Origin of the sequence: Anoxybacillus suryakundensis, assembly GCF_001418025.1 — a bacterium.
Taxonomy (GTDB): Bacteria; Bacillota; Bacilli; order Bacillales; family Anoxybacillaceae; genus Anoxybacillus; species Anoxybacillus tengchongensis.
Window position 1 is genome coordinate 57,672 of record NZ_LIOK01000008.1, and the last position, 90,975, is coordinate 148,646.

Genomic DNA, 90,975 nt, shown 5'->3' on the forward strand with positions numbered 1-90,975 from the left:
AAGAAATAGCTGAACGAATGGAACGGGTGTTTCATTATTTCCCGCGACTAAAAGAGCGTTTACAACAAAAAGGGGGAACGATGAGCGGCGGAGAACAACAAATGCTAGCAATCGGTCGTGCTTTAATGATGAAGCCTCGACTTCTTATGCTAGATGAACCGTCAATGGGTTTAGCCCCAATTATCGTCGAACAAATCTTTCATATTATTCGCGAGTTAAACGATGAAGGAATGACGATTTTGCTCGTTGAACAAAACGCATTCCAAGCGCTTCAAATTGCCCATCGTGGCTACGTCATTCAAACAGGGGAAATTACAATGTCAGGAACAGGAAAAGAGTTGCTCGGAAACGAACAAGTGAGAGAAGCGTATTTAGGATGAACAAAAAGGCGCATGGCGACAAAAGCTAGCGCCTTTTTGTATAATGATTTTGGAGGGATTTTTGTGCAATTTCATACAGTTATTTTACGATACTTAGAAATGGAATTAAAATCACCATTTACGACAAGTTTTGGGACGATGAAAAAACGTCCGGTTTTATTAGTGGAAGTCATTGATCAAGATGGTGTGCGCGGCTGGGGAGAAGGCGTCGCGTTTGCTGCACCTTGGTATACGGAAGAAACGATCGAAACGATGTGGCATATGCTTGAAGCATTTTTAATTCCGCTTCTTTTTCAAGCACCTGTTTATCATCCGGATGAATTGCGTGACCAATTTTCGCTCATTCGCCGCAATTATATGGCAAAAGCGGCGCTTGAAGGAGCCGTATGGGACTTGTTTGCTAAGCGGCATCATATGCCGTTGCACGTTGCGTTAGGCGGTGAAAAAAAAGAAGTAGAAGTTGGCGTAAGCATCGGTATTCAACCGATAACGGATTTATTAAAACGGATGGAGCAGGCGCTTATAGAAGGATATAGACGTGTAAAAATAAAAATTAAGCCGGGGTGGGATGTAGATGTCGTTCGCGCTGTTCGTCATCATTTTCCCCATGTGCCGCTTATGGTTGATGCGAACTGTGCTTATTCGTTACGCGACATCGCCCGTCTGCAAGCGCTTGATGATTATGAATTGCTTATGATTGAGCAGCCGCTTGCTGTGGACGATATTGTTGACCATGCTAAATTACAAGCGAAGCTAAAAACACCGATTTGTTTAGATGAAAGCATTTGTTCATATGAAGATGCAAAAAGGGCGATTGAGTTAAAAAGTTGCCGCGTGATCAATATAAAAATTGGTCGAGTAGGTGGATTAACAGAAGCAAAACGCATTCATGATTTATGCCAGCAACATCATCTTCCTGTATGGTGCGGTGGGATGTTAGAAGGTGGGGTTGGGCGAGCGCACAGCATCGCTTTAGCGACACTTCCATATTTCTCGTTCCCTAGCGATACAGCTGCATCGGCAAATTATTGGGAACGTGATTTCATTACCCCCGAAGTGACTGTCCGTGATGGGCGAATTTTCGTTCGACATGAGTTCGGAATTGGCTATGAAGTTGATGTGACAGAAGTCGAAAAGCGTACAGTTCGTTTAAAAATATGTAAACGTTCGAGAGGATGATCATATGTTTGACCCGACGATTTTTGATAATTTAAAAACGGTGGTAGAAGGAGCGATATATGATTTAGATATAAGCGATGAGCTTATTACAGTCGTGGATCGTTCTGACGTTGTCGACTTAGCGAAATTTACGCGCGCATATGCGCTTTCTTTTCAATTGCGGCATGCGCATGAAGTGACGTGCACCATTTCGCTTGCGATGACGCTTCAACATATTGCGAACGAACTGTTATATGAAGATGCAACGCATGCAGGCTGTACGGTAACCGTTTCGTTTTCTTTTTTAGCGACAAACGTCGATGGAGCTGACGTAGAACAAACGTTAAAACACATTTGGGGAGAGCGCCGCATCATTTTACAAACGTTGACGTATACATATGGACAAAATGAACGATACACGCATGAAGTGACGATTGATTTCGGACGCACGATTAACGAAAGCCATGTCGACGACTTATTACATATGATTCCGTACATCATCCGCTCGCTTGAACAATTACAACAATATGCCGCATAAAAATCATTGAAGGAATCAAACATTCGAAGTATGATAGAAATGAAAATGATTATAGTTATCATACTTGGAGTGTGGCGACATGAAAAAAATGCATTTTTGCAAGAAAAATAAATTTGCAACAAAAACGTTATATGCGTTTTTCAAACAAACGTTCAAACATGTAAAAATAAAACGAAAAGATTGCGTTGGCAAATGTAAAACATGCAAACATTGCCCGTTCGTTTTACTCGATGGCGAAGTTGTCAAAGCGACGACGACGGATGAATTATATGACCGCATTGCTTATGAAATAACAAAACAATGGTGGGCGTTTCGAAAAAAATAGGAAGGAATTTTTTTATTTTTGTTTAATTCCATGTGTGAAAGGGGGGAGAACGGTGTGGTCAGAAGTGAAAAACGTTTTATCTCGCATGATGTCCTCGCTCGCTTTTCACACATGGATCGAAGGAACGACAGCGACGATGGAAGACGATAAAGTCGTTATTCATTGCACGAACCCATTACAAAAAAATTGGCTTCAAACGTTATATACGTCTCACATCGAACAAGCGATTGAAAAAGTTTGCGGCAAACGACTGCCTATCCAGTTTGAGGCGCCCCATGAGCTGTCTGATGAACAATTTATGCGCATGTGGAACTACATGATCGCCCTTGAAAAACAGACGTGGAACCTCGAAGCGCGCGTAACGAAAGTGGAACGACGAATGGAAGAAATAGAAAAAGAAGTAGCCCAACTACGTGAACGTACTGACTTCCTTGAACGATTACTCGCAACCGATGAACAACCCGTGCCGAAAACGTATATTCATTAAAAAAGGTGTTCCAGCCAGCGGAACACCTTTTTTATTAACATTTTTTGTAATGTACCGTCATACATAACTTTCCACAACAAATAGAACCACCGGATCCTCCTAAACAACGAATAGATACATTTCTTAGACTATTAAATGTCTTAGAAAACGATTGTCCCTCTTTTAGTGTAGTAATTAATGTTTGATTCACACGTACTTCGACACCATCACAACTATTTTCCACTAGTACCGTTACTGTTCCAAATGGTTTAATGACATCCCCATCAGCTTCCCAAATTGTACGATCTGTACTGTCACAACTAAACTCCCAATTTTGACAAATTTCATCCGTCACGATTGGACGGTCTGGACAACATCCGCTACAGCTCATTGTATCCGCTCCTTCTCATCTTTTATTAGAAGAATGATCTTCCTCTATATACAATGCAAAAAATGAAAATGTGTATAGGATTTTGTCCTTTGTTTCGCACCTATTTTTTATTACATTTTTTCACCGTACGCCTATGCACGAATGTACATCGACACATAGTATGATATATCGAATGAAAAGGAGGGAGTGGCAGGTGGAGAAGCATTGTGTTCATGTAGAGAAAGTGTTTGATTGGGTTACGCGTTCGGTAAAATTAACGAAAAGAGGGGCGTTGACCGAACCGATTGTCGAGCACAATATTTGTGTTAACGTTTGTGCGCCATGCGGGGAAAAAACGATCGTATGGTCAGCGGAAGAACATGTGCATGCGTTTGGAACGGTGACGGTTGTATATGAACAAGGTTGCGGACAACAAATGGACGTCTTGATTAACGGAGAAATCGCATGTTCATTACAAGAAGGGGAATCCCGTTCATTGACGATGGCGCGTTTACGCGACGTGCATGTTGAATGTAAAGGAAATGGCACGTGCATCGGACGCGTATGTATCCAACTCCATCAACAGCTCGATCGTCTTGGCGATTGTGAACATATTCGTTGCATATTGACCGATGCGTGCGGACAGCCGATTACACCAGAACAAATCGTTTGTCATATACTTGATGAACGACAGACGGTGCAAGTCATGTTGCCAAACGGAAAACGAGTTGAGCTACAGAAAATATATGTTCTTGTCGAAACATTTGTCGTATTACAATGTACGCGGAAAGATGGTACGGTATGGAAGACAAAACCGATTTCATTAGCAACGGTCGAAGACGTGTTATTATGTGCTCCATCGGGGACGAACGTCGTCTGTGAAACGGTTGTAGCTGACTGTAAAGCGGCGCTTCTTTCGACAACGTGCCCGCAAATATTCATTTCTGTTCATCTTTGTCAACATATTCAATCGCTCGGACGTGTGAAAGTTGAAATTGACGGAAAAACGTGTACACCACGTATTGAACAACAAGTAGACGTATGTCCTGCCCATCTTTTCATTCCGAGCTGTCCACTACTGTAAAAAAGAGAGCGACGCGTGAAGCGAAGCTCTCTTATAGTGAAAAGCCAAATATGCCCGAAATAAAACAACTGTTTACGACCCATGTTTCGTTTGTGGTTGTCAGACGCACAGTTCCTTTTCCGACGTCATCGACTGTAACATTTTGCACATTGTTAAATTGCCCGGTAGCTAATGTGTCGACATCTATCGTCTGTCCTTGAATACGTTGCAAAAAGCTTGTAATGGAACGTTCGCAACAATCGCACGTTTCGTCAATGGCGGGAAGATGAATATTTTTTAGCGCATCTCCTCTCACCCCAACGACATTACAAATCGGAAAAGCGGCAGAACGTCTATTTTGTCCGCTTCCAGGAATCGTACCCGTGACGATTAAGTCATTTACGATCGTACCGACTATAAAATTATTATTTCCTTGTCCTAGTCCTGTTTGGTCGAGTGTGGCAATATCGACTTCTTTTCCGTTTAGCTGTGCTAATACATCTTTCATTCCTTCGACACAGCATGGGCATTCATCGCGTTGTGGCGGCATTGGTTTATGACGCGTTGGTGCACAACAACATTTTTTCATTTCGTTTCCTCCTCTCTACTTTATCGTATGAATGAGAGAGAGGAACGGTGTGGACGGGCGGTTACAAAAACGGATTGCGCCATTCCATAAGCAAGGCGTAGTTGCACGATTGGGCATCTTCTAAATAGTTGGCGACGAGTTTCACTGGCGTGCGCCCACAACGAAGTAAAAATGTAATGACAGGGTCTTTCAGTTTTCCTTTGATTACAGCGTCTACATATTGTTCAGCGGTCATTTCACTCGCGTATAGATGATACCCCGGCATCCGACTGCCACCTAATAGTCGTTCAAGCTTTTGCTGGACGACAACTTCGTACATCGATTGCATCAACCATTTTCCTAAGCCGAGTTTTCGATATGATGGGCGGACACCGATGTCAACGACGTATAGCGTATTGCCGTTTCGGTTATGGTTGCGAATATATCCGTTATCCGTTATTTCTTCCCACGTATGATCGGCATCGCTTGGATGAAAGTTCACGATCAAACCGGTCATCGATCCGACGACTTCCCCGTCCACTTCGACACATAACGCCCCCTCTGGAAAAAGTGTGATATGATTCATAAGCTGTTCTTTATTCCACCATAGTTCAGATGGGAAAGGAGGTGGAAAACTTTCTTGCTGAATGCGAATTAACGCGTCGATGTCTTTTTCTTCGTAGTTACGAATGATCGCAGGAATTGGACGATCGCCATGAAAGACGTAAAGTTGCTTTTTATACATCGTTCTCCCCCTTATGTCCAATCTGTATATAAATCCGTGCGCCGATCGCGCCATGTTGTTACCGATCCGCGTTCGCGAACGTCGTAAAGAAGCTGTAAATCAAGATCAGCCGTAATGATCATATCGTTATTGATTTCTCCTTCCGCTAAAATGCCACGCGGTGGAAATGGAATATCGTTCGGTGTAATGATCGCTGCTTGACCGAAGTTTGCCCGCATAAAATCGACGGTTGGCAACGAGCCGACTGTTCCTGTCGTGACGACGTACACTTGGTTTTCAATGGCACGGGCGTGGCATGTATAGCGTACGCGATGAAACCCGTGGCGGTCATCGGTGCATGATGGGCAAAAAATGACGTCTGCTCCTTTTGCGCGCGCCATGCGCACGATTTCAGGAAATTCGATATCATAACATGTTAAAATGGCAATCGTTCCTTTCGTTGTTGGAAAGACGCGCAATGTATCGCCGCCATGCATATTCCATTCGTTCACTTCCGTCGGCGTAATATGCAATTTCGCCTGTTCAGCAATCGTTCCGTCAGGATAAAATAAATGAGCGACATTATATAGCCGATCTCCTTTTTTTACGACATGCGTCCCGCCGATGATATGCATATTCGTCTGTTTCGCCAGCGTGGTAAATAGCGAACGATATGCTTCTGTAAACGTCGGAAGCTCGTCGATCGTTAACGCTTCTTTCGTGTCATCGCCAATGGACATGAGCTGTGTCGTCATAAACTCTGGGAATAAGACAAATTCAGCCCCAAATTCTTGTGCTGTTTTTACATAATGTTCAACTTGTTTTGCGAACTGTTCAAACGATTGAATCGTATGTAAATGATATTGCACCGCACTGACGCGCATTTTCAATGAAAACACCTTCTTTTTTGTATTTTTTCACTATTATAGCGAATATGTTTTATTTTGTCTGAATGGAAGCATTGTTTGTGTAGAAAAAACGATATGTGTGCTACAATAGCGATAAAAAGGAGGAGATACAAATGAGTGTTTACGATTTTCATGTGCGCACGATCCGTGGTGAAGATCAATCGCTAGCACGATATAAAGGAAATGTACTATTGATCGTTAATACGGCAAGTAAATGTGGATTGACGCCGCAATATGAACAATTACAACAGCTATATGATAAATATAAAGATCGTGGTTTTGTTGTGCTCGGTTTCCCGTGCAATCAGTTTGGAAATCAAGAGCCGGGATCGGAAGAAGAAATTTCACAATTTTGCCAATTGAATTATCGTGTAACGTTTCCGATGTTTGCGAAAGTGGACGTAAACGGTCCAAACGCCCATCCGCTGTTCGTTTACTTAACTGAGCAAGCGCCAGGTGTGTTAGGAACGAAAGCGGTGAAATGGAATTTTACAAAGTTTTTAGTTGATCGAAACGGGCAAGTGGTCGCGCGGTTTGCGCCAACAACAAAGCCGTTAGAACTAGAACAACATATTGAACAATGGCTTAGTGAAACCGTCTCTGAATGAAAAGAGGCGGTTTTTTGTTGGGCGTAATGGATATGTCTATACGAAATTTCTTTTAGTGCATATGTTGAGATAGTAGGGATTTATGTCAAATAGGAGGGGTTATATGTTCATTGAGCCATGGATTGTCGATGAAACGATGCACGAATTTTTCGTACCGGACTATATTGAACAAATGGCAGAAGACGTTTTGCGCCATTACGATTTGTCTGTTCAAAGTAGGCAAGTCGTGACGACGAAGCCAGATAAAGGGGGAGCGATTTGGAAATTAGAAACGAACAAAGGTCCGAAAAGTTTAAAATTGCTCCATCGCCGGCCAACGCGCAGCTTATTTAGCCTTGGGGCACAACGATATTTAGTCGATGTGCAAAAAGCCAACGTCCCGCCGATCGTACAAACGAAAGACGGAATGGATTATGTGGAGGCGGGCGGAAAACTATGGTTTGTAGCGGAGTGGATTGAACCGTTATTTCCAGTAGCAAAAGATTTAGAAGGAGCAAAGCAGCTTTGTTATGCGCTTGGCGAATTTCATCGTTTAAGCAAAGGATACGTTCCGCCTAAAGGGGCAGAAATCGCTTCGCGGTTATATAAATGGCCGAAAACGTATGAAAAAACGATTAGTAAAATGGACTGGTTTCGCCAATTAGCTAACGTATATAAAGAAATGCCAGCAAGCGCCATGTTATTGCAAGTTGTCGACCACTTTCAAGCTCAAGCGCGTGACAGTTTTATAAGACTTCAACAATCGCCATACAACCAACTCGTTGAGCGCGGACATAGCGAATGGGGGCTTGTGCATCAAGATTATGGGTGGTCGAACGGTCAAATGGGTGCAAATGGCATGTGGATTATTGATTTAGATGGTGTTGCATTTGATTTACCGATCCGCGACTTACGAAAACTCATCTCTGGTACGATGGCTGATTTATATCGTTGGGACGTTCATTGGGTGCGTGAAATGATTCGAGCATACCACGAAGCGAATCCAATTGACGCTTCATTATATGATGTATTGATGATCGATTTGTCACTTCCGAATGAATTTTACAAAAATATAAAAGAAGTAGTATATGACCCAGAGTTATTTCTAACGGAGCAAACAACGCAACTTATCGACATACTCGTTGCTACAGATGAAACAAAATGGCCAGTGCTTGCAGAAATTGAAAACGACTGGAAGGAGAATAGAAATATATGAACGTTTTAATGATTTGTACAGAAAAACTACCTGTTCCTCCCGTACTTGGTGGTGCGATTCAAACGTATATTGCAGGCATTCTTCCTCATCTTCGTCACGCACACCGCATTACTGTGCTAGGTGTACAACACGAAACATTGCCAAACGAAGAGACGATCGACGGTATCCACTACGTACGTGTTCCAGGGAACGTATTTGATACGTATTGCGATCACGTCGTTCAATATGTGAGAGATCATACGTTTGACCTCATTCATATTTTTAATCGTCCACGCCTTGTTTTACCCATTCGCCAAGTTGTTCCTCATGCAAAAATTACGCTCAGCATGCATAACGACATGTTCCAACTAGCGAAAATCAACCGTGAAGAAGCAGAACAAGTGGTGCGGCAAGTATCAGCGATTGTGACGATCAGCAACTACATCGGTCAAGTCATTCGCGAGCTATATCCAGAAGCAGAAGGAAAACTGCGGACGATTTACTCCGGTGTTGACTCCGAGCGGTTTTTGCCAGGGAGCCATCCGTATATGGCGTCGATTCGCAAACAGCTGCGCCAAGCGCACGGAATAGATCAAAAAACAGTTATTTTATTTGCCGGTCGGTTGTCGCCGAATAAAGGGGTTGACAAACTCATTCAAGCGCTGCCGGAACTTGCGAAACGATTTAACGATTTAGCGCTCGTCATTGTCGGAAGCAAATGGTTTAGCGAAGAAGGGACAACCGATTATATTGCTTACATTCGTTCGCTAGCTAAAAGATTGCCTGTCCCTGTTGTAGCGACAGGATTCGTACCGCCAAATGAAATTCAAAACTGGTTTGCAGCTGCTGATTTGTTCGTTTGTACATCGCAATGGCAAGAGCCGCTTGCTCGTGTCCATTATGAAGCGATGGCGGCAGGGCTTCCGATTGTAACTACTGCTCGTGGCGGCAATCCTGAAGTTATCGTTCCGAATGAAAATGGTGTCGTTGTCGAAAGACCAGAAGATCCGCAAGATTTTGTGGAAAAAATGACACAAATCTTATCAAATCGCATACTAATGAAAAAAATGGGGGACAACGGACGAAAATTAGCTACGTCGCTTTATCGTTGGGAACGCGTGGCTTCCGATTTGCTACATGTGTGGCAACATGTCGAACAAACCGATCTTTCGTTTGCACAAGCTGTGGTTCCTGTTGAAGCACCGATCGAACAAGTCGTTGAAAAACCGATGCTCGAGCCAATTCCACAACGTGAAAAAGCCGCGCCAAATAAGAAAAGGAAAAAAACATTTGTATGGGCGATTACAACATAAAACTCCCACTTACGTTTGTGGGAGTTTTGGCCTTGTTTGCATATATAAATAAAAGTCATCATTTTGTTTTTCTGTTATCACATCGCGTAAAATTTGGGCGAGTACAGTGCTATATACGGTTCCGTTGTCCCCGTAAGCATAGACGAAATAACAATTCGGGAAGGAATCATATACACCAATCATCGGAAGGCCATCATGCGTCCCGCCGTAAAAGGCAGCTAAATAAAATTCAGGAACGACGTGAATATTAGGAAATAGCCGATGAAATTCTTCAATCAGTCGTTCTTTTTTATGCATGAGCTTCGCGTCACGGTCGTCTGCATAAGCGGTATTTTCATCTAGCCCACCGATAATAATGCGATTATCAGCCGTTGTGCGCATATATACATACGGGCGCGCCGTTTCCCAAATGAGCGTTCGCTTATACCAACTTGAAAAATCTTCAATCCGATTTGTAATGACAGCGTACGAACTAACGAGCAACGCCTTCTTTTCTTGCTTTACTTCTAACGTTTCGTAACCTGCGGCGAAAATGACTTTTCGTGCTCGAATGCTATATCCGTTTTTCGTATAACATGTTGCCATATGTTGTTCAAGTTTTTTTCCGTTCATTTCTGTTTCTTCAAACACGCGCACGCCGCGTTTTTTTGCATATTCCAACAGTCCGATCGTTAATTTATACGGATTGAGTTCCCCATCGCCTGTTGTATATAAAGCCGCATGTTTTTTAAACGGATAGTGTTGGCGTATTTGTTGTTCATTTAGCCAAACAACGGGATAGCCTTGCTTTTTTAATGCTTCATATTCTTTTTCAAGTTTTGCTACATCTTCGGCAACGCTCGCATAATACAAACTATCTCTCCGCTTAAATTCTGTATCAATATGTAATTGATTTGCCGTTCGTTCAAGTTCATTGACTGCTTGTTGACAAAGTGTCAAATGTCGGGCGGCATACGTTTCTCCAAAACTGTTGACAAGTTCAAAAAACATTTTATCCCCGAGACATTGAATAAGCGCCGTGTTTGTCATTGTACTCCCGTATCCCGCTTTTCGTTTGTCGATGACGACAACGTCTAAATCGGTTTCACTTAAATAATAAGCACATAACGCCCCTGATCCGCCCGCACCGACAATTAATACGTCACATTGAATATCCTCGTCTAGTGGTGGATACGAAGGAGCGTCGGGAAACGTCGTTGGCCAATATAGCTTTCCTGTTTGCAAATTCATGGCGACAACCACCTTCCTTGTTTGTTTTGGTCTTTTTTAGATTGACCTGCATATGTAAAAGTATGCGACAAGAAAAACAACCTTTATATATTGACATAACAAAACGCTTTCTTATTTTTGGAATATTTGATAAAATGAACGAAATGACAACAGGAGTGCAAGAAGGTAGGGATGGTGTGTGAAAGTATTCCTCGACTTAATGTGGTTTTTTAAGCAAGAAAGAAAAGCGTACATGATTGGAATTATATTGCTTGCGATTGTTTCATTGCTTGAGCTTATTCCTCCAAAAGTGATTGGGCATGTTGTAGATGCTGTCAAAACAGGGGAATTGACGAAAGAAAAGCTTATCATGTGGTTAAGTTTGCTTGCAGGTGTTGCGCTTTGTATGTATGTTTGTCGTTACGTTTGGCGAACGATGATTTTCGGATCAGCGGCAAAGCTCGCGCGCTTGTTGCGCGATCGGCTGTATAGTCACTTCACAACGATGTCTCCATCATTTCATCAAAAACGTCGCATCGGCGATTTAATGGCACATGCGACAAACGATTTGCAAGCGATTCAACAAACTGCTGGCGTTGGCGTTTTGACGCTTGTTGATTCATTATGTATCGGAGGCTTTGTCATTGCGACGATGGCATTTACAATTAGTTGGAAACTAACGCTTATTTGTTTATTGCCGATGCCGCTTATGGCGTATTTAACGAGCTACTACGGCTCGTTGCTTCATCAACGGTTTCATCTGGCGCAAGAGGCGTTTTCTGCATTAAACGATAAAGTACAAGAAAGCATTGCTGGTATTAAAGTGATAAAAACGTTTGGACAAGAAAAAGAAGAAATTGAATCGTTTCGAATGCAATCAGATGATGTCGTCCGAAAAAATATGGCTGTTGCTCGCATTGATTCATTGTTTGATCCAACGATTTCACTCATTGTCGGCGTATCGTTTTTCTTAGCGATTGTTTTTGGGGCTCGTTTTGTCGTTCAAGGAGAGTTAACGATCGGGCAGCTCGTTTCATTTACGATGTATTTAGGACTTCTCATTTGGCCAATGTTGGCGTTCGGTTGGTTATTTAATATTGTAGAACGCGGTCGTGCTTCATATGACCGTGTGTTATCGTTGCTGCGCGAACAACCGGATATACAAGAAAATGACGCATTGCTTGATGAAGTACCGACAGGGAATATCACGTATGATCTTCGTTCCTTTACATATCCAAATGAAACGAAGCCAACGTTGCAAAACATTCAGTTTACATTAAAAAAAGGAGAAACGTTAGGGATTGTTGGAAAGACAGGAGCTGGAAAGACGACGCTTTTGAAAGTGTTACTGCGCGAGTTTGTTGGCATGGATGGTGACGTTTATTTTGGTGGACGTTCGATTACGCAATATCGAATCGAACGGTTGCGCGAAGCGATCGGTTATGTGCCGCAAGATCATTTTCTTTTTTCTACCTCTATTCGCGATAATATCGCCTTTGCACGACCAGAGGCAAGTCAAGAAGAGGTGGAGCATGTCGCTAAACTCGCTCACGTGCATGAGGATATTTTACAGTTTCCTGACCAATACGCAACAGTTGTTGGTGAAAGAGGTGTGTCGTTATCAGGAGGGCAAAAACAACGGCTGTCGATTGCGCGCGCATTGTTGCTTGATCCTGAAGTGCTCATTTTAGACGATTCATTATCGGCTGTCGATGCACAAACAGAAGAGCGCATTTTACAGGCGTTAAAAGAAAATCGCGCCGGGAAGACGACGATGATTGCCACACATCGACTAAGCGCCATCCAACATGCGCACCTTATTTTAGTGCTTGAAGATGGGAAAATTGTTCAACGTGGTACGCATGACGAGCTCGCTGCACAAGACGGATGGTATCGCGATATGTACGCTCGTCAACAGCTCGAACAACTCGTTGAACGTGGAGGGATACAATGAATCAACGGCAGGTGTTTATGCGGCTAATGAGCTATGCTATACCGCACCGAAAATCGTTATTGTTTGCTTTTTTTCTTTTGGCGTTAACGACCGCAGGAGAAGTACTTGGTCCGATTATTGTAAAAATTTTCATTGATGATTATTTAACGCATATGACGTTTCCGTTTCAAGCGATGATCGCACTAGCAACTGCTTACGCTACGATACACATCGGAAAAGTCGTTCTTTCTTATTTTCAATTGCTAAAGTTTCAAGAAATCGCATTAAAAATTATTCAACAACTGCGCATGGATGTATTTGCAAAAGTACAATCGTTGGGGATGCGTTATTTTGATCGCACACCGGCTGGGAGCATCGTCTCACGAGTGACAAATGATACGGAAGCCATTAAAGAAATGTTTGTTGAAGTGCTTGTCACGTTTATTCAAAGTGCTTTTTTCTTAGTTGGTGTGTTTGTCGCGATGTTTTTGCTTGATGTGCGATTAGCGGCTTTTTGTTTAGTCATTTTACCGATTATTTATTTTATTATTCGTACGTATCGAAAGTATAGTTCAGTATTTTATAGCGATTTGCGTGAGCGATTAAGTCAACTGAATGCGAAGTTAAATGAATCGCTTCAAGGGATGGCAATTATTCAAGCGTTCCGTCAACAAAAGCGGATGAGGGAGCAATTTGGTGCGATTAATGAAAAACATTATATGGCGGCGATGAAAAACATTAAATTAGATAGTTTGTTGCTTCGTCCCGCGACAGATGTCGTTTATGTGTTTTCGCTTATTGTCGTTTTAAGTTATTTTGGTTTTTCTTCTTTTCAAAGCCCGGTTGAAATTGGTGTGTTATACGCCTTCGTCAACTATTTAGAGCGATTTTTTGAACCGATTAATCAAATGATGATGCGCTTATCGATGTTTCAACAAGCGCTTGTTGCTTCATCGCGCGTGTTTCAATTGCTAGATGAACGGGAAGAAGAACCGAAACAAGACGAACGGCCGCTCGTTATTGAAAAGGGCACGGTTGAATTTCGTAACGTATCGTTTAGCTACGATGGAAAACGTGATGTGCTAAAAAATATTTCGTTTATTGCTCGACCAGGAGAGACGGTTGCGCTCGTCGGGCATACAGGGAGCGGAAAAAGCTCGATTGTTCAATTGCTTATGCGCTTTTATGAATTTGAACGTGGGGATATTTTCATTGATGGACAGTCTATTAAAGCGTATCCGAAAAAGGAATTACGAAAAAATATTGGCCTTGTGCTTCAAGACCCGTTTTTGTTTTACGGAACGGTGCGCGATAACATCCGGCTTCATAACAAAAATTTGACGAATGAACATATTGAGCAAGCTGCCAAATTTGTTCAAGCCCATTCGTTTATTGAAAAGTTGCCGAAAGGGTATGATCATCCGGTGACAGAGAGGGGCACGACGTTTTCAAGCGGACAACGGCAGCTCATTGCGTTTGCCCGAACGATTGCGATGAATCCGAAAATATTAGTGCTTGATGAAGCCACAGCAAATATTGATACAGAAACAGAAGAAGCCATTCAACAGGCACTTGAAAAAATGCGAAAAGGACGAACGACGATTGCGATTGCCCATCGCTTATCAACGATTCAAGATGCGGATCAAATTCTCGTCTTGCATCAAGGGGAAATTGTCGAGCGCGGCACTCATCAACAGCTGCTTGCAAAACGAGGGTTGTACTATCGTATGTACGTATTGCAAAATGGATTAACGGAAGATGCTTATGTATAAGTGAACATATTTGTTGAAACCGCCACGTTTTATGTGGCGGTTTCGTGTTCGCAATGCACGATTTCACCTAATTTCAGCACGCGCAATTGTTCGTTCGGAAGGTTTCGGCGCTCCCATTCAGCGTAAAGGCGGTCTAACGCCTCTTTCGGTGTATCGTCAGCTAGCGGAAATGTGCCATAATGCATCGGAATAAATGTTTTTGCTTGGCAATCGATAAATGCTTGTACTGCTTCTTCTGGTGTCACATGTTGAGGGCCCATAAACCACTCTGGTTCGTATGCACCAATCGGCAATAAAGCATAATCGATTCGAAAACGTTCTCCAATATCGCGAAATCCACGGAAATATCCGCTATCTCCTGCAAAATAAAACGTCGGTTTGTCTTTTGCTTCAATTACCCATCCACCCCAATGGGATGTATTTGTATCAAATAACGTCCGTTTAGACCAATGTTGTGCCGGAACGAACGTAAATGAAACATTTTGTTCGACAACCGTTTCCCACCAACAGCATTCCACAACACGCTCAAACCCTCTTTTCAGAAAGGATGAACGTAATCCGCTTGGAACGAGGATGAGAGGATTTCCTTTTAGTTGCTTTATACTTGAAAAGTGCAAATGGTCGTAGTGGCTATGGGAAATGAGTACAATATCGACAGGAGGTACGTCGTCAATCGAAAGAGCTGGATCCGTTAGTCTGCGCACCGTTCCTAACCGTTTTGCCCAAACAGGATCTGTAACAATCGTCAACCTGTTTATTTGAATAATAAATGTCGCATGTCCTACCCATGTGAGTAACGTTTGATTTTTATTTGTATGTAACAACGAACGATGAATATGTTCACGAGGCAAAGTATATGACCAATCTTTCTTTTTTTGTCTTCTTTCCGCATACCAACACCGTAAATCAGCAAATGTTTTGGTTGTTGAGACCCCATCTAAGTTTTCATATCGCTTTCTCATTTTTTCTCCTCCTAAAGTCGTGCTTCTTTATATAGAATCTTTTTCTCATAAAACAACATAAAACAAAATTTCATTATTCTTTACCCGTATGAGTACAAAAGTGATTATGTTTGATTTTTGTTGCATCTATTTTCGAATTTTTTGTAAAATAAAGAACAATGAATAAGGGGGTACGATGTCTATTTTATCAAAAACAAATGAATTTATGAAAAATAGAATGGGTCATAACATATGCTGCTTTGTTCTATCTATTTTTTATTGTGAACATATGATCATAGGTGTATAAATCAAAAGAGCCGGGACGCGCCGAACAATAGATGAATACATTATAGTAAAAAAATGATTGGAGAGAAGAGTGGTGGAAGATGTTATCCTTCAACACGCGGAGCAGTTGAAGCGGTGGGAAGAAACACAAAAAAATATTTTTCAAGACTTAGTTGAAAATCAACAAAAAATTCAGCAACAAAACGCTTTATATTATAACGAAAATGAAGAGGCGCGCATTGTTGAACGATATTATGAGCATATAGATGATCAGATGGAAGGAAAGCTGTTATTTCAAGCGTATCACGATTTAGTGAAACGAACGCATATACGTCGCATCCCGTATTTTTTAAGCAAAGATTACTATTTATACACATGGGTTGATTTGCAGCCAGACGGAACAGTAAAAAGTATTTATTCGGGAAAAAAGAAAGATCCGCGTACGGTGATTTTACAAGACTATGAAACCATCCAAAAGCGATATGAACAATTTGTTCAACTTGTGAAAAAAGCAAAAAAAGGTGAACTTGATCTAGAGCAAAAGATAAAAATGGTTGATCAACAATTTAAATTTAATGCAGAACATGTTGTGCCACAATCGTGGTTTGGGGCAAAGGAACCGATGAAAGGGGATTTGCATCACTTATTTGTTTGTGAACCGCGATGCAATTCTATTCGCTCGAATTTTCCGTATGCGGATTTTCCGTTTTATGAGCCAGAGTCTCCTAATGAAATCATTCAAAACGATTGTGGCGTGGCATACGGGGAACATTTTGAACCTGAACACGGAAAAGGGGCGGTGGCGCGAGCGATGCTATACTTTCTCGTTCGTTATCCACGAGCAATCAAACAGCCTTTTATTGATCAAGTCTATATTCCGCTACTTGTTCAATGGCATAAACAATTTCCTGTTACAACATATGAGAGGCATCGAAATGCGGCGATTTTTCGAATTCAAGGAAATCGCAATCCATTCATCGATAAACCAAATCTTGTTGATCAACTTTATTTTTTGATTGGGCGTAAAAGCAGATAGGCGTTCGCACACATCATCCTCTTTTTCATATGCTGTATTACAGTTTATGAAAAGGGGAAGAGAACGATGGGTGTAGAGCTAACAGCGTTACATTGGATTTACGTCTCGTTTATTTGTATCATTATCGCGTTGATGGTTTGGCGCAAAGATACATCTTTAGCTTGTATGGTGGGCATCTTGTTGTTAGCGATTACAGCAACAGGATCGCTACCGCTTTCTATTAGCGTCATTTTTAAAAGTTTTATTTATGCCATAACTGAACTTCTTCCAACTATTCTTGTCATCTCGATGATCGTATCGATGAGTAAGCTTCTTACGATCACAGGAATGAATGAAGTGATGATCGCGCCGTTTGCGAAATTGATTCGGACGCCTTCGTTAGCTTATTGGACGATAGGGATATTAATGATGCTAATTTCTTGGTTTTTTTGGCCGTCGCCCGCGGTGGCATTGCTTGGAGCTGTATTATTACCGGTTGCTGTTCGTGTCGGATTGCCGGCATTAGGGGTGGCAATGGCGATGAATTTATTCGGCCACGGCATTGCGCTATCAGGTGATTTTATTATTCAAGGGGCGCCGAAATTAACAGCAGATGCAGCTGGTATTCCTGTATCTGAAGTCATCTCAGCAAGCATTCCACTCGTTTTCGTTATGGGAATTGTCACTGTTACAACCGCATTTTTCTTGTTGCGTCGCGATATGAAGAAAGGCAATATCCCACAAAGTGAAGCGGTTTCAATCGAGGTTAGTGAAGTACAGTCTCACTTATTAACGAAACGGATGAAAGTGATATTTGCATTTCTTATTCCGATTTTATTTGGGTTAGACGTTGTAGCTATGTATTATTTTCAATTGCAAGGCGGAGATGCAACCGCATTAATTGGAGGAACAGCGATTTTTATTTTATCTCTTCTGTCGTTAGTTGCATACAAAAAGAACGGTTTAGAACAAATTACAGACTTATTCATTCAAGGATTCCAATTCGGTTTTAAAGTGTTCGGTCCGGTCATTCCAATTGCAGCGTTCTTTTATTTAGGAGATTCCGGATTCCAAGCGATTATTGGAGAGTTTTTACCAAAACAGTCGCATGGCATTGTCAATGATTTAGGTGTTGCCTTATCTAGTGTTGTTCCATTAAGTAAAGAAGTAGGAGCAGTTACGTTAGCAGGAGTAGGGGCAATTACTGGATTGGACGGTTCAGGATTTTCAGGCATTTCGCTCGTCGGTTCTATTGCCAAATTGTTTGCAACGGCAATTGGAACAGGAATGGCTACATTAACGGCACTTGGTCAAATTGCTGCGATTTGGGTTGGGGGAGGAACGTTAGTACCTTGGGCGCTCATTCCAGCAGCTGCGATTTGTGGTGTTAGCCCTTTTGAGTTAGCAAGACGAAATGTTGTGCCAGTTGTTACAGGACTAATTGTAACGACCATTGTCGCCATGTTTCTCATTTAATTGTAGGAGTGTCTCTAATGAGGCACTCTTTTTATATGTTATGAAAAGTGACATAAGAATAAAAAATTTTCAAAAAAAATGTTGCATTTCTGTTTCTTTGTGTAATATATTATAACCATAAATGTTATAAAAAATAACATAAAGGAGAGATGAGAATGAATGAGGCGCAGTTGAGTTTTGCTCTTGATTCACTTTGGGTCATGTTAGGGGCGATTTTAGTCATTGGAATGCAAGTCGGATTCGCTTTGTTAGAAGCAGGTTCAACGCGAATGAAAAATGCTGGCCATGTCGCTGGAAAGCAAATATTAAGTTTTGCGATCGCTTCGCTTGCATTTTGGGCTGTAGGTTTTGCTATTACATTTGGAAAAGGAAATGGATTTATTGGAACAGAAGGATGGTTTTTAAAAGAAGGAAAAGAGACGTTTTCTTCGCTTTCGTGGGCAAATGTGCCACTTGAACTGAAATTTTTATTCCAACTTGCTTTTGTCGGTGTCTCTTTAGCTATTGCGTGGGGAGGATTCGCTGAGCGTGCAAAACTATCGGTTTACTTTATTTTCGGAACGATTTTTACGATCGCTATTTACCCAGTCATCGGTCATTGGGTATGGGGAGGTGGATGGCTTGGAGAAATGGGAATGCAAGATTTCGCAGGATCGACGGTCGTTCATTTACAAGGTGCAATTGCAGCGCTCATTGCAACGATGTTATTAGGCCCAAGAATTGGAAAGTTTAATAAAGACGGGACACCCAATTACATCCCTGGACATAATCAAGTATATACAGTCATTGGTGGTTTCGTATTGTGGGTTGGTTGGTTTGGATTTAATGCAGGAAGTACGATGGGGACAGCAGATGGATTTTTTGGTTATGTAGCGTTGACGACAAATATTGCAGCAGCTGCTGGAGCAATTGCTTCCATTTTGACAGCAAAATGGCTCGTTGGGAAAGCGGACATTCCAGCGATGGTTAACGGCGTATTAGCGGCTCTTGTTGCGATTACAGCAGCATGCGCATTTGTCGAACCGTGGGCAGCTGCAGTCATTGGTGCCGTTGCCGGATCATTTACATTTTGGACGTCTGTATATTTTGAACGAAAAGGCATTGATGATCCAATCTACGCATTTTCTGTTCATGGTATAGCGGGCATTGTTGGCACGATTTCAACAGGCTTTTTCGCTTCACCGCGTTTAGTGGAAATTACAGGAATAGGAAAACCAGGGTTGTTTTATGGCGGAGGAGTTGATCAGCTCATCGTTCAAACGGTCGGTGTTTTAGGTGCAGCGGTGTACGTGGCGATTGTTTCGTTTATTGTTTTATATACTTTAAAAAAGACGATTGGTTTACGGGTGACGCCTGAACAAGAAATTTCTGGACTTGATATTAGTGAGCATGGTTCGTACGGATATCCAGAACAATTGGATCCAGCTTATCAACAAACGACAACAGTTGTTCCATCTCGTTCGTCATGAAGATGGTGATGTTATGAATGATTTTGAAACAATCATCGTTCGGGCGGAACAATGTAACGATATGTCAGAACTTAAGCAACTTCACGATGAAGTTGCTTTTCTCCTCTCTTCTTTTTCAATTTCTTTTTCCTGTATATTCGAAGTATACGATGCGCTTTGTATGTGCCACGATACGCTCATGAAACAAGCGTTGTTGTTAGCTGAACGAGAAGTTGATCGAAAGGGGATTGGCAAAAAACCTTCTTCTTTTTGTTGGTTTGTGATGGGGAGTAGCGGAAGGAAGGAGCCGACCGTTTGGACAGATCAAGATAACGGAGTGATTTTTTCATGTTTGCGCAGTGAAAAAGAAGATTGTTATGTATATATGCGTGAGTATGCACGCATAGGTGTTCTTTTTTTAAATGAAATCGGCTATCCATATTGTACAGGGTATGTGATGGCGACAAATAAAAGATGGCTAAAAGAAACGGATGATTGGGGAGAGCAAATCGACAAATATGTACAAAATGAGCATATAGATGATATTCGTTATTTGTCTATGTTGGTTGATATGCGTCCGATTTATGGCGAGTATTCATTAGTTATCCAACTGAAAGAAACGTTATATAAAAAAATAGCAACAACTTTTTCTTTGCGTAACCGAATGATTGATAGCATTCGTATTCCTTTTGTTCCTATCGGTCCTTTTGGTCGCGTGTACGTAGAACGTTGGGGAGAAAACAGTGGAATGATTGATATAAAACAAGGAGGATATGTTCAGCTCAATCATATGTTAAAATGGGTTGCTGTTCAAAAACAATTTATTGATGCGCATTCAACATTTGAGCGATTAACACGTTGGTATGATGAAAATGGTTGTTCACAACGGTTATTTGAACGGATAGAAGAAGCGCTTGAAACGTTTTTGTATTTTCGTTTACGTTGTTCGGTAAAAGGGAACAATTTGGTCGTTCGTCATTTGTCGAAAGAAGAAAAACAACGATTAAAAAGAGCGTTGACAGTAGCCAAAAAAGTGCAACATTATGCAAGGAAGTGGGTGTGATTAATGGAACGGCCGTTTCAATGGATCAGCCGCATATTATCGCTTGGTCTTCGATATGATCAAGCAACAGCGGTCGGCCCAACTTTTCAACAAGAGGCGTGGATTCGAAAAATGATGAAAGAAGCAAAGAAACATACGTATTCGCTCGAAACGCCGCTTTCTGACGTGATGTTTATTTTATTAGATACAGAGACGACAGGTTTTTCTCCGCAAAGAGGAGATGAAATTTTCTCGCTTGCTGCTTTAAAAACAAAAAAGGGCGAATCGCTTGATTTGTATTGTTCCGACTTCCGACCAAAACGTCGTATTCCAGAACACGTTGTTGCGCTTACAGGGATAACAAATGACGATGTCGCATGCGCTCCGTTACTAGAGGAGAAAATTCATCATATCCTTTCTTTTTTGAACCACAGCATTTTACTCGGCTATCATATTCAGCATGATGTAGCGTTTTTAAATGAGTTTTTATCACGCAACTATCGTACAGTTTTACAACAAACAGCAATAGAAATGAAGAATATTATGGAGTGTATATATCACGATTCATTTCCAACGCTTGATGATGCGCTTTCATTTTATCAACTCCCCCCGATTGACCGTCATACAGCCAAAGGGGATGTCATGAGTTTATTTGAAATTTGGAAGCGAGTTTTTACGGAGTTGCAACGGTTGCAAATTGATACGTTACATGACTTATATGCGTTACTGAGTCAACGTTCGTAAACGAATGTTGACTTTTTTTGCGAAAAATTATACAATTCCATTAACTTATATGAACATATATTCATATATTGGAAGAGAGGGGGATCGCATGGAACAGCAATACGAGCAGTTAGATGAAGAAACGCTTTTTATCGTATCGCAAACGTTTAAAGCTTTAAGTGATCCGACGCGTATTCGTATTTTACATTTACTTTCATCTGGTGAGTTTTCCGTAACAGAGATTGCGAATCGTTTATCACTTTTACAATCGACCGTATCGCATCAGCTCCGATTTTTAAAAAATTTACGTCTTGTTAAATATCGGAGAGAAGGAACGACGTTATATTATTCGCACGATGATGAGCATGTGTTGCACATTCTCGAACAAACAATTCGTCATGCGCGCGATCATTAGGGGGGAATAAAGTGAAAGAATATCGAGTCAAAGGATTAACGTGTGCCAATTGTGCACGAGCATTAGAAGAACAAATTCAATCACTTCCGTATGGCGAAGGAGCAACGTTGAACTATAATAGCGGAAAATTACGTGTGCATGAACGCATCGATTTAGAAAAAGTACGGACGATTTTAGCGACAGACGGAGCATATATAGCAGATGATGAGCAGGCGCCAAAAAAACGAAATCCGCTTCTCTATTTTGTAGGTGCATCTATTTTTCTTTTTTTGACGGCGCTCGTGCTTGAGCGTTTGGACATAGATGGTGTGAGCGTTGTTATTTATATGGCTGCGATAGCACTCAGCGGATATAAAACATTTGTTAAAGGATTGAATAATATCATTCGTTTTCGTTTCAATATGGATACGTTAATGACGATTGCTTTGATCGGGGCGTTTGGAATCGGTGAGTGGAAAGAAGCGGCTGTAGTTGCCATTTTATTCGGTATGAACGAATATTTAGAAGGGCTAGGTATGGAACGAGCGCGTCGCTCGCTTGACATGCTACTAAAACAAGCGCCAAAAGAAGCGCTTCTTATATCGAACGGACAAACACATGTTGTTCCCATCGAGTCGTTACAAGTTGGCGATGTGGTGCTTGTTCGCCCTGGTGAAAAAATTCCATCCGATGGTGTTGTTATTGAGGGAAAAAGCTCCGTCAATGAGGCCGCGATCACCGGCGAAGCAATGCCTATTGAAAAAGAAAAAGGAATGAGCGTGTACGGCGGAAGTGTGAATAACGAGGGGATGTTACATGTTCAAATTACAAAACAATATAAAGACAGTTCTTTGTCAAAAATTTTACATCTCGTGCAAGAAGCGCAAGAGACAAAAACACCGCTTGAATTATTCATTCATCGTTTTGCGAAATATTATACTCCTTTCATTATGATCGTTTCGTTATTCGTCATGCTCGTTCCACCGTTATGGTTTGAAGCATCTTGGCATGATGCATTATATCAAGGGTTAGCGGTTCTAATTGTTGGGTGTCCTTGTGCACTTATTTTATCTTCACCGATTGCTTTGTTAGCGGGTATGACGCGGAACGCGAGAAAAGGGGTGTTAGTGAAAGGCGGCGTTCATTTAGAAACACTTGGACGCGTACGTACGATTGCTTTTGATAAAACAGGAACGATTACAAAAGGAAAGCCGCACGTAACAGATGTTATTGCATACATCGATGAAAATAAACTGCTTTACATCGCCGCATCGTTAGAAAGTGTATCTTCCCATCCACTTGCACAAGCCATTGTCCAAAAAGCGAAGCTACACCACATAACATATAAACAACCAGAGCAAATGACAACACGAACAGGGAGTGGCATGGAAGGAAAAGTCGATGGAAAATGGTATCGTATCGGAAATGAAAGAATGTTTGATCATCAACTGTTCACCGAGCAAATTCAAAAAGATGCCGAAAAGTTAAAATGCGAAGGACGTACGATTGTTTTTGTAGCAGATGAACAACGTATACTTGGTTTATTCGGTATCGCTGATGAAATACGAGAAGAGAGCAAAAAGGTCATTCAACAACTACATCGTATTGGTATCCGGCGCACGGTTATGTTAACAGGAGATCACAAAAAAACGGCCGAACAAGTTGCTAAACAAGTTGGAGTGACACATACATTCGCACAACTTCTTCCAGAACAAAAAGTAGAAAAAATAAAAGAATTAATGAAAAATGATACGGTAGCGATGGTAGGAGACGGAATGAATGATGCCCCTGCGCTTGCTCATGCGCATCTTGGCATCGCTATGGGGAAAGGGACAGATAGTGCGATTGAAACAGCTGATATTGTGCTCATGCAAGATCATCTTGGAAAATTGCCAGAGGCTATCGTAGTTGCTCGGCGAGTAAATCGTACCATTCGTTTAAACATCGCAATTGCTCTTTCGTTAAAAGCAACAGCGCTACTATTCACTATTCCAGGTTGGCTAACATTATGGATCGCCATTTTATCGGATATGGGGGCAACGATTTTCGTTAGCATACTTAGCTTATTCATTTTATGGGAAAAGCGCACGATCTAAGGTTGTGCGCTTTCCTAAAAAAGGATACTATTCAGAAATATTCGAAACGTTGTTGATTTTTTCACCGTTTTTAGTGAAAATGAAGATAGAATTTTAACGACAAAGAGGATGAATAGAATGAGGCAAGCAATCGCTGTTATGGCTCCAGACGGAAAAATTTTAGGAGCGGATGAACATTTTTTTCGCCATTTTTATCATCTTCATGTGAACCGAGGACTGTTAAAAAAGTTTATTTATGATGCAGAACATGGTCGCATGATTTCGTATGAAATCTTAAAAGAAGAAAATGAACATGTATATGTACAAGCAACGGCTTTATGTAACAAAGAGGGTGCGCTACAAGCCATTATTGTGACATATCAGCATGAACCTTTTATTGATATGCGTCTGACATCTTCTCTTTCTTCAATGGCGTCTGAATTTACATTTATTTTATCATCAGATGGAGAAATTACATACGTTTCGCCAAGCGCCCAACATGTGCTGAAGTGTGCCAACGAAGTTTGCAATCACGAACTATTTTCTTTTGTTCATCATGAGGACATCCCTATTTTGATGGAAAAGTTACATACGATTTATGCGATAAAAGAAAAGGAAACAACGATTGAATGTCGTTGGCGAACACGTGAAGGGCACTTTATATGGATTTATATGCATGCTCAACCATTACTAAATGAAAAAAATGAAATTGAACACGTAATTGTTGTGGCAAAAGATATTACGAAATGGAAATGTTGCGAGGAAGCACTTGCAAAATTAAAAAATTTCGATTCGTTAACGGATATTCCTAATCGCTTTTATTTTGAAACGTATGTGCAACATATGATTCAACAAAAGAAACCATTTGCCTTATGTTACATTGATTTTGACAAAATTAAGTGGATTAACGATCGTTTTTCATATCAAGCAGGGGACTTCTTTTTGCAAGAATCTGTTCGTCGCATCCAGAAACATTTGCAACAGGAAGACTTTTTTGCTCGCATCGGTGGCGATGAGTTTGTTATCGTGTTACATGATGTGAATAAAGAGACGATTGTCGCGCGCATGGAGTATTTGCTTCAATCGTTTGTAGAGCCGTTTCGATATAAAAAGCATGTCATCCAATCAGGTCTTTCTATTGGATTGACGTTCTTTCCGCAAGACGGTACGGATTTAGACACGTTGTTGAAACAAGCTGACCAAGCGCTTTGCTATGCGAAGGAAAGAGGGAAAGGGTATCATTTTTATCATCCACAGCAAAATCGAAAAACGATGATTGAACAAGAGTTGCCCCTCGCGTTATTGAACAATCAGTTTTATTTATGTTATCAACCGAAAGTGTCACTAGATAACAAAGCAATTATGGGAGTTGAGGCGCTCATGCGTTGGACACATCCGACGCTTGGAGCGATCTCACCATTAGAGTTTATCTCAATCGCAGAGAAAAACGGATTCATTTTTGAAATTACAACATGGGTGTTAAAAGAGGCGTGTCGACAAGTAAAACAATGGCAAGCTCATTTTCCGACATTAAAACTCGCAGTGAACTTATCACCATTTTTACTAAATCGAAAAGAATTTGTGATGCATGTGAAAAATATTTTGCAAGAAACACAGTTTCCACCGAACTATTTAATTTTAGAAATAACGGAAAGTGGGTTAATGGAAAATATTGAAACAGGAAAACATATTTTAACGGAGTTAAAACAGATCGGCATTCAAGTTGCGATTGACGATTTTGGTACTGGCTTTTCATCGCTTGCTTATATTCGCAATTTGCCTGTTTCATTATTGAAAATCGATCGCTCGTTTATTCGCGACATCACAGATAATTCGAAAGATGCAACGATCGTCGATACAATTATCCACTTAGCAAAAAGCTTAGATTTACAAGTACTTGCCGAAGGGGTGGAGCGTGACGAACAAGTATCTTTGTTACAAAAAATGGATTGTGATTTCGCTCAAGGGTTTTACTTTAGTCAGTCTCTAGAAGCAGAAAAGTTGTTGCAATGGCTCGAACAACATAATCAATCGAAAGAGGCGCTTCATTAGCGTCTCTTTTCACGTTTTGTTCACATATATTTTCTTTTTTCTTCACAAATTTACATTAATGTGGATGGTATAAAAGATGAACATGAGGACTGAGCGAACATGCGTAGCTTATTTTTTTTGATTATATCGATCGTTATACTTTTGTTTACAGAAACGGTATATGGTGAAAAGATTGAAGTACATAAACAGTTGCAACAAGCTATTGATGAGGCGCATGCTGGCGACGTGCTAATCGTGAAAAAAGGGATATACAAAGGTCCAATTATCATCCGCAAGCCCCTTCATCTTGTTGCCGAACCTGGAGCGGTAGTTGATGGAGGAGGAAGCGAATATGTTGTTACAATTCGTGCCCCTCGGGTTCATGTCGAAGGTTTAACGGTTCGTAACAGCGCGTATGGAAAAGGGGCTGGTGTGCTCATTCAAGAAAGTTCACATGTCACGTTAAAACACGTACGTATTGAACAGGTGCATTACGGTGTTTATGTAGAAAAAGGAACACATATCAATCTCTTAAACAATACTATTCGCGGACGAGATATTCACTTTGCTCAACGAGGAAACGGTATTCACCTATTGAAGACAAGCCACGCTGTTGTGCGCGAAAATCATATTTCACGTGTGCAAGATGGCATTTATTTAGATTGGGCTAAGCAAACCGTGATGGAAAAAAATAAAGTAACAGATGCCCGCTATGCTCTCCATTTTATGTACTCTGAAGGTGGAGCGGCAAAAGAAAATGTGCTGACAGAAAATATTAATGGAATCATGATGATGATGTCAAAGCAGTTTAATATCGGACATAATACGATTGTTAGACAATTAGACTATCGTGGGTATGGAGCACTTATTTACGATAGCGAATATGTCGTAATGCACAACAATACATTATCTTATAATAGCACAGCTTTATCGTTACAAAACGCACGCCATTGTCATATAAAAGACAATGAGTTTATCGGTAACTATCGTGCATTGCATAGTTTGTATGAAAACCCCCACACAATTGTTTTCGAAAATAAATTTTTGGGAAATATGGAAGACGCACTTATTCAAGGTACACCTATTGCATTCGATGATGGACATAAAGGGAATTATTGGGATACTTATCGGTTTTATGATTTCAATGATGATGGAATTGGTGATACCCCACATCGCATTCGTTCCATGTATAGTCGACTGTTGCGGAAATGGCCAAGCGTGCAATTTTATTTTCAAAGTCCGGCGTTAGCACTTCTTGATACAACAGAGTCATTTTTTACGCATGCGCAGGCGCAAGGGGAAGATCATTTTCCGATGATGAAAATCGATCAAGATAAAAAAGAAACAAAGGAAAGATCGTGGAAGCTACTATTGTTTGGAAGCGTTTTATTTATAAGCAGTTTGTTTATGATTAGATATGGAAGGAGAATGACATATGAAAAAAATTGCTAGCCTTTTCTTTGTATGTTTTCTCACCGCATGTGGCGGAACGAAAACGTATGAGCCAGAAGAGATTAACCCGGATATTGATGTGTGTGTAATTTGTAATATGAGTATAACAGCAGAGCCATATGCTACAGAAATCGTTTTAAAAGATGGAACGGTGCATAAGTTTGATGATATTGGGTGCATGATTGAGTGGATGAATGAACAAAACGGCGAGGACATAGCAAAGAAATACGTTCGTGATGTAACAAACGGGAAGTGGATTGAACTTGAGCAAGCTGTTTACGTATACAATCCAAATTATTGGACGCCGATGAATTATGGGGTCGTTTCATTTGCAAACGAAAAAAATGCCAAAGAGTACATGGAACAAGAAGGAAAAGGGGAATTATGGACGTATGAGCAACTAAAAAAACATCGGTGGGGATTTGAACGATGAATACAGCTATAAAGTACCAATGGATGATGATGATTCGTAGCAAATGGCTCATCACTTTTGCCGTTTTGTTTGCTGTCCTATCATCAACTGTAATCGCCAGTAGCGGACACGAGTCAGCAGGAGTATTCACACGTTCGACAGCAGCTTTATTAAATTTGTCCCTTTTACTTGTTCCGCTTGTTGCTCTATTAGCAGGTAGTTTGTTTATTGCAGGGGAAAAAGAAGACGGTCGGTTATCACTTATATTAACATATCCAGTCTCTACTCGTTCTTTAACAGTTGGTTTATATGTGGGAAGTTGTATATCATTATGGACAGTAGTTGCACTCGGGTATGGAAGTGCAAGCGTCGCTCTTTTTGCAACAGGAGGGACGTGGTCGGCGTTTGTTTTTCTTTCGTTTGTACTAACTATTGTATTAACGAGTATTTTTTTAGCAATTGCTTTATTCGTTGGACTTGTTTCCTCTAATCGTTTACAAGCTCTCGGTGTCAGCTTATTTATTTGGGCGTTTTTCGTTTTATTTTATGAATTTATCGTATTATTTTTGTTATCAATCGTTCCAAAGCAATGGACCATTTTCTTATTTACTGGATCCATTATATTTAATCCGGTTGAACTCATGCGCGTTTGGACTGTAGCCGCTTTGAAAAGTAGCGCACTATTTGGACCGCAGCTATATGAATGGTCAAAATGGGCAGAAAGTGCAAGTGGACAACTTACATTTCTTGCGATCGCGTGCATATGGGTTATTGTGCCATTGTTTTTCGTGAATGTATGGTTGAAACGAGGGAAGCGACATGCTTGAAGTGAAACAATTGACGAAAATATATAACGAGCAAAATAAAGTCGAAAACATTTCTTTTTCTGTTCAGAAGGGACAATGTTTAGCACTATGCGGTGGTAACGGCGCAGGAAAAAGCACGATTATTAAAATGTTAATCGGACAGCTCACCCCGACGAAAGGGGACATACATGTAAACGGACAACCGATTCAAAACAACGACAAACAATGGTTTTCGTTTATGCCTGATCATTTGCAATTCCCTCCCTTGTTTACAGGTTACGAATTGTTATCTCTATTTGGACGATGGCAAGGGGCTAATGAGGAGCGCATTAAACAATGTTTAGCACTCGTTGGATTGGAAAACGATCAACATAAACAAGTAAAGACATATTCAAAAGGAATGCAACAACGGCTTGCGTTTGCGCAAGCGCTTTTAGCGGATGCCCCATTGCTTATTTTGGATGAGCCAACAAACGGTTTAGATCCGTATTGGGTATGGGAATTTAAACGGCTTATTCGTTCTGAAAAAGAAAAAGGGAAAGCTATTCTTTTTTCGACGCATATGTTGTCAATGGTTGAAGAAATTGCAGATACTGTCGCGTTTATTCATCAAGGACAAATGCTCATATACGATTCGGTTTCTACACTTTGTCAAGACGGAAAGTCGTTAGAGTCGATATTTTTTGCACAAATTTCACAACATATGTCATACTGAAAAAGTAAGCGAATATAGCTTGCTTTTTTCATTTCGAGGAGGATTGAGAGATGTTAAAGTTATACGTCATTCGTCATGCAGAAACCGAGTGGAATGCGCAACAACGCATGCAAGGATGGAAGGACTCTCCTTTAACTGAAACAGGAAGAAAACATGCGACACTTTTACATGATCGATTGCGTACAGTCCCGTTTACTGCTGCGTATTGTAGTCCAAGTGATCGGACAAAAGAAACGGCGCAAATTGTGTTAGGGCAACGTCATGTGCCAATATATTTTGATGAACGACTACGTGAAATTTACTTAGGTCATTGGGAAGGAAAAACAATTGCAGAAATTGCCCAAGTAGACGAGCAAAATCATTATCATTTTTATCATAACCCAGATGCATACAAGCCGATCATTGGCGAGACGTTTCTTGATGTGCAACGTCGAGCTGTCGCTGCCATTCAGCATATTGCCGATACTCATTCAGAAGGTCATATTCTTGTCGTTACACACGGTATGGTGATTCGTACGCTTCTTGTATATTGGAAACAGCAAACGCTCGCACAGTTATGGGAAAATAGCCGTGTATACGGTACGAGTGTGACCATCGTTTCGTTTGAAGGAGGAAAGTGGAATATAGAATGTGAGTCAGATATTTCACATCTTGAAAGTGAGATGACACATTTATGAGAAAATGGCTTATTTTATTGCTTATTTTATTTACAATCATCTTTTTGATTAGCGGTTGTGTACAGCAAAATAAAGGAACGACGTTTGTTACGACAGTACAATATGTTGTTGATGGGGATACAATCAAAATAAAAAAAGATGGGGAGATTGTAACCGTTCGTCTATTAAACATTGACACGCCAGAAACGTATCGTGAAAAACAGGCGTATGGTGAAGAAGCAAAGCAATTTGCTAAAGATGTCCTTCTTCACAAAAAAGTGACGGTCGAATTAAGTGCAAAAGAAAAACCGTATGATCGCTACGGTCGATTGCTTGCGTACATATGGTTGGAGGATGGAACTTTGTATCAAGAAAAAATTGTAAAAGAAGGACTTGCTCGTGTTGCTTATATGTTTGATCCTGATACAAAATACGCTAAACAATTGTATAAAGCACAAGAGGAAGCAAAAAAAGCGAAAAAGCGCATTTGGAGTGTGGATGGATACGTAACAGAAAAAGGATTTAATATGAGCGTATGTCTCGACAAAGCTTCATGAATATAAAAGGGCTGAATGAAACAGCCCTTTTAATGTGCTAGCATCGCTTGCATATCTTCTTCCACATTGCCAATGAGCTTGAGGCCAAACATATCTTGCAATACGCGCAACACACCTTCAGAAATAAAGTGTGGTGCTTTTGGTCCAATCCGAATGTCTTGAATGCCTAAACTAAACAATCCGAGTAAAATGGCAACCGCTTTTTGTTCAAACCATGAAAGGACGATGCTAACAGGCAGTTCATTCACTTCACAGCCAAACGCTTCTGCAAGCGCCATCGCAATTTTTACTGTCGAAATCGAGTTATTGCATTGTCCTAAGTCAATATATCTCGGAATGTTTGTGCCAGGAACGACACCATAATCTACATCGTTGAAGCGGAATTTTCCGCAAGATGTCGTTAAAATAACTGTGTTTTTCGGTAAAGACGTCGCTAATGAACGATAATATTCACCGCCTTTTCCAGGCGCGTCACAGCCTGCGATGACGAAAAAGCGTTGAATTTTTCCTTCCTTTACAGCTTGAATAATTTCTGGTGCAATTTGAATGACTGTTTCGTGATGGAAACCAGTAACTAATGTTTCATCTGATTCGATATTTGCTTCTGGAAGTTGTAACGCTTTCTCAATCAACGGTGTGAAATCATCATTCTCGATTTTTTGTACATGTTCTAATCCGGCTACATCGTATGAAAACATGCGGTCAGCATACGAGCCTTTAATCGGCATCACACAGTTTGTTGTCGCTAAAATGGCGCCAGGGAATTTTTCAAATAAACGACGTTGGTCGTACCATGCTTTTCCGACGTTTCCTTTTAAATGTTTATATTTTTTCAATTGCGGATAGCCGTGCGCAGGCAACATTTCGGAATGCGTGTAAATGTTAATTCGTTTGCCTTCTGTTTGTTTCAATAACTGTTCAAGTGCAAATAAGTTATGTCCTGTAACGAGAATACATTTTCCTTCAATTTTATTTTGTGTTACGCGAACAGGTTGAGGAATGCCAAGGCGTTCTGTATGTGCCCGATCGAGCAGTTCCATGACACGAATAGCAGCTTTTCCGACTTTCATCGCCATATCTAAATGTTCTTGAACGTTAAAGTTGGAGTTTGTTAGTGTCATATACAACGCTTCATGCGTTGTTGTGTCAACAAATGGATCTGTATATCCGAGTTGATGAGCATGCGTGCGATATGCAGCAATTCCTTTTAGCGCAAATACAATCGTATCTTGTAAGCTTGCAATCGTTTCATCTTTTCCGCAAACACCGACGACTGTGCATCCCCCTGTTGGCGTTTGTTCGCATTGATGACAAAACATGATAACCCCTCCTTTTCTTATTAACACTTTAACAATAGGGGAAAATCACCGTAGCGTAAGTGATGTATATCACACATCTATATAAAAATGTGAACGAAAATTGACAATGTTTTATATTGAATAACGAGAAAAAATATATTAAAATGGAAGAAAATAAAATCAATCAAGCTACTAGGGGTGCCGGATGGCGATGGCTGAGAGGAAAACGCGCAATCAGTTTTCCAACCCTTTGAACCTGATCTGGTTTGTACCAGCGGAGGGAAGTAGGCTATGTTTTGTAAGTACAAACTAGTCGATTCTGTCCGACTAGTTTTTATTTTTTTAAGGGGGGAATACACGATGAATGTTGGACAATGGTTAACGCGCGTCAGAGAGGAGTCGCCACTTGTACATAATATGACGAATGTTGTTGTGACAAATTTTGTTGCTAACGGTTTGCTTGCATTAGGTGCGTCTCCGGTGATGGCTTATGCAAAAGAAGAAGTAGCCGATATGGTTCGTTTAGCACGTGCTCTTGTATTAAACATTGGTACATTAAACGAAACAGATGTAGAAGCGATGGTTATTGCCGGAAAAGCGGCAAACGAAGCAAATGTTCCCGTTGTTTTCGATCCTGTCGGAGCAGGTGCGACAACATATCGTACGGAAACAGCCCAACGTATATTACGCGAAGTCAACGTTACCATTTTACGTGGAAATGCATCCGAAATCGCAAGTATTGTTGGAGAACAAGCAAGTACAAAAGGGGTAGATGCAGGAGATGTTCAAGGCGATCTCGAGCATGTAGCCAAAAAAGCAGCGCGTATGTTTCGTTGTACAGTTGTTGTGACTGGGAAAGATGATGTGGTGACAGATGGAGAAAAATTAATGATCGTCTCAAACGGTGATGCCATGTTAACGAAAGTGACAGGAACAGGCTGTTTATTAAGCTCGGTGTTAGGTGCATTTGCTAGTGTAGGAGAAAATGTGATGATGTCATCTGTCGCTGCGCTTGCTTATTACGGTGTGGCAGCTGAAAAAGCAGCCAAACACGCCAAAGCGCCAGGTAGCTTTCAAATAGCATTTTTAAATGCTTTATACGAGACGACAGCAGAAGAAGTGAATGAATACGCACACATTCGAGGGGAATAAATGATGAAACATATGTTATCGTTATATTTCGTGATGGGAAGCGTCGATTGTACGAAAAATCCGCTTGTCGTGCTTGACGAAGCGATTGAAGGTGGCATTACGATGTTTCAGTTTCGCGAAAAAGGAAAAGGAGCGCTTACAGGACTTGAAAAATATCGCTTAGCTGAGCAATTGTTTGAGCGATGCCGCGCTCGTAACATTCCGTTTATTGTGAATGATGATGTTGATTTAGCGCTTGCCTTACAGGCAGACGGTATTCATGTCGGACAAGAGGACGAAGCGGCTGAACGCGTTCGCGATCGCATAGGGAATAAATATTTAGGGGTATCCGTTCATAACTTGACTGAAGTAAAAAAAGCGCTTGCTGCTCACGCCGATTATGTCGGGCTAGGTCCCATTTTCCCAACCGTTTCAAAAGACGATGCAAAGCAAGTATGTGGACTGACGATGATTGAACATATTCGTGCGCACGAAAAACATGTTCCACTCGTTGCGATTGGTGGGATTACAGAACAAACAGCGGAACAAGTCATCAAAGCGGGGGCAGATGGAATTGCCGTCATTTCTGCCATTTGCCGTGCTGAGCATATTTGTGAACAAACAAAACGACTATATGAGATTGTCATGCGTACAAAACAAGAAGGCGACAGGTAATGTCGTCTTTTTCTATTTTTTTGTGCAGGATTTTACTCACATATGTCGAAAAAAACAGCGAACATACGAAAGAAGGAGATGGGAAAGATGGAACATATCGTATTGTCATATGAAGATCGAGTTGCAACAATTGAGTTGAATCGTCCAGATGCGCTGAACGCTTTAAACGAGAAAATGTTAGCGGAGTTGTTACAAGCGTTAAAAGAAGTGGAAAAAAGCGAGGCGGATATTGTCGTCATTCGTGGGCGTGGAAAAGGATTTAGTGCAGGTGGCGATATTAAAACGATGTTGCAGTCAACGAATGAACATTCATTCATAGAAGTGATGGAAACGATTAAACAAATTGCAATAACGTTACATCAATTGCCGAAACTAACGATCAGTTACGTGCACGGTGCAGCTGCAGGGTTAGGATTTAGTTTAGCGCTTGCTTGTGACTATGTGATCGCAAACGAACAAGCGCGCGTTGCAATGAATTTTATCGGTATTGGCTTAGTTCCAGATGGTGGGGGGCATTTCTTTTTAAAACGAAAAATTGGTGATGTCAAATCGAAGCAAATCATATGGGAAGGAAAAGTAATGAGTGCACAAGAGGCATATGAAGTGGGACTGATTGATGAAATCGGTGATGAGCAGGCGATTCAACAGAAAGTAACGGAGTGGCTAGCAAAACCGATTCGTGCGATGATTGCAACGAAGCAGTTGTATGCTCATCTAAGCGAAGAACAGTTGTTGAACACGTTGCAAATGGAGACAGCGTATCAAGCGAAAATGCGTAAAACAAAAGACCACGAAGAAGGTATTCGCGCTTTTTTAGAAAAGCGTCGTCCGCATTTTAGCGGAAAATAAAAAATTTGAAAAACTTTCATCTTTAAGCTATCTTTTTCGGGTCTGCGACGTGTATAAATGAAATATAGAAAAAGTATAACGAAAAGGGCGGCTGAAGATGAAAGTAGTGATTATAGACGATTACGTGCCGACATTGGAAATGATGGAAGCGATGCTCGAACATATTCAAGGCATCTCCATTCATTCGTTTGAAGATGCGGACGAGGCATATGCATATATTTTATCCCAACATGTCGATGTCATTTTAATGGACATTTGTATGCCGAAAACAGATGGTATTGAATGGTGTCGGCGATTGAAACAACATGAGCAATTGCATCATATCCCTGTATTAATGGTTACAGGTTACGATGATGAACAAAAATTAGAGGAAGCGTTTGCAGCAGGGGCATTTGATTACATTCGCAAGCCGTTTACAATGGTCGAACTCGTTTCGCGTGTTCAATTGGCATATCGCCAAAAAGAAACGATGGATCAACTGAAACGAACGAATGAAGCATATGTAGAAAGTTATCGGCATATGTGGACGATGCAAAAAAAGATGAATGAAGACTTACAATTAGCCCGACTCGTTCAAGAAGGTTTACTTCCTGAACCGCTGAATAATGAACATATTCATTTTGTCGGGACGTATATTCCTTCTGCACAACTGTCTGGTGATTTATATTTTTGGCAACAAGTTCGTCCGCACATGTATGCTTTTATTGTTATCGACGTCATGGGGCATGGTGTTGCATCTGCACTTGTTGCGATGTCGATTCGTTCTTTGTTACATGGATTAATGACGAAAGTGACAGACCCCCTTCTTGTTGTGCATGAATTAAATCGACATGCTTTTCAATTGTTTGGAAAGGAAACGAAATATTACTTTACAGCTTTTTACGGAACGATTGATGTAAAAAAGAAAGTCATTGAGTATGTAAACGCAGGCCATCCGCCAGCCATATTGATGACTAATCGAAAAGCGATGCTTCTTAAAGAAGGGGGCATTCCAATCGGCATTGTATCCAATGCTCCATATAAAAAAGGGACGATTTCGTTTCAACATGACCCCTATCTTATGATTTACACAGACGGATTGATCGAAGTGTTAGGTGAAGAATGTGCCAGACAACTTGCTGACATGATGCAAACGGCTCATACGTTTGATGAGATGGTACAAAAAATAAATGAAAAAGCACAATATGATAAAGGAAACGATGACATTACATTTGTCTCTATTCATGTAAAATGAGGATGATCTATTTTTAAAAAAACGGGTGCCCTAAAAGTAACAGGGCACCTACTTATTTGACATCTACAAATTGATCAAGTTGACAAATCGATAATATATGTTTAATCGGTGCTGAAACGCCTGTCATTTCAATACGCATGCGATCTTTTAATGGATACAGCCAGCTAATCAGCAATCGAACACCAGAGCTATCAATAAATCGAACAGCAGATAAATCAATTTGTAAATGAGATGTTTCCCACGGCTGTGATTGAATCGTTTCTTCCATGACGCGTGATGTTTCAAAGTTAATATCTTGCCGAAAAGAAACAACGATTTTATCATCATATGTAACAATGTTGATCATATTTCTCCCCCTTTATTCCGTGCGACAACGACAATGGCACGTTTTCCTTTTTCGTCAAATGAAAAATGGGAAGCAAGCTGTTGAACAAGGAAAAGTCCCCGTCCTCCTTGACGAGTGAAATCAGGAGGAGGAGCGCTGAGTTTTTCCTCCCATTGAAAGCCGTCTCCTTCATCAATGACTTCAATGGCGATTGCTTCATCTGACCAGCTGATGTGTACAGTAGCATATTTTTTTGTAGAGTGTCGAATGACATTTGAGACGAGCTCCCATAATATTAATTGAATTGTATATTTTTTCATGTCGTCTAGTTGTATATGACCATGTATTTGCTCGAGCATCGCTGAAATCATGGTGCTATAATTTGTTTCATTTAGCTGAGCTTGAATCATTGTTTTTTAATTGAATCAAAAGTTGTTTTATATAAGGATGTTTATAATCACCTTGATGCTCGAGACGATACAATTGGCTCCATAAAGAGTTATATGTTGAACGAAACGAGAGTGGGATGCTCTCTCCAAATGAGCGTTGTAAATGCATGAGACGAAACTTCGCATAATTTCGTGACGGTACATTATTCGGGAGAAGTCCCATATCGATGCGAATGAGTTGCTCGTTTACTTCGTGAAGCAACGTTTCCGCCATTTCGTCGATATGAGCAAACGTCCGTTGCTCGTATTTCAGCCGTGGGTGCTTCATCGTCATCTTCCTCCGTTTAACAATTACGAATTGAACTTTTCGGTCAATTCTTGATTTAAATCGTTTAATTGTTCGGCCATTTCAGCAATTTGTGAGGCAGCGGATGAAATTTCATCAAACATTTGATGAAACTGTTTAATGAGCGAAGTAAATTGATCGATTTTTTTACTAGTTGATTTCACATCAGTAACAGACTGATCAAAAATATGAATAATACTTTCATTTGCTTGTCGGAATGCTCGCGTTTCCTCAACGATTTGTTGAAACGCCTGTTCAAATTTGCGAATCGTTTGTTGAACAATGTCAATGTGATTTTGAATGTAGTCAAGCGATTGTTCCGTCTGCGTTGCAAGTTTTCGCACTTCATTTGCGACGACTGCAAACCCTTTTCCATGTTCACCCGCACGTGCAGCTTCAATGTTCGCATTCAACGATAAAATATTTGTTTGATTTGAAATGTTGCGAATCGCATTGACGATTTCTCCGATTTTTCGCGAGCTATCGGTCAGTTCGTTTGTAAGCGATTTTGTTCCTTCAATTAATGTAGCAACACTGTCTAGTTTTGTTAACGTTTGTTTTACATCTTCTTTTCCTTTTTCGACTCGTTCGCTCATTTGAACAGATTGACGTTGAATACTTGTCACTTCATTCAACATGCTTTGGACATTTTTTTGTACTTCAAAAATGGAAGCGGTCGTTTCTTCTGCACTTGAAGCAAGTGTTGTAGACGATTCTGTTAAACGATGTTGCAACTCTGCAATTTCATTTAACTTCATCATAGACGATGTATACGATTCAATATACGTTTCAATCGCAATTTGCATATCGAATGAACAAAGTTTGGTAAACGAGTGGTAAATGTTTGTTGCTTCTGTCGGAGGTAGCTCCTCCATTAATATGCGAAGCACTTCATTTTGAATGATTGTGTAAGCCCCCAAGTACCACTCCGGAAACAAACCGATCCGATTATGAACGTTGCCGACCACTTTTCGCCGAATAATATATTGTTCACCAATTTCTCCAGAGACCATATCCATTAGATAAGCGCGCAACGTTTGTTTTAAGCGATCAATCGTGGAATGATTGTCAATAATGCGTCTCAAATGTGGCATTTGTCCGACTCGATCGTAAAACGCATCGACGATCCGTTCGACATGTTTAGCAAAAAGCGGACGAATCGAAGCAAGTCGTTGTACATCTTCTTCTGTTAATCCGACGAAAACGACTTGTTGCTTTCGGTCACCTGAAACGAGTTGCCGATAATATGTTTCCACATGTGAAGGTGTAGAGTGGTGAAGAGAAGTGGTCTCTTTTTCTTGTTGATGTTTTTTGCGAAAAAGGTGAATCGCCCCGAGCTCATTAAAAAGGGCATGAAATGGACATTTTGACATCATTTTCCCTCCAATTTTTATAAAAAATCCCCTAGAATATTATATCATGTACTGTAAAAATAAGAAGGAAATTTTTTATGTTATTTCCGAGGGAAGCGCAAAAAAAGACAAAGTTTTCCCTCCTTGTCGAATAAGAAAGAATGAAGTAGAATGTATATTTGTGAACAATACGAACTGCGGAGAGAGAAGCGATGAGTAAAAAAATTTTATATTTGTTTTTTGTTTTAATAGGTGTTACAGTTGTTATTTTTGCGAATATGAAGCATAACATTTATACGTTCATGTAAAATTAGGTATTTCCATTAGTACATGTATACCCCTTTGTACATATGCTAGAAGTGTAACAAACTTTAATACGAAAGGGGTATGAAATATGCGCTGTCGCCCAAATATGATGCCGCCAATCGTTCATCCAACGAAATGTTGTACACAGCATCAAATGCAAACAACGATTGTGCCGCACATTCATCCGTCACATACGACGTATGTGAATCATCATTTGTTCCAGCATCAACATTATTTTCCTCATACGCAATCAGTAGTCAACGATGTATCGCATCAACATGTTGTTTGTCCAGGTCCGGGACCGTTTCCACGGCCATTTTAACCGAAGGCGATTCGCCTTCGGTTTTTTGTCGAAAAAAAGACGAAGTTTGTGAAAATGAAAAATTGACAAAGACTGCTTTTTTTGAAAGAATAGGTGTAGACATGGATAATTGAGGTGAGCAAACGTGCTTTCGGATCGCATCAACTTAACAGCAAAAGACATTCTTGAAAAAGAGTTTAAAATAAGTATGCGCGGATACAATCAAGATGAAGTTGATCGTTTTCTTGATTTAATTATTAAAGACTATGAAACATTTCATCAAATGATTGAACAATTACAACAAGAAAATGCAAAATTGAAAAGCCAATTGCAGGAGGCACAAAAACGTCAGCCATCTCAAACGGGAACGACGAATTTTGATATTTTACAGCGTCTTTCCAATTTGGAAAAACATGTTTTTGGAAACAAACTTTACGAATAAATGTTCCAACCTTTTCTATTGATTTGGCTTATCGTTTCGGATATACTAACATATGCTTACATGAATCATGTTCGGGTAATCGCTGCGATGTGTATGCATCGTAGAGGAAAGTCCATGCTCGCACGGTGCTGAGATGCCCGTAGTGTTCGTGCCTAGCGAATGCATAAGCTAGGGCAGTCTGGCGATGAGCTGGGCTGACGGCAGGGAAAGAGCCTACGTCCGTGATGGATATGGCTCGACTACCTTTAAAGTGCCACAGTGACGTAGTCTTGCTGGAAACGGCAAGAGTGGAACGCGGTAAACCCCACGAGCGAGAAACCCAAATGATGGTAGGGGCACCTTCTCAAAGGAAATGAACGGAGAGAAGGACAGGCATACAGCCTGTAGATAGATGATTACCACCGAAGTACGAGGCGCGAGCCGTTTGCAGTACGACGGAACAGAACATGGCTTACAGAACATGATTCATGGTCTCACTCTCCTGCATAACGTCAGGGGAGTTTTTGTTTTTTGGGAATATGAGGGGAGAGTTTGCCTTGAACAAAAAATTAGCATCTTTGTTGGGTTTAGATACATTTTTATCTGTGTCTCATGCCGTTATTCAAGAAGCAGACGAAGGAATCATTGTTACGGATAGTGAAGGGCATATTTTATTAGCTAACCCAGCTTTCGAAACAGTAACAGGTTATACACAAGAAGAAGTGCTCGGAAAAAAACCGAATATTCTTCGCTCTGGTTTACACGATCGAGTATTTTATGAAAATATGTGGGAAACGATACGTGATCATGGGGTTTGGAAGGGAGAAATTTGGAACAAACGAAAAAATGGCGAGTTGTTTGTAGAATGGTTAACGATTAAAGCTATCTATGACGCTACCGGAAATCCAACACATTATGTAGCAATTTTTTCAGATGTGACGCAACATAAGCGGACGATGGAGCAACTTGCGCGATTATCGAACTATGATTTGTTGACCAACGTTCCAAATCGACAATTATTTACGAAACGTCTGCAACATTTACTTGATATGGCACGTCGCTACAATCAACAATTAGCTATTTTGTTTCTTGACTTAGACCGCTTTAAATATATTAACGATGAGCTTGGACATTATAATGGAGACGTATTGTTAAAAAAGGTAGCCAATCGTTTAAAAAAGCTACTGCGCACGAAGGATACGTTAGCGCGTATTGGTGGAGATGAATTTGTAGTTATTTTACCTAAACTAAAGGATGTTCAAGAAGCTGTTAGCATAGCAGAACAAATGATTGAATCATTACAAGCTCCTTTTATGTTAAACGGAAAAGATGTATATATGTCAGTAAGCATCGGCATAAGCATGTACTCAAACGACGGAGATGATGGTGAAACATTATTACGTCGAGCCGATCGCGCGATGCAAAAAGCGAAAGAAAACGGAAGAAATCGCTTTGAGTTATATACAGCTAAGTTAGACTACCAAAGCGAAGTGGTCATGTTAGAAAATTATTTACGAAAAGCGATTGAACGAAATGAATTATTCATTTGCTATCAACCCATTGTTAATATGAAAACGAAAAAAATTGAAGCACTTGAAGCGTTAATACGTTGGCAACAACCGAATATCGGTTTCATTTCTCCTGGGCAATTTATTCCGCTTGCAGAAGAAACGGGATTGATTGTTCCAATAACAAAATGGCTATTCGAACAAGCATGTATACATATCAAGGCGATTCATCAATTCGCTCCGCATATGAAAATCGGAATGAATATTTCTGCTGTTCATTTTCAACAAGATGATTTCGTTGAGCAACTATCGACGATTGTCAAACAAAACGATGTACATCCACGCTTTTTTAAATTAGAACTAACGGAAAGTACGATTATGCCAAATGCAGAGGAATCTGTTCAAAAACTTGTACAGTTAAAACAGTGCGGTTTTAAACTAGCTATTGATGATTTTGGGACAGGTTTTTCTTCATTAAGTTATTTGCATCGTTTTCCAATTGATATTTTAAAAATCGATCAATCGTTTATTCGTCGCTTATCTTTATATAGCGATGATGCGACGATCGTCTCAACAATTATTATGATGGCGCATCATTTGCATTTATCGGTCGTGGCGGAAGGGGTCGAGACAGAGCAACAATATGAATTTTTAAATAAACAACAATGTGATATGGCACAAGGATATTACATTGCTAAACCGATGCCAATAGATGAGGTGCAGCACTTTGTTCAAGAATGGAATGAATATATCAATGAAAGGTGAATGAATATGGGACAGATAACGTTAATTGCTACTGCAGCAATGGGGCTTGAGTCCATTGTTGCAGATGAAGTTCGAGCGCTCGGGTATGACTGTCAGGTGGACAATGGAAAGGTGACGTTTGTTGCAGATGAGCGGGCGATTTGTCGTACGAATTTATGGCTTCGCACAGCCGATCGGGTGAAAGTGAAGGTGGGGGAATTTCGTGCAACGACGTTTGAAGAGTTATTTGAACAAACAAAAGCGTTGCCATGGGCACAGTTTTTACCTATGGACGCCCAATTTCCTGTTGTTGGGAAGTCGGTTAAATCAAAATTGTTTAGTGTATCCGATTGTCAAGCGATCGTAAAAAAAGCGATTGTTGAACATTTAAAACAACATTACGGCGTTTCATGGTTCGAGGAAACAGGTGCGCAATTTCGTATTGAAGTCGCTTTACATAAAGATATCGCTACATTAACAATCGATACGAGTGGTGCTGGGTTACATAAAAGGGGATATCGTATCAAGCAAGGAGAAGCGCCATTAAAAGAAACGTTAGCGGCAGCGCTCGTTCAGTTAACGAATTGGAATCCGGATCGTCCATTTGTTGACCCATTTTGTGGATCGGGAACGATTACGATTGAAGCAGCGCTGATTGGCCAAAATATTGCACCAGGATTTAACCGTGATTTTGTATCTGAACAATGGAGTTGGATTCCATCTCGATTTTGGGATGAAGCGAGGGAAGAGGCGGAAGATTTAGCGCGCTATGATCAACCGCTACATATCGTCGGCTTTGATATTGATCATCGTATGGTAGACATCGCGAAAACAAACGCACAAGAAGCAGGACTAGCTGATTTAATTACGTTTAAACAGATGCAGGTAAAAGATTTTCGAACGAAAGATGAGTACGGTGTGATCGTCGGCAATCCTCCTTATAGTGAGCGACTAGGGGAAAAAGAAGAAGTAGAACAGTTATATCGGGAAATGGGAAAAACATTCGCTGCACTCGATACTTGGTCGATTTATATATTAACATCTCACCGCCACTTTGAGCAGTTGTACGGGAAGCAGGCAACAAAACGCCGAAAACTATTCAACGGTTTCATTGAAACGCAATATTATCAATTTTGGGGACCTCGTCCGCCGCATTCATATGAAAAGCTGTCTCATTGACAGCTTCTTTTTCTTTTCAACTTCATTGACTTCTTTCTTTTTTTGGTCGATAATTAATGTTTGTGTACTTCGTTAAAATTAATGGAGGGGCTAAAAAATATGAGTAAATATCCGTTTGCATTAAGTAAAAATGAACATTTTTTTGATAAATTAAACGAATGGATTGGGGACGTGTTTTACGATATTTTACCTGAAGCAGGGTTTGAATTACGTGATGAGCAAATTTTTATGGCATTTCAGCTTGAGCGAGCATTTAAAGAGAAAAAAGTGATGTTTGCGGAAGCAGGGGTAGGTACGGGAAAAACGATTGTATATTTACTTTATGCCATTTGTTATGCACGATATATCGGAAAACCTGCCATTATTGCTTGTGCAGATGAAACGCTCATTGAACAACTTGTGAAAAAAGAAGGAGATATTGCTAAAATTTCACGAGTTTTAAACATAAACATCGATGTCCGCTTAGCGAAGTCACCAGACCAATATTTATGTTTAAACAAATTGGACGATATATTAATGACCGAAGAGGAAGAATTGTACGAGCAAATTTTTGACGAATTGCCTCCATTTGTTCATGATCATGCTCCGCTCCAGACGTTTTACCATTACGGTGATCGAAAAGATTATGCTCATTTAAGCGATGAGCAATGGTCAAAAATTGCTTGGGATCCGTTTCAAGACTGTTTAGCATGTGAAAAGCGCCATCGTTGTGGCCAAACGTTATCGCGTGACTATTATCGCAAAGCAACGGATTTAATTATTTGTTCTCACGATTTTTATATGGAACATATTTGGACGTATGAAGCACGGAAACGTGAAGGACAGTTACCACTGTTACCAGAAGCGAGTTGTGTCATTTTTGATGAAGGGCATTTATTAGAGTTTGCTGCTCAAAAAGCGTTAACATATCGTATGAAAGAAACGACATTAGAAACGTTACTTTCCCGTTTATTAGAAAATGATATTCGTGAACAATTAGCTTATTTAATCGAAGATACATTAGAACTTAGTGCACGATTTTTTGATGAATTGATGAATCATGCTAAAGCGGTATCGGGATCTAATCGTCAAGAGATAGCATTTACTGCATCTCTTTTGCAACTGGCACAAACGTTACGAACAAAAGTAGAACAAATTGGAGATGAACTCGTATTTGAGAGTGAAACGTATACGATTGACCATTATCAATTGAAAGTTGTTGATGAATATTTAGACCAAATTCATCATTCACTATATTTATTCATTCATAATCGTGACGCCATTACATGGCTTGAGTCGTCACTTGATGGTAACACGCTTGTCATTATGCCGAGAACGGTACAAGAAGTGTTGCGCGAAAAAGTGTTTTCTAAACATATTCCATTTATTTTTTCATCTGCCACATTATCGAATGAAAAATCATTTGATTATATGGCAAAAAGTCTTGGCATCGACGAATATTTATCATTTCATGTTGATTCTCCATTTGACTATGATGAACAAATGACGATTTATATGCCAATATTTGAAAATAACGAACGCATATTTGAAGAGAAATATGCGTACGCCATAGAAAAAATACGTGAAACAAATGGGCGTGCGCTTGTATTGTTCCCGACGCGTGAACAGTTAAATGAATTTAAAGCTCGTGCTCAGCAAGAAGACGGATTCACTTTTTTATTTGAAGGAGATCAAGAAATTAGCGAACTTGTTTCACGTTTTCAAAATGAAGAAGAGACGGTTTTATGTGCCCAACATTTATGGGAAGGATTAGACATTCCAGGTCCGTCACTAAGCAATGTCATCATTTGGGCACTTCCTTATCCACCGAATGATCCCGTTTTTCAGACGAAGCGAAAACAAACGGACAATCCGTTTTGGGAAGTGGACGTTCCGTATATGGTTTTACGATTGCGACAAGGAGTAGGGCGTCTCATTCGTCAACGGGATGATCGAGGAATCGTATGTATTTTTGTGACAGACGATGAGCCAATGCAAGTGATTGAAACGATCAAACGTGTATTACCGACAGAGGTACATCAAAAATGAAGGAATATTTGTAAGTATTGTAGAATAACAAATACAACGGAATGGAGGGAAGAAAATGAAGAAAAATATTCAGGCAGTTGAAAAGCAATTTTTGCAGTACGTCAAAAAAATGATGGCATACAAAGAAGCTATTTCGCTTATGTATTGGGATTTGCGTACAGGAGCCCCGAAGAAAGGAATTGATCAACGTTCGGAAGTGATCGGGATGTTATCACAAGATGTATTTCATATGTCGACCTCAGAGCAAATGGCCGCATATATTGCGGAACTTTCAGCGAAGTCCGTACAGGAACAATTGTCACCGGTCACCCGTTATACGTTAGTAGAATGTCAGAAAGAGTACGAACGAAATAAGAAAATTCCTGCTGATGAGTATAAACAATATGTCATTTTACAGTCTAAAGCGGAAAGCGTATGGGAAGAGGCGAAAGCGAAATCTGACTTTTCCCTTTTTGAACCGTACTTAGAGCAGCTTGTCGATTTTACAAAACGTTTTATCACATACTGGGGGACAAATGGACACCCATATAATACGTTATTAGATTTGTACGAACCAGGTGTGACTGTTGATTTGCTAGACAGCGTGTTTTCAAAATTACGCGATCATATTGTTCCGCTCGTTCAACAAATTAGCGAGTCGCGACACAAGCCAGAAACAAGCTTTTTATTTCAGTCGTTTCCGAAAGAAAAACAACGATCGCTTAGTTTAGCGCTTTTAAAAGAATTAGGTTACGATTTTGATGCAGGGCGGCTCGATGAAACCGCACATCCTTTTGCGATAACGTTAAATGAAGGAGATGTCCGAATTACAACGAAATATGACGAAAACGATTTTCGGACGGCTATATTTGGTACGATTCACGAATGTGGTCACGCTCTTTATGAACAGAACATATCTAAAGAATGGGCAGGTACACCGCTTTACGATGGTACGTCAATGGGCATTCATGAATCCCAATCGCTGTTTTATGAAAATTTTATTGCACGTCATTATTCGTTTTGGAAGCGACATTATAGCTTATTGCAACAATATGCTCCGCATTTTGCTGATGTTTCATTGGATGATTTTTATCGTGCAATTAACGAGTCAAAACCGTCTCTTATTCGCATTGAAGCGGATGAATTGACGTATCCATTACATATTATTATTCGATATGAAATGGAAAAAGCATTGTTTGATGGCGCGGTTGAAGTGAGAGATTTGCCACACATTTGGAATGAAAAATACGAGGCGTATTTAGGCATTCGTCCAGAGCGTGATGCAGAAGGAATTCTTCAAGATGTACATTGGGCCGGGGGAAGTTTTGGCTATTTTCCATCGTATGCCCTTGGATATATGTATGCAGCACAGTTTAAACACGCGATGGAGAAAGAGTTTACAAACTTTGGTGAGTTGATCGAAAACGGAGAGTTCGTGCGTATTCGTGAATGGCTGACAACGCATATTCACCAATTTGGAAAAACGAAAAAACCGCTTGATATTTTACATGAAGTAACTGGAGAAGGGTTAAATCCGGCTTACTTGATTTGCTATTTGGAAGAAAAATATAAACATATTTATCGATTATAAAAAACCGGGCATTTGCCCGGTTTTTTACCAAAGTTTAAATCCTTTTGAGCCAGGAGGTGCATTTTGGATCATATCGATAAATGGAACAGTATATGCGATCAAAATGAGTACAACAGCAATACCGATCCATAATTTCCAGTTTTCAAATACGAGTGGCGTACGCTCAGCCTGTTCAGCAACTTCTGCAACAGGGAACTCTGTCTCACCTTTTGGAGCGAAAAATGCTAAGTTTGTAACGATAATGAGTACAAGAATAATGCCGATGAACAAAATTGTTCCGCCAACTGCTTGAGCGATTTGATAAGGAATCCACTCTAGCGCTTGTGGTGCATCTCCGTATGTTGAAAACGCTGAACGACGTGGAGCGCCAAGCAACCCAGCAAAGTGCATTGCGCTAGACATAAAAATCATACCAATCGACCAAACGATCGTTTGAATAATTGCTAAACGGTTCATCGCCTTTGTCATCACACGTCCCGTTAAATGTGGGATGAGCCAATAAGCTGCACCAAAGAATGTTAATACAACAGTTGTTGCTAATGTTAAATGGAAGTGACCCGTTACCCAAATCGTATTATGAACAACTTGGTTTAATTGGTGTGATGCGTTGACAAGACCACCGGCACCAGCAGGGATAAAGAACAACATACCGATAAACGGTGCAAAGAAACGAGCATCACCCCAAGGGAGTTTACGTAACCATCCGAATAATCCTGTTGCTCCTTTAGAACGACCGTACATCTCGAACGTTGCAAACATCGAGAACGCTGTCATTAGTGATGGAATAACAACCATAAACGTTAAGACAACTTGCAAGTACTTCCAAGCTGGATCGATTCCAGGTTCCACGAGTTGATGGTGGAAACCGACAGGGATTGAGAAAATTAAGAATAAAATGAATGACATGCGTGCAAGGGAATCAGAGAACATTTTTCCGCCAATAATTTTTGGAATAATGGCATACCAAATCATATATGCCGGTAATAACCAGAAATAGACGAGCGGGTGACCAAAATACCAGAATAATGTTCGGCTTACAAGTACGTTAATGCGATCGACGTAGCCTAATGACCAAGGAATAAGTTGGAATAATACAGTTGCAGCTACACCTAGCGAACAAATAAGCCATAACACCATGTTAACAACAGGCATGAACGTAAGCAACGGACTTACTTGACCAGGATGAGCTTTTTTCCATTTAGCATAGTGAGCAAACATCGCAAATCCGCTAATCCAACTACCGACGACAACAAGTGTTAAACCAATATAAAAGCCTGCATGTGCTTGTAGAGGTGCATAAAACGTATATAAAACAGAAGCTTCACCAATTAAAATGTAAAAGGCAGTAATCGCTGTGCCGATTGTCATGAGCCAAAAACCGACCCAGCCCCAAAATCGGACGCGATCAGAAAGCGTTCCGGCCGTACGACTGACAGCTGCAAATTGGAAACCAATGATAAAAAATGTAGTTAAAACAAGTCCAAGTAATACACCGTGAGTTGTTAAAATCGTATAATAGCTAATGCCTGCTGGCAATTCAAATTTTCCTGAGCGCACAAGCACTTGTAATAGACCGGCAAGGCCTCCTAACGCAAGTGCAACGAAAGCGACATAAATATGAGCCATCGCTAATTTACCATCACGCGCATCTACTTTCCAAGTTCCGTTCATCATTGTTCAACCACCTTCACTTTCGCCGTCATTAAGTGGTGACCGGCACCGCAATATTCGTTACACAAAATCACATACTCCCCGACTTTATCGAATGTTTGTGTATAACTACTTACATAACCAGGTTCAACCATCATGTTCACGTTTGTTCCGGCCATTTCAAATCCGTGAATGACGTCTTTTGTCGCTACGTTAATCGTTACTTTTGCTCCTTTTGGAATTTCTACTTGATTTGGCGTATACGCAAATGCAGAAGCAACGATATTTAATTGATATTCATTATCCCCTGTTTTAACAAGGCCCGGTTTATCAAAAGGTGGTGTTTGGTCGACTTTTTCTGGGTCGATCGTTGTTAAACAGCTTGGTGGCTGTGTGCCTTGTGCAAATGCACCAACCCCTAAGACAGCTAAAAATACGAATAATGAACCGATGCCGAAAAACAGCCAAATTTTTTCATACTTATGCATGTGCATCATGTCCCGTCCCCTTTCTCTCTATAAACGATTCAAAAACAAGAAATATACGCTTACCCACGTGAAAATGAGGAAAAATCCCAAAAACAAAACAGAAACGAGAGTTCCTTTTAATGGGGGTTCTTTCTCCACTTTTGTTTTTGGTGTGTTTGTGTTTAATTGGGTTTTCATTAGCGCTCCTCCCTTCCTAAATAAACCTTAACTAGAAATGTATACACTTACATCATACAAAACAATTTGCGAAATGAAACGTTTTCTTGATACATTTCACAAATTGTTCATTCGTTACTTTACCATCATCATAACCGTAAAAATAAGGAGTAGCTGTGACTTTTGTCACATGAATTTTGTGAGGTTGTGAAAAAAGTGTGAAATATTTAGAAAAAGATGGTTGGGAAATAAAAAAAGAAGCTCACAAACGCAAGCTTCTTTTGTCTACTCATTATCAATCGTTAAAATGAGCTGCAATTCTCCTTTGCTTTCGAAGTAAATCGGGACGCGAAATGCTTTATCAAAACCGTAAATTTTTGTTTGACCAACAAGAACAGTGGGAGGAGTAATGTCGATTGTAATTCCTTTTTGAGATACGATCGTTGCTAAGTTTCCTGCAATCATATTACCAAGTTCACCGGTAAATGATTCGAGCATTTCACCCTCTAAAGGCACACCGAACATCGTTTCTCCGATACTCCCAAACATCGTTTCATGTCCTTCAATCATAAGACGTCCCCGTAAGTCTCCGGTCATTCCAATCAATACACTAATGGACGTTTGGGTGAAAGGTTGTGTAAACAAGGAAGGTTTGTCAATTGTCATCGTTAGTGGGATGACAGAACGAATCGATTCGATCGTTCCATTTAAAATCGTTGTAATTTTTTCACCTAAAGCCATAAAAAGCCCCCCCTTTTTCTTCATCATAACAAATTTTTTACTTCAATTACATCACTTTTCGACAAATACAGACAAAGAAAATATAAAAAACATAGTGACGAAACAATAAATTGCGTTATAATGAAAGTGCACAACAACATACCTCCTTTCAAAACGTTGAAAGCTTTCCTCCTATTGCCGTGAGGAAAGCTTTTTTACTTAATATGTATAAAATTGTTTTATTAGAAAAATACTATCATTAATGAAAGGAGGGAAATGGATGCCAAGCATCGCTGCAGTGGAATTAGCTGAACTTCCTTATCGTGTTTCACAAAAAGAAGTGATGAATGCAATAAAATGTATGTTTCAACATCGTTATGAACATATTGACCGTCTATTGTGCATTTTTGAACACGACCATATTCAATCAAGAGCGTTTGTACAACCATTAGATTGGTATATGACAGAGCACTCATTTGCTGAAAAAAACGCACTGTATATTGAACATGCCGTTCGATATGGGAAAGAGGTAATCGAACGTTGTTTACAGAGCGCCAATATTCATTTTGAAGATATTGAAGCCATCTTTTATATTTCGACAACTGGGATTGCTACACCGAGCATTGAGGCGAGAATAATGAACGAGCTACCTTTTTCGATACATACGAAACGAATTCCTATATGGGGACTTGGATGTGCAGGGGGAGCAGCCGGCATTGCTCGCGCGGCAGATTATTGTCGGGCATATCCAAAAGCGAAAGTGCTTGTCCTTTCGATAGAATTTTGCAGCCTAACCTTCCAACTTGACGATGTGTCAAAAAGCAATCTTATTGGCACATCACTATTTGCTGATGGAGTAGGTTGTGCGTGTGTTGTAGGGGATGATGTGCAGTTGCGAAGTATAGCTCCACAAGTGATCGATATGCAATCGATGTTTATGCGTAACATGGAAGATGTCATGGGGTGGGATATAAAAGATAAAGGATTTTACGTGGTTTTTTCTAGGCATATTCCGACTATTATTCGTCAATCGATTGGTGGAATTGTAGAATTGTTTTTACGGAAAAATGGGCTTGACGTTTCGCAAATTGAACATTTTGTTGTACATCCAGGTGGTAAAAAAGTGCTTGATGCTTATCAAGATAGTTTACATATAGATGAAAATAAGTTAACTTACGCGATTCATGTTTTACGGGAGTACGGAAATATGTCGTCTGTGACTGTGCTTGCTGTTTTACGACGTTTTTTACAACAGTCTATCACTCAACAACATGGCTTAATGATGGCGATGGGGCCTGGGTTTAGCTGTGAGCTTTTATTGTTAAAATGGGGAGAAAAATCATGAGATGGAACGTGTTTTTCTTTTTAATTGTTCAGCGATTTGTTGAGTTGTACTGGGCAAAAAGAAATGAACGATGGATGAAGAAGAGAGGAGCAAAAGAATTCGGACAACATCATTATAAATATATCGTTTGTATGCATAGTTTATTTTTTGTTTCGCTTTTGCTGGAAAGGAGGAAGAAACGCGAACCGACTTTATGGTCATTTTTGTTTAATATATTTATCATTTTACAACTGTTTCGCTTTTGGATCATCGTTTCACTTGGACGGTGTTGGAATACGAAAATTATTGTATTGCCAAATACAGAACGGATACAGAAAGGGCCGTACCGATGGTTTCGACATCCCAATTATTTTGTTGTTGTGCTTGAATTTATTATTATTCCCCTTATGTTTCAAGCATATTGGACGGCTTTCATATTTACAGTATGGAACGCGTACCTTTTATCGATCCGTATTCGTGTGGAGGAACAGGCGCTACGTTTATTAAAATCCCCTCATAAGTAGGGGAATTTTTATGTATTTTTTTTGTGAACTACAGTAAAATGAAGGTAGATTTTTTAAAAGGGGTATGGGGAAAAATGCAAAAAACACAAACAGAACCGTTGCAACAATGGATATACCGCTTAATTGCACTTCATGATCAATTTGTCGAGATAGGCGACACAGTGCAATCTAAAAAAACAAAACAATTAATTAAAAAAGCGTATGATGGAGAGTTTACGATTGCTTTTTGTGGTCATTTTTCTGCTGGAAAGTCCAGTTTAATTAACGAATTGATTGGAGCTCCACTTTTACCATCTAGTCCAATTCCAACGAGTGCAAATCTTGTAAAAGTAAAAGCAGGAAAGCCGTATGCGCGCGTATATTATAAAGCTAGTCAGCCGATTGAATATGTTGCTCCTTACGATTACGAAGAAGTAAAAACGTTTTGTCGAGACGGTGATACTATCGATATGATTGAAATTAGTGATGAAACAGATGCGATTCCAAGTGGGATTGTACTGATGGATACACCAGGTATTGATTCGACAGACGATGCTCATCGCTTGGCGACAGAGTCTGCTCTTCATTTAGCGGATGTTATATTTTATGTGATGGATTACAACCATGTCCAAGCGGAAATGAACTTCGAGTTTACAAAGCGGTTATCGCAGTATGGAAAAACGATATACTTAGTTGTGAATCAAATTGATAAACATCGTGAAGAAGAGCTTCCGTTTTCACTGTTTGCTCACTCGGTGGAAGAAGCGTTTCAACAGTGGGGAGTTGCATTTGAACGCATTTTTTATACGTCGCTGAAACAAAAGAAGCATGTATATAACGAGTTTGAAGCATTAAAACAACTATTACAGTCGCTTTTTGGCGAAAAAAATAAGCGACTTCAACAAAGTATACATATTGCGGTCGAGCAAATGATTGATCACCATATGCAAGCAGTGATTGCGCAACAGGAAGAAGAAGAACAAAACATTCGTCAATTGCTTTCGTTCAATAATGAACAGGAACTTTTGAAAAAGATCGAAGAAATAGAGAAAACGATTAATGACATAAAGAAAACATGGTCAACCGCTAAGCAGCAGGTTGAACAGCAGCTAGCAACAACATTAGATAACGCCTACATGATGCCTTATGAAACGAGGGAGTATGCGCGTGCCTATTTAGAAGCATGTCAACCTGATTTTAAAGTCGGCTTTTTATTTACAAAGAAAAAAACCGAGGAAGAACGAGAAAAAAGATTGAATGCTTTTTATAAAGATTTACATAAAAAAATTGAAAGTCAGTTGGAATGGCACATTCGTGACTTGTTGAAACGGTTTTACGAGCAATATGATATCCGTGATCATGAATTGTTACATCACATTCAACAATTAAAAGTTCCATTTTCTAAACAATGGCTTGTTGAACAGAAAACGAATCAACCGCTTGTAACAGGAGATTATGTGTTAACGTATACGAACGATATAGCAACCGAAATCAAACGGTTATATCGCGACGTAGCCCTTCAAGTAGTGGATCAAATGATTAACAAAGGAAAAGCACAACAACAATTAGCGATATATGAGCAACAACTTGCACAGCTCACGGAGGAACATTCGCGTTGGGAACGATTAAAACAACTTGCGCGTCAACGTGAACATACGCGTCAACAGTTGCGAAAAACTATTGAAACCGCAATGCCACTAAGCGATGAAGCCGTTTATCCGTTTATTCAGGAGAAGTTTATGATACGAGAAAGCAAACGAAAGACAGAAGAAGTTTCCCGTGCGAACGAAAAGATACAAGAAGAACATCCAATTCCATCAGCACAAACGACGAGCGAGACGGTTGAACAAATGATTGAAAAATTGCGTACGGTTAGCCAAATGATTGCTCCGATTGAAGGATTGAAACAATTAGCGAAAGAAATGAACGAAAAGGTTCGGCAGCTTCAACAACGGACGTTTACGATTGCCTTATTCGGGGCTTTTAGTGCTGGAAAATCTTCGTTTGCAAATGCGTTAATTGGCGAACACGTCTTACCTGTTTCGCCACATCCAACAACGGCGACAATTAATAAAATTGTTCCACCAACAGATGAGCATCCACATGGAACCGTTGTCGTACAAGTGAAAACGGAGCAACAGCTTTTAAACGATTTGCAACACTCTTTGCGTTTTTTCGGTATACAAGTTCACTCATTACAAGAGGCGATCGAAGAAAGCGCAAAGGCGATTTGCAATCACCATGTTGAAGCAAAAGAACGCGTACATTGGGCGTTTTTACAAGCCGTTGTGCGTGGGTATGAACAAATGAAAGAAAAGCTTGGACACTTGCTTACGATTTCACTTGAGCAATTTCGCGAATATGTAGCGAATGAAACGAAATCGTGTTTTGTTGAATGGATTGAGCTGTATTATGATTGTCCATTAACTCGTGAAAACATCATTCTTGTTGATACACCAGGAGCAGATTCTGTCAACGCTCGTCATACAGGGGTCGCATTTAACTACATTAAAAATGCCGACGCGATTTTCTTTGTCACATATTATAACCATGCGTTTTCAAAAGCGGATCGCGAATTTTTAATTCAGCTTGGTCGGGTAAAAGATACGTTTAGTTTAGATAAAATGTTTTTTATCATTAATGCAGCTGATTTAGCGCATACAACAGAGGAATTACAAGCCGTTGTTCACTATGTGAAAGACCAGCTTTTACAATTTGGTATTCGTCATCCTCGTCTTTTTCCATTATCGAGTAAATGGGCGCTTGTCGAAAAGAACGGGGAAACATTCAAACATGACGTATTATCGAATTCAGGAATGAGCACGTTTGAGCAAGCCTTTTATCCGTTTATTCATCAAGAAATCGGTTCATTAGCGATAGCTTCCGCTCGTTTACAAATGAAACAAGCGCACAAACGGTTAGCAGAATATATTGCAGAAGCAAAACGAAGCGATGATATAAAACGCAAGAAGCTACAAACATTACAACAAGAGAAACAACAGCTTGAGCGGATTATCGAACAATACGAAATAAATCATGACATTCATGCAATCGAACAAGAATTGAACGAGTTAGTTTATTACATTCAACAGCGCGTTTTTTTCCGTTTGTCAGATTGGTTTAAAGAGTCGTTTAATCCGTCCGTTCTTCATGATCGACAAGCAAATATAAAAAAAGTGTTACAATTATGTTTAGACGAATTGTTGTATTCCATTGGATTCGATTTGGCGCAAGAAATGCGAGCGACTAGCTTACGAATGGAAGCATTTATAAGCAAACGTTATGATCTTCATTTTATGGCGTTAGAGAAACAGTGGAAGGAAGTTCATGATCTCATTGTAACAAAAGTGGATCTTCCTGTTTTTCCAACATTGGAATTTCCGCTTGCTTTTGAACAACTAGAGCGCAGCATATTTAAACAAGCGCTATCGTTGTACAAAAATGCGAAATCATTTTTTGAAAAAGATGAAAAGCGGTTGATGAAAGAACAATTAGAACGACAATTACACGAGCCGGTTGCAACGTATATAAATGAACAAAAACAACGCTTGCTTGCGCATTATACAAAACAATGGAAGACCGTTATTGGGCGGCTTCATTGTCATATGTGTGAACAGATGAATGAACATTTTGCTGGTTTGCTTTCGGCATTAACCGCTCAAGCATCAATAGATGAATTGCAACGCATTTACGATATGATTGGAGGAATGAATGATGAGTGAAGTTCATCAAGCAATTACAGCGCATTCACAAAAACAACACGCACTCGTTCGAGCATTTGTCGAGCTAGATGTGAAACGGGAGATGTATATTGAAGAAGCAGTTGCTTTATGTCAACGAGGAGAGTCATTTTCTGTACACAAGATTAACGAAGTGACAAAACAAATAAACGAACTAGCGAAAAATGGAATCGTGCCACAACGAAAATATGTGACGGTTGACATGGTAAAGGAATATGTCCAAAAATTAAATAATCAATCATCGTAGTGTAAAACGTCCCGTTCGTGCATACTATTCGTGTACGAAAAGGAGGGTTTGAAACAATGGGACGAACAAGATTAGGAAACGCAAATGCACAACGAAACAATAACGCCAAGCAAAAAAATGACTTCAATAACGAATTTGCTTCATATGCTGAAGTGGAAGTAACAAAAATGAGCAATGAACACAAAAATATTCGATAAGGCGCACATGCGCCTTTTCTTATGAGATGATAAATAGAAGGGTAGGTGTGTTGATGAAAAAGTGGTTTGCCATCATGGTTTTATTTAGTTTTTTTGCATATATGCTTTGGGAACATATGACGGAAAGACAAACGATAGAAACCGGTATTCATGTAGGAATGAAGGCTCCTGATTTTTCCTTACAAACAACCGACGGGAGAACGGTTCAACTTTCACAACTGAGCGGAAAAGCGGTTATTGTGAATTTTTGGGCGACGTGGTGTCCGCCGTGTCGTGCAGAAATGCCAGATATGCAAAAATTTTATGAACGATATGGTCAACAAGTAGAAATTTTAGCTGTAAATGTAATGGTGAGAGATTCACAAGAAAAGGTACGTGAGTTTATTAAAGATTACCGTTTAACGTTTCCAGTTGTATTAGATGTTGATGGCGATGTGATGAAACAATATGACATTCAACCGATTCCCACATCGTTTATTATCGACCACCAAGGAATTATTCGTGAAAAACAAATTGGTCCCATGTCATACGAACAAATGGTGCGATATGCAGAAAAATGGGGGAAATAGCCGAGCAGTCGGCTATTTTTTGTATATTTTTCATTATGTTTGGAAAAGATAGAAAAAAACAAAAAGTAGGTGAATACGTGATGCGGAAAATGAGAAAACGAACATTTGCAGAGCTAGTACTGGAAAATAAGCGACAGTTATTGAACGATGTCCGTGCATTAGAAAAATTGGAAGAGAAAATGGAAACACGCTGGCTTCATAAAGCAGAGTAATGTGGTCATACTACAAAGGAGAGGGGGATGAAAAATGGGTAATCCAAAAAGTAATCAACAGCCATTTGTGCCGCAACATATTGGAACGAAATCGAGAGCAGCCGGTGGCAATAAAGGAAAGCAAATGCAAGATCAATCTGGTCAACATCCACAAGTGATTCAAACGAAAGGAGAATAATGAGGGCGAATGTTCGCCCTTATTATAGTTTACATAATTTTTTTATGATAAACAAAATAATATGTATAACGTAAAAAAAAACGTACACGATAAAGGGTGTACATTTTTATTTTAATAAGGAGGATGATCAAATGAAGCCTAATCATGATGACCGTCGCGATAATGTAGAGAAGTTACAAGACATGGTACAAAACACGATCGAAAATATTGAGAAGGCAGAAGAAACAATGGCATTCGCTAGTCCAGAGGAGCGTGAAAAAATTAGAGAAAAAAATCACCGTCGCGAAGAGGCAATTGAAGCGATGAGAGCGGAAATTAAAGATGAGGCAAAAGCACGAGAAAATGGATATGAATTGTAAAAGCCGCATACGTGCGGCTTTTTGTATGTTTTCTTTTGTTTCGTTATAAGGGTGGATTTTCTACTTTTCTCATGTTTATGGTAAAATGATGATAAAGTATCGTGATTTTGGAGAGTGAGAAAAATATGATCATTTCGCAAAAAGAGATTGAGGTTCGTTATGCAGAAACAGATCAAATGGGGATTGTCTATCATGCCAATTACTTAATTTGGCTAGAAATAGGACGAGCTCATTTTATTCAACAGCTTGGTTTTCAATATGCTGACATGGAGAAGCAGGGAATTGTGTCCCCAGTTATAGATTTACAAATCTCTTATAAAAAACCGTTACGATACGGAGAAACAGCCACAATCAAAACATGGGTGGAATCATATGATGGTATTCGAGTTGTTTATGGGTATGAAGTATTAACCCCAACGAATGAAATCGCGGCAACAGCAACTTCGAAACATGTTTGTGTAACGAAAGAAACGTTTCAACCTGTTTTAATTAGAAAATATTTTCCTGATTGGCACGAAGCGTATGAACGCGCAAAAAAGAGATAAAAGCGGGAGAGCCCGCTTTTATCTATATATAAATACCGGTTCGTTTTGTTTTTCATCAAACTCAATATGTAAATCGTGACCATCAAAATACCACATATCGTTTTGTTCGATAAAAAAGATGATGCCCTCTTTTTCTAACGTTACGGCTACATCGATTGGTTCTTCCTTATTCACTCCTAGAGAAAAGCCTTTTTGTACGTTACTACATCCACCATATCGAGCGAAAAAACGAACATAGTCCCCCCGCTGTAATTGGAGTTCTTCTTTATACCACTGAAACGCTCGATCACACATGTATATGTTCATTATGTTCACCATCCTTCACCAATGATTATAAAAGAACGAGAAGCATTTTTCTATTTTTGAATACCCGATTCAAGAAAAAATAAAAAAGGAACTATACAAATGGTGGCAAAACATGTATCATTAATCCGTAATGATTGTGAGAGCGAAAGGAGTGACAGTTCCGTTATGAGCAGGGCGAACACGAATGAACCAGAACCAGCAATAATAGGGGAAGTAGCTTCGTTTTTTGGCGCTGGAACGTACTGCTCACAAACGAAACAGGCGCTCCAACGACAAAAAAGTGGCGCTTACCTCTTGTAGAGAAGATAGGGGGAGTTACGCCATGATGAACATTTATTTATCAAATGATCAAGGAAAATTAGAGGAAATTCATGAGCTCAAAAACGGCTGTTGGGTAAACCTCGTTTCTCCAACAGAAAGTGAAATTCGCTATATCGCAGAGCATCTTAATATTCCGATTGACTCGATTAAAGATGCACTAGATGATGAAGAGCGGTCACGCATCGAAAAAGAAGACAACCATGTGCTCATCATCGTTGACATTCCGATTATTACGTACGATGAGGGAAACATTCCAACATATGAAACCATTCCAATTGGAATGATTATTACAAACACCTGTTTTATTACTGTTTGTCTTCAAGAAAATCCAATTTTTGAGGAGTTTACAAAAAATAAGGTGAAGCATTTTTATACGTATATGAAAACGCGTTTTGCGTTACAAATGTTATATATGATTTCTACGTATTACTTAAGATACTTAAAGCAAATTAATCGAAAAACAAGCGAAATTGAAAAACAGCTGCATCAATCGATGCAAAATAAAGAGTTGTTTTCTTTACTCAGTTTAGAAAAGAGTCTCGTTTATTTTACGACATCATTAAAAGCAAATAATATCGTGATGGAACGGTTACTTCGTTTAAATTATTTGCGGATGTATGAAGATGACCAAGAATTGCTAGAAGATGTCATTATTGAAAATAAGCAAGCTATTGAGATGACAGAAGTATATAGTAGCATTTTAAGTGGGATGATGGATGCATTCGCTTCCGTCATTTCAAATAATTTAAACATTGTTATGAAATTTTTAGCTGCAATTACAATTGTTATCTCCTTTCCAACGATGGTGACAAGCTTTTATGGGATGAATGTTCCGATCCCATATCAAGATAAGCCGTATGCGTATTTAGTTGCTTTAAGTATTTCTTTCGTTCTTTCGAGTATTACGGCGTTTGTTTTTTGGAAGAAGCGTTATTTTTAAAAGGACGGTATGTACCGTTCTTTTTTTGTGTCTTAAATAAAAACGAACATTATATAAAAAATAAATTAAAAAAGATCGTTTTTTATTGACTGTTTGTGTGCTATTTAGTATATTAACATTCGGAAAATGGAAGGTGAGGGATGAATGATGAACAATCGTTACGATGTGATAGTTGTTGGAGCAGGTCCAACGGGAATTTTTACTTGTTATGAATTAACATTAAAACTACCTGGAGCACGTGTGTTACTAGTTGATAAAGGGCACGATATTTATAGACGAAATTGTCCAATTTTGCAGAAGAAAATTGAAAAATGTCCGCCACCGGTTGGAAAAAAAGATTACGCAGGTTGTTTACCTGCTTGTTCGATTACAAATGGATTTGGAGGAGCAGGGGCTTATTCAGATGGTAAGTTTAACATTACGAGCGAGTTCGGTGGATGGATGACAGATTATTTGTCTGATTCGACGGTGTTACAACTTATTCGCTACGTGGACGAAATCAACTTGAAGCATGGTGCTACGCATGCGTTGACTGATCCGCTTACAGATGAAGTGAGAGAAATTGAAAAGCGCGCTTATGCAGCTGGATTAAAATTGTTACGCGCACAAGTTCGTCATCTTGGGACAGAACAAAATTTAGAGATTTTAAAGAGCATATACGAATATTTGCGTAAACACATTGATATGATGTTTAAAGCAGAAGTAAATGATATTTTGACTGAAAAAATAGATGGCAAAAATCATGTGAAAGGAATTCAATTAAAAAACGGGGATATGATCTATGCGGATCGTGTCGTCATCGCCCCAGGACGTGATGGTTCAGCTTGGTTAACGAATATATTGAAACGACGTGGATTGAAAATGATCAACAATCAAGTTGATATTGGTGTACGTGTCGAAACGTCTAACGTCGTTATGGAGGAAATTAACACACATTTGTACGAAGGGAAGTTCATTTTTAATACATCCGTTGGGACACAAGTTCGGACGTTTTGCAGTAACCCTTCTGGTCATGTTGTTGTTGAAAACCATTCTGGCATTATGCTTGCGAACGGTCATGCGTATAAAGATCCGAAACTAGGAAGCAATAATACAAACTTTGCGCTTCTCGTTTCTCATAAATTTTCAGATCCGTTTGATCAACCGAACGAATACGCTCATCAAATTTCTCGCTTAGCCAATGCATTATCTAACGGTGGTATTATTGTGCAAAAATACGGAGATATTTTAAAAGGTAGACGCTCAACAGAAAAACGGATTAAAGAAGGATTCATCGAACCAACGTTAAAAGAAGCGGTTCCAGGGGATTTAGGTCTCGTTCTTCCTTACAATACGATGAAAAGTTTAATTGAGATGACAGAAGCATTGAACTATGTCACCCCAGGTATTGCGTCAGAACATACACTTTTTTACGGGGTAGAAGCAAAGTTTTATTCTGCCCGTCCAAAGTTAAGTGAACGTTTTGAAACGGAAATTACAGGACTATACGTTGGGGGAGACGGTGCAGGAATTACACGCGGTCTGGCGCAAGCAGGGGCATGTGGGGTATGGATTGCGCGACATATTGTAGAAACGTATAGCTAGCGAGCTAGTCTCGCTAGTTTTTCTTTTGTTAACATATATAAAAATAATGTTGACATAAATTTATTGATCGAATACGATTATTGGTAATTAGAAGTAAAAGGGGGAGAATAATGGATTGGTTATCGTTAGCAGATCGTGTATTAGATGGGGGAGAAATTACAGACAATGAGGCACTTGCTATACTAAATTGCCCCGATGATGAGCTGTTACTATTACTTCAAGGCGCTTATCGCATTCGGAAAACGTATTACGGAAATAAAGTGAAATTAAATATGATTATGAATGCAAAGTCGGGATTATGCCCTGAAAATTGTGGATACTGTTCCCAATCTTCTATATCAACTGCTTCGGTTCCGACATATAAAATGGTAAATAAAGATACGATTTTACAAGGAGCCAAGCGAGCGTATGAAGCGAAAATAGGAACATACTGCATTGTTGCAAGTGGAAGAGGTCCGAGCGATAAAGAAATTGATATTGTTGCATCTGCAGTGAAAGAAATTAAAGAAATGTATGGTTTAAAAGTATGTGCGTGTCTAGGAATATTAAAGCCAGAACAAGCGTTGCGCTTAAAGGAGGCGGGGGTCGATCGCTATAACCATAACATTAACACATCTAAAGAACATCATCCTCGCATTACGACTTCCCATACATACGATGACCGGGTACGTACGGTAGAAACGGTCAAGGAAGTAGGGATGTCCCCATGTTCAGGTGTGATCATTGGTATGAAAGAAACAAAACAAGATGTAATTGCGATGGCGAGGAGTTTAAAAGCGCTAGATGCGGATTCGATCCCTGTAAACTTTCTTCATGCGATTGATGGAACGCCGTTAGAGGGGACAAACGAATTACATCCGCGCTACTGTTTAAAAGTGTTGGCATTATTTCGATACACTAACCCTACGAAAGAAATTCGTATTTCTGGAGGCAGGGAAGTAAATTTACGCAGCCTGCAACCACTTGGTTTGTATGCTGCGAACTCCATCTTTGTTGGTGATTACTTAACGACTGCTGGACAAGAAAAACACGCTGATTTTCAAATGCTCGAAGATTTAGGATTTAAAATCGACTTTGCTCCAGCATCTTATGCGAGATAAAAAAGCCGACGTTGTGTCGGCTTTTTTATCTATACATATAATATTACTAATTACGATGCTCAACATTGGAGTGAAGTTCATGTGATATCACGAAAATTTGAAAATGAGCGATTGCGGCGAAAACAAGAAGAAAAAGAGATTATTGACGGTTTATTAGATATTTACAACGACTATAAATGGTTGTATGAATGGTTTGGTGACGAACGGTATGAACAGATGATGAAGCAAGTCGTTGGACAACTAAAAAAGTTTACTCAACGGAAACGACGCGAATAACGCTATATACATTGCCATAACAAATATATGAAATATGGAATACAAAAAAAGAATACGATGCAAAATAATGCATTCGTGATCGTTTCCATCCATTGATCAATTCGTTCGTCCATAAGCTTGTCCTCCGTTCCTTTTTACTTTCAACGTATGTGCACATAGCAGCAAATATACATAAAAACGGATGACATAAATGAATCATTTTTTCATAACATAATACAAAGGGGGCGATGTTGTGAAAGAAATTGAAGTCGTTATTGATACGGAAGAAATTGCGGAGTTCTTTTACAATGAACTTGTTCGGCGAGGCTTTGTCCCAACAGAGCGTGAAATTGAAGAAATGGCAGATATTATGTTTGATTATTTGATCGAAAAATGTATTATTGATGAAGAAATAATTGATGAATAAAACGGCGGTTGTTCCGTCGTTTTTTATTTGAAAGTTGAAACATTTTTCTTTTTTATTCGTAAAACATATAGAATGAAAAATAATGGGAGGTTGTTTTATGGGACTATTTAATAAAGTTTTAGCAAGTATTGGTATCGGGGCAGCAAAGGTGGATACGAAGTTACACGAGTCACAATTATCACTTGGTGAACGCATCACGGGAGTTGTGGAGGTGACAGGAGGAAATATAGACCAACAAATTGATGATATATATTTGTCTCTTTGTGCTACATATACAAAAGAGGTAGATGATCGAAAAGTAACGAAACAAGCAATCATTGAAAAGTGGAAAATTGCTCAGTCTTTTGTTATTCACGCCGGGGAAAAGAAACAATTTCCGTTTTCTTTTTCTCTTCCACTTGATACGCCCATTACAGTCGGAAGAACGAGAGTATGGTTACACACAGGACTTGACATAAAAAATGCGATCGATCCAACAGACGAAGATTATATTCGTGTTCAACCAACTAGAGTCATGAATGCGGTATTTCAAGTGATGGAAAACTTAGGGTTTCGCTTAAAAGAAGCGGAGTGCAAAGAGACCGCTTATGATGTCCGTAAACGGCTTCCATTTGTTCAAGAATTTGAATTTTTACCGGTTAGAGGTGAGTTTCGTGGAAAGCTTGATGAAGTGGAAATCATCTTTTTCCCACATGCACTAGATGAATGCGAATTACTTATCCAAGTCGATCGACGTGCACGCGGGTTAGCTGGATTATTTGCAGAGGCTCTTGATCTAGATGAAACATTTATCCGCGTCACCATTCATAAGCAGCATATTCAAACGTTACAAACAGATCTTGCTTCATTGATTCGACGATATGCTTAAAAGATTGGGAGCTCCCAATCTTTTTTGTGTAGAAATGTCGGAAGATGATATATATTCGACAAAAATAGTAAAAAAATGCAAAAGGAATCGACAAAACGAATCACTAATATGTTACGTAAAGAAGAAAGGGAGTGGATGTTAGTGATTCGGATGTTTATGGGAAAAATATTAAAATCCACACAATGTTACGACGTAACGCTATTTCAAACTCCGCAATTCGGTCAAACAAAGGGATATCGACAAGTGTATCGACTGACGGTCGATGGGGAAGATCATGATGACGTATTAGCTGAAGTTTATCGTATGTTTAACGTTCCTGATTTAGTACCGAAAGATTATGAAGCACGCTATGTCGGTACGGGGGACATTTTAATGATTGATGAAGGAAGATTTGGGCAATTTTTCTACCGCTTAAGTCCAGATGGATGGGAACGCATTCATCGCATGCATGTACGTTAAAAAATGTCTTTAAATGTTCACAAAATTGTGCTATATTGTATATAGACAATTAGCACAAGGTTAGGGTATGATAAAAAATTCCCCTTGTGCGTGCAAGGGGATTATTTTTTTCTTTTATTAGCATTGTACTCTTTATCGTGTGCTTCAGCTTCAGCGATTAACGTCTCTTTTGGAACGTGATTGTTTTTTTTCGGGCTATTGATGCGGTTGCGATGTTTTTTTCCCAATCGTAGTCCTCCTTTACATGTAGTCACATCCATTAACATCGACAAAATCGTAAAAAATATACATATGGGGTGGGAAAAGCGATGTTTGCGTTCATCATTTCTTCGATTGTCGGCATTATTGCGATTTTTTGTTCATTGTTTATTAAATTTGAATTAGAGAGGCTTATTGGAAAGAGGAAGAAAATTTTCTTGCTTCATTTTGCAAACATTAGCATCACTAATGTTGTTATTGCAAGCGCTTACTATGTATTTAGTGGAATGTTTGAAACGAATGCACATCCATTTTACCTCATTTATTTGGCATCTTTGGAAGCAATGTTACCGATTTATGTTGTTTGTTATTTAATATACGAGCATTACGAACAAGCGAAGAAAAAATATGTCGTAAGTGAAGATAAAAAAGTTTTATATGTAAAACCAAAGTATTTTCGGAAAATATCGTAACGAGGGGACTCCCCTCTTTTTTTATACATGAAAAACAAAGCTTTAGCGAAACATACAAGTGTGGTATAGTATATATGCAACGGTAAAGGTTAAAGGAGGATGTATATGAGCGTTCATATTGGTGCAAAAGAACATGAAATTGCGGATAAAATTTTACTTCCAGGAGACCCACTTCGCGCAAAGTATATTGCCGAGACGTTTTTGGAAGGAGCTACTTGCTATAATCAAGTTCGTGGTATGTTAGGATTTACAGGTACATATAAAGGACATCGAATTTCTGTTCAAGGGACAGGTATGGGAGTTCCGTCTATCTCTATCTATGTTACAGAATTGATGCAAAGTTATAACGTTCAAACATTAATTCGCGTGGGAACGTGCGGTGCGATTCAAAAAGATGTAAAAGTCCGAGACGTCATTTTAGCAATGGCATCTTCAACAGACTCACAAATAAATCGTATGACGTTCGGGGGAATTGATTATGCTCCAACGGCTAACTTCGACTTGCTGAAAACAGCATATGAAATTGGGAAAGAAAAAGGATTGCAACTAAAAGTTGGTAGTGTATTTACAGCTGACATGTTTTATAATGAAAATGCCCAATTTGAAAAACTAGCACGTTACGGTGTACTCGCTGTAGAAATGGAAACGACAGCGCTTTACACGTTAGCTGCCAAGTTTGGTAGAAAAGCGTTATCTGTCCTAACGGTGAGCGATCACATTTTAACAGGGGAAGAAACAACGGCTGAAGAGCGTCAAACGACATTCAATGAAATGATCGAAGTCGCACTTGAAACAGCGATTCGTCAATAAGATTCGTCAATAAAAAATGAAAGCTCTTGCGGAAGGCACTCCGCGGAGCTTTCTTCTATTCGTGAGGGAGAAAAATGAAAAAATGGATATGTTGCTGTTTAATTATAGTTAGTGGATGTCAATCATTTGGATCACTTGAACAAGAACAACAACCGTCTAAGCCCCCCGTACAAGTTGAAGAGCCATCTTCTAAAACACCGATACCATCTTCTGAAACGAAGGAACAAGAAGAGCTTGTACTTGAAGAACGATTTTGGAATCAAATCGAAGTACAAAATGGGGTAAAAGTCATCATGAATCCAGATAATGTGCTAGCTTTAGTAAATAAAGAACAGCAATTACCAGCTGACTACAAGCCAACTGACTTAGTCATTCCAAATGTTCCGTTTACGTTTAAAGAAACGAATATCGAAAAACGTCATATGCGCTCGGAAGCTGCCAAGGCATTAGAAGAGCTGTTTACAGCAGCGAAACAACAACAGATCGAGTTATATGCTGTGTCAGGATATCGTTCATATGAACGGCAACAACAACTATTCGCATCCGAAGTTCAACGATTAGGGGAAGAGAAAGCAGTTGTTGCCGTTGCGATGCCCGGAAAAAGTGAACATCAGACAGGACTGGCGATCGATATTACTAGTCCGAGTGTTCAATATACTATTACCCCCACATTTGGTGACACACGGGAGGGGAAATGGGTAGCTCAACATGCACATGAATTTGGTTTTATTATTCGCTATCCGAAAGGAAAGGAACATATTACGAAATATCAATACGAACCTTGGCATTTGCGTTATGTTGGTAAAAAAGCGGCCAAAGTCATTTATGAGAAACAAATTACGTTGGAAGAATATTTTCAAATCGTAAAGAAAATATAAGCTTACACACATTTAAATACGCGATATTTTTCGAATACAAGGGCCAGTTTTCTAGAAATGTATATATATAATTCCGATCGATACACGGCGATTAGTGCTTGACGGAAATGCATTTGTTTAACAAATAAATCAATTTGTTGTTTGGCGTATTTTATCGCTTGATGTTGTGAAATCATTTGTTTTTTTATAATTTTTAATTCGATTTCTTTCAATAATGACAATGAAAAGCGAAGGATCGTTGCCTCTGTTTGATCGATAAATTGCGAAATCATCGTTCTCATTCCTCCTTCGTGCATATTTACAATTTTGAAATATACTTTACAATACATTAACATATTTTATTTAAAAAAAATGTCGGAATGTGCGGTGAATTTTCGACAAAAAAGAGCCACTGTGTGAAAGTGGCTCCCTTTTTATAACACAATCGCTGCAATCCATGCGAAAATAATGACAGGAATGTTGTAATGAATAAATGTTGGGACACATGTATCCCAAATGTGATGATGTTGACCGTCAACGTTCAAGCCTGATGTTGGACCAAGCGTGCTATCGGAGGCAGGTGATCCAGCATCACCAAGTGCACCAGCCGCACCAATAATTGCAATGGTTGCCATTGGGCTAAGCCCAAGCTTCATACAGAGTGGAACGAAAATTGTTGCGATAATCGGAACAGTAGAAAACGAAGATCCAATTCCCATCGTAATCAGTAGTCCGACAATTAACATAAGCAATGCGCCAAGCGTTGCGTTATGACCAATAAGTGAAGCGGCTTGTTCAACGAGTTTCTCAATGTGGCCAGTTTGTTTCAATACATTGGCGAATCCTGAGGCGCTTAACATCACAAACCCAATGAACGCCATCATGCGCATACCTTCTGTTAATAGACGATCGCTCTCTGCTAAACGAATGCATCCGCTTAAATAAATGACGACGATTCCTGCAAATGCTCCAAAAATCATGGAATCGAGAGCAAGTTGTACGGTTAAAGCGATGATGACAGCAATAATCGCAAACCACACTCCGCGTTGTTGGAACGATTGAGTACCTTCACTTTCTAATTTTACTTGTTTATATGTGCGCGGTTTTCGATATGTGAAAAAAGCAAAGAGTAAACCAACGATCATTCCAAGTGAAGGTAAAAACATCGCTTTTGGAATATCTGATTTTGCAACGGCTAATCCACCTTGAGCCATATTTGATTGTACAATGTCATGAAAAATGGCTCCAAATCCGGTAGGTAGCCACATATAAGGCGTAATTAAGCCGAATGTAATGATTGATGCTACTAACCGACGATCCACTTGCAATTCATTTAAGACGTGCAAAAGTGGTGGAATCAAAATAGGAATAAATGCAATATGGATTGGGATTAAGTTTTGTGAAAAACAAGACATTAATAAAATGACCAGAAGAACAAGCGCTTTGGAATATTGTGCCCTTTTTCCTTCTCCTTGTTTTCCGACGATTTTTATAATGATATGAACAATGGCGTTCGGTAATCCCGTTTTGGAAATAGCGATCGCAAATCCACCTAACAATGCATAACTTAAAGCGACTTCCGCGCTATTTCCTAATCCTTCTGAAAATACTTCAATCGTTTTCGAAAGACCAAGATTTCCGATCCATCCCCCTACTAATGATGCGATTAGTAATGAAAATACAACGTTCGTTCTCATTAAACTAAGAATGAGCATGACGAGTACTGAGACGACAACAGCATTCATAATATGACCTCCGCAAAATACTTTAGTTTGATAAATTGGTAGAGTGATGAAACACTAAACAATCTATCACATTTATCAAGCAGCCGTCAACAATAAATTTGGTTAAAGGCAATGTTATTGCATTTTCCCTAATGTTCTTCAATAAACCAATTTTGTTGCTATAGACCCACACAATATATGCTTGTTACAATGTTAACGCAAAAATGTTCAAGAAGTTGGTGAATATATGACGCAAATGAAACCAGAATTAGGGGCATGGGTCAGTATTGGCGCTTATATTGTTTTATCTTTAGCAAAGTTGTACGTTGGATATGTGTCAAATTCTGAAGCATTAAAAGCAGATGGATGGAATAACTTTACTGATATTCTTGGTTCGATTGCTATTTTAATTGGATTGCTCATTGCGAAAAAACCGCGCGATGACAACCATCCGTACGGTCATTCGCGTGCGGAACATATTTCGTCTTTAATTGCAGCGTTTATTATGATGTCTATTGGTGTTGATGTGCTAATCAATGCATTGCAAACATTGAAAGATAGAGAGTATGTTCAACCAGATTGGATAGCGGTATGGACAGCAGGTGCTTCAGCTATATTTATGTTTTTTGTATATATGTTTAATAAACGTTTAGCTTTAGTAACAAATAGTCAAGCACTTGCTGCTGCAGCTAAAGATCATTTATCTGACGTGCTTGTTAGTGTAGGAACTGTCGTCGGTGTGGTTGGCGCTCAATTACATATGCGTTGGCTTGACCCAGTTACTGCTTTTGTTATTGGATTTATGATTTGCAAGACAGCATGGGATATTTTCAGGGAAGCGTCCCATACGTTGACGGACGGTTTTGATGATGAAATGTTAAGGCGATATAAACAGGAGATTGAGCGTATTGACGGTGTAAAACAAGTGGTTGATATTAAAGGGCGGATGTACGGCAATGAAGTGGTGATAGATGTTACCATTTGTGTTGCTCCGTATTTAAGTGTTGTAACAAGTCATGACATTGCTGATCAAGTGGAGCGGTTGCTTGAACAAAAATATGGCGTTGTTTATGCCCATGTGCATATTGAGCCTTATGCACAAGACCATGTTTTTCATGGGGAGTGAGATGAAGAAAGGAGTTACAAAATGGAAAATGAAAAACTCGGAACGATTTATGCATTGCTTGCTTATGTATTGTGGGGAATATTGCCTTTATATTGGAAAATGTTAGAACATATCAAAGCGGAAGAGATTTTATCTTATCGGATTGTCGCTTCCTTTTTGTTTATGCTTGCGTTGTTACTTATTCAAAAAAGCGGACTTGCATTTTTTCATACATGTCGATTGTTATGGCAAGAAAAAAAGCGGGTAACAGCTTTAATTGCTGCATCATTGCTCATTAGTACGAATTGGTTTATTTACATATGGGCTGTCAATCATGATCATATGGTTGAAGCGAGTTTAGGATATTACATGAATCCGTTGATAAACGTATTATTAGGTGTCGTTGTATTAAAAGAACGCCTCTATAAATGGCAAATCGTATCCCTTATTTTAGCAGCTTCTGGGGTTGTGGGTATGACGATTGAATATGGGAAAATTCCATGGATTGCGCTTTCGCTTGCATGTAGCTTCTCATTGTATAGTCTTGTGAAAAAGGTTATTTCCGTTGATGCAACAATTGGCTTAACTGTTGAAACGATGCTTGCGACCCCTTTGGCGCTCATATTTATTATTCATTCGTTTGGACAACTGCACGACGCTTCTTTTTTGTTTACAACGATGCTATTACTTATAGGGGCTGGACCAGCAACCGCATTGCCCCTTTTGTATTTTGCTAAAGGGGCACAACATATTTCACTAACTCTTTTAGGATTTTTACAATATATTTCACCGACATTAAGCTTACTGCTAGGAGTGTTTTTATTTCATGAGCCGTTTACAAATGCTCATATATATGCATTTAGCTGCATTTGGACTGCGTTGATTTTATTTTCAATTTCTAGTACTTGGGAAAAAAGAAAAGAAAAGTCATTAAACATGTAGCGTCTGTCCGAAGTGACAGACGTTTTTTTACCCATTTTTTCAAAAACTATAACGTTTTTCTTAGTAGTTGAATAGGTTGTTAGTACAAGAAGGAGGTGTCAAAAGATGAGTGGAGGACATCATCATGGCGGTGGCTTTGCGTTAATTGTTGTATTGTTTATTTTGTTAATCATTGTTGGCAGTGCTTATATTGGTGGCTGGGGATATTAATTAAACAATAAAGGGGGAAGTATGTTATGTACGGATATGGATGTGGCTATGGCTATGGTTATCCAGGATACGGGAAAACATTTGTGCTCATCGTTGTACTCTTTATCTTGCTTATTATCGTTGGTGCGGCTTGGTGCTAAAGAGCAAGAGGGGTTTCCCTCTTGCCTTTATGCATGTTTCCATTTTTGACGTAGCCGTATGAATAATAAACTAGCACCTGAAGCTAAGCCAATAATAAGACCAAGCCAATATCCAAACGGTCCGGCAACGGTATAATGAGCTAGTGCATATCCAACCGGCAAGCCGACTAACCAATAAGATACAAGCGCAATGAAAAAAGGAAATCGAACATCTTTGTACCCCCGTAATGCCCCTTGAATTGGTGCGGCAATGGCATCGGAAAGTTGGAAAAATAGGGCATATAACAAAAATTGCTTCGTCCATTGCAACACATGTTTATCATTCGTATATAGGGAAGCGATCGTTTCACGAAATAACAATAGAACGATAGAGGCAGCAATAGCCATTGTTACGGCGAAAGTAATGCCAACCATGCAATAACGTTTTGCATGCCCCAAGCGATTGGCTCCCACTTCAAAGCCGACAATAATCGTTAAAGTGAGAGAAATGCTCAATGGAATCATGTATAAAAGTGAAGCAAAATTCATCGCTGCTTGATGGGCAGCGATTGCCGTTGTTCCGAATTCACTCATTAACAAGGTGACAGCTGAAAAAATGCTTGTCTCAAAAAAAATTGACAGTCCAATGGGTGTGCCGATCGACACTAATTGTTTCCAAGTAGAAAACGAAATGGGACTGAGTTTTTTTAGTATATTGTATGTGGAAAAAGGTTTACGAAAGCGAATGAGCAAAAATGCACATAACAATAAGCACCAATACGTTATGCTTGTAGCGTATCCTGCTCCTACTCCACCGAATGCAGGTACACCCCATCGTCCGAAAATAAATATATTATTCAATAAAATGTTTAATGGCAACGAACATAGCGTTAACGTCATTGTAACTTTTGTTTGACCGAGAGCATCCATAAAGGATCGGAGAACGTAATAAATAAAAATTGGAACAATGCCAATACATAGTGCTTGTAAATATTGATAGGCAACGGTTTGCACACTGCTCTCAATATACATGTTTTCCAATAAAACAGGAACAAGAAAATAAATAATTGTCAACACAAAGCAGGCAAAGACGATCGCTACGTATACTGCCTGCTCAACTACTTTAGAAATATGTTTGTGTTCTTTCGCGCCAAACGATTGAGAAACGATTGGGGTTAGACCCGTTAAGATCCCCCCAATTCCCGTAAATATAGCAACCCAAATGTTTGAGCCAATGGCTACACCTGCTAAATCAACAGCACTATATTTCCCAGTCATCGTCACATCAAAAAAGTTCATCATATATAAGCTTATTTGTGTGAGAAAAATCGGAAATAGTATATGTAAAAATTGTTTTATTTTCTCTTTTAACGTATATGTTTCTTTCATGGGTTCCTCCAAATGCATGCAAAAAATGTGGACAAACGATATTATAACACACCATTTTTATATATTCATAGATAACCCTCTTGCTTTTCATGTTAAGTTTTGTTACATTAAAAAAGTCGTTTTTTTATTTATTAGAACATTAGGTGAGGTGACGAATATGGAATTATTACAAACGGCTGTATCATTTTTAAACAACATATTATGGTCGTATGTTCTTATCGCTCTTTTAATTATCTTCGGTTTGTACTTTACATTCCGTACAAAATTTGTTCAATTTCGTTATTTCGGAGAAATGTTCCGTGTCATTACAGAAGGACCGGAGAAAACAGGTGGGATTTCTTCGTTACAAGCGTTTTTTATGAGTACAGCGTCTCGCGTTGGAACAGGTAACTTAGCCGGTGTAGCGTTAGCCATTTCTGTGGGCGGACCTGGTGCGGTATTTTGGATGTGGTTAATCGCTTTAATTGGCGGTGCATCAAGTTTTGTAGAGAGCACGCTTGCCCAAATTTATAAGGTTAAAGATGGAAAAAGTTATCGCGGTGGTCCGGCATATTACATTGAGCAAGGGTTGAAAAAACGTTGGTTAGGTGTATTATTTGCTATCTTAATTACGTTTTCATTTGGTCTTGTATTTAACTCTGTCCAAGCAAATACAATTACATTCGCATTTGAACATGCTTTTCAAATGGACCGGACAGTGATTGGTGTTGTACTTACAATTTTGACCGCATTTATTATTTTTGGTGGTGTGCATCGCGTGGCGAAAGCATCATCGATTATTGTACCAGTGATGGCTGGTTTATACTTATTAATTGCGTTTTATGTTGTACTTACAAATATCACCGAATTACCAGCGGTCTTTGCTTTAATTTTTAAAAACGCATTTGGTATCGAACAGGCAGTTGGTGGCGGATTCGGTGCAGCAATCATGATGGGAATTAAACGTGGATTATTCTCGAATGAGGCAGGAATGGGTAGTGCGCCAAACGCTGCAGCGACAGCAGAAGTTTCTCATCCTGTAAAACAAGGGTTAATTCAAACGTTAGGTGTATTTGTTGATACATTAGTTGTGTGTAGTGCCACGGCGTTTATGATTTTATTATCAGGCGATTACATGAAAGAAGGGCTCGATGGAATTACTTTAACGCAAACAGCGTTAAGCACACATATTGGTGAGTGGGCAAAAGGATTTGTTGCAGTAAGTGTATTTTTATTCGCATACAGCTCAATTATCGGAAACTACTATTATGGTGAAACAAATATTGAATTTATTCGTTCAAGCAAAATGTCGTTGCTGATGTATCGTCTTGCTGTATTAGGAATGGTCGTTTGGGGTTCTGTATCGAGCATTCAAATCGTGTGGGACTTAGCTGATTTATTTATGGCATTTATGGTGATTGTGAATTTAATTTCGATTTTCTTGCTCGGCCGAGTTGCCTTTGCTGCATTACAAGACTATATGTTGCAACGAAAACAAGGAAAAAATCCTGTATTTTACGCGCGGAATATCGGTGTAGATCATGAAGTAGAATGTTGGAAAGAAGAACAAATGAATTGGAAAAAAGAAGCGTAAAAATGAGGCTGCAATCATGCAGCCTCATTTTTTTGAATAAGCTGGTAGCTCAATAATAAAACATGAGCCGTGACCAAGTTCACTTTGCACACGCATCGATCCTTTATGAAGTTCAACAATTTTTCGCGACAAAGATAAACCAAGACCTGTTCCGGTGGTCTTTGTCGAAAAAAACGGATCAAAAACATGATGAATAATGGTCGGAGGAATTCCGGGTCCATCATCACACACATAAATTTGAGCAAGGTTATTGCGCAGTTTCGTTTCAATATTTACACGCAACGATTTTTCTGTCTTTGCTTCAATGGCATTGCGAACTAAGTTAATGAACACTTGCAACAGCTGATTTTTATCAATGTAAACAACATAATGTTTTAATTTTTTATCTAAACGGTACGAAAGTTCTACATTATGGAGAAGCGCTTCACTTCTAAGTAAAAGATCTAAATCATGTTGAATGAATTCATTGATTTCAATCCATTCTGCTTTTACCTCACTTGGTTTTGCAATGTTTAAAAAGTCTGTAATAATGTCGTTGGCTCGATCAAGTTCTGGGATTAAAAGTTGGTCAATAAGCGTGACGATATGCTCAGGTAGTTGTTCTTTTAAAAACTGTAAATATCCTCGCACAGTTGTTAATGGATTTCGAATTTCATGGGCAATTCCTGCAGCAATTCGTCCAGCAATCGCCAGCTTCTCTGCTTCTTTCATTTGATTCAGTGATTGAAACATACTAATGACACGTTTAATCGACCCATCTTCGTTATATAAAATACGCGTATTAATGATGCCGTAATATCGATCAAGCACTTCGCAATTGTAAAGAGGTTGTTTTGTCCGCAACGTTTTTAACGTCATAATTTGTTCGTCAGGAATGTTTAGTAATTCCCGAATATGTTTGCCTATGATCTTATCCCGATTGATGCCAACATCGTTCGCGGCTTGCAAGTTACATAACGTAATGATTCCTTCAGCGTCAACAAAAACGATATGGTGAGAAACAAGATCAAAAATAGGAGCTAAAAATTGTTCCACTTGTTCAAACGGATAATCTTTTTGTAAATCAATATTCCATTTTAGAATCGGAGTTTGATTGTTATCCTTTTCTATTGTTTCAATTGTTGGAGAAAGTACATTTCTTTCCTTTTTCATTACTTTTCCAAGTGCATAATCGATGTATGAAAACGGAAAGTTAACGTGTTCAACAAAACGTTTATACAATGTTAGTTCTTCCTCAAGCTCATTTATTTTTTGTTTTAGTTTTTCATAACTTTCCATACTTTTAACTCCTCATTTTCACTATTCCTATGTTGAAGTTTAACGCAAAATGAATGAATCGACTAGTATGTAAATAAAATTTTATAAAACTATGTTCTAAATGAAAACGGTGATAAACGAAAATAGAAATGAATAAGATGAGAAAGAAAAATAAGAAAGGGGAGAGAAAATGACACCTCAGTTTATGGCTTTCATTGACCCTTACGTTTATCAAACGTTACAAGCGATTAGAGGAAAAGAAGTAGTGATTGAAACTGTGCGAGGAAATGTACACGGTACAATCCAAGACGTGAAACCTGATCATATTGTGTTAAGAAGTAACGACACCCTCTTTTTTGTGCGTATACAACAAATCGTGTGGATCATGCCGAAATAAAAGGGGGAGACTAGATGTTTACAAGAATAAATAAACTACAAATTGAGCTGCCGAAATCCACATACGCAGATGCAAAGGCAGCAGCAGCAGTTCAAGAGTTGCTTGGTGGAAAATTCGGAGAAATGTCAACATTAAACAATTATTTATTTCAGTCATTTAACTTTCGTGAAAAGAAAAAACTAAAGCCTTTTTACGACTTAGTTGCGAGTATTACAGCAGAAGAATTAGGTCATGTAGAACTTGTAACAGCGGCCATTAATTTATGTCTAACTGGCACGACATATGAAGGAGCGCCTGATGTCACACCGATGCAAAATGGGGCAGATCAACGAAATACGTACCATTTTATCGCTACGGCGCAAACAGCGTTGCCTGGAGATTCAATGGGAAAATCATGGTCAGGGGATTACGTTTTCAATAGTGGAAACTTAGTGTTAGACTTGCTACACAATTTTTTCCTCGAGTGTGGTGCACGCACACATAAAATGCGTGTATATGAGATGACGGATCATCCTGTTGCGCGAGAAATGATTGGTTATTTACTCGTACGAGGAGGGGTTCATATTATGGCATATGCCAAAGCTCTTCAAATTGTTACAGGGGTTGATATGACAAAAATGTTACCAATCCCTAATTTAAGTAACGATAAATTTGATGCAGCCAAGAAGTATGAAGCACAAGGTTGGCATAGAAAATTGTACACGTTTAGCGAACATGATTATGAAGATGTCAAACAAATTTGGAAAGGTACGCATCCGCTTGATGGAGGACAGCTTGAAGTTATTCAAGGTACGCCAGCAGGTGGCCCAATTCCAGATTTAGAAGCTGTTGAGGAAACCTTTGCCCCAGGTATTTCATACGAAGATTTTCTTGAAATCGCGAAACGTCTGCAACGATCTGCCGGATTGTAATAAGCTGTGCCGAGGGCATAGCTTTTTCTTTTGTACATTTTAATTAATTAAACTATGTTCTAAATAATCAATGTAAACAAAAAGAAAAAACAATCAACAATTGATTGCTTAATTAAAAATAACATATAATAAAGAAGATACAAAGGAGGATGAAAACTATTGGTCTCGCTACAACATATTGAAGAAGCTTATCAACGAATGAAAACCGTTGTTCATAAAACTCCTCTTGAATTTTCTCAAACATTTAGCCGTTTATCAAATAATCGAGTATACATGAAATTAGAAAATTTACAGAAAACAGGTTCATTTAAAGTACGAGGATCATATAACAAAATCATGTCATTGAGTGATGAAGAAAAAAACCGAGGAGTTATTGCAGCTTCGGCAGGAAACCATGCTCAAGGAGTTGCTTACTCAAGCAACATGATCGGTATCCCATGCACAATTGTCATGCCTAAGGGAGCACCATTAAGTAAAATTCAAGCAACACAAAGTTACGGTGCAAACGTCATTCTACACGGAGACGTATTTGATGAATCGCTGGAATATGCTCGAAAGTTACAACTAGAAACAGGAGCAACGTTTGTTCACCCTTTTGACGATCCAGCTGTTATCGCTGGGCAAGGTACGATCGGACTAGAATTATTTGAACAGCTAGATGATATTGATGCAGTCATTTGTCCAGTTGGAGGAGGCGGTTTGCTCGCTGGTATAGCAATTGCGATGAAACAGAAAAAACCATCTGTCCGTGTATACGGCGCTGAATCGACTGCTTGCGCGAGCACGACAGCAGCGAAACAACATAATCAGCCAGTTATGATTAATCCATTAAATACAATCGCGGATGGCATCGCTGTTAAGCGAATTGGGGATTTAACGTTTTCATACATACAAAAATATGTCGACGATATTGTTTGTGTGGAAGAAACCGATATTTCACGAACGATGTTATATTTACTCGAACGAAATAAATTACTTGTTGAAGGTTCGGCGGCTTGCTCACTAGCGGCTTTATTGTATAAAAAAATTCCACTTGAAGGAAAAAATATCGTCGCAATTTTAAGCGGTGGGAATGTCGATGTCACACTTATTTCACGTATCATTGAACGAGGACTTGTTGAGTCAGGACGCTTTGTTACATTTGCGACAGTTATTTCTGATAAACCAGGACAACTCAATAAGTTGTTGCGCATTATCGCCGATTTAGAAGCCAATGTCATGTCTATTGATCATCAACGAATGGGCACAAACGTTCTTCCAGGACAAGCAGAAGTTCGATTCTCTCTTGAAACAAAAAATAGGGAGCATATTAATCAAATTCAACATGTGTTAATCGAATCTGGTTACACCATTCGCCGCCTTGACTAAAAATGTGAATCGTCTATCTTTTTTCTCTCCACGTAAAACAATGCTTTCAAACTAACATATTTTCTACTATTATTAAATTAAATAAACGCTTGATTTAAAGGTGGGGAGAACAAAATGAAACGAATGGAATTTTTTATCGTTCCGCATCCGAGAGGAACCGTGCGAGTAGACGTATACAAAAAAAATGGATCATACGAAGCACATGCAAAGTTTAAAGATGTGGCTACAGCACAAGCGAGCGGAAACGATAAACATTTAGCAGTATTGCAAGCGCTACATGAGCTCGCTAAATTTTTAAATAAATATAAAGGTTCCTGAAGGAGGAAATCGCTGATGATTCATTTGAATTGGCATGAGCGTCCAACAATTAAAATAGTTGTATGCAACCATACGAATGCAGAAAAATACATCGTACATAACGTATTAACACCAGGCAAAGAGTATGAAGTAAAAAATGAAACAGATGATTTTTATTTTATTATCGATAACCGTGGCAAAGTTGGCGGATATTATAAGCATTATTTTACAGAAAAAGCGGTATAATACCGCTTTTTTTCATTTTTAACACATTCATTTCAAATAAACTTCACAAATATGTAGTACATTGGACTACGGATGGAACGAAAAAGGGGGATTTTTAGCAATGAAAAAATGGGTTATTTTATTGATTGCAGCCTTTGTTTTTGGGTTAACAGGGTGCAACAACAATCAAGCAGAGGACAAGCAAAATGGGACGAAACAAACGGAAGAAAACAAAGAAACAAAACAAGAAGATGTGTTTACGAAAGCAGCAACGGCTGAGCCAGATGAAAACACGATGTGCGTATTTTGTAATATGAAAGTATATCCGAAAGAACATGAGCTTGGAAAATTTACTGCCAAATCTGCAACTGAAAACGGTAACGTATTGTTTTTTGATGACATCGGCTGTTTATTTAACTATGAACGAGATCACGGTGAAGCTACAAAAAAATATGTACGTGATTACAATACATTAGAATGGATTGAATTACAAAACGCGACAGTGGTGAAAGCAGATATTAAAACACCGATGAACTACGGATATGCGTTTTTTGCAAAGAAAGAAGATGCTGATAAATTTATAAGTGAACAATCGAATGCAATGATTGTATCATGGGCCGATGTTGACAAAGTCGCTCACGAACGTTATATGAAAAAGAAACAAATGATGCAAAATAAAAATGATGGACAAGGTCACGGTCATAGCGACAATATGCAACAAGATGGTCATCAAGATGGAAATATGAACAACGATGGACATAGCCATAATTAAAAGCTGCCTTTTGGGCGGCTTTTTAATTTTTTAGAAACTATTTACAAAAACCGTGTTATTTAATATAATACAGTTATTACAATTAGTACAGAAAAGGAAAGGGGGGACGATATGTTTGATCTTGATTTGCGGAGCCGAAAACCGATTTATGAACAACTGATCGAAAAAATGAAGGAAATGATTATTCACGATGTGCTGAAACCGAATGAGCAACTTCCATCCGTTCGTTTGCTTGCCAAACAGTTAACCATTAATCCAAATACCATTCAAAAGGCATATCGAGAGTTAGAAAGGGAAGGGTATATTTACTCTATTCCGGGTAAAGGAAGTTTCGTCGCCAACAAAAAAGAGGCGATTTACGATGAAAAAGTCAAACAACTAGAGGAAAATATACTTAAACTATGTCAGGAAGCATTTTATATCGGGGTAAAAAAAGAGCAAATTTTTTCGATTGTTGAACGCGCAGAACGTGCGATACGAGGAGGAGAGGAAGATGATTCAAATTCATGATGTAAGCAAACGATTTGGAGAGTTCGAGGCGATTAAAGATGTAACATTTTTCGTTCCAAAAGGATCAATTTATGGGTTACTTGGATCAAATGGTGCCGGAAAAACAACACTTGATATCCCGGAAGTAAAAATTATAAGAAATATAAAACAAGTCCCGATATATGATTGGACACCAGAAATGATTGAGCGTGAAAAAGAAAAAATAATCGTTCATGATAAAAAGAAAATTGAACAATGTTTACAAATGGCTGATGGAGGAGGAGGGGATTATATTGTAGGTATTTACTATAAAAATGGTCATATTGACATACAGTCATTTTCCAAACATCTCGTCCCTCCATTTGTTGATTAAAAGGCCTGTGTATTCAGGTCTTTTTCTTTGTTGGCAAATAGGGGGGATATTCGGTAATATATTGTTATTCATGATAAAAAATAGAGAGGTTGACTAGTTGTGAGACGAATTGAACTATTAGCACCAGCCGGAGATTGGGATTGCCTTCGTGCCGCTGTTGCAAACGGTGCAGATGCCATTTATTTTGGTGTCGATAAATATAATGCGCGTGTACGGGCAAAAAATTTTCGCATGGAAGAATTAAAGGATGTCATGGCTTATTTGCATAAATACAATGTTCGCGGATATGTCACTTTTAATATTTTAGTTTTTGAAAATGAACTAGAAGAAGCAAAACAGTTAGTTGAAGCATGTATAGATGCAGGAGTAGATGCGCTCATCGTACAAGATTTAGGACTTGTTCAACTCATTCGTGATATGTCGCCTGATTTTCCAATTCATGGATCGACGCAAATGACCATCACATCTCCAGAAGCGGTTGAATTTTTAAAGCCGTATCATTTAGAAGTCATGGTACTCGGTCGGGAAAATAATTTAACACACATTCAAAAAATTGCCGAGAAAACAAATGTGCCGTTAGAAGTTTTTGTTCACGGAGCACTTTGTGTATCATATTCCGGACAATGTTTAACATCGGAAATGTGGGGTGGGCGTTCTGCTAATCGTGGCGAGTGCGCCCAAGCTTGTCGTCTTCCATACGATTTAATCGTTGATGGCGAACAAAAAGAAATGGGAAACGTAGCTTATTTACTTTCACCAAAAGATTTAGCTGCTCTTGATCTCGTCCCGGAGCTCATTGAGGCAGGAGTAAGCACATTTAAAATCGAAGGACGATTAAAATCCCCAGAATATGTAGCGAATGTTGTCAGCAAATACCGAAAAGCGATTGATGAATATTTAGCAGGACGCCATTATACTCCTTCACCAGAGGAAATACGTGAACTTCAGCAAAGTTTTAGTCGTGGATTTACACATGGCTTTTTAAAAGGAACGAACAACAAACAGCTTGTTGACGGAACATTCCCGAAAAGCCGTGGCGTATTTCTTGGGACGGTCAAAAAAGTATTAAAAGACGGGGTTTTATGTGAACTGCAAGCCCCATTAAAACGTGGGGATGGCATCGTCTTTGATGCAGGCCGCCCAGAAGAAAAAGAAGAAGGCGGTCGCGTGTATGACTTACGAAAACACGGAAAAAAAGTCGAGGGGGAAGTCGAAAAAGGGCTTGTTGAAATCATCCCTGGTCGACATGACGTTAATTTAACACGCGTACGTGTCGGAGATCGCATTTGGAAAACAAGTGACCAAGAGCTTGAGCGTCGTTTGCGTAAAACATTTGAAACCGAGCGACCATATCAGTTGTTTCCGCTAACTGTGCGTGTGTACGGTGAAGCAGGAAAACCGCTCATTTCAACATGGCGCGATGAAACGACAGGCAATGAAGTAATCGTTCAATCTGATCAGTTGTTAGATGTTGCTCAAAAGCGACCACTAACATTAGACTTTATAAAAGAACAATTTGGAAGATTAGGGGGAACAATTTTTGAACTAAAAGATGTTCACATGCATATTACAGGTAATGTGATTCTTCCTGTTAAAGAATTAAACCGAATAAGAAGACAAGCTGTTGAACAACTTATTGAACAAAGACAACGTCCACGGTTATACAGCAAACAACCGATTGATTTGACATCTCCTTATCGGCAAAAACAACGAGCAGAGAACCCTTGTTTAATGGCGCTTTGCCGTACGCTTGAACAAGTCGAAGCGGTATGTGATACAGATGTCGAAATGGTGTATGCTGATTTCGAATTTACAACCGATTATCCGAAGGCTGTACAGATTGCACGAACTGCAAATAAGCCAATTGCTTTAGCCACTCCACGCATTCATATGCCTGGAGAAAATGGAATTTTGAGAGGAATTTTAAAAGCCGAGCCAGATGCCATTTTAGTGCGAAGTTTAGGAGCTGTACAATATTATACGAGTCAATCAGTTGAGCAAACGTTAATTGGTGATTTTTCACTTAATATTTCAAACCATCTGTCTGCACAATTGTTTTTATCCCGAGGACTTGATCGTATTACCCCTTCATATGATTTAAACATCCAACAAATGATTGATTTACTTGAAGCGGCACCAACAGAACATGTTGAAATTGTCATTCATCAGCACTTGCCGATGTTTCATACGGAGCATTGTGTATATTGTACATTTCTAAGTGAAGGAACCGATTTTACAAACTGTGGGCGACCATGTGAAAAACATCGGGTATCCTTACGTGATCGCATCGGTATGCTTCATCCTGTTCGTGTCGATATCGGCTGCCGCAATACGGTGTACAATGCGATCGAGCAATCTGGTGCCGAATACATTCCGAACTTTTTATCGCTCGGTGTTCGTTCATATCGTATTGAGTTTTTGGAAGAGTCGCCGAAAAAAGTAGAAGAAGTCGTCAGTTTATATCGTGAAGCGCTTGAGGGCAAACGAAGCGGTACAAGCGTATGGCGTACACTAAAAGCCATTAATCAACTTGGTGTCACACGCGGACAGCTAATCAAAAAATAAGCGGGCTTAAGTCTCGCTTATTTTTTCATATGTGTACATTTTGCTATAATAGTAAATGAATGAAAAGAGAAAGGGTGATTTCTATGCCAGCTGTTGAATCAAATATGTTTCCGTTAGGGGAAAAAGCGCCATCGTTTGAGCTTGTTAACGTCATCAACGGACAAACCGTTCGTCTGGAAGATGTCAAATCGGATATTGCGACGGTAATTATGTTTATTTGCAACCATTGCCCATTTGTAAAACATATTCAAGAAGAACTTGTTCGTTTAGCTCATGATTATCAACCAAAAGGAGTTTCGTTTATCGCGATCAATTCAAACGATGTGGAAAAATATCCAGATGATTCCCCTGAAAAAATGAAAAAGATGGCCGAACAGCTTGGCTATCCATTTCCATATTTATTTGATGAAACACAAGAGGTAGCGAAAGCATATCAAGCTGCATGCACACCGGATTTCTACATATTTGATGGTGAACTACAATGTGTTTACCGTGGTCAACTCGATGATTCACGACCAGGTAACGGAATCCCGGTTACAGGTTCTTCGATTCGATCAGCTTTAGACGCATTGCTATTAGATAAACCTGTTCCGAAAGAACAAAAGCCAAGCATCGGTTGCAGTATCAAATGGAAAGAAAAATAAAAAAAACATTTGACTTTTTGTTTTTAAGCCTATATACTTAAGAAGTACCATTTCGTTCGTTATATCAATGATCGTTATAAGTTGCACCTTTGTCGGGTTCATCTTATAAGGACTTGACAGAAGTGTAGCTTTTGTTTTATGAGTAATGAAACGGTGGTCAATTTTTAAAATTGTTTTGGAGGAATTTCACATGAACACAGGTAAAGTAAAATGGTTTAACGCAGAAAAAGGTTTTGGATTCATTGAGACGGACGGAGGTACAGACGTATTCGTTCACTTCACAGCGATCCAAGGTACTGGATTCAAAACGTTGGAAGAAGGCGAAAAAGTAACATTTGACATCGTGAATGGTAACCGTGGGCCGCAAGCGGCAAACGTCCAAAAAGCATAAATAGTCAAACGTACGGGATCTCGCTTTTCGTGAGATCCCGTTTTTATATGCAACAAAACAAATTCTCACTGGCACAGCTTCGGAGCTGTAAGGACGGAAGAGAGGTAGGGTTTCCGTCGTTTTTGTTTGTTCGGACACGCTCATAGAGAGCGTGTTCTTTTTTTAATAAAAATACAGAAAATTTGATAAAAAACTATTGAAAAAAGAAGAATGATTACATATAATAAACTCATGTTATAAAATTATACATAAGAATGTGAGGTAATGTAACATGAGTGAATTGCTCGTTTCTGAACAAACAACTATTTCAGCAATTGAACAAATTAAAGAGATCATAAAACAAAAACACGTTGAACTGTTGCATTTGCAATTTGTTGACATTGAAGGAGTCTTAAAACACGTCACAGTTACAACGGAACAACTCGATGACGTAGTAGAAGGAAAAATCATGTTTGACGGCTCTTCAATTAAAGGTTTTTCACCAATCAATCGCTCAGATTTATATTTACTTCCCGATTTACAAACGTTTGCGGTATTACCATGGACTGTAGAAGACGGATATGCAGAAGCTCGTTTTCTTTGCTCTGTCATCAACCCAGACGGAACGTTATTTGAAGGAGATCCACGTAACGTACTGAAAAAAACAGTTGAACGTGCGAAACAAAAAGGATACACGATTTCCGTCGGTCCAGAATTAGAGTTTTTCTTATTTAAAACTGACGAAAATGGCAATCCTACAACGACGCCACAAGATAACGGCGGATACTTTGAACCGTCACCTAAAGATCTCGGTGAACGTGTCCGCCTAGACATTTATCGCGCATTAAAGGCGATGGGATTTACAATTGAGGCTTCACACCATGAAGTTGCTGAAGGGCAACATGAAATTAATTTCAAATATGCCGATGCCCTCGGTGCTGCGGATAATGCCACAACATACAAATGGGTTGTAAAAACGATCGCTAAAAAATACGGATTGCATGCTACGTTTATGCCAAAACCGATTTTCGGTATTAATGGTTCAGGAATGCATGTGAACATTTCGTTATTTAAAGACGGCGAAAATGCTTTCTTTGATCCATCGGACGACAATCAATTATCTGAAACAGCATACCAATTCATTGCTGGTTTATTGCAAAACGTGAAAAATTTCGCAGCCATTACAAACCCACTTGTAAACTCATATAAACGTCTTGTCCCAGGATATGAAGCACCTTGTTATATTGCATGGTCAGCATCGAACCGCTCCGCACTTATTCGCATTCCTGCGAAACGAGGATTGGCAACACGCGTTGAGCTTCGTTGTCCTGATCCATCTGCCAATCCATACTTAGCGTTTGCAGTCATTGCTGAAGCAGGACTTGATGGAGTAGAAAAACAACTCACTTGTCCAGCACCAATTGATGAAGACATTTTCCATATGACGGTTGAACGCCGTGCGGAGCTTGGTATCGAAAATCTTCCAGGTAGTTTAGGGAAAGCGATTGAAGAGTTAGAAAATGGAACAATTGGACGTCATACGTTAGGTAACCACGTATTTGGTGAGTATGTCGCAATGAAAAAGAACGAATGGGATAGCTATCGAACAGCAGTTCATGCTTGGGAAATCGAACATTATCAAGCGAAATTTTAAAAGCGAGCGATTGTGCTCGCTTTTTGCATGTTTTCATTATGCGTTTGAACAACAAATGGTTTATGATGGTACATAGAAAATAGCGAAAGGGTGATATTGTGTCTAAACGAATAATTACGATGATCGTATCGATTTGTACCGCAACAACACTACTATGGACTGTCGGTTTAATCATCACTATTCAAGACCAATTTTTTTACGAAGCTTCCTCGATCAAACAACCAGAACCAACAACTTCAAACATAAAGCAGAATAACGGTCTTTCTATTGTCGCCCTTGGTGACTCATTAACACGCGGAACAGGAGATGAAACAGGGAAAGGGTACGTTGGATATGTTGTAGATGACCTAAAAAAACGCACAAATCAACACATGCAATTCACAAATTTAGCAATTAAAGGACAACGCTCTCCCCAACTCATCAATCAACTGAAACAAAAAGAGGTACAACGCCAATTAAAAGAGGCGGACATCATTTTGATGACGATTGGAGGAAACGACTTGTTTCGCGGTGGAGAAGCACTAAGGGACTTATCCCATGCCCAAATTGAAAAAGAAAAAAAGAAATTTGTCGAGCAGCTACATACGATTTTCCAACTTATTCGCACAGTAAATGATGATGCAACTGTATTTTATATCGCCTTATATAATCCGTTTAACGATTTAGACAATGGAAAAGAAACATCCGCCATTGTGCGCAGTTGGAATTATGCAGCATCTGAAGTAGCAGCCGACTATAAATCAATCATTTGCGTTCCGACATATGATTTATTTGAACTGCAAGTCAACGACTATTTGTATACAGATAAATTTCATCCAAACAAAGAAGGATATAAACGAATTGGTGAACGTGTTGCTTCACTCACTACGTTAACGAAAGGAGAAAAATAATGGAAGAAACATTAGTTGTACAAAATGTGCGAAAAAATATTGGGAAAAAGGAAATTATTAAAGGGCTCTCGTTTTCGTTAAAAAAAGGTGAGGTGTTTGGTTTCTTAGGCCCAAATGGTGCAGGAAAAACAACGACCATTCGCATGCTTGTCGGATTAATTCGCCCTACATCTGGAACGATCTCAATTTGTGGATACAATTTACAAAAACAATTTACAAAAGCCATTCAACACATTGGTTGTATCGTTGAAAACCCTGAACTTTATCCATATTTAAGCGGGTGGGAAAACCTTGAGCATTTTGCGCGTATGGTTCCAGGAGTGACCATGCATCGCATTCAAGAAGTAGTCGAACTCGTCGGTTTACAAAATCGGATTTATGATCTTGTACGTACATATTCGCTTGGTATGCGTCAACGCCTTGGTATTGCGCAAGCGTTGCTTGGAAAACCAACGGTACTCATTTTAGATGAGCCAACAAATGGTTTAGATCCTGTCGGCATTCGTGAAATGAGACAGTTTATTCGCTCGCTTGCTGAACAAGAGCAGTTAAGCGTTCTCGTTTCATCGCATTTATTGAGTGAAATACAACTCATGTGCGACCGTGTTGCCATTATGTCCAAAGGAGAGATTATTCGCATTGATACGGTCGAACATTTATTACAAGAACAAGCACGGACATATTGGAACGTTGTCCCGATTCATACAGCTAAAGAAATATTAATAAATGAGACGACTGTCATCGGTGAAAAGGATGGAGCGATCGTTACGATTTATGAATCAAACGAAACTATTGCTCGGTGCAATGCTCGTTTAATTGGAGCAGGAGTGCTTGTCAGCGGAATCGAGCGAAAACTTCCAACACTTGAAGATTTATTTATTGAATTAACAGGAGGGGAAACGATTGATTAATCTCGTATACAATGAAATGTTAAAAATTGTTCGTAAAAAACGACTATTTATCATTGCAGCCATCGTAGCTGTTCTCGTTAGTTTATTTACATATGCACAACTTAAACAAATTGAAACGATTCGAGAACGTATTGGAACAACAGATTGGCGCACACAACTGCAACAACAAATCATCGATACACAAAACCGCTTAAACTCAACAGGAATTTCTGAAGAATGGAAAAAGTTTCTCAAAATTCGTTTACAGCAACAACAATATTATTTAGATAACGATATTAATCCGATGGCTCCCGGTGCTCCGACATTTATGCGCATGTTTATTGAAAACTCGATTGAATTGTTTTTGCCGCTACTTGTTATGGTCATTGCAGCTGACCTTGTTTCATCAGAAGCAAGCGGAGGAACGATCAAACTGCTGTTGACACGTCCTGTGAAGCGATGGAAAATTTTAATGAGCAAATATATCGCCATGATTTTATCTACATCGTTTATCGTGTTTTCTGTCGCTATTTTATCGTACGCCATTTCTGGTATTGTATTTGGATACGGGGGATGGAATTTGCCGCTTTTAACAGGATTTTCGATCCAAGGCGAAGAATTAAATACGGCAGCTGTTCATCTTATCCCCCAATGGAAATACTTACTTATTGAATTTGGACTTGCTTTTTTTGTTTCACTTGTCGTCGGCACACTAACATTTATGTTATCTGTGTTAATACGTAGTACCGCTGCAGTTATGGGAATTATGCTTGCCGCTCTTATTTCAGGAGCCATTTTATCAAGTATGGTATCATCGTGGGAATCGGCAAAATATTTGTTCATGGTCAATTTACGTCTTACAAGTTACATTAGTGGGATGGCGCCACCTATTGATGGAATGACGCTTTCTTTTTCGATGACGGTGCTCGCCACTTGGGCACTTGTTGCGCTGATTGTTTCTTTTTATGTATTTACGAAAAGGGATGTTTACTAATGAATAAAATGATTGCCACATTAATCAATGAATTGCAACGACGGACGCCAACAATCATGGATTACGACAAATTTGCTCAGTATGCTGTGCTTCTCCCGCTTATTCAACAAGATGATGAGGTGTTTGTGTTATTTGAAGTACGCTCACTGCAACTACGTCGCCAGCCGGGAGAAATTTGTTTTCCAGGTGGGAAAATGGACTCGTGTGATCAAAGTCCAAGAGAAACAGCTATTCGGGAAACGTGTGAAGAGTTAGGGATTGAAAAAGAACATATTACACATATCGTCCCGCTTGACTATATATTTTCACCATTTGGTATGGTTATTTATCCATTTGTCGGTTTCGCTAATATTACTTGTATGCAAATAAATGAGAGAGAAGTAAATGATGTGTTTACTGTACCACTATCTTTCTTTTTAGAAACGAAACCAAAAATATATCGTGTTTCATTCGAACCAAAACCGGAGGAAGATTTTCCATTTGACGATATCCCAGGGGGAAGAGAGTATAATTGGCATCCACGACACATGGAGGAACATTTTTATTACTACAAAGACAAAGTGATCTGGGGATTAACAGCAAAAATCGTATATCATTTCACTCAACTCATTCAAAAAGGGAAAGGAGAATAGCCATGTCACAACCTGTTGATTTAGGATTTGGCATTTCACTCATTGATTTGTATGATTTACAAACTCCTCATCGGACAGGAGCATATGTTTTTCGAGAAGAGGAGGTGACGATTATTGAAACAAGCGAAAGTCCATCTATTCCATACTTACTTAAAGGATTAGAAGCATTATCGATTGATTTGCGCGACGTAAAAAATATCATTGTCACACACATTCATTTAGATCATGCTGGTGGAGCAGGTTTGTTATTGCAACATTGTCCAAATGCTCGCGTATTTGTCCATCCAAAAGGAATGCGCCATTTAGCCGATCCGTCTCGTCTCATTCAAGGAGCAAAAGCGGTTTATGGTGAAAAATTTGACGCATTATTTGACCCGATCGTTCCCATTCCTGAAGATCGGTTAATTGTAAAAGAAGATGGGGAAACGTTACAAATCGGAAAAGATCGCACGCTGACATTTCTTCATACACCAGGACATGCGAATCACCATTTTTCTATTTATGATGAAAAAAGTAATGGAATTTTTACAGGTGATACGGCTGGGGTTTTTTATCCACAGTTACTTTCATATGGAGTTGAGTTATACTTGCCATCTACATCACCAAACCAATTTGATCCAGAAGCGATGCAAACCTCGTTAAAAAAATTCATGGCATTTCGTCCAGAACGTATATATTTTGGACATTTTGGTATGTCAACTCATGTACAGGGGGTCTGGGAGCAACTTCTTCGCTGGTTACCAATCTTTGTTCAAACGGGTCATGAGATCGTAAATGAACAAAAAGATCAATCCTTTACCGAAAAAACAGAAGCTGTTTTCAAACGTTTATTTAATATCATTCAAACATTTTTGCGTAAACAGCAAGTACCAGATGATGCAGATGTATATAAACTACTTCAACTTGATTTACAAGTATGTGCAATGGGCCTTGTCGATTATGCGGAAAACAAAAAAAGATAATTGACGAAAAATCGTGTTTTCGCTATAATTTCTTTGGCACCCCGATATACGGAGGAGTACCCAAGTCCGGCTGAAGGGGTCGGTCTCGAAAACCGATAGGGGTGTCAAAGCCCGCGGGGGTTCGAATCCCCCCTCCTCCGCCATATCTCCTCTTTCATTCCTTCTTTGTTTATCTTCAACTTTGTTTTTTATTCCGATTTGCGAGGATGTGACATATTGAAAAAATATTATGTTGTTTGGCAAGGAGTGAAAACAGGTATTTTTTCTTCTTGGGACGAGTGTAAACAATACGTCATTGGTATTCCTGGAGCAAAGTATCGCTCATTTCCATCGAAGGAAGAAGCAGAACAGGCATTTGCGTCTGGTCCGTTTGTAAACCGAACGAAAAAAAATACAGTGTTTGCAACGAACTATGTAGAGGAAAGTATTTGCGTGGATGCGGCATGTAGCGGAAATCCAGGATGGATGGAATATCGAGGGGTATATACGAAAACAGGGAAAGAGTTGTTTCATGTTGGACCGATGATCGGAACAAACAATATTGGGGAGTTTTTAGCCATTGTCCACGCATTAGCATGGTTACAACAACAAAACAAAAGTTTGCCGATTTATTCTGATTCGGTAACGGCTATAAAATGGGTAAAAGAAAAAAAAGCGAATACAACGCTCGTTCGCAACGCTGAAACAGAACGCGTTTGGCAACTTGTTGAACGTGCTGAAGCGTGGTTGCGCACGCATCATTATACAAATGAAATTATGAAATGGGAAACGGAGCAATGGGGAGAAATTAAAGCAGATTTCGGACGAAAGTGAAAGGAGAGGGATATTAACCTTCTCCTTTTTGCATGTCCTCGAGTTGTTGTTTTAGTTTTTGTTTATCCAATTGTTCACCGATCATGACAAAATGTAACGGGATATTCATTTCCTCTTTCATATAAAGCGGTGTACCGTATGCATACTGAAAAGAATAAACCCCACTTGTATGAGTAAAGCGTAAAAACCCTTTCATTCTGTAAATGGTATCAGGTAACTGCCGTACCCATTGTTCGAACACATCTAAATCAATTGGGCTTGTAAATGTATGTACGTATGTCTGAATGCGTAGTCTTTCGATGTTTATTCGCTCATGCTCATTTCTCATCCGCTTCGATAACAAATGAATATCTTCGATTCGCACATTAGAAAACGTTGTGAAAATTGTGCGCGCTTCGCTGTTGATTGTTTGTAACTCAAACGATAATTTCGCTTGTTCATCTGGACGTAATATATCTGTCTTATTGACAATTAATACATCCGCGTGACGAACTTGTTCTTTTAATAACATTTGCAGGGGAATGGAGAGTTGGTGACGATTCATCCAACGTGTCGCGTCAATTGTCGTAATAATACCTCCCATTTGAATGCGATTAGCAAACAATGGCGACATACACGCATCAAGCACTTCAACAGGATGCGCTACCCCTGTCGTTTCAATATAAATGACATCTAACTCATGTTTTTGAAGGAGGGAATAAAGCTCTACTTCAAATTGATCTTGAATGGTGCAACATACACACCCGCTTAATAATTCGCTTAACACAGCATCTTCTGAAACAGCATGTGAATCAATGGACACTTGGCCAATTTCATTCATCACCACAGCCACTTTCTGTCCATGTTCTTTTTCATGTTGCAGTAGCCGCTTTAATAATGTCGTTTTTCCACTCCCAAGAAATCCAGATAAGATGTATATGTCTGTATGTTTCATAAAACACTCCTTTCTCTACATGCTCTCTTTGATCATATCCAAATGTTCATACATAGCACAAGCAAAAATATATCACATATGCCTATAAAATAAAAAATGATACATTTGCCCCTGCATATCTTTTGTTTTCTTTCATATACATATCTTCGTGATCTGTCTGGAAAAATTTTTATTATATATTTACAAACTTATCTTATTGTGTATATAATTTACTACATAAATTTATTTTGGAAGGGAGGAAAAAACCATGACAACAATGACAGGTGTACATTGCACAGTTGAACAAAAAAAGATTGATCCGCCCTTCCGATGTGAAGATCATTGATCTTTTCACAAGCGATCGCATGCCGCAGGGAAGGATCTGTTCCCTGCGTTTTTTTGTGTCCCATCCATCCGCAAAGGGATTTTGTCCAGCGGATTTTTTATTGAAAGGGGGTGAACAAATGATGAAATTTCATTTACCCGTGGTGCTAGATAAAATCGAGCAAGCAAAAAAATAGCCCTTGCCTGTGGATCTCCTGTAGAATGAAAGTGCGATCCAACATTCGAAAGGAGAATCCCCATGCAAGAGCACTTTCATTTTACTACAGATCAAACGAAGATTCAAAAACAATATGCAGCCCTTTTCTTTTTTGTTTCTGCCCAGCTGTCACAAATTCAATTCTATCTTCAACGTCGTAATCGTCATTTGACGAAACAAGAAGACGCCGTGATCATTGCCATTCATCTTTTGGGAAAGCTTCTTGGCTTCTCCTCCGAACGCGCATGGCATCGTTTTGTGGAGGGAAATTTATTTA

At 39.3% G+C, this 90,975-nt stretch carries 100 protein-coding genes, 1 tRNA gene, 1 other RNA gene, 2 pseudogenes and 1 riboswitch (1 of these 105 cut by a window edge); of the genes and pseudogenes, 82 read left to right on the plus strand and 22 right to left on the minus strand.

Annotated features, from left to right (window positions below):
* From ASC42_RS07550 to ASC42_RS07570, 5 genes are all read left to right on the plus strand, one after another.
* A protein-coding gene (locus ASC42_RS07550) for an ABC transporter ATP-binding protein (RefSeq protein ID WP_055441241.1) crosses the window boundary here: on the plus strand, positions 1–380 show its 3' portion. It extends 328 nt beyond the left edge of the window; the window shows 380 of its 708 coding nt (coding positions 329–708); the start codon falls outside the window, past its left edge; its stop codon occupies positions 378–380.
* Between the two features lie 57 nt (positions 381–437).
* Positions 438–1,559 (plus strand): o-succinylbenzoate synthase, encoded by a 1,122-nt coding sequence (menC, locus tag ASC42_RS07555; RefSeq protein ID WP_055441326.1) that lies wholly within the window; start codon positions 438–440, stop codon positions 1,557–1,559.
* Between the two features lie 4 nt (positions 1,560–1,563).
* On the plus strand, positions 1,564–2,076 hold the full coding sequence (locus ASC42_RS07560; RefSeq protein ID WP_055441242.1) for a hypothetical protein: 513 nt from the start codon (positions 1,564–1,566) through the stop codon (positions 2,074–2,076).
* A gap of 79 nt (positions 2,077–2,155) precedes the next feature.
* On the plus strand, positions 2,156–2,401 hold the full coding sequence (locus ASC42_RS07565; RefSeq protein ID WP_055441243.1) for a YuzB family protein: 246 nt from the start codon (positions 2,156–2,158) through the stop codon (positions 2,399–2,401).
* Positions 2,402–2,453: 52 nt separating this feature from the next.
* A complete protein-coding gene (locus ASC42_RS07570) occupies positions 2,454–2,888 on the plus strand; it encodes a DnaA N-terminal domain-containing protein (RefSeq protein WP_055441244.1) in 435 nt (144 codons plus the stop codon).
* A gap of 34 nt (positions 2,889–2,922) precedes the next feature.
* Here the strand turns inward: ASC42_RS07570 and ASC42_RS07575 are convergent, their stop codons facing one another.
* Positions 2,923–3,258 carry a DUF3992 domain-containing protein gene (locus ASC42_RS07575; protein WP_055441245.1) on the minus strand — a complete coding sequence of 112 codons (336 nt, stop codon included), beginning with the start codon at positions 3,256–3,258 and terminating at the stop codon, positions 2,923–2,925.
* Between the two features lie 193 nt (positions 3,259–3,451).
* Between ASC42_RS07575 and ASC42_RS07580 the strand changes: the two genes are divergently transcribed.
* Positions 3,452–4,321 carry a BMQ_0737 family morphogenetic spore coat protein gene (locus ASC42_RS07580; protein WP_245191158.1) on the plus strand — a complete coding sequence of 290 codons (870 nt, stop codon included), beginning with the start codon at positions 3,452–3,454 and terminating at the stop codon, positions 4,319–4,321.
* Positions 4,322–4,352: 31 nt separating this feature from the next.
* Here the strand turns inward: ASC42_RS07580 and ASC42_RS07585 are convergent, their stop codons facing one another.
* The 3 genes from ASC42_RS07585 to ASC42_RS07595 all read right to left on the minus strand — a co-directional run bounded on the left by ASC42_RS07585 (position 4,353) and on the right by ASC42_RS07595 (position 6,482).
* The gene (locus tag ASC42_RS07585) at positions 4,353–4,889 is read right to left on the minus strand and encodes a hypothetical protein (RefSeq protein WP_055441247.1); all 537 of its coding nucleotides are present in this window, start codon (positions 4,887–4,889) and stop codon (positions 4,353–4,355) included.
* A 61-nt stretch (positions 4,890–4,950) separates the two neighbouring features.
* Complete coding sequence (locus tag ASC42_RS07590) at positions 4,951–5,613, minus strand: GNAT family N-acetyltransferase (RefSeq protein WP_055441248.1); 663 nt, start codon at positions 5,611–5,613, stop codon at positions 4,951–4,953.
* An 11-nt stretch (positions 5,614–5,624) separates the two neighbouring features.
* Positions 5,625–6,482: a carbon-nitrogen hydrolase family protein gene (locus ASC42_RS07595; protein WP_055441249.1), complete on the minus strand. Its 858-nt coding sequence runs from the start codon at positions 6,480–6,482 to the stop codon at positions 5,625–5,627.
* A gap of 131 nt (positions 6,483–6,613) precedes the next feature.
* Here ASC42_RS07595 and ASC42_RS07600 point away from each other — a divergent pair, with 131 nt between their 5' ends.
* From ASC42_RS07600 to ASC42_RS07610, 3 genes are all read left to right on the plus strand, one after another.
* Positions 6,614–7,108 carry a glutathione peroxidase gene (locus tag ASC42_RS07600; RefSeq protein ID WP_055441250.1) on the plus strand — a complete coding sequence of 165 codons (495 nt, stop codon included), beginning with the start codon at positions 6,614–6,616 and terminating at the stop codon, positions 7,106–7,108.
* 103 nt (positions 7,109–7,211) lie between these two features.
* Positions 7,212–8,303 carry a CotS family spore coat protein gene (locus ASC42_RS07605; protein WP_167338100.1) on the plus strand — a complete coding sequence of 364 codons (1,092 nt, stop codon included), beginning with the start codon at positions 7,212–7,214 and terminating at the stop codon, positions 8,301–8,303.
* Positions 8,300–9,595, plus strand: a complete 1,296-nt coding sequence (locus ASC42_RS07610) for a glycosyltransferase family 4 protein (protein WP_055441252.1) — start codon at positions 8,300–8,302, stop codon at positions 9,593–9,595. The genes ASC42_RS07605 and ASC42_RS07610 overlap by 4 nt, the downstream gene beginning before the upstream one ends.
* Before the next feature lie 9 nt (positions 9,596–9,604).
* On the opposite strand, the gene ASC42_RS07615 is transcribed toward ASC42_RS07610, so the two are convergent.
* Positions 9,605–10,825, minus strand: a complete 1,221-nt coding sequence (locus tag ASC42_RS07615; protein ID WP_055441253.1) for an NAD(P)/FAD-dependent oxidoreductase — start codon at positions 10,823–10,825, stop codon at positions 9,605–9,607.
* Positions 10,826–11,003: 178 nt separating this feature from the next.
* On the opposite strand from ASC42_RS07615, the gene ASC42_RS07620 reads away from it, so the two are divergent.
* Complete coding sequence (locus tag ASC42_RS07620; protein WP_055441254.1) at positions 11,004–12,758, plus strand: ABC transporter transmembrane domain-containing protein; 1,755 nt, start codon at positions 11,004–11,006, stop codon at positions 12,756–12,758.
* Positions 12,755–14,509 (plus strand): ABC transporter ATP-binding protein, encoded by a 1,755-nt coding sequence (locus ASC42_RS07625; protein WP_055441255.1) that lies wholly within the window; start codon positions 12,755–12,757, stop codon positions 14,507–14,509. The genes ASC42_RS07620 and ASC42_RS07625 overlap by 4 nt, the downstream gene beginning before the upstream one ends.
* Positions 14,510–14,538: 29 nt before the next feature.
* Here the strand turns inward: ASC42_RS07625 and ASC42_RS07630 are convergent, their stop codons facing one another.
* Complete coding sequence (locus ASC42_RS07630) at positions 14,539–15,471, minus strand: MBL fold metallo-hydrolase (RefSeq protein ID WP_055441256.1); 933 nt, start codon at positions 15,469–15,471, stop codon at positions 14,539–14,541.
* Positions 15,472–15,829: 358 nt separating this feature from the next.
* Here ASC42_RS07630 and ASC42_RS07635 point away from each other — a divergent pair, with 358 nt between their 5' ends.
* The 14 genes from ASC42_RS07635 (at position 15,830) to ASC42_RS07700 (ending at position 30,537) form a co-directional block, all read left to right on the plus strand.
* On the plus strand, positions 15,830–16,771 hold the full coding sequence (locus tag ASC42_RS07635) for an endonuclease I family protein (protein ID WP_167338101.1): 942 nt from the start codon (positions 15,830–15,832) through the stop codon (positions 16,769–16,771).
* Positions 16,772–16,837: 66 nt separating this feature from the next.
* Positions 16,838–18,226 (plus strand): hypothetical protein, encoded by a 1,389-nt coding sequence (locus ASC42_RS07640; protein ID WP_055441258.1) that lies wholly within the window; start codon positions 16,838–16,840, stop codon positions 18,224–18,226.
* A 155-nt stretch (positions 18,227–18,381) separates the two neighbouring features.
* Positions 18,382–19,695 carry an ammonium transporter gene (locus tag ASC42_RS07645; protein WP_055441259.1) on the plus strand — a complete coding sequence of 438 codons (1,314 nt, stop codon included), beginning with the start codon at positions 18,382–18,384 and terminating at the stop codon, positions 19,693–19,695.
* A gap of 13 nt (positions 19,696–19,708) precedes the next feature.
* On the plus strand, positions 19,709–20,737 hold the full coding sequence (locus tag ASC42_RS07650) for a DUF294 nucleotidyltransferase-like domain-containing protein (RefSeq protein ID WP_055441260.1): 1,029 nt from the start codon (positions 19,709–19,711) through the stop codon (positions 20,735–20,737).
* 3 nt (positions 20,738–20,740) lie between these two features.
* Complete coding sequence (locus ASC42_RS07655; RefSeq protein ID WP_055441261.1) at positions 20,741–21,460, plus strand: exonuclease domain-containing protein; 720 nt, start codon at positions 20,741–20,743, stop codon at positions 21,458–21,460.
* An 88-nt stretch (positions 21,461–21,548) separates the two neighbouring features.
* Positions 21,549–21,854, plus strand: a complete 306-nt coding sequence (locus ASC42_RS07660; protein WP_055441262.1) for an ArsR/SmtB family transcription factor — start codon at positions 21,549–21,551, stop codon at positions 21,852–21,854.
* Between the two features lie 11 nt (positions 21,855–21,865).
* The gene (locus tag ASC42_RS07665; RefSeq protein ID WP_055441263.1) at positions 21,866–23,929 is read left to right on the plus strand and encodes a heavy metal translocating P-type ATPase; all 2,064 of its coding nucleotides are present in this window, start codon (positions 21,866–21,868) and stop codon (positions 23,927–23,929) included.
* Positions 23,930–24,037: 108 nt separating this feature from the next.
* Positions 24,038–25,960, plus strand: a complete 1,923-nt coding sequence (locus tag ASC42_RS07670; RefSeq protein ID WP_055441264.1) for a sensor domain-containing protein — start codon at positions 24,038–24,040, stop codon at positions 25,958–25,960.
* Positions 25,961–26,059: 99 nt separating this feature from the next.
* Entirely contained in the window at positions 26,060–27,391 is a 1,332-nt protein-coding gene (locus ASC42_RS07675; RefSeq protein ID WP_055441265.1) for a right-handed parallel beta-helix repeat-containing protein, read from the plus strand.
* Positions 27,375–27,824, plus strand: coding sequence for a nitrous oxide reductase accessory protein NosL (locus ASC42_RS07680; RefSeq protein WP_055441266.1), 450 nt, complete (start codon positions 27,375–27,377; stop codon positions 27,822–27,824). The genes ASC42_RS07675 and ASC42_RS07680 overlap by 17 nt, the downstream gene beginning before the upstream one ends.
* On the plus strand, positions 27,821–28,630 hold the full coding sequence (locus ASC42_RS07685) for an ABC transporter permease (RefSeq protein ID WP_055441267.1): 810 nt from the start codon (positions 27,821–27,823) through the stop codon (positions 28,628–28,630). The genes ASC42_RS07680 and ASC42_RS07685 overlap by 4 nt, the downstream gene beginning before the upstream one ends.
* Complete coding sequence (locus ASC42_RS07690) at positions 28,623–29,324, plus strand: ABC transporter ATP-binding protein (protein WP_055441268.1); 702 nt, start codon at positions 28,623–28,625, stop codon at positions 29,322–29,324. The genes ASC42_RS07685 and ASC42_RS07690 overlap by 8 nt, the downstream gene beginning before the upstream one ends.
* Positions 29,325–29,374: 50 nt before the next feature.
* Positions 29,375–30,001 carry a histidine phosphatase family protein gene (locus tag ASC42_RS07695; protein ID WP_055441269.1) on the plus strand — a complete coding sequence of 209 codons (627 nt, stop codon included), beginning with the start codon at positions 29,375–29,377 and terminating at the stop codon, positions 29,999–30,001.
* Positions 29,998–30,537, plus strand: coding sequence for a thermonuclease family protein (locus ASC42_RS07700; RefSeq protein ID WP_055441270.1), 540 nt, complete (start codon positions 29,998–30,000; stop codon positions 30,535–30,537). The genes ASC42_RS07695 and ASC42_RS07700 overlap by 4 nt, the downstream gene beginning before the upstream one ends.
* A 29-nt stretch (positions 30,538–30,566) precedes the next feature.
* On the opposite strand, the gene hcp is transcribed toward ASC42_RS07700, so the two are convergent.
* On the minus strand, positions 30,567–31,856 hold the full coding sequence (gene hcp, locus ASC42_RS07705) for a hydroxylamine reductase (RefSeq protein ID WP_055441271.1): 1,290 nt from the start codon (positions 31,854–31,856) through the stop codon (positions 30,567–30,569).
* A 163-nt stretch (positions 31,857–32,019) separates the two neighbouring features.
* Positions 32,020–32,135: riboswitch (TPP riboswitch) on the plus strand.
* A 60-nt stretch (positions 32,136–32,195) separates the two neighbouring features.
* Here hcp and thiM point away from each other — a divergent pair.
* The 4 genes from thiM (at position 32,196) to ASC42_RS07725 (ending at position 35,724) form a co-directional block, all read left to right on the plus strand.
* Positions 32,196–32,987 (plus strand): hydroxyethylthiazole kinase, encoded by a 792-nt coding sequence (thiM, locus tag ASC42_RS07710; RefSeq protein ID WP_055441272.1) that lies wholly within the window; start codon positions 32,196–32,198, stop codon positions 32,985–32,987.
* On the plus strand, positions 32,988–33,641 hold the full coding sequence (gene thiE / locus ASC42_RS07715; RefSeq protein ID WP_055441273.1) for a thiamine phosphate synthase: 654 nt from the start codon (positions 32,988–32,990) through the stop codon (positions 33,639–33,641). It abuts the gene before it with no gap.
* 87 nt (positions 33,642–33,728) lie between these two features.
* A complete protein-coding gene (locus tag ASC42_RS07720; protein ID WP_055441274.1) occupies positions 33,729–34,490 on the plus strand; it encodes an enoyl-CoA hydratase in 762 nt (253 codons plus the stop codon).
* A 97-nt stretch (positions 34,491–34,587) separates the two neighbouring features.
* The gene (locus tag ASC42_RS07725; RefSeq protein ID WP_055441275.1) at positions 34,588–35,724 is read left to right on the plus strand and encodes a PP2C family protein-serine/threonine phosphatase; all 1,137 of its coding nucleotides are present in this window, start codon (positions 34,588–34,590) and stop codon (positions 35,722–35,724) included.
* A gap of 52 nt (positions 35,725–35,776) precedes the next feature.
* On the opposite strand, the gene ASC42_RS07730 is transcribed toward ASC42_RS07725, so the two are convergent.
* The 4 genes from ASC42_RS07730 to ASC42_RS07745 are packed head-to-tail and all read right to left on the minus strand — an operon-like array spanning position 35,777 to position 38,157.
* The gene (locus tag ASC42_RS07730; RefSeq protein WP_055441276.1) at positions 35,777–36,070 is read right to left on the minus strand and encodes an STAS domain-containing protein; all 294 of its coding nucleotides are present in this window, start codon (positions 36,068–36,070) and stop codon (positions 35,777–35,779) included.
* Positions 36,067–36,408: an ATP-binding protein gene (locus ASC42_RS07735; RefSeq protein WP_245191159.1), complete on the minus strand. Its 342-nt coding sequence runs from the start codon at positions 36,406–36,408 to the stop codon at positions 36,067–36,069. The genes ASC42_RS07730 and ASC42_RS07735 overlap by 4 nt, the downstream gene beginning before the upstream one ends.
* A gap of 28 nt (positions 36,409–36,436) precedes the next feature.
* On the minus strand, positions 36,437–36,766 hold the full coding sequence (locus tag ASC42_RS07740; RefSeq protein ID WP_055441278.1) for a hypothetical protein: 330 nt from the start codon (positions 36,764–36,766) through the stop codon (positions 36,437–36,439).
* A 23-nt stretch (positions 36,767–36,789) separates the two neighbouring features.
* Positions 36,790–38,157, minus strand: a complete 1,368-nt coding sequence (locus ASC42_RS07745) for a globin-coupled sensor protein (RefSeq protein WP_055441279.1) — start codon at positions 38,155–38,157, stop codon at positions 36,790–36,792.
* 373 nt (positions 38,158–38,530) lie between these two features.
* On the opposite strand from ASC42_RS07745, the gene ASC42_RS07750 reads away from it, so the two are divergent.
* The 7 genes from ASC42_RS07750 (at position 38,531) to ASC42_RS07775 (ending at position 46,193) form a co-directional block, all read left to right on the plus strand.
* Positions 38,531–38,764, plus strand: coding sequence for a CotD family spore coat protein (locus ASC42_RS07750; RefSeq protein WP_055441280.1), 234 nt, complete (start codon positions 38,531–38,533; stop codon positions 38,762–38,764).
* 124 nt (positions 38,765–38,888) lie between these two features.
* Positions 38,889–39,185 (plus strand): cell division regulator GpsB, encoded by a 297-nt coding sequence (gene gpsB, locus ASC42_RS07755; protein ID WP_055441281.1) that lies wholly within the window; start codon positions 38,889–38,891, stop codon positions 39,183–39,185.
* 67 nt (positions 39,186–39,252) lie between these two features.
* An RNA gene (rnpB, locus tag ASC42_RS13690) (RNase P RNA component class B) lies at positions 39,253–39,644 on the plus strand.
* Positions 39,645–39,703: 59 nt separating this feature from the next.
* The gene (locus ASC42_RS07760) at positions 39,704–41,437 is read left to right on the plus strand and encodes a putative bifunctional diguanylate cyclase/phosphodiesterase (protein WP_055441327.1); all 1,734 of its coding nucleotides are present in this window, start codon (positions 39,704–39,706) and stop codon (positions 41,435–41,437) included.
* A gap of 6 nt (positions 41,438–41,443) precedes the next feature.
* The gene (locus ASC42_RS07765; RefSeq protein WP_055441282.1) at positions 41,444–42,595 is read left to right on the plus strand and encodes a THUMP domain-containing class I SAM-dependent RNA methyltransferase; all 1,152 of its coding nucleotides are present in this window, start codon (positions 41,444–41,446) and stop codon (positions 42,593–42,595) included.
* Between the two features lie 99 nt (positions 42,596–42,694).
* Positions 42,695–44,623 carry an ATP-dependent DNA helicase gene (locus ASC42_RS07770; RefSeq protein ID WP_055441283.1) on the plus strand — a complete coding sequence of 643 codons (1,929 nt, stop codon included), beginning with the start codon at positions 42,695–42,697 and terminating at the stop codon, positions 44,621–44,623.
* Between the two features lie 55 nt (positions 44,624–44,678).
* On the plus strand, positions 44,679–46,193 hold the full coding sequence (locus ASC42_RS07775; protein WP_055441284.1) for a carboxypeptidase M32: 1,515 nt from the start codon (positions 44,679–44,681) through the stop codon (positions 46,191–46,193).
* Between the two features lie 24 nt (positions 46,194–46,217).
* Here ASC42_RS07775 and ASC42_RS07780 read toward each other — a convergent pair whose 3' ends face one another.
* The 4 genes from ASC42_RS07780 to ASC42_RS07795 all read right to left on the minus strand — a co-directional run bounded on the left by ASC42_RS07780 (position 46,218) and on the right by ASC42_RS07795 (position 49,228).
* The gene (locus ASC42_RS07780) at positions 46,218–47,867 is read right to left on the minus strand and encodes a b(o/a)3-type cytochrome-c oxidase subunit 1 (protein ID WP_055441285.1); all 1,650 of its coding nucleotides are present in this window, start codon (positions 47,865–47,867) and stop codon (positions 46,218–46,220) included.
* On the minus strand, positions 47,864–48,337 hold the full coding sequence (locus ASC42_RS07785) for a cytochrome c oxidase subunit II (RefSeq protein ID WP_006318623.1): 474 nt from the start codon (positions 48,335–48,337) through the stop codon (positions 47,864–47,866). Before ASC42_RS07785 ends, ASC42_RS07780 begins: the two co-directional genes overlap by 4 nt.
* Before the next feature lie 21 nt (positions 48,338–48,358).
* On the minus strand, positions 48,359–48,508 hold the full coding sequence (locus ASC42_RS07790) for a cytochrome c oxidase subunit 2A (protein ID WP_032101802.1): 150 nt from the start codon (positions 48,506–48,508) through the stop codon (positions 48,359–48,361).
* Between the two features lie 264 nt (positions 48,509–48,772).
* Positions 48,773–49,228 carry a chemotaxis protein CheX gene (locus ASC42_RS07795; protein ID WP_055441286.1) on the minus strand — a complete coding sequence of 152 codons (456 nt, stop codon included), beginning with the start codon at positions 49,226–49,228 and terminating at the stop codon, positions 48,773–48,775.
* 259 nt (positions 49,229–49,487) lie between these two features.
* Here ASC42_RS07795 and ASC42_RS07800 point away from each other — a divergent pair, with 259 nt between their 5' ends.
* The 10 genes from ASC42_RS07800 to ASC42_RS07840 all read left to right on the plus strand — a co-directional run bounded on the left by ASC42_RS07800 (position 49,488) and on the right by ASC42_RS07840 (position 57,081).
* On the plus strand, positions 49,488–50,552 hold the full coding sequence (locus tag ASC42_RS07800; protein WP_055441287.1) for a type III polyketide synthase: 1,065 nt from the start codon (positions 49,488–49,490) through the stop codon (positions 50,550–50,552).
* Positions 50,549–51,055: an isoprenylcysteine carboxyl methyltransferase family protein gene (locus ASC42_RS07805; protein ID WP_055441288.1), complete on the plus strand. Its 507-nt coding sequence runs from the start codon at positions 50,549–50,551 to the stop codon at positions 51,053–51,055. The genes ASC42_RS07800 and ASC42_RS07805 overlap by 4 nt, the downstream gene beginning before the upstream one ends.
* 74 nt (positions 51,056–51,129) lie before the next feature.
* On the plus strand, positions 51,130–54,756 hold the full coding sequence (locus tag ASC42_RS07810) for a dynamin family protein (protein ID WP_055441289.1): 3,627 nt from the start codon (positions 51,130–51,132) through the stop codon (positions 54,754–54,756).
* Positions 54,749–55,021 carry a YpbS family protein gene (locus ASC42_RS07815; protein WP_032101798.1) on the plus strand — a complete coding sequence of 91 codons (273 nt, stop codon included), beginning with the start codon at positions 54,749–54,751 and terminating at the stop codon, positions 55,019–55,021. Before ASC42_RS07810 ends, ASC42_RS07815 begins: the two co-directional genes overlap by 8 nt.
* A gap of 56 nt (positions 55,022–55,077) precedes the next feature.
* Complete coding sequence (locus ASC42_RS14045) at positions 55,078–55,218, plus strand: hypothetical protein (protein WP_167338102.1); 141 nt, start codon at positions 55,078–55,080, stop codon at positions 55,216–55,218.
* Positions 55,219–55,271: 53 nt separating this feature from the next.
* A complete protein-coding gene (locus tag ASC42_RS07820) occupies positions 55,272–55,787 on the plus strand; it encodes a peroxiredoxin family protein (protein ID WP_072242697.1) in 516 nt (171 codons plus the stop codon).
* Between the two features lie 80 nt (positions 55,788–55,867).
* Positions 55,868–55,999, plus strand: a complete 132-nt coding sequence (locus ASC42_RS13695) for an FbpB family small basic protein (RefSeq protein WP_072242699.1) — start codon at positions 55,868–55,870, stop codon at positions 55,997–55,999.
* A gap of 34 nt (positions 56,000–56,033) precedes the next feature.
* The gene (locus ASC42_RS07830) at positions 56,034–56,177 is read left to right on the plus strand and encodes an acid-soluble spore protein N (protein ID WP_032101796.1); all 144 of its coding nucleotides are present in this window, start codon (positions 56,034–56,036) and stop codon (positions 56,175–56,177) included.
* Between the two features lie 131 nt (positions 56,178–56,308).
* Positions 56,309–56,536: a small acid-soluble spore protein Tlp gene (gene tlp, locus ASC42_RS07835; protein ID WP_032101795.1), complete on the plus strand. Its 228-nt coding sequence runs from the start codon at positions 56,309–56,311 to the stop codon at positions 56,534–56,536.
* Positions 56,537–56,661: 125 nt separating this feature from the next.
* A complete protein-coding gene (locus ASC42_RS07840) occupies positions 56,662–57,081 on the plus strand; it encodes an acyl-CoA thioesterase (RefSeq protein ID WP_055441292.1) in 420 nt (139 codons plus the stop codon).
* 18 nt (positions 57,082–57,099) lie between these two features.
* On the opposite strand, the gene ASC42_RS07845 is transcribed toward ASC42_RS07840, so the two are convergent.
* Entirely contained in the window at positions 57,100–57,387 is a 288-nt protein-coding gene (locus tag ASC42_RS07845) for a HesB/YadR/YfhF family protein (RefSeq protein WP_032101794.1), read from the minus strand.
* Positions 57,388–57,552: 165 nt separating this feature from the next.
* Here ASC42_RS07845 and ASC42_RS14350 point away from each other — a divergent pair, with 165 nt between their 5' ends.
* The 8 genes from ASC42_RS14350 to ASC42_RS07880 all read left to right on the plus strand — a co-directional run bounded on the left by ASC42_RS14350 (position 57,553) and on the right by ASC42_RS07880 (position 63,341).
* Entirely contained in the window at positions 57,553–57,687 is a 135-nt protein-coding gene (locus ASC42_RS14350; protein WP_280790528.1) for a hypothetical protein, read from the plus strand.
* Positions 57,688–57,709: 22 nt separating this feature from the next.
* A complete protein-coding gene (locus ASC42_RS07855) occupies positions 57,710–58,648 on the plus strand; it encodes a magnesium transporter CorA family protein (protein ID WP_055441294.1) in 939 nt (312 codons plus the stop codon).
* 147 nt (positions 58,649–58,795) lie between these two features.
* On the plus strand, positions 58,796–60,232 hold the full coding sequence (locus ASC42_RS07860) for an NAD(P)/FAD-dependent oxidoreductase (protein WP_055441328.1): 1,437 nt from the start codon (positions 58,796–58,798) through the stop codon (positions 60,230–60,232).
* A 107-nt stretch (positions 60,233–60,339) separates the two neighbouring features.
* Positions 60,340–61,332, plus strand: a complete 993-nt coding sequence (gene bioB, locus ASC42_RS07865) for a biotin synthase BioB (RefSeq protein WP_055441329.1) — start codon at positions 60,340–60,342, stop codon at positions 61,330–61,332.
* An 81-nt stretch (positions 61,333–61,413) separates the two neighbouring features.
* Positions 61,414–61,608 carry a hypothetical protein gene (locus ASC42_RS07870; RefSeq protein WP_032101791.1) on the plus strand — a complete coding sequence of 65 codons (195 nt, stop codon included), beginning with the start codon at positions 61,414–61,416 and terminating at the stop codon, positions 61,606–61,608.
* Positions 61,609–61,840: 232 nt separating this feature from the next.
* Positions 61,841–62,014, plus strand: a complete 174-nt coding sequence (locus tag ASC42_RS13700; protein WP_069201725.1) for a YozD family protein — start codon at positions 61,841–61,843, stop codon at positions 62,012–62,014.
* 97 nt (positions 62,015–62,111) lie between these two features.
* Positions 62,112–62,882 carry a sporulation protein gene (locus ASC42_RS07875; RefSeq protein WP_055441295.1) on the plus strand — a complete coding sequence of 257 codons (771 nt, stop codon included), beginning with the start codon at positions 62,112–62,114 and terminating at the stop codon, positions 62,880–62,882.
* 108 nt (positions 62,883–62,990) lie between these two features.
* Entirely contained in the window at positions 62,991–63,341 is a 351-nt protein-coding gene (locus tag ASC42_RS07880) for a hypothetical protein (RefSeq protein ID WP_052009637.1), read from the plus strand.
* A gap of 101 nt (positions 63,342–63,442) precedes the next feature.
* On the opposite strand, the gene ASC42_RS14355 is transcribed toward ASC42_RS07880, so the two are convergent.
* Complete coding sequence (locus ASC42_RS14355; RefSeq protein ID WP_280790529.1) at positions 63,443–63,568, minus strand: hypothetical protein; 126 nt, start codon at positions 63,566–63,568, stop codon at positions 63,443–63,445.
* 81 nt (positions 63,569–63,649) lie between these two features.
* On the opposite strand from ASC42_RS14355, the gene ASC42_RS07885 reads away from it, so the two are divergent.
* The 3 genes from ASC42_RS07885 to ASC42_RS07895 all read left to right on the plus strand — a co-directional run bounded on the left by ASC42_RS07885 (position 63,650) and on the right by ASC42_RS07895 (position 65,700).
* Positions 63,650–64,012, plus strand: a complete 363-nt coding sequence (locus ASC42_RS07885; protein ID WP_055441296.1) for a hypothetical protein — start codon at positions 63,650–63,652, stop codon at positions 64,010–64,012.
* Positions 64,013–64,117: 105 nt separating this feature from the next.
* A complete protein-coding gene (gene deoD, locus ASC42_RS07890; protein WP_055441297.1) occupies positions 64,118–64,822 on the plus strand; it encodes a purine-nucleoside phosphorylase in 705 nt (234 codons plus the stop codon).
* Between the two features lie 74 nt (positions 64,823–64,896).
* Complete coding sequence (locus ASC42_RS07895) at positions 64,897–65,700, plus strand: M15 family metallopeptidase (protein WP_055441298.1); 804 nt, start codon at positions 64,897–64,899, stop codon at positions 65,698–65,700.
* Between the two features lie 2 nt (positions 65,701–65,702).
* Here ASC42_RS07895 and ASC42_RS07900 read toward each other — a convergent pair whose 3' ends face one another.
* Positions 65,703–66,035, minus strand: a complete 333-nt coding sequence (locus ASC42_RS07900; RefSeq protein WP_055441299.1) for a hypothetical protein — start codon at positions 66,033–66,035, stop codon at positions 65,703–65,705.
* A gap of 78 nt (positions 66,036–66,113) precedes the next feature.
* Positions 66,114–67,424, minus strand: a complete 1,311-nt coding sequence (locus tag ASC42_RS07905) for a Na+/H+ antiporter family protein (RefSeq protein WP_055441300.1) — start codon at positions 67,422–67,424, stop codon at positions 66,114–66,116.
* A gap of 226 nt (positions 67,425–67,650) precedes the next feature.
* Here ASC42_RS07905 and ASC42_RS07910 point away from each other — a divergent pair, with 226 nt between their 5' ends.
* From ASC42_RS07910 to ASC42_RS13710, 4 genes are all read left to right on the plus strand, one after another.
* On the plus strand, positions 67,651–68,529 hold the full coding sequence (locus tag ASC42_RS07910; protein ID WP_055441301.1) for a cation diffusion facilitator family transporter: 879 nt from the start codon (positions 67,651–67,653) through the stop codon (positions 68,527–68,529).
* Between the two features lie 21 nt (positions 68,530–68,550).
* Entirely contained in the window at positions 68,551–69,450 is a 900-nt protein-coding gene (rarD, locus tag ASC42_RS07915) for an EamA family transporter RarD (RefSeq protein ID WP_055441302.1), read from the plus strand.
* Between the two features lie 105 nt (positions 69,451–69,555).
* Positions 69,556–69,660 carry a YjcZ family sporulation protein gene (locus ASC42_RS13705; protein WP_021094060.1) on the plus strand — a complete coding sequence of 35 codons (105 nt, stop codon included), beginning with the start codon at positions 69,556–69,558 and terminating at the stop codon, positions 69,658–69,660.
* A 26-nt stretch (positions 69,661–69,686) separates the two neighbouring features.
* A complete protein-coding gene (locus ASC42_RS13710; RefSeq protein ID WP_003398685.1) occupies positions 69,687–69,800 on the plus strand; it encodes a YjcZ family sporulation protein in 114 nt (37 codons plus the stop codon).
* A gap of 27 nt (positions 69,801–69,827) precedes the next feature.
* Here the strand turns inward: ASC42_RS13710 and ASC42_RS07920 are convergent, their stop codons facing one another.
* The gene (locus ASC42_RS07920) at positions 69,828–71,168 is read right to left on the minus strand and encodes an MATE family efflux transporter (RefSeq protein WP_055441303.1); all 1,341 of its coding nucleotides are present in this window, start codon (positions 71,166–71,168) and stop codon (positions 69,828–69,830) included.
* Between the two features lie 157 nt (positions 71,169–71,325).
* Here ASC42_RS07920 and ASC42_RS07925 point away from each other — a divergent pair, with 157 nt between their 5' ends.
* A complete protein-coding gene (locus ASC42_RS07925) occupies positions 71,326–72,741 on the plus strand; it encodes an alanine/glycine:cation symporter family protein (RefSeq protein WP_055441304.1) in 1,416 nt (471 codons plus the stop codon).
* Between the two features lie 24 nt (positions 72,742–72,765).
* Here the strand turns inward: ASC42_RS07925 and ASC42_RS07930 are convergent, their stop codons facing one another.
* Complete coding sequence (locus ASC42_RS07930; protein WP_055441305.1) at positions 72,766–74,019, minus strand: two-component system sensor histidine kinase NtrB; 1,254 nt, start codon at positions 74,017–74,019, stop codon at positions 72,766–72,768.
* 169 nt (positions 74,020–74,188) lie between these two features.
* Here ASC42_RS07930 and ASC42_RS07935 point away from each other — a divergent pair, with 169 nt between their 5' ends.
* The 19 genes and pseudogenes from ASC42_RS07935 to ASC42_RS08025 all read left to right on the plus strand — a co-directional run bounded on the left by ASC42_RS07935 (position 74,189) and on the right by ASC42_RS08025 (position 89,244).
* Positions 74,189–74,395, plus strand: a complete 207-nt coding sequence (locus ASC42_RS07935) for a YuzF family protein (protein WP_055441306.1) — start codon at positions 74,189–74,191, stop codon at positions 74,393–74,395.
* Positions 74,396–74,409: 14 nt separating this feature from the next.
* Positions 74,410–75,306: a manganese catalase family protein gene (locus ASC42_RS07940; RefSeq protein WP_055441307.1), complete on the plus strand. Its 897-nt coding sequence runs from the start codon at positions 74,410–74,412 to the stop codon at positions 75,304–75,306.
* 159 nt (positions 75,307–75,465) lie between these two features.
* Positions 75,466–76,674 carry a threonine ammonia-lyase gene (gene ilvA, locus ASC42_RS07945; protein ID WP_055441308.1) on the plus strand — a complete coding sequence of 403 codons (1,209 nt, stop codon included), beginning with the start codon at positions 75,466–75,468 and terminating at the stop codon, positions 76,672–76,674.
* A 114-nt stretch (positions 76,675–76,788) separates the two neighbouring features.
* On the plus strand, positions 76,789–76,992 hold the full coding sequence (locus tag ASC42_RS07950; RefSeq protein ID WP_032101777.1) for a hypothetical protein: 204 nt from the start codon (positions 76,789–76,791) through the stop codon (positions 76,990–76,992).
* A gap of 15 nt (positions 76,993–77,007) precedes the next feature.
* Positions 77,008–77,217, plus strand: a complete 210-nt coding sequence (locus tag ASC42_RS07955; RefSeq protein WP_032101776.1) for a DUF6501 family protein — start codon at positions 77,008–77,010, stop codon at positions 77,215–77,217.
* A gap of 100 nt (positions 77,218–77,317) precedes the next feature.
* Positions 77,318–77,968: a nitrous oxide reductase accessory protein NosL gene (locus ASC42_RS07960; protein ID WP_055441309.1), complete on the plus strand. Its 651-nt coding sequence runs from the start codon at positions 77,318–77,320 to the stop codon at positions 77,966–77,968.
* 111 nt (positions 77,969–78,079) lie between these two features.
* On the plus strand, positions 78,080–78,478 hold the full coding sequence (locus ASC42_RS07965; protein WP_055441310.1) for a GntR family transcriptional regulator: 399 nt from the start codon (positions 78,080–78,082) through the stop codon (positions 78,476–78,478).
* Positions 78,462–78,594, plus strand: a pseudogene (locus ASC42_RS14140) (ATP-binding cassette domain-containing protein); the annotation flags it as partial. The gene ASC42_RS07965 and the pseudogene ASC42_RS14140, both read left to right, overlap by 17 nt.
* A 335-nt stretch (positions 78,595–78,929) precedes the next feature.
* Positions 78,930–81,395, plus strand: coding sequence for a U32 family peptidase (locus ASC42_RS07975; protein ID WP_055441312.1), 2,466 nt, complete (start codon positions 78,930–78,932; stop codon positions 81,393–81,395).
* 83 nt (positions 81,396–81,478) lie between these two features.
* A complete protein-coding gene (locus ASC42_RS07980) occupies positions 81,479–82,039 on the plus strand; it encodes a thioredoxin family protein (RefSeq protein WP_055441313.1) in 561 nt (186 codons plus the stop codon).
* Between the two features lie 190 nt (positions 82,040–82,229).
* On the plus strand, positions 82,230–82,430 hold the full coding sequence (locus tag ASC42_RS07985; RefSeq protein ID WP_003398700.1) for a cold-shock protein: 201 nt from the start codon (positions 82,230–82,232) through the stop codon (positions 82,428–82,430).
* Positions 82,431–82,701: 271 nt separating this feature from the next.
* Complete coding sequence (gene glnA / locus ASC42_RS07990) at positions 82,702–84,063, plus strand: type I glutamate--ammonia ligase (protein ID WP_055441314.1); 1,362 nt, start codon at positions 82,702–82,704, stop codon at positions 84,061–84,063.
* Between the two features lie 98 nt (positions 84,064–84,161).
* Entirely contained in the window at positions 84,162–84,953 is a 792-nt protein-coding gene (locus ASC42_RS07995) for an SGNH/GDSL hydrolase family protein (protein ID WP_055441315.1), read from the plus strand.
* Positions 84,953–85,864 (plus strand): ABC transporter ATP-binding protein, encoded by a 912-nt coding sequence (locus ASC42_RS08000; protein WP_055441316.1) that lies wholly within the window; start codon positions 84,953–84,955, stop codon positions 85,862–85,864. The genes ASC42_RS07995 and ASC42_RS08000 overlap by 1 nt, the downstream gene beginning before the upstream one ends.
* Complete coding sequence (locus ASC42_RS08005) at positions 85,857–86,837, plus strand: ABC transporter permease (protein WP_055441317.1); 981 nt, start codon at positions 85,857–85,859, stop codon at positions 86,835–86,837. The genes ASC42_RS08000 and ASC42_RS08005 overlap by 8 nt, the downstream gene beginning before the upstream one ends.
* Positions 86,837–87,469, plus strand: coding sequence for an NUDIX hydrolase (locus tag ASC42_RS08010; protein ID WP_055441318.1), 633 nt, complete (start codon positions 86,837–86,839; stop codon positions 87,467–87,469). Before ASC42_RS08005 ends, ASC42_RS08010 begins: the two co-directional genes overlap by 1 nt.
* A 2-nt stretch (positions 87,470–87,471) precedes the next feature.
* Positions 87,472–88,431, plus strand: coding sequence for an MBL fold metallo-hydrolase (locus ASC42_RS08015; RefSeq protein WP_055441319.1), 960 nt, complete (start codon positions 87,472–87,474; stop codon positions 88,429–88,431).
* Positions 88,432–88,481: 50 nt separating this feature from the next.
* Positions 88,482–88,574, plus strand: a tRNA-Ser gene (locus tag ASC42_RS08020).
* 73 nt (positions 88,575–88,647) lie between these two features.
* Complete coding sequence (locus tag ASC42_RS08025; RefSeq protein WP_055441320.1) at positions 88,648–89,244, plus strand: ribonuclease H1 domain-containing protein; 597 nt, start codon at positions 88,648–88,650, stop codon at positions 89,242–89,244.
* 13 nt (positions 89,245–89,257) lie between these two features.
* Here ASC42_RS08025 and ASC42_RS08030 read toward each other — a convergent pair whose 3' ends face one another.
* Positions 89,258–90,178, minus strand: a complete 921-nt coding sequence (locus tag ASC42_RS08030) for a CobW family GTP-binding protein (RefSeq protein ID WP_055441321.1) — start codon at positions 90,176–90,178, stop codon at positions 89,258–89,260.
* A 562-nt stretch (positions 90,179–90,740) separates the two neighbouring features.
* On the opposite strand from ASC42_RS08030, the pseudogene ASC42_RS08040 reads away from it, so the two are divergent.
* Positions 90,741–90,975 (plus strand): annotated as a pseudogene (locus tag ASC42_RS08040) (IS982 family transposase); the annotation flags it as partial.

Coding starts and splice junctions, on each gene's coding strand:
- ASC42_RS07950 (WP_032101777.1), top strand. CDS start 76,789: ATGAAACGAATGGAATTTTTTATCGTTCCGCATCCGAGAGGAACCGTG.
- ASC42_RS07930 (WP_055441305.1), bottom strand. CDS start 74,019: ATGGAAAGTTATGAAAAACTAAAACAAAAAATAAATGAGCTTGAGGAA.
- ASC42_RS07745 (WP_055441279.1), bottom strand. CDS start 38,157: ATGTCAAAATGTCCATTTCATGCCCTTTTTAATGAGCTCGGGGCGATT.
- ASC42_RS07940 (WP_055441307.1), top strand. CDS start 74,410: ATGTTTACAAGAATAAATAAACTACAAATTGAGCTGCCGAAATCCACA.
- ASC42_RS07675 (WP_055441265.1), top strand. CDS start 26,060: ATGCGTAGCTTATTTTTTTTGATTATATCGATCGTTATACTTTTGTTT.
- ASC42_RS07790 (WP_032101802.1), bottom strand. CDS start 48,508: ATGAAAACCCAATTAAACACAAACACACCAAAAACAAAAGTGGAGAAA.
- ASC42_RS07770 (WP_055441283.1), top strand. CDS start 42,695: ATGAGTAAATATCCGTTTGCATTAAGTAAAAATGAACATTTTTTTGAT.
- ASC42_RS07695 (WP_055441269.1), top strand. CDS start 29,375: ATGTTAAAGTTATACGTCATTCGTCATGCAGAAACCGAGTGGAATGCG.
- ASC42_RS07855 (WP_055441294.1), top strand. CDS start 57,710: ATGATGAACATTTATTTATCAAATGATCAAGGAAAATTAGAGGAAATT.
- ASC42_RS07660 (WP_055441262.1), top strand. CDS start 21,549: ATGGAACAGCAATACGAGCAGTTAGATGAAGAAACGCTTTTTATCGTA.
- ASC42_RS07590 (WP_055441248.1), bottom strand. CDS start 5,613: ATGTATAAAAAGCAACTTTACGTCTTTCATGGCGATCGTCCAATTCCT.
- ASC42_RS07615 (WP_055441253.1), bottom strand. CDS start 10,825: ATGAATTTGCAAACAGGAAAGCTATATTGGCCAACGACGTTTCCCGAC.
- ASC42_RS07650 (WP_055441260.1), top strand. CDS start 19,709: ATGAATGATTTTGAAACAATCATCGTTCGGGCGGAACAATGTAACGAT.
- thiE (WP_055441273.1), top strand. CDS start 32,988: ATGATGAAACATATGTTATCGTTATATTTCGTGATGGGAAGCGTCGAT.
- ASC42_RS07895 (WP_055441298.1), top strand. CDS start 64,897: ATGAAAAAATGGATATGTTGCTGTTTAATTATAGTTAGTGGATGTCAA.
- ASC42_RS07720 (WP_055441274.1), top strand. CDS start 33,729: ATGGAACATATCGTATTGTCATATGAAGATCGAGTTGCAACAATTGAG.
- ASC42_RS13695 (WP_072242699.1), top strand. CDS start 55,868: ATGCGGAAAATGAGAAAACGAACATTTGCAGAGCTAGTACTGGAAAAT.
- ASC42_RS07925 (WP_055441304.1), top strand. CDS start 71,326: ATGGAATTATTACAAACGGCTGTATCATTTTTAAACAACATATTATGG.
- ASC42_RS07875 (WP_055441295.1), top strand. CDS start 62,112: ATGGGACTATTTAATAAAGTTTTAGCAAGTATTGGTATCGGGGCAGCA.
- ASC42_RS07655 (WP_055441261.1), top strand. CDS start 20,741: ATGGAACGGCCGTTTCAATGGATCAGCCGCATATTATCGCTTGGTCTT.
- ASC42_RS07645 (WP_055441259.1), top strand. CDS start 18,382: ATGAATGAGGCGCAGTTGAGTTTTGCTCTTGATTCACTTTGGGTCATG.
- ASC42_RS07820 (WP_072242697.1), top strand. CDS start 55,272: ATGAAAAAGTGGTTTGCCATCATGGTTTTATTTAGTTTTTTTGCATAT.
- ASC42_RS07800 (WP_055441287.1), top strand. CDS start 49,488: ATGCCAAGCATCGCTGCAGTGGAATTAGCTGAACTTCCTTATCGTGTT.
- ASC42_RS07610 (WP_055441252.1), top strand. CDS start 8,300: ATGAACGTTTTAATGATTTGTACAGAAAAACTACCTGTTCCTCCCGTA.
- ASC42_RS07910 (WP_055441301.1), top strand. CDS start 67,651: ATGACGCAAATGAAACCAGAATTAGGGGCATGGGTCAGTATTGGCGCT.
- ASC42_RS14045 (WP_167338102.1), top strand. CDS start 55,078: ATGGGACGAACAAGATTAGGAAACGCAAATGCACAACGAAACAATAAC.
- thiM (WP_055441272.1), top strand. CDS start 32,196: ATGAATGTTGGACAATGGTTAACGCGCGTCAGAGAGGAGTCGCCACTT.
- glnA (WP_055441314.1), top strand. CDS start 82,702: ATGAGTGAATTGCTCGTTTCTGAACAAACAACTATTTCAGCAATTGAA.
- ASC42_RS07740 (WP_055441278.1), bottom strand. CDS start 36,766: ATGAAGCACCCACGGCTGAAATACGAGCAACGGACGTTTGCTCATATC.
- ASC42_RS07960 (WP_055441309.1), top strand. CDS start 77,318: ATGAAAAAATGGGTTATTTTATTGATTGCAGCCTTTGTTTTTGGGTTA.
- ASC42_RS07830 (WP_032101796.1), top strand. CDS start 56,034: ATGGGTAATCCAAAAAGTAATCAACAGCCATTTGTGCCGCAACATATT.
- ASC42_RS08000 (WP_055441316.1), top strand. CDS start 84,953: ATGGAAGAAACATTAGTTGTACAAAATGTGCGAAAAAATATTGGGAAA.
- deoD (WP_055441297.1), top strand. CDS start 64,118: ATGAGCGTTCATATTGGTGCAAAAGAACATGAAATTGCGGATAAAATT.
- ASC42_RS07765 (WP_055441282.1), top strand. CDS start 41,444: ATGGGACAGATAACGTTAATTGCTACTGCAGCAATGGGGCTTGAGTCC.
- ASC42_RS07805 (WP_055441288.1), top strand. CDS start 50,549: ATGAGATGGAACGTGTTTTTCTTTTTAATTGTTCAGCGATTTGTTGAG.
- ASC42_RS07690 (WP_055441268.1), top strand. CDS start 28,623: ATGCTTGAAGTGAAACAATTGACGAAAATATATAACGAGCAAAATAAA.
- ASC42_RS07955 (WP_032101776.1), top strand. CDS start 77,008: ATGATTCATTTGAATTGGCATGAGCGTCCAACAATTAAAATAGTTGTA.
- ASC42_RS07900 (WP_055441299.1), bottom strand. CDS start 66,035: ATGTTAATGTATTGTAAAGTATATTTCAAAATTGTAAATATGCACGAA.
- ASC42_RS07730 (WP_055441276.1), bottom strand. CDS start 36,070: ATGATCAACATTGTTACATATGATGATAAAATCGTTGTTTCTTTTCGG.
- ASC42_RS07935 (WP_055441306.1), top strand. CDS start 74,189: ATGACACCTCAGTTTATGGCTTTCATTGACCCTTACGTTTATCAAACG.
- ASC42_RS07725 (WP_055441275.1), top strand. CDS start 34,588: ATGAAAGTAGTGATTATAGACGATTACGTGCCGACATTGGAAATGATG.
- ASC42_RS07700 (WP_055441270.1), top strand. CDS start 29,998: ATGAGAAAATGGCTTATTTTATTGCTTATTTTATTTACAATCATCTTT.
- rarD (WP_055441302.1), top strand. CDS start 68,551: ATGGAAAATGAAAAACTCGGAACGATTTATGCATTGCTTGCTTATGTA.
- ASC42_RS07685 (WP_055441267.1), top strand. CDS start 27,821: ATGAATACAGCTATAAAGTACCAATGGATGATGATGATTCGTAGCAAA.
- ASC42_RS07860 (WP_055441328.1), top strand. CDS start 58,796: ATGAACAATCGTTACGATGTGATAGTTGTTGGAGCAGGTCCAACGGGA.
- ASC42_RS07810 (WP_055441289.1), top strand. CDS start 51,130: ATGCAAAAAACACAAACAGAACCGTTGCAACAATGGATATACCGCTTA.
- ASC42_RS07785 (WP_006318623.1), bottom strand. CDS start 48,337: ATGCACATGCATAAGTATGAAAAAATTTGGCTGTTTTTCGGCATCGGT.
- ASC42_RS07670 (WP_055441264.1), top strand. CDS start 24,038: ATGAATAGAATGAGGCAAGCAATCGCTGTTATGGCTCCAGACGGAAAA.
- ASC42_RS07760 (WP_055441327.1), top strand. CDS start 39,704: ATGAGGGGAGAGTTTGCCTTGAACAAAAAATTAGCATCTTTGTTGGGT.
- ASC42_RS07565 (WP_055441243.1), top strand. CDS start 2,156: ATGAAAAAAATGCATTTTTGCAAGAAAAATAAATTTGCAACAAAAACG.
- ASC42_RS07750 (WP_055441280.1), top strand. CDS start 38,531: ATGCGCTGTCGCCCAAATATGATGCCGCCAATCGTTCATCCAACGAAA.
- ASC42_RS08030 (WP_055441321.1), bottom strand. CDS start 90,178: ATGAAACATACAGACATATACATCTTATCTGGATTTCTTGGGAGTGGA.
- ASC42_RS13705 (WP_021094060.1), top strand. CDS start 69,556: ATGAGTGGAGGACATCATCATGGCGGTGGCTTTGCGTTAATTGTTGTA.
- hcp (WP_055441271.1), bottom strand. CDS start 31,856: ATGTTTTGTCATCAATGCGAACAAACGCCAACAGGGGGATGCACAGTC.
- ASC42_RS07575 (WP_055441245.1), bottom strand. CDS start 3,258: ATGAGCTGTAGCGGATGTTGTCCAGACCGTCCAATCGTGACGGATGAA.
- ASC42_RS07630 (WP_055441256.1), bottom strand. CDS start 15,471: ATGAGAAAGCGATATGAAAACTTAGATGGGGTCTCAACAACCAAAACA.
- ASC42_RS08015 (WP_055441319.1), top strand. CDS start 87,472: ATGTCACAACCTGTTGATTTAGGATTTGGCATTTCACTCATTGATTTG.
- ASC42_RS07965 (WP_055441310.1), top strand. CDS start 78,080: ATGTTTGATCTTGATTTGCGGAGCCGAAAACCGATTTATGAACAACTG.
- ASC42_RS13710 (WP_003398685.1), top strand. CDS start 69,687: ATGTACGGATATGGATGTGGCTATGGCTATGGTTATCCAGGATACGGG.
- ASC42_RS14350 (WP_280790528.1), top strand. CDS start 57,553: ATGAGCAGGGCGAACACGAATGAACCAGAACCAGCAATAATAGGGGAA.
- ASC42_RS07905 (WP_055441300.1), bottom strand. CDS start 67,424: ATGAATGCTGTTGTCGTCTCAGTACTCGTCATGCTCATTCTTAGTTTA.
- ASC42_RS07735 (WP_245191159.1), bottom strand. CDS start 36,408: ATGCTCGAGCAAATACATGGTCATATACAACTAGACGACATGAAAAAA.
- ASC42_RS07920 (WP_055441303.1), bottom strand. CDS start 71,168: ATGAAAGAAACATATACGTTAAAAGAGAAAATAAAACAATTTTTACAT.
- ASC42_RS07780 (WP_055441285.1), bottom strand. CDS start 47,867: ATGATGAACGGAACTTGGAAAGTAGATGCGCGTGATGGTAAATTAGCG.
- ASC42_RS07775 (WP_055441284.1), top strand. CDS start 44,679: ATGAAGAAAAATATTCAGGCAGTTGAAAAGCAATTTTTGCAGTACGTC.
- tlp (WP_032101795.1), top strand. CDS start 56,309: ATGAAGCCTAATCATGATGACCGTCGCGATAATGTAGAGAAGTTACAA.
- ASC42_RS08010 (WP_055441318.1), top strand. CDS start 86,837: ATGAATAAAATGATTGCCACATTAATCAATGAATTGCAACGACGGACG.
- ASC42_RS07600 (WP_055441250.1), top strand. CDS start 6,614: ATGAGTGTTTACGATTTTCATGTGCGCACGATCCGTGGTGAAGATCAA.
- ASC42_RS07625 (WP_055441255.1), top strand. CDS start 12,755: ATGAATCAACGGCAGGTGTTTATGCGGCTAATGAGCTATGCTATACCG.
- ASC42_RS07880 (WP_052009637.1), top strand. CDS start 62,991: ATGTTACGTAAAGAAGAAAGGGAGTGGATGTTAGTGATTCGGATGTTT.
- ASC42_RS07985 (WP_003398700.1), top strand. CDS start 82,230: ATGAACACAGGTAAAGTAAAATGGTTTAACGCAGAAAAAGGTTTTGGA.
- ASC42_RS07885 (WP_055441296.1), top strand. CDS start 63,650: ATGTTTGCGTTCATCATTTCTTCGATTGTCGGCATTATTGCGATTTTT.
- ASC42_RS07605 (WP_167338100.1), top strand. CDS start 7,212: ATGTTCATTGAGCCATGGATTGTCGATGAAACGATGCACGAATTTTTC.
- ASC42_RS07840 (WP_055441292.1), top strand. CDS start 56,662: ATGATCATTTCGCAAAAAGAGATTGAGGTTCGTTATGCAGAAACAGAT.
- ASC42_RS07680 (WP_055441266.1), top strand. CDS start 27,375: ATGAAAAAAATTGCTAGCCTTTTCTTTGTATGTTTTCTCACCGCATGT.
- ASC42_RS07815 (WP_032101798.1), top strand. CDS start 54,749: ATGAGTGAAGTTCATCAAGCAATTACAGCGCATTCACAAAAACAACAC.
- ASC42_RS07845 (WP_032101794.1), bottom strand. CDS start 57,387: ATGAACATATACATGTGTGATCGAGCGTTTCAGTGGTATAAAGAAGAA.
- ASC42_RS07640 (WP_055441258.1), top strand. CDS start 16,838: ATGGGTGTAGAGCTAACAGCGTTACATTGGATTTACGTCTCGTTTATT.
- ASC42_RS07560 (WP_055441242.1), top strand. CDS start 1,564: ATGTTTGACCCGACGATTTTTGATAATTTAAAAACGGTGGTAGAAGGA.
- ASC42_RS07585 (WP_055441247.1), bottom strand. CDS start 4,889: ATGAAAAAATGTTGTTGTGCACCAACGCGTCATAAACCAATGCCGCCA.
- ASC42_RS07795 (WP_055441286.1), bottom strand. CDS start 49,228: ATGGCTTTAGGTGAAAAAATTACAACGATTTTAAATGGAACGATCGAA.
- ASC42_RS07980 (WP_055441313.1), top strand. CDS start 81,479: ATGCCAGCTGTTGAATCAAATATGTTTCCGTTAGGGGAAAAAGCGCCA.